Raw genomic sequence first — 113579 nt, forward strand, 5'->3', positions numbered from 1 at the left:
TAGCGGACGCCATCGGCGCGAAGCTCTGTCTCGTTTTCCTGATAATAGGCTTCGTCACGCACCGAATACCAGCCGGCGTAGGAATCCTTGTAGATATCCCCGGCATCGGCCATCAGGTTCCAGATATTCTGCGAGGTCTTGTGGTGGCGCGGCTGTGTCGTGCGGATGAAGTCATCATTGGATGCATTCAGCAGCTTGCCCATCGCCTGGAATTCATCGGAATTGCGATCGGCGAGCTGCTGTGGCGTCAGGCCCTCGGCGCGCGCCGTCTGCTGCATCTTCTGGCCGTGTTCGTCGGTGCCGGTCAGGAAAAAGACGTCGCGCCCGTCCAGCCGCTGGAAACGCGCCATCGCGTCGGTGGCAATCAGCTCATAGGCATGGCCGATATGCGGCTTGCCATTGGGGTAAGCGATCGCGGTGGTGATGTAGAACGGGGTCTTGTCGGTCATATCAGGCAATGGTCCGGTTTACGGTTTCGTCATTGTTATTCTTGCACTCGCTCGCTTTAGCGCATGTTTGCCAGGAGCGAAACATCAAGTTTCGCGCACGCAGCATTCCTTGCTTTGTGGGCGTCCCTCGCTTGACTCGATCTCACCTCGGCTTTACCCCTTCAGAAAACCAAAGAGCAGGACAGGGACCGCCGTGAAATCCATTTCCATTTTTAGCAGCCCGTCCAACGGCTTGAAAGGGCCGTGGCTTTGAGTTTTCTCGCTTCATTCCAACCGCTCTACTCCTTTTCCGGTTTCTTCGTCGGCATGCTGGTGGGCATCACTGGCGTTGGCGGCGGGTCGTTGATGACGCCGTTGCTGGTCCTGTTGTTCGGCGTGCATCCGGCCACCGCCGTCGGCACCGATCTTCTCTATGCAGCGATCACCAAGACCGCCGGCACTGCGGTTCATGGCATCCACGGACGGGTGAACTGGAAAGTGGTGGGCTTGCTCGCCTCCGGAAGCGTGCCCGCCTCGCTCGCGATGCTGTGGATCATGGCCGGCGTCAATCGCGAGAGCCCGGCGGTTGCCCATACGATCACTTTGTCCCTGGGCTGCCTGCTGTTTCTGACGTCATTGATGCTGATCTTCCGCGGCCAGGTACTGAGCGTAATCCGTAAATGGCGCGGCGAGCGCGGGACATTGACGCCGCGCACCGTTGCGCTGCTGACGTTCGTCCTTGGCCTTATGCTCGGCACGCTCGTCACCATGACGTCCGTCGGCGCGGGCGCGCTTGGCGTCACCGTGCTTTTGGTGCTCTATCCGCATCTCGATGTGCGTGAGATCGTCGGCACGGACATCGTACATGCCGTGCCGCTGACTTTGATCGGCGGCATGGGTTATTGGTTCATCGGCGAGATCAACTGGGCAATGCTGATTGCATTGCTGCTTGGCTCGATTCCGGGCATCGTCGCAGGCAGCCTGCTGGCGCCGCGCTTGCATGAACGGCTGATCCGGTTATTCCTGGCCGTCACTTTGATGATCGTCGCCTGGAAATTACTCTTTCCTTAAACGGAAAGCTGCTGCTTGAGATCGCCGAGAATCGTGATGATCGTCTGCTTGCGATCGAGATTATAGGCCTTCGATACGCTAAGCCGCTCGGTAACGTCGGAATAGAGGCGGGCAAGTCTTTCCGCCACGGTGAGGCGTCCATCCAGCGCAGCCATCCTCGCCCGCGCCATGATGTCTTCACCGATATGGGACACGAAGAAGCCGAAGATCGTGTCGCTTTCTTTGGCCGATAAGGCATCGGCGAGGCGATGCATTGCCCGGCGCGCTGCAGGCCCATCCGTTGAGATGACCTGCTCGTAGGCCGCAACGATCTCGCCGCCGCCATAGTTCAGCAGTTTCAGGGCCTCGCTGACGCTCCCCTTGGCCGCTGCAAGCAAATCCGCGCCCTGCCCTGGCGGCAGACTTATACCGAGATGCCCGAGCGCCTTCCCCAAAGCATCGTCGCTGAGCGGCGCCAGCTTCAGCGGCAGGCAGCGAGAGCGGATGGTCGGCAGCAGCTTGCCCGGCGCATGCGACAGCACCAGGAACAGCGCCCGCTTCGGCGGTTCCTCGAGGATCTTCAGTATGGCATTGGCGGCGCTTCGGTTGAGATCGTCGGCCGGATCGATGATGACGATGCGCCAATTGCCGGTGCCGGAGGTCTGCGAAAAGAACTTGCCGGCGCGACGAACCTCATCGACGGTGATCGCGGACTTTACCTTGCCGGTCTTGTCGTCGACCGGACGGGTTAAATGCAGCAGATTGTGCGAGGCACCGCCGGAAATCTGCCGGCTGATGGCGGAAGCCGGATCGGGGTCGCCGATCATTTTGGGCGCTGTGGCGGGGTCGGGATGAGACAGGACATGATTGGCAAAGCGGAAGGCGAGCGTCGCCTTGCCGATGCCTTCCGGTCCCTCGATCAGAACGGCATGGTGCCCCTTGCCCGAGCAATAGGATTGCGCCAGGAAGGCTTCTGCATCCTCATGACCAAAGAGACTAATATTATCCTGAGGCGCAATCGCACCGTCGAGAACCCCTGGCCGCTCTTCGCTCATTGCGCCACTTCCGGTCTGACGGTTGGCATACCGTCTGCTGATGTCAGGCGCTCTTCGACGATGCTGGCGATTTCATCAGCAATGTCATTTTCGGAGCGCTGCGCATCGATGACGTGACAGCGGCCGGGATCGCGCGCCGCAATATCGAGAAAGGCCTCCCGACGCTTCTCATGCGTCTCCATTTCCTCCTTTTCGAAGCGATCCGGTGCGGCAGCAGCGCGCTTGCGGGCACGCTCCAGGCCGATCTTGGCGGGAATATCAAGGATCAGCGTGCAGTCCGGCACCACGCCGTTGACCGCGACGCGTTGCAAAGCCTCGATGAAATCAGGTTCGAGATTGCCGGTTATGCCCTGATAAACACGCGAGGAATCCATGAATCGGTCGCAAAGCACGATAGTTCCGCGCGCAAGCGCCGGGCGGATGACCTCTTCGACGTGATCGTTGCGCGCAGCGGCAAACAGGATTGCTTCCATGCGCGTGCCGAACATTTCGGCTGCACCCGAAAGCAGCACGTGCCGAACCGCCTCTGCCCCCGGCGAGCCGCCCGGTTCTCGCGTCACCAAGACGTCATGACCAAGCCCGCGCAACCGCTCCGCCAGACGGCGAATCTGGGTCGATTTGCCGGCCCCTTCCCCGCCTTCAAAGCTCACGAACAATCCGGTTGCATCAGCCAATGATCATGTCCTGCACTTGTTTTTCGCTTTTTTGCCGTAGCGTCACCTATGCCCTGTTTAACCCAAGATGCATGCCCGCGAAACCACGCAAACTGTTTGAGCCTGATATTCTATATAGGCTGTAAACAGTGGATTTCATGAGGCGGGAAACAATCAGGTCGGCGTCGGCGTGTCCCAAAGCCAGGAAAACAGCAGCGATTCCGTCAACTCCATGAAGGCATCGAAGGCGCGGCGGCTGAGCGTTCCCTGCGCGACTGCATTCTTTGTATAAAGCGGCAATTCGCGCAGCAGCCGCGCGCCGGAAAAGACGCGAAGCGTTCCTGCTTCGTAGCCGGCAGCGACGGGCGCCGTCAGCGGCCAGCGATAGATGATGCGGGCCGACAGGCGATCGGGATTGTTGAGCGGCACATAGACATCGACCGGCATCTTGGCGAGCAGGCCGACCGTCGACTGCGCGCCGCCATAGACGCTGGCATCGCCGATCACCTCGCCATCGGCAAAGACGCGCTGGCTCTTGAAGTTGCTGAGGCCCCATTCCAGCACGCGGCGGGTTTCCTCTGTACGTTCCTTGTCCGATTTCAAGCCGCCGAGCGCCACGAACAGCCGCCGGCCGTCACGCTGGATGGAGGCGACGATCGAATAGCCCTCGCCTTCCGCAAAGCCGGTACCGAGGCCGTCGACGCCAATGTTCAGCAGGAGCAACGGATTGCGGTTGCGCTGGTAGATCTTGTTCCAGGTAAAATCCGCCTGGCCGAAATATTTGTAGAGATCGGAATGCTTCGCCTGCAGGTCCTGCGCCAGCGTCACCAGCTCGCGCACAGAGACCTTGCTGCCGCCATTCTGATCGTCGGGATCCGGAAGGCCGGTGGAATTGGTGAAGACCGCCTTCGGCATGCCGATTTCACGCGCATGTGCCGTCATGCGCCGGGCGAATTCCATTTCACTGACTGAAATGCCCTCGGCGAGGATCATGCAGCCGTCATTGGCCTGCTGCACGGCGACGCCCTGGATCAGGTCGCCGACGCGCACGTGCGATTTCAGCGCGGCAAACATGGTCGATGTGCGAGACGGTGCACCGCCCTTGCGCCAGGCATTTTCGGAAACGGGATACTCCGTATCGAGCGAAATCTCCCCTCGCCCGACCGCATCGAAGACGACATCCAGGGTCATCAGCTTGGCAAGCGACGCCGGTGAAATCGGCTGGTTCTCATCCTTGGCAAGCAGGATCGTGCCGGTGGAGGCTTCGATCATGAAGGCCTGTGCGGCCTTGGTCTCGAAAGCAGGCGATCCCGCCTGTTGCGCGACGGCCGGCAGGCACTCGATCCCGATAAGGAAGAAGGAAAACGCGAAAAAGAGGCGTCTCAACATGCCGGCTCCCCAATCCGATCGACCCCGAAATCATATTAGCCAGGGGTGAAGATTCAGGCAATGACGCCGATCAATCGACCTGCGTTTGAGCTTGATGCTGACGGTGATAGGCCGAGAGGATCGACTCCTGCGTCAGCCCGTCATTGCGCACCATGACAGCATCGAAAGCGAGATCGACATAAACAGTCTTGACCGGCGCTTCCTGATAGGCAGCAACCGCGGAGGTCAGCGACGGCGCATTGAGGCTTGCCATGCCAGGTGCGAAATCGGGACGCTCGTAGGGAATGGGGCCGATTTGCGGCAGCACGACCATCGTCGGCTCGACAGGATCGACCGACGGCATGGCGCCGCCGTTCCAAGTCATCGGCGGCGGATTGTTGCGCTTGTTGCTGTTGTAGGATGTTGGCGTCGAGCCGGCGAAGGCGGTGACCGAATAAGGCGACTGCCGCGGAACCGGCGCGAGTGCCGGCGTCACGTTGAAACTGCGCTGCTGGCGGCTCGGCCGGACACTATCCGAATCCGGCAATTGATCGGCAGTTATGCCGCCGTTCGAAGCGACCATCACGCCGGTTGCGATCTGGCCGCCAGGGTTGATGCTCGGCAGGCGCGAGCCCTTCGGAATGTAGGAAGCCATCAGATAGGGCTCGTCATGGCCGTCCATACGGGCGCGGCCGACATATTGCACGCGCACGTCGCCGGTGCCGCTGTTTTGAAGGTCGAGCATCTGCGCCGTCTTGTTGGAAAGATCGATGATGCGGCCAGGATGATAGGGCCCGCGATCATTGACGCGCACGATGATGGAGGAGCCGTTTTCGACATTGGTGACGCGCGCGTAGCTCGGCAGCGGAAAGGTCGGATGCGCGGCGGTGAGCGCCTGCTGGTCATAGACCTCGCCGTTTGCGGTCAGGCGTCCGTGAAAGGCCGAGCCGTACCAGGAAGCGATGCCGACCTTGTTATAGGTATAGTCTTCCTTGGGATAATACCACTTGCCCTTGACCTGGTAGGGATTGCCAACCATGAACCGCCCGCCACCCTTCGGGATCGGTCCGTTGAAGGCCACCCGCGGGCTCGCCTTAACGCCGTATTCTTTTTCGGAGAAATATTCCTTGCCGTGCTGACGCTTCGTCGCAACCTGCTGCGAGGTTCCGCAGGCGGTAACAGTGGCGCACATCAGAGAGAGAGCAAACCAACGCATACCCGTTGCGTATGTCACCGCACGATTATCGAATTTCATCTGTCCCACGCCGTTAATCAAATTACTATGGCAAGGCATGCACCGGCATATCCCTCAACCGGTACCCTGCTACGCCTCAATCACCTAACGGTACTTTAATCATGATTGCATGTTGTCGAATTTGCGATCGGATTTGAGCGGAAACGGATATTTCTGAAGATTATGGTTAATGAGTGACTAAAATTGACTCACTGATGGAGGCCCTTGAACGTCGTCGTGCGGCTCTATCCTGCGGAAATGGCGAGCAGAACAGCCATGTTAGTGATTTTTAATTTTATGGATTTCAAAGATACGTCGATATGTTTAGGGTCGCCGTCCGATCGGAGGAGTTAATGATGCGGCGCTATAATCTGCGGCATGATGTCGGAGGCACTTGGCTGGTGGTGGATGGAGTGACGACGGAGCCCGCAAATCTAGACGATGTCGCATTAAGTGGCATGGGCTGGCCGGAAGCTTGCGATATGGTCGCCCTCTTGAATTGTCTCGATGCAATCGAAAATGCGTCGCGAGATTATGAAGCTTTGGCAGCCGCAGAATAATTGTGGTCCGTTCCCCGGTGAAACTGCATCAATCACCGTAGGCGGCATGTATGCGGTATCATATGTAAGAATCTGATTTCATTGATTTTTTGGCGGAAGAGGTGGGATTCGAACCCACGGTACGGTTTCCCGCACGCCGGTTTTCAAGACCGGTTCCTTAAACCACTCGGACACTCTTCCTGTCGCTGAAGCGTAGCGCTTCAGTATATGTGGTCGGCTGGCTTTACAGCTATTCGGGCCGGAGCGTCAACCGGCCTGATCGAACTCTGCGTCCAACGAATTCGCTCACGTAGATGATGCCACTATCTCCTCGGCTCGCCGCCAGGCGCATAGTGAGACTTTTGCTTGAACGGGAACACGCTGCCGCAGCGGCAGCGGATCATGTATTTCGCCGGGTCGTTCGATTTGCGTTCGTCGGAAAAGCCCGCCGGCATTTCGTCTACGAGAAAACCAGGGGTCTCCCGTCGAGGATTGTCGTCCTCCGAGACCTCGGCAAAACCGCTATTGCCACAACGAGAGCATTCGAGCTTTCTTGAATATCGATCCCGCGCAGCCATTTTCTTCCAGTCCGAGTCTCACATGTCCCTTCCCTATCAGAGAACATTTCGTTTCTGAACCCGCATAAAGAAATGATACAGATCGATGCGGTGAAACCCAATCGGCTATGATCTCAGCGACAAAGATTCTCGAGATATGAGAGCCTTGCGCATCGAATAATCAAAAGGACACCACCCTCGCCTATGACGCTCAACGACCAGCCCCTATCGATCGGCCCCGAGCCTTTGACTGGCCCCGCCCTCACGGCCTTCTTTTCCCGCGATGCGGTTACCGTTGCCTCCGCGCTGATCGGCGCTCGCCTCACGGTCGCCGGTGCCGGCGGTCGCATCGTCGAGACGGAGGCCTATCGGCCCGATGACGAGGCGTCCCATAGCTTTCGCGGACCGACGGCGCGCAATGCGGCGATGTTCGGTCCGGCGGGGCGTGTCTATATCTACCGGTCCTATGGCATTCACTGGTGCCTGAATTTCGTCTGCGAAGCTGCCAGCGCCGTGCTCATCCGGGCGTTGGAGCCGGAGAGTGGCATCGCGGACATGGTCGGTCGGCGCGGTGTTGCGGACTTCGTCAATCTCTGCAACGGCCCGGGAAAGCTCGCGCAGGCCTTGGGCGTGGATATCGGCATGAACGGGCTGGCGCTGGACGCGGCACCCTTCGAGATTACCCTGGCTGAGCCGATACCGCTGGTCGCCGGCAAGCGGATCGGGATTACGAAGAACGTCGAGCCGCTATGGCGCTTCGGCGCCGCCGGCTCGTGCTTCGTCAGCCGCCGCTTTCCTTAGAGCGTTACGCAATTTCGAACGGAATCGTTGCGCATCTTTCCTGACATTGCTCACGAAAAGACCGCCGGGGTGGTGCCCGGCGGTCATGCTGCCGCGCAGTGAAACTGGAAAGACTGCGCGGCTATTCCATTGCGATGCTGTGATCGACGGCTGGCGCCGCCTTGGGCTTGCGCAGCAGCACGAGCAGCGGCATGGCTAAGATCGACATCAGCATCAGCAGTTTGAAATCGTCCATATAGGCGATGATCGTTGCCTGCGTGGTGATCAGGCCGTCGAGCGCGGCGCGACCTGCCATCGTGACCGGGCTGAGGGCTTGAGCCGCCGTCGCATCGAAAGCATGGTTGAACGGCGTCACATAGGCGGCGATCGTAGAGTGATTGACCTGAGTGTTTTCGGTGATCAGCGCCGAGACGACGGAGATGCCGACGCTCGAGCCGATGTTACGCGAAAGGTTGTAGAGGCCAGTTCCCTCGCCGCGCATGTGAGCCGGCAGCGTGGCAAAGGCGATCGTCGTCAGCGGCACGAAGAGGAAGCCGAGCCCAGCGCCTTGGACGAAGCCGACCGAAATCAGCGTCCACTGCGAGACATCAGGCGTCCAGCCGGTCATGTCGTACATCGCCCAGGCGGTCAAGGCGAGGCCGAAAAACAGCAGCCAGCGCGTATCCACCTTGCCGATCAGTCGCCCGACCACGAACATGCATACCATTGTGCCGAGGCCGCGCGGACCCATGACGATGCCGGCGGTGACGACCGGGTAGCCCATCAATGTCTGCAGGTAGGGCGTCATCAGCGCCAGCGAGGCGAGATAGGTAACGCCGACAATGAAGATGAACAGCATGCTGACGGCGAAATTCTGGTCCAGAAACAGTCGCGGATTCACGAAGGACCGTTCCGCGGTGAACGTATGCACCAGGAAGAGATAGAAGGCTGCGGCGCAAACCAGGGCCTCGATAATGATTTCGCCTGAATAGAACCAGTCGAGCTGCTCGCCGCGGTCCAGGAAAAGCTGCAGCGCGCCGATGGCGATCGACAGCATGCTGAAGCCGAACAGATCGAGTTTGGCGAGTGCGTCGAACTTCGTTTCCGTCACATAGACGACGATGCCGGCAAAGGCGAGCGCGCCGATCGGCACGTTGATGTAGAACACCCATCGCCAGCTCATATTGTCCGTCAGCCAGCCGCCGATGACCGGCCCGAGCACCGGGCCGACCATGACCGACACGCCGAACAATGCCATGGCTTTGCCGCGCTCCTCGACATTGTAGATGTCGAGAAGAATACCCTGTGACAGCGGCACGAGCGACGCGCCGAAAAGGCCCTGCAGCAGGCGGAAGCCGACGATCTGATTCAGCGACTGCGCCAGGCCGCAGAGAACGGAAGCGACGACGAAGCCTGCGATCGCCACCAGCAGCACACGCTTGCGGCCGAACTTCGCCGACAGGAAGCCGGATGGCGGCGTCATGATGGCCGCGGCAACGATATAAGAGGTCAGAACCCAGTTGATCTGATCGGCGCTCGCCGAAACGTCGCCCTGGATATGAGGCAGAGCGACGTTAGCGATGGTGGTGTCCAGCGCCTGCATGATGACTGCCAGGATGACGCAGGCGGTGATGGCGCCGCGATTGGCGATCGGGCCGGAAGGTGAAGCAGCGGCGTTACTCATGGTCCTGACCGTGGGATTGACCCAGCAGGTTTGCAATGAAGTCCGGCAGGCCGCGGGCGTGACCTGTGTCCACATCGGCGACGACGCTCATGCCGACGCGCAGCGGCGGCTTGCCCTGCATGTCGTCGATGCTGATGATCATCGGAATGCGCTGCACAACCTTAACCCAGTTGCCGGTGGTGTTCTGCGCCGGCAGCAGCGAGAAGCTCGAGCCCGAGGCCGGCGAAATGCTGGCAACAGTGCCCTTCCAGGTCACACCGGGATAGGCATCGACCGAGATGGAGACCTTCTGGCCGGGCCGGACATGCGTGAGCTCGGTTTCTTTCGGGCTGGCGTTGATCCACATATGGGTGGTGGAGACCAGCGAGAAGCCTTGCTGCGCAGCCGTCAGATAAGCGCCAACCTGGAGCGACGGAACGTTGGCGGTGATGCCGTCGAAGGGCGCGCGCACGACGGTGTCGTCGAGCTCGCGCTGTGCATTGTCGACGGCGGCCTTGGCCTGCAGATAGACCGGATTCTGCTCGACCGGCTGGTCGGCATTGCCGCCGAGCTGTGCGAGCGTGGTTGCCGCCTGCGCCTGGGCGACCGAGACCTTCTGCTGTGCCGCTTCGAGATTGTGCTTGGCCTGGTCATAGGCCGCCTTCGAGGCGACCGAGCTGTTGATCAGGTTCTGCTGGCGCTCAAATTCGGTTTGGTAATAAGGAATGTCAGCCTGCGCCTGGGCGATTTCCGCCAGCGACTGCTTGTAGCTCGCCTGCAGGTTCAGGATCTGGTTGCGGGCAGCGCCGAGCTGCGCCTCAGCGCCCTCCAGCGCGATACGGAAGGAATCGGGCTTCAGGCGGAAGAGTACCTGCCCCTTCTTCACCATCTCGTTTTCATGCACATCGACCGAGATCACCGTGCCGGAAACATCGGTGGAAACCCCGACCATATCGGCCTGAACATACGCATTGTCGGTGGACATGATCTGCCCGCCGGTAACGTAGTAATAGCCGCCGACGACAAGGGCGACCGGCAGCAGCGCGAAAAGGATCGGCCGTGTCGGGCTGCGGCGCTTGCGCGGCTTCTCGGGAAGAGCAACCGGAGCAGCGGCGCCGGTTCCGGCGGGCGCCGGAGCTGGATTGGAAGACGGCGCCTCGGCGACTACGGCCTGCTTCTGCCCGATTGCGGTCTGTTCGTCAGCGGAATTTGCGTTCGCGTGTATGCGACGCGAAGAGGATGCATCAGCCATGATTTATCTCTTTGTGGGCTACCGTCGTGCGGCAGGCCTGGACTAGGTTCGATTTCATTAGGGTGAGCAACTGGTAAAGGCGCTCATGATCTTCTGTAGAGACCCCATCCAGGGCCTCCTTGCGGGTTTGGTCGCCTATGCTGCGCATGGTGTCGAGCAACGGCCGCGCTTCCTCGCGCATGTAAAGCAGCCAGCTTCGGCGATCGTTCGGGTGCTGACGGCGCTCGACCAGGCCACGTTCGGCCAGCTTGTCGAGGATCCGCACCAGCGTGATCGGCTCGATCTCCAGCATTTCGGCAAGACCGGCCTGATGAATCCCTTCATTGTTCGAGAGATAGGCGAGCGTTTGCCACTGCGAACGCGTCAGTCCCATATCTTTCGCGCGCTGCTCAAACCGCTTCCGAAGAAGCCGGGCAACGTCATGCAGGAGAAAGCCGAGAGTGGGTGTCGCGTTCATGATATGAGAAGCCTGCTATTCATAAGCAACCTTATAATGCTGATACGTATAGTAAGCGACCATGCGATACAAGGGGCCAAGGCCCGATGTTTCGCAGATCGTCAAAAATGTCGCAGGAGGTGTCGCAAAGATGTCGCAGTGGCGAGGGCGTTAGGAGCGCCTAACGGGAAAGCATGTTTTCCGTTGCATGTCGGGCGATGATCAGACCGATCAGCGCCGCATAGATCGATGCGTTGATTGCGGCAAAGGCAAAGAGGCCTTGGGAAGCTTGCCGGTCCGGGGCAAAGGCCACCGCAAGCACGGAAGCAAGGCAGAGAACGATATGGGGTGCCAATACCCGAAGCGGCATCGCATACAAGGCCGGCATCCTCTCGCGGGCGGCGTGGGAACCGCTTTGAGAATGTATCAGATGGTCGCGAATTGCGGCTGCGTAGCCGATGAGCGACCAAGGCCAGCCCAGGAGCAGAAATGCTACGCTCTCCCAGCTTAAAATCCTGGCATTGGCGGGCCGGAACGTACCGGTGGCGCGCCAGATGAAAACGAGTGCTATCAACGCGGCGACGATCGGCAGGAAATGAAGCAGGAAAGCGGAACAGGTGACGTCGGCAAAGCTGTGGCCCGTCAGCAGCGCCACGATCGGCAGCATGAAGACGGTAGCCAAGCCCAAAGAAAATAGCGGGAAGCACAGCTCGGAGAATAGGAACTGGAATTTCAACCATCCGGGCAGTTTCGGCATATAGTCCGGCAAATATTGCAGCAGGATTGTCATCCGGCTGCGCGACCGGTCAAATTCCTGCATCATCAGATCGGTGAAGGTCGCCGGACCATTGCCATGGGCGATCGCGTCCAGCGCATGAACGCCGCGCCAACCGCCGGCGTTCATCGCGAGCGTCGTCGAAAGACCTTCCGCCGGTTCCGGTCTAGGCCCACCGATTTCTTTCAGGGCCGCCGTGCGTACAGCATAGTGGGTGCCGACGCAGAGCGGCGCCCAGCCGTTATAGCCGGACTGCAACACCCCTTGAATGCCGGCTTCGGCAAAGAGCCTGCCCCTCGCTGCCCAGCTCGATGCAGCGTTGGCGTCACAGATGCTCGGCGCCGATACGTAACCAATGCCGGGATCGCGGAACGGCCGGATCATTTCGCGGAGATAGGTCTTGTCGGGCACATGGCCGGCGTCGAATTGCACGACGAAATCATATCTTTCATAACCGAAGTGATCGTAGAAAGACGTGAGATTGCCTTGCTTGCAGCACGGAGAAGGGTCGCGAGCGTCAGCTCCGGTGCTCTCGCGCGTCGTCGAGGTGAAGACGCCGTGTTCCATGCACCATTTCATCATGTCCAGGCTGGGTTTTTCCTCCGCCAACCAGACATCGAAATCGCAACCCGTCTGATCGAGCATTGCCCGCAATGTCGTCTGCACATCCGAGAGAGGCTCGGACGAGGCTCTTGTAACGACCATGGCGATGCGCCCTGCAGGCAAGGGCCCGCCGGCTTGCGGCATCCGCCGCGCATCATGGACGATGATGATGAAATAGGCCGGCAGGCCGGTGATCAAGGCAAGAACCAGCGTCACCAACAGGTAGGACGGCCAGCCGATGACGTGATCGCCGCGCAGCCACCACAGCCAGAAGAAGGTCATGGTTGCAGTCCAGACGGTAATGCCGATCAGGTTGGCAAAACGCATCCTGCCTTCGAATACTTGCTCCGTCGCCGGACCGATATCGGCTGGATTGACGGACGGCCGACGCATCGCGTGGACACCGATTGCCGCGGGGATCTTGCCCATGACATCACCTTCAGAGTGAAAGAGAGGGTGGCGGTGTTCCGCCTGCAGACAAGAGCCGTTTCAGCTTGATGTAGAGGGGTGGATGGCGACCCTTTTGAGGAGAAAAGATCGCCATCCGTGGGAATAAATCTACGCACTACACCTCCCTGCCCTTGTCAACTAACGGCTCCTATACGCCGCATGCTGTACTTAAAAGACTTTGATTGAGAAGAGTAACGTAAATTTATTTACAGTAATAATTCGTGTGAATCTTGAATTTTTATCAGTATCGAATCAGATGTAAGCTTGGTGAATAAGCAGATGATAAAACTACTTTACGCTACGTCAACGGAAATCTGGGTAAGGATTAGGCAAACTATACTAAATAGCTATTTCCCAGGCGAGATATTGGCCGTGTCGCGCATGGAGCATAGTCCACTTTCAGGGGCGGACTATGCTGTGGATTAACGCAACGGCAGGAAGATGGATTGACAGTTGGCTCGCTTCGTAGAGGCCTTCGTTCGGTGTGATAGAATATCCCGCCAGAAACGGGAAAAAAGAAAACGACCGCCCACGATGTCGCGAACGGTCGTCCCCTCTCAATTCCTATCTGTGGATCAGTTTCGCCACCGACGCGACGGATCCCGATCCAGCCCGTTGTCCGAATTGAAGAAGCGTGAGGCCGCTTCCGTTCGATTGCGGACATTCATTTTCTTGTAGATGTTACGGACGTGAACTTTGACCGTATTTTCGGACAGGCTGAGCTGGTCCGCTATGATCTTGTTCTGTGTCCCCTTGCAAATGAGATCCAATATTTGGACCTCGCGCGTGGTCAGCGCCTGCAGACTGCCGTTGCGCATGGCGATAGTAGTATCCTCGTAAGGTCTATGGCCGTTGGCAAAACGCGTCTGTGCCTGATAGAGCGGCTGACTGAGATGCGGCCCGTCCCCCGAGAGCCGACGCAGAAGCGCCGACGGGAAGTGTTCGCCACCCTTCATCAACAGGTCGATCGCTGCCATGAACACGTCGAGGCGCAGATTGAGCGGTAGTACGCCGTGTATATTCCGTCCTTCGACAAGTCTGGCCACGTATGGATCGTGCAGATCGATCGTTTCGACGACCAGCCCGATCGATATTCCAGGCGAATTGGCCCTTATCGCATGTAAAGTTTCCTGCATTTCCTCGGATTGAAGATGGTACAGCAGGATCAGTTTAACGCCCTCCAGAACTTTGCCCTGAAGTGCCTTCGGATCTGTAATGCTAATGATGTCGTATGCTGCAAATCTGGTGCCTAGAGTCTGCACCAGGCATTCAGAAAAGAGATCGGCATCCGCCAGTACGACGATAGTCTCTTTTAAGTTTATGATATTGTGATTGTCCTCAGCATCCCCTGTTCTTACGCTTGCGATGTACATTTGTGCATCCCCCAAAGCTCGCAGTCATGTCTAGTTAACCCGCTTTTTGCCGGAATGTTTTTTATGAGCACGTTGCTCTGATAGGACTGTTTTATGCAGTCTTCTTAAATTAATATAAAACTATATTAATCCATGCGACGGTAATTGGAAATTGCCCAAAGGGGTTAGTTTTGCCGCGAAAGCTTTAAAAAATATCACAAATGTGGGAATTTGGCCAAATTGGGTGCCGTACTTGTGCTCAGTTCTGCACATTTTCGGACATTTTTGTTTAATCAGCTAATCTAAAGGTAGAGGTTATCTGCCGACCGACAATAACCTCAATCGACCGAAATCGGTAAAACGAATCGATGAGCCGAAGGTTGGCGCAAAGCATAGTAAGCGTCGATATACTTTTTATTACAATTTGAAATTTCATAGGTATGAGCCGATTTTGCAACGGCTGCGAACTTAGTTAGATTTTTGAAATATATTACTTGAATGCGTCGCGGCAACTTGTGATCGCTTAAGTCGGACGGATTAAGACTGTACCGGCGGGCGATAATGTTCGGTGATGCCGACGAGGCGGTCAATAGCTCGCGAAAACTTGAAAAATTGAGTGACAACAGCGCTTTAAATCCTGTGCGCTCATCGGGTGAAATCCGATTTATGAAGCCGAAACAGGGCGGTAGCCCGAATTGGTATCTATGAGCTTGCGTTGTTTTCGGTCAAAGTCCCACCGTTCCGCACCAACCGCGGAACTTGGGGGAAAATGGCATTCCGGTCCTTTGTCTCGCGTCCCGGACAACCTCCTCCTCCCCTACTTCTTAGAGACAACAGAAAAGCAGCAAGGCGTTGACGCTTTAACCGAGCGCCGGGGTGGATTTGCGCATTTTGTTTTGGGTAGCCGCAAGTCCCAATAGGCCAGGTCTGAACCAACAGGCCGGTTTTGACGGTAGACATGTAGTGCGTACACCTGCCGCAACGTTAACAGTTGGGGCCGCCGCGAGAAAATCCCGTTTAGATGAGAGGGATTTCCCGAGACGGCCTCCTCATTTGGAGGAAATGTAGGATGTCTTCTGATTTTGATATCGCCAACATCAGCGCCGATGACGACCTGAAGGTCGGCGCGCTGGCGGATGGTCTTGCGACCAGTGCCGTCAATTCGACGGAAGTGGATGACGGTTCGACTGGCCTTGTCGGCGTCGCCAACACCAATAACAGCAACAATACCAACACTACCGATACGGATCTCGACGTCAAAAACAACGGCGACAATCGCGATAACAGCTATGATGAGAACCACGACAACCAGGTAATCACCAATACTGACACCGACGTCCACACCGAGGCCAACAATAACGGTGATAATCGCGACAACAGCTACGATTATGACTACAAGGCCATCACCAAGACCGACACCGACGTTCACACCGAAGCCAACAATAACGGTGACAACCGCGACAATTATTCCTATAGCGACTCCAGCACTCATTCCAATTCCGACTACGACTTTGGAACGATCAAGGATGTCCATGATGTGGGCAATTTGGGCGTTGCCGGCGGTGATCTGACCTTCAATCTCGGAGATGATTATTCCTTCAACCTCAATGTCGATGGCGTACTCAACAATGCGCTGGGCGGGGGAGCCAATGATACCGGCTTCAGCCTGGTTCAGGCCAACAATCTCGCCGATCAGGATCAGGCCTATGATGTGCGCATGCAAAACCAAGGTGCCAGCATCGACCTGACCGCCGAAGGTGGCCATTCCCATGCCGACGGCCTCGATCTCGATCCGACCTTCAATTGGAGTGGGGTGCCGAGTGTGGGCCACGACATGGTGGGCACGGCAACAGCGGATTCCACCGCCATCATCTCCAATTCCGGTTTCCATCAGGAAGTGGTCCAGGGCGCCAATCTGCTCACCAACACTGCCGATATCAATGTTGGCGGCGATCATCACGTGACCTCCGGCGACTCCTGATTTCGAAGCGAGAGCCACGCCTCTATGCACCGGCGGGAGACCGGCCGGTGCATATCTCGTGGCTTGAACCTGGATTTTCCTGAAATGATAGCCTGCGGCCACGGCATCGGTTCAGACAGACCAGGCGTTTCCGAAAATTGGGGGGCTTGTCATGCACGCAGAAAAAATCTCGGAGATCATCGCCCACTTTATCGGGCTCTTCGACACGCAGATTCAGGATCTGCGTCTGCGGCTGAATTATACGGATGGGGCGTTCCCGGAGGACAAACCGGTGGAGCAGACGGACCCGCCCCTAGCAAAGGACGACTTTGCTTCCGGGCTGACGATGGTCGACTACGCGCCCAACGTGAAATACATCGACTCGCCCTATTACTTCCGCGCTGGCTACGCCCACCTGCATGACGATCCCTATCACCTGCGCTTAAAGGGTTCTGAAGGCCTTGCCATGGGGGAGATCTCCGTCGTCCACCGCCCCTTCGACATCGAATTCCAGCCTGTGACTCTGCCTGGCAAACTTGAAGTCTACATGGGTCCAGGTTCGGAGACCGCCCATCTGGTGCAGGCCAATGTCTTGCGCGACGACGACGTGCTCGACATGACGAATTCTTCCCATCATATCATTCGCGATGTCTCCGACGTCTACGACTGGCTGGGCCAGGCGAGTGTGAAAGCCGAGGAACTCTCGCCCTTTGCCTCCCTCCAGCGGACGGAGAGCACCGAGGGCATGATAAAGCTCAACGACGATCTGCACGCATTTGCCAAAACCATAGAAGCAAACGGCGGCACCGACATTCAGGGCCCCGACGGCAGCCACTATCTGGCGATCGCCGGCAACGAGCTTGACGGCATCTTTGTCAACGGCGTTCAGGTCACCAGCGTCCCGGATCTGGAAAGCTCCATGCCGGATCGCGGCCTTGCTTCGCAAAAAACCGAAGCCACAGACGGGGCGGTTCATCAGACTGGACTGGGGCCGAATTCCCTCAACATAGAGGCCGGCGGCAATATCGTCGCAAACCTCGTCAGCATCGTCGACACGAATGTCATTTCGCATGTCATGGCCGTGATGGGTGATTATCATTCCATCGACGCGATCTCGCAGAGCTATATCTACAGCGACAACGATAAAGTCGATTATATCTCAGGCAATGACGACCAGTCTTCACCTAACGCGTTGACGATCGGAAGGAACATCGCCGTTTTCCAGCACAGCGAGTTTCAGGCGACTTCGACACACGAACACACCGACAACGACAATCCGGCCTTCCCTAGCTTCTGGCGCGTCAGCGTCATCGAAGGCGATGTCTCGTTCCTGCATTGGACGGAACAATATAATTTCCTCTCGGACAACGACACCATGCGGGTGACGACCACCGGTGCCGAGACGACGTTGCTGACCGGCGGCAATACGCTGGTCGACCTGGCCTCCTATTTTGGTCTCGGCATGCAATACGATCTCATGATCGTCGGCGGACACGCTTTCGACATCAACTCGATCAGCCAGATATCGGTGCTCTATGACAACGACGTGGTCTCGACCACGCAAAGCGGCGAGCATGTTCAGACCGGCGGCAACCTGCTCTGGAACCTCGCCTCGATCAGTAACATCGGCCTGTCGGATCGTTTCACTGCGATGCCCGATTTCGTCAACGACACGGTCAAGAACATCCAGGATCACACCAACGAGATACCGGACGGGCTTGCTCACGATGCGAATTTCGCCGGTCAGGAAGCGTTGAACGTTCTTTACATCACCGGCAACTTCTTCGACGTCAACGTCATCAAGCAGATCAACGTCGTCGGCGATTCCGACATCGTGCATCAAGTGGCAAGTGATGTGGTGGCAAACAACCAGAACGCCACGGTATCGATCGACACCGGCAGCAATACCCTGGTCAATATCGCCAGTATTGCCGATTACGACAGCGTCGGTCATACGACCTATCTCGCCGGCAACCTTTATTCCGATACCGTCCTCATCCAAGGCGGGCTGGTCGATCATGATCAAACCAATCAGACCAATACGAACCAGCAGCAGAACCAACCGTTGGCCAATGAAGCGATCGCTTTCCTTGGCGATCACGATTCACAGCCCGCGCAGAACGAAACCATCGATCTCGGCCACGACATGTCCTGGCACAACGGCACTGTCGGCGACGTCATGCAGACCGTCACGTAGCCGGAGACAGTAGGGGGCGCCTCTGATGAACCAGATTTCAAAGCTCAGCACGACGGAAAGCCGAACATTGCACCTGACGTCGCTGCCATCCAATGAGGATGAGCGCGCTGCCGAGCGGAACACCGCCTCCTATATGGCGGCCATAGAGGATGCCGTGGATAGCCTGAAACGGTTGCGGCGCGAGCCCAGGGCCGCTGTCTTTGCATCCCCCCGGCCTGCCCAGCCGCTGATGGCGGACACGACGAGCGCGGCCGCCATGGAGACCGAGGCCGTCCTTGCCCCTGTAGAGTTTTCTGTTGATGCGAAAGTTGATGACGGGTCCGCCACGTCGACGACCGAGCTCGAAATGCGGCCGGTATCACCCGCTCCAGGCGTCGATCCAGTGCCCGTGATCGAACCGGCGCCCCGGGCGCCGGAAGCGGAAATGCCAAAGACCGATATGAAAGTGAGCCACATTCAGCCGTTGGCGCGGACGATTGACAGCGATACCGGCCCGGTACGTGAGAACGAGCGCCGGTCGATTGCCGGTGGCGGCGGTCACGGCGGCAATGGTGAAAGCGGCAAGGGCAGTGGCGGGGGAGGCAATGACGGCAGCATCTTCCACAAACGCAGCGCCCAGCCGATCAATTTTGCTGCCAGCCTGCGCCAAGGCATTTCCGTGGTCCAGCGCAACATGCTGATTGTCATGATCTTTACCTTGGCCATCAACATTCTGGTGCTGGCAATCCCGATCTATCTGTTCCAGATTTCCGACCGCGTTCTGACCAGCCGCTCGATCGACACCCTTGTCATGCTGACCATCGCCGTCGTCGGCGCCATCCTCCTGCAGGTCATCATGGATTCGGTGCGCCGCTTCATCCTGATGCGCACGGCCGTCGAACTTGAAGTGCAGCTCGGCGCGCCGATCTTGAGCGCGGCCGCCCGCGCATCCTTGAACGGCAACGGCCGCGACTATCAGACGCTTGCCGATCTGCAGTTGCTCCGGTCCTTTTTGACATCGGGCACGCTGCTTGCCTTCCTCGACGCGCCATTGATGCCGCTCTTCGTCGTCGTCGTCTATCTCGTGCATCCACATCTCGGCGTGATCGTCATGACGTGCTGCGCCGTGCTGTTCATCATCGCCTATCTAAATCAAAAGATGACGGCGAAGCAGTTTGCCGAAGCCAATGCCTTCGTCAGCCGCGCCAATTTCCATCTCGACTCCATGGCGCGCAATTCGCAGATCATCAATGCGCTGGCGATGATCCCCGAAGCCGTGAAGATGTGGGGCCGTGAGACTGCGGGATCGCTGAAATCCCAGGTGGCCGCCCAGGACCGCAATATCGTCTTTTCCGGTCTCACCAAGGCTTGCCGCCTGATCACCCAGGTAACCCTGCTCGGCTGGGGCGCGCATCTCTCGCTCTCCGGTCAGTTGACGGGCGGCATGGTGATTGCAGCCTCGATCATCTCCGGCCGCGCCCTGGCGCCGGTCGAAGGCGCGATCGAGGGTTGGAACCAGTTCAATCATTCCCGCGCCGCCTATGGCCGCATCAAGCAGCTATTGTTGAATTCGCCGCTGAATTTCCCGCGGCTGCGCCTGCCCAATCCGGAAGGACGGCTGGACGTGGAGCGCATTCTTTTCGTCCCGCCGCCACAGAAGCGGGTCGTTTTGAACGGCATCTCCTTTTCGTTAAAAAAGGGAGAATCGCTTGCCGTCATCGGCAATTCCGGTTCCGGCAAGACGACGCTCGGCAAGATGCTGGTGGGTTCGATCCTGCCGACTTCGGGCAATGTTCGGCTCGATCTCATGGATCTTCGCAACTGGGATCAGCGTCAGTTCGGCGAGAGCATCGGCTACCTACCGCAGGACGTGCAGCTCTTTCCGGGCACGATCAAGGCCAATATCTGCCGCATGCGTGACGACGTCGAAGACCGGCTGATCTACGAAGCGGCCGTTCTTGCCGATGTGCACGAACTGATCGCCACTTTCCCACAGGGCTATGAGACCGTGGTCGCCGCTGATGGCGCGCCGCTTTCCGGCGGTCAGAAGCAGCGCATCGCGCTTGCCCGCGCCTTCTTCGGCAATCCGAAATTCGTTGTTCTCGACGAGCCGAATTCCAATCTCGATACCGCCGGCGAGGCGGCCCTCGCCCGCGCGCTTATTCACGCCAAGAAGCAGGGCATCACCACGGTAACGATCACCCAGCGCCCTGCCCTGCTTCAATGCGTCGACAAAATCCTGGTTCTGAAGGACGGGTCGGTTGCGCTGTTCGGCGAGCGCACCGATGTGCTGAGAATGCTGAGCAACAAGCCCAACAACGAGATCGGCAATCGGCCGGCGGCGAAGATCGAAGGGTGAGCGCCATGTTCGGGAGAAGCAAAGGCAAAAAGAAAGAGGAGAACGAAACCGGCCAAATCGAATGGTACAGCGAAGTGCCGCGATCCATCAGGCTCTATAGCGTCTCGGGTCTGGCGATCCTGTTCGCTTCTTTCGGCGGTTTTGGCTATTGGGCCGCGACCGCGCCGATCGCCTCGGCCGTCATCGCTCAAGGCAGCTTCGTCGCCACCGGCAATAACAAGATCATTCAGCATCTCGAGGGCGGCATCATCAAAGAGCTGATGGTGAGCGAAGGACAGGTCGTGCAGGAGGGCGATATCCTGCTAACCCTTGATCCGACGGCGGCTCTTGCCAATGATCGGGCGCTGAAGCTGAGACGGCTGCGGCTGGAAACGGTGGTTGCCCGCTTGCGGGCCGAGGCCCAGGGCAACGAAGAATTCAAGGTGCCGGATATCGTCACGGCGGAGGCCGACGATCCCGATGTGACCGCGCTCATCCAGAGCCAGGTTGTCGTCTTCCACAGCAAACAATCCAAACTGCAGGAGCAGCTCAACCTTATCGAAAAGAACATCCGCTCGCTCGAATATCGCACCCAGGGATATCAGGGCCAACGAGAGGCGTTCGTAACGCAGCTCAAACTTTTGACCGATGAACAGGAGTCGAAAGAAAAGCTTGCGAATGCCGGCGTCGTCAGGCGTTCCGACCTTCTGGCCGTGCAGCGCGCGGTCGCCGAGGCCATGGGCGATCTTGCGCGCATCGATTCAGAGTTGAACGAAAACGAAGCCCAAGTCGCCAAATATCGCCAGGAGGCAATCATTGCCATCAACGCCAACAAGCAGGCGGCGCTCGACTCATTGGAAACTGCCGAATCCGATCTCGACAGCGTGCGCGAGCAGGTGCGCGAGGCCGCTGGCGTGCTCGATCGCACCGTCATTCGTTCACCGGTCAGCGGCACGGTCATCCGCTCCTACTATCATACGGCTGGTGGTGTCATCACGACGGGCAAGCCGATCATGGAGATATTGCCGAACAACGTGCCGTTGATCATCGAGGCACAGGTGCTGCGCACCTCGATCGATCAGTTGCGTGAAGGCGAATCCGCCTCTATCCGCCTGTCGTCGCTCAACCGGCGTACGACGCCGGTTCTGAACGGTAAGGTATTCTACGTCTCGGCCGACTCGATCGAGGATAATTCCGGTTCGACGCAGCGCGATGTCTATGTTGTCCGCGTCCAGATCCCGAGCGAGGAGATCAAACGCATTCCAGGGTTCAAGCCCGTACCCGGCATGCCCGCGGATGTTTTGATCAAGACGTCCGAACGCACCTTTTTCGAATACCTCTCCAAGCCGGTGGTCGACAGCATGTCGCGCGCCTTCAGGGAGCGATGAAAAAGCTTGAATTTTGGCTGAGCACAGGACCGCGCCATGCCTGCAATGTCCGATATTCTGCTTCGCGTCGGCCGCTTGAACTATGTCTGGACCAATACGGAAAGCCTTCTGATCTACATCATCGCGCATCTGCTGAGGGTGGAGAAGGACGCAGCCATCATCGTCTTCCTGACACTGAACACGACGCGCGCGCGCATCGATTTGGTCGAGCGTCTGGCGAAACTATCCTCGACGCCTGCGGAGGATAGCCGCGCGGTCCTGGAGTTGATGGGCCGCCTGAAACGGGAATCGAAGATGCGCAACAAATACAATCACTGCATCTATTCCTTCGACGAAAACGGCGACATCTCCAGCACGCAACTCATGCGTCTGGTGGAAGACGACCGGCACGTCAAATACGGCAAAGTCGAGCAACTGGATCTACGCGAAATCGAAAGGCTGGAGAGTTCGATCAAGGAGATCGTGGAGATCAGCAAGGCGCTTTGGGCCTTCATCCGCGCCAGCCCAAGTTTTCACGACGAGCTTTAGATCAGGCTTTAATCTAGCGACGGCTGAGAAGCCCGATCAGATAACCGATGCCGGCGGCCGCCGCGACCATGAAGATCGGCTCCTGGCGAACTCTTTCGCGCAGTTGATCGGTTAATTCCTGAGCCTCCTCGGTAACGACTGACTTTGCGCCCTGCCCGACTGCGGCCATGCTGCGCGAGAGTTTCGTCAGATCCTCCCGAAGTGCAGCGATCTGCAAATTAAGGTCTTCGACGGCGGTGTCAGCCTGTGCCTGTGCTGCGGCAGATTGGGCGGAAGCGGTTTTCGTTTCGGCCATCGTCGGCTCCTCTGTTTCCCTCAGCCTTCAACGTCGATCCCTGGCAAAGGTTCCGGGTCAGCAGCATCAAGCCCGGTGATTTCCGTAGTGGCTCTTCAATTCCGGTTCGGATTGTTCTAAGGAACTCCGATTGCTTCGCCCGCGGGCGAAGATGCTATTCATGACGAGGTTTGCCTTCCGATGTTCGATGTGTTGAGAAAAATCGCCCAGACCTGGGTTGCCAAGGGCTTGATGCTTATTCTGGCGGCGGCCTTCGGCATATGGGGGGTCGAGCGTTCGCTCATCAGCGGCAGCGGCAGCAATACCGTTGTCACGGTCGGCGATCAGCAGATCGGCACCAATGAATTCCGCCTCGCCTATCGTCGCCAGATCCAGGCGATCAGCCAGCAACTGCGCATGCAGATCACGCCAGAGCAGGCGCGCGCCTTTGGCATCGGACAGCAGACTGTCGCGCAACTTGTTGCCGGCGCTTCGCTCGACCAGCTTGCCAGCGATATGAATCTCGGCCTCTCGCAGGATCGTCTCGCCCAGCTTATCGGCGACGATCCGGCGTTCAAGGCACCGAACGGCGGCTTCGACCGACAGAAATTCGAGAACTTGCTGCGCAACAGCAGCATCAATCCCGACGATTATATCAAGGAGCGCAGCAAGGTTGCGATCCGCAGTCAGATCGTCGAAGCGGTCTCCAACGGTTTCACCGCGCCGAAGGTTCTGGTGGATGCCGTCAAGCAATATCATGATGAAAACCGCAGTATCGATTATCTGCTGTTGACCAATGCCAATATCGACCCCATCAAGGCTCCGGCGGAGGACGTGCTGTCGAAATGGTTCAATGGTGTCAAGTCGAAGTATCGCGCGCCCGAATACCGCAAGTTCGCCTATGTGACGCTGCAGGCCGAGGATGTCGCCAATCCCGCAAGCGTGACCGATGATGCGGTTCGCGCCGAATTCGAGAAGCGCAAGGACAGCTTCACGACGCCGGCAACGCGCACGATCGAGCAGCTTACTTTCGCCAACAAGGACCTAGCCAACGCTGCGGCCGAAGCGCTGAAGACGGGCTCGACCTTTGATCAGTTGGTCGCCGATCAGGGCAAGAAACCCTCCGACGTGCTGCTCGGCACCTTCACCAAGGATCAGGTTCCGGATCAGACGATCGCGCAGGCTGCTTTTGCCGTAACGAAGGAAGGCGGCACAACGCCCGTCGTCGACGGTTCATTCGGTCCGGTGATCTTGCGTGTGACCAATGTCAAGGCGGAGACGGCGAAGAGCTTCGACGAAGTCAAGGAAGACATTCGCAAGCAGCTTGCGCTCAACAATGCCACCGATGAAATCACCAGTGCTCACGACAAGTTCGAAGATTTGCGCGGCTCCGGCGCGTCGCTGCAGGAGGCCGCACAGCAACTGAAACTCAAGATGGTGACCGTCGATTCGGTCGACGCTACCGGCCTCGACAAAGCCGGCAACGAAGTCAAAGACTTGCCGGCCAAGCAGCAATTGTTGGCCGAAGTCTTCAAGGCGGATCAGGGCAGCAATACCGCGCCAGTGACCATCGGCAACGATGGCTACGTTTGGTACGATGTGCTGAATATCACGCCTGAGCGCGATCGCTCCCTTTCGGAGGTGCACGACAAGGCCGTTGCCGACTGGACTGCCGAACAGCAAAAGGTCGCGCTCGCCGCTAAGGCAGTCGAGCTGAAGCAGGAAGCGCAGAAGGGCAAGTCGCTTGCAGACCTCGCCGCGCCGCTCGGCATTGCGGTCGAAAACAAGTCGAATATGACGCGCACGACGGACGATCCCGTTCTCGGTCGTGGCGGCGTCGCTGCCGCCTTCTCCGGCCCGGTCGACACGGTTGCCAATGCGGTCGGCGCCGACGACACCACGCAGATCCTCTTGAAGGTGACCGAGGTCAACGACAATCCGACGACGGACGCGCTGAACAATGCCGATCAGCAGGCGGCTCAGATCGCCAACGCTGCCGGCGACGACATTCTCGACCAGATGGTCAGCGACCTGCAATCCAAATACAGCGTCACGGTCAACCAGAGCCTCGCCGAACAGGCGACGTCTCGCTAGGCCCGGTCGGGAGGATCGATAGCCGATGGCTGAATTGAAACCTTTCCTCGCCAAGGTTGCCAATCGCGAGGCGCTGACACGGGATGAAGCCCGCCAGGCATTCGAGATCCTGATGTCGGGCGAAGCTACTCCTTCGCAGATCGGCGCTTTCCTGATGGCGCTGCGCGTGCGCGGCGAGACGGTCGATGAAATCGTCGGCGCGGTTACGACGATGCGCGCCAAGATGCTGCCGGTGGAAGCACCGGCGAATGCGATCGACATTGTCGGTACCGGCGGTGACGGCGTCGGCACCTACAATATCTCCACGCTCGCCGCCTTCATCGTGGCGGGCGCGGGTGTGCCGGTCGCCAAGCACGGCAATCGCGCCCAAAGTTCCAAGGCCGGCACGGCCGATACGCAATCCGTGCTGGGCATTAAGCTCGATATTGGTCCAGAGGTGATTGCGCGTTGCATTCGCGAAGCCGGCATCGGCTTCATGTTTGCTCAATTGCATCATGCCTCGATGCGCCATGTCGGCCCATCGCGCGTCGAGCTTGGCACGCGCACGATCTTCAACCTGCTGGGGCCGCTATCGAATCCTGCCGGCGCGCGTCGGCAACTGCTCGGCGTCTTCGCGCCGCAATGGGTCGTGCCGCTCGCCGAGGTGCTGAGGGATCTGAATGCCGAAAGCGTCTGGGTCGTGCATGGCAACGGTTTGGACGAAATTACCACGACCGGTACGACCTCGGTGGCAGCACTTGAAAACGGCAAGATCCGTACCTTCGAGCTGACACCTGCCGATTTCGGCCTGCCGCATGCCTCGCTCGAAGATCTCAAGGGTGGCGACGGCACCGTCAATGCGGCAGCGCTGCGTGACGTGCTCAGCGGTGCGAAGAACGCCTATCGCGATATTTCGCTCGCCAATGCCGCGGCATCCCTGGTGATTGCGGGCAAGGCGGAAACGCTTCATGATGGCATGAAGCTTGCAGCTCAGTCGCTCGATAGTGGCGCGACCGCCGCTGCGTTGGAAAAGCTGATCGCCGTCTCCAACGTCGAAGAATAGGATTAGGACATCATGACCGATATCCTCCAGAAGATCGAAGCATATAAGCGCGAAGAGATCGCCGCCGCCAAGGCCAAGGTCTCGCTTGCCGATCTCAAGGCGATGCAAGCCGGCCAGACCGCGCCACGCGGCTTCCATAAGGCATTGGTCGCCAAGAGGGACGCGGGTGCCTTCGGCCTGATCGCCGAGATCAAGAAGGCGAGCCCGTCCAAAGGGCTCATTCGCCCCGATTTCGATCCGCCTGCTTTGGCCAAGGCGTATGAGACGGGCGGTGCTGCCTGTCTCTCCGTGCTGACGGACAGCCCGAGCTTCCAGGGCGCACCGGAATTCCTGACCGCCGCTCGCGCCGCTTGCTCCCTGCCGGCCTTGCGCAAGGATTTCATGTTCGAAACCTATCAGGTGCACGAGGCTCGTGCCTGGGGTGCAGACTGCATTCTGCTGATTATGGCCTCGCTCTCCGACAGTGACGCCGAGCGCCTCCAGGATGAGGCCTTCGGCCTCGGTATGGATGTGCTGGTCGAAGTGCACAATGCCGCGGAGATGGAGCGGGCATTGAAGCTGTCTTCGCCGCTCGTCGGCATTAATAACCGCAATCTACGCACCTTCGAGGTCAGCCTGGCGGTGAGCGAAACCCTGTCTGCCATGGTTCCCGAAGGTCGGCTGTTGGTCGGCGAAAGCGGTATTTTCACTAATGCCGACTGCAAGCGTCTCGAGACGGTAGGCATCACCACTTTCCTCGTCGGCGAAAGCCTGATGCGCAAGGACGACGTTGCGGCTGCAACACATGCGCTGCTCACGGGTGAAACCGGCGTTCTGGCGGCTGAGTGAAATGAGCGCGGAGAAAGCCGTTCTTACCCATATCGGCGCCTCCGGCGAGGCCCATATGGTCGATGTCGGCGACAAGGCCGAAACGACCCGCATCGCCACCGCCGAAGGCCATGTGAAAATGAAGCCGGAGACGCTGGCGCTGATCCGTGAAGGCAATGCCAAGAAAGGCGACGTCATCGGCACAGCGAGGCTCGCGGGCATCATGGCCGCCAAGCAGACCGCCAATCTCATCCCGCTCTGCCACCCGCTTATGCTGACCAAGGTCACGGTCGATATTGCCGAAGACGCTGCCCTGCCCGGCCTGCGCGTCACTGCCACGGCAAAGCTCACCGGCCGCACAGGCGTTGAGATGGAGGCGCTGACGGCAGTGTCCGTTGCCTGCCTGACGATCTACGACATGGCCAAAGCCGCTGATCGGACGATGGAAATTAGCGGTGTCAGGCTATTGCAGAAGTCCGGTGGAAAATCCGGCGATTTCCGTCACCCCGAGGCCTGACGCATGAGCCTTTTACCCGTTGCCGACGCTCAAGAACGCCTGCTGAATAGGGCAACGCCGCTCCATCGCGTGGAAAGCGTGTCGCTCGACATGGCTGAAGGCCGGGTTCTGTCCAAAGACCTCAAAGCTCGCCTCACGCAGCCTCCCTTTGACGCCTCTGCGATGGACGGCTACGCCCTCCGTTTCGAGGATGCCTCCGAACCGGGAGCGGAATTGACCGTGATTGGTACTTCCCCCGCAGGTCACGCCTTCGAGGGTACGGTCGGCAAGGGCGAGGCAGTGCGCATCTTCACCGGTGCGCCGGTTCCGGCCGGAGCTGATACGGTGTTGCTGCAGGAAGACGCGGAACGGCTCGAGGACGGCCGCATCCGCACGACCTATCCTTTGCGCAAGGGGCAGCATATCCGCCCGCGGGGCCAGGATTTTGTCGAAGGCGAAACGGTGCTTCCGGCGGGTACGGTGATGGATTTCTCACGGCTGACGGTTGCCGCCGCCATGAATCACCCCGCACTCGATGTCTACCGCCGCCCATTGGTCGCGATCCTCGCGACAGGCGACGAGCTGGTGACGCCCGGCAGCGAGCCCGGCCCCTCGCAGATTATCGCATCCAACACATTCGGCATTGCCGCTCTTGCCCGCAGCGCCGGCGCTCATGTGCTCGATCTCGGCATCGTCCCCGATGACAAGGCTGAAATCACCGCCGCGATCGGCCGCGCGCAGGTGGCGAAGGCCGATGTTATCGTCACGCTCGGGGGCGCCTCGGTCGGCGATCACGACCTGGTGCAGGCAACGATGCTCGCAGCCGGCATGCAGCTCGATTTCTGGCGCATCGCCATGCGGCCCGGCAAGCCGCTGATGGTTGGCAGTCTCGGCGAAACCCATGTTCTCGGATTACCCGGCAATCCGGTTTCCAGTCTCGTCTGCGGCCTGTTGTTCCTGGAACCGCTGATCCGCAAGCTCGCCTCGTTGCCGCCGGTGAAGCGTGAAGCCGTGGCTCGGACTGCCGTAACGCTCGCCGCTAACGATCAGCGCCAGGACTACATCCGGGCAACGCTGACCAGATCAGCGGATGGCGGCTGGCTTGCCGAGCCTTTTTCCAAGCAGGATTCTTCGATGATGAAGGTCTTTGCCCGCTCTGACTGCCTCATCATCCGCCCAGCGCGCGCGCCCGAGCTTGCTCCCGGCTTGCCTTGCCCTGTTCTGATGCTGCGCCCGGAGCTGCTGAGCTAACCGGATACGAAAATGCCGGGCGTTTTGACCCGTCCGGCATGAAATTCGTCAATCGAACGAGCGAATTACTTCGCCGGCTTCTCGTGGTGGCCGCCGAAACCTGCGCGCATGGCTGACAGCACCTTGTTGGCATAGTCGTCATTGCCGCGCGAGGCGAAACGGCCGTAGAGCGCGGCGCTGAGCACCGGCGTCGGCACGCCTTCATCGATCGCAGCCGAAATCGTCCAGCGGCCTTCGCCCGAATCCGAAACGCGGCCGGCATATTGCGAAAGGGCAGCGTCGCCATGCAGTGCATCGGCCGTGAGGTCGAGCAGCCAGGAGGTGATGACGCTGCCGCGGCGCCAGACTTCGCTGATCTCGGCGATATCGAGGTTGTACTGATAATATTGCGGATGCGACAGCGGCGCGGTTTCGGCGTCGGCTTCGGTGGTCTGCAGGCCGACATTGGCGTGACGCAGCACGTTGAAGCCTTCGGCATAAGCAGCCATCAGGCCGTATTCGATACCGTTATGAACCATCTTGACGAAGTGCCCGGCGCCGGACGGGCCGCAATGCAGGTAGCCCTGCTCGGCGGTGCTGACGCTTGCAGCCGCTTCGGAGCGCATCTTCGACGGAGCGACATCGCCAACGCCCGGAGCGAGCGTCGCGAAGATCGGCGAGAGGTGCTGAACCGTCGCCTTTTCGCCGCCGATCATCAGGCAATAGCCGCGCTGCAGGCCGAAAACGCCGCCGCTTGTGCCGACGTCGACATAGTGGATGCCTTTCGGCTTCAGCTCTTCGGAGCGGCGGATGTCGTCATGATAATAGGAATTGCCGCCGTCGATGACGATATCACCGTCTTCGAGCAGCGGGGCGATCTTGGCCAGCTCCTTGTCGACGATCGCAGCCGGCAGCATCAGCCAGACGGCGCGGGGACGGGAGAGCTTCGATACGAAATCTTCGAGCGACGTGCTACCGGTGGCGCCGAGCTGTTCAAGCGCCGAGATGCTTTCCGGACGCGCGTCGAAAACAACGGCGTTGTGGCCGCCATTCATCAGGCGCTGCACCATGTTGCTGCCCATACGGCCGAGGCCAATCATTCCGATTTGCATGTGTCAGTCTCCTGGGAGGGGTTTAATCGGTTTGAAAACTCCATAAAGACATTTCGCAAGCTTTGCCAATGAACAAATGACAGTCAAGTTATGCAGCCGCGCCAGACCAGGCAGAAAATGCCGCGCTCACGCATCTGTGAGATTATCGTCGCTGCCCTCGCCTTCGTGTTAGCGCGATCATGCCTGACTGGCTTGAACAGAAACAGTTATTTCGACGAAATTGTCAAAATTCGGCAACCCATTTTCGTAAGACGCATGGAGAGTTTAGGAGGATGCTTTTGTCCTTGATCCCGACGGACATAATATCGAGGCCGTTTGTCGCCTATCGGTGACTTAAGTCTAGCCGTGGAGTACTTGCCCGGATTGACTTTCGTGGCGCAGCTACTCGCCGGTCACTCCACCGGCGGACCGACGTAGCGTGCGCGTGGCCGGATGAGATGACCGCTCACGGATTGCTCCATGGCGTGCGCCAACCACCCGACGGTGCGGGCGAGCGCGAAGATGATCAGCGGCGCGTCCTGCGGCAGATGGTAGGTCGATGTCATCGCTGTCAGGGCGAAATCAACATTGACGCGTTCTCCAACCAGCTCTTCGGCCATCTTGCGAACGTCTGCGAACAAAGGCGGCAGCGTAAAGCAGGCAAGCAGAGCCTCGGCGCGCGCATCGCCGTCGGCGTACAGCGGGTGACCGACCGCCGATAGCGGCCGCCCTTCTGCGAGATAACTTCGGACCGCCTCCTCAGCGCCGATAGCCGCCGCCCGGTCCATTAGCGATCGCACGCCTTGCCATGCGCTGCCATGTAGCGGCCCGGTCAGTGTCGACAGGCCGGAAAGTGCGGCCGCCGATAGTGTCGCACCAGCAGACGCGGTAATCCGTGCCGTGAAGGTCGAGGCGTTGAGTTCATGGTCGGCTAAGAGCACGAGAGAGCGGCGAATAAGTTCGCCGGCATCCGGCCGGTTCCACGCTTCGGCCAGGCGCTGGTGCAGCGGCAGATGGGACAATCCGGGCGCCAGGGCATCGGCGACCGTGCCGAATACGCTTTCCGCGTCGCCTTGCAGCGCCGGCAGCGATCGCCCGAGCGATGGCAGGTCGGTTGTGGCGCGCTCGGCCAAAGCGGAAAAGGCGGCCATCAGCGTGGGTAGCCTGTTTTGGACGCCCTGCCCTTCCAGCCGCAAAGGCCGCTTCATCTCCCATAGAAGCAGCGCGATCTCCTCCAACGTCGCATGTTCAGCAAGATCAGCCGCATCCTGCCCGCGATAGAACAGCCGCCCATGCGAAATTGTCGACAACGCCGAAGGCAGCACTGGATCGCCCCACTGAATGGCATCGGCGGCCACGACTTCGGCTTTTCGGCGTCCCGCGTGTCGCGCGGCCAGCCGCTTGACGTCGTCGGTGAAATAAAGGCTTCGCCGCGTATCGCTCGGATCGGGCTTCGCACGGACGCGGCCACGGCTGACATTGGCATAAAGTGTCTGTGATTTGGTGCCCAGAAGGTTCAGTGCCTCCTCTGCCGTCAGCCAGCTCATGATTCCTCATATTGATCAATTGCATCAAGATTGACGTCAATAAAAATAGGACTGATCTAAGCGGATAGTCAAAGGAGAATAGTGATGAAAAGTGGTCTCGAAGATATCATTGCTGCCGAAACCAAGCTTTCCGATGTGGATGGCGCCGCCGGCCGGCTGATCATCCGCGGCGTATCGCTGGACGATCTTGTCGCGAGCAGCCGTTTTGAGGATGTCGCTGCGCTATTGCTGGACGGCTTGTTCGAGCAACATGCCGACGCCGCAAGCATCCGGACGCAATTGGGTATCGCGCGCGCAGAACTGTTCGCACATGTCAAAGCGGCAGACGCAGTATTGCTGGCCCTGCCGCCGGTGGAAGCCATGCGGGCGCTGCTCGCCCGTGTCGAAGACGGCGATGATTTTGCCACCGCCATCCGCCTGATGGCGGCGCCGGCAGTCTTCCTGCCTGCTGTGCTGCGTCTTCAGAATGGTGAAAAGCCGATCAAGCCGGACGCCTCTCTATCTCAATCCGCCGACATCCTGCGCATGCTGACGGGCAAGAGCCCCACGCCACAGCAGACGGCGGGCCTCGACGCCTATCTGGTGACGATCTCAGATCATGGATTGAATGCTTCCACCTTCGCCTCTCGCGTCATCGCCTCGACCCATGCCGGCCTGACGTCATCGGTGTTGGCTGCGATCAGCGCTCTTAAGGGACCGTTGCACGGCGGTGCACCCGGTCCGGTACTCGATATGTTGGATGCTGTCGGCGAGCCGGAGAATGCCCGCGCATGGCTGTCGCAGGCGCTTGATCACGGCGAGCGGCTGATGGGCTTCGGCCATCGCATTTACCGCGTTCGCGATCCCCGTGCCGATGCTCTGAAGACGGCGCTGCGGCCGATCTATGCGAGCGGTCAGGCCGATGCCGGCCGAATTGCGCTTGCCGAGGCAATCGAAGCCGCGGCTCTGGCGCTGTTGAAGGAGCGCAAGCCCGACCGCCCGTTGGAAACCAATGTCGAATATTATACCGCGCTGCTGCTCGATGCCCTCGGCTTTCCGCGCAACGCCTTCACCGGCGTCTTTGCGATCGGCCGCACGGTGGGCTGGATTGCCCATGCGCGTGAACAGATGCTCGATGGCCGCCTGATCCGCCCGCAGTCACGTTACGTCGGGCCTTTACCGAAGGCTGCCTAGCAGAAGCGGTTATCGGGCGGGATTGATCCTCAAGCGGCTGCGACCTGTCGTGGCCGCATCAGTCCCTCGCGGATATGGCGAGCGAGTTCCGTTGCCGGCGGCGTCGCTTCGCTTTTGGACAAATAGAGGCTGACGGAAAAGATCGGCAGATCCGGCAGACCATCGCCCGCGCCGAGAATATCGAGATCGGCTGGGACAGTGGAGGCAAGCCAAGCGGTGATCGCAAGGTCGGTGCGCACCGTTGCCGTCGTCGCCTCGATATTGCCGTTCTCGAAGACTGTGCGCCAGCGGCGCCCTTCGTCCCGCAGTGCTGCGAAGACCGATGGCCGGAACGCGCAGGTATCGGCCACCATCGAAATCGGCAGCGGGTTCTTTCGGTAAGCGCTGCCCGCTTTTGCACCGACCCAAACCAGCCGGTCGATGGTCAGGCATTCGCCCTTGGAGGTGCCGAGGGGCTCCTCGATGACGCCGAGATCGATCGCACCATTGTCGAGCGCCTGCATCAACTCGGGCGATGAGCCGCAGACCAGCGAAATCTCTACTTGCGGATGACGTTCCGCATAAGATCTGAGCACCGGCGCCAGAACGGTCCCGACGAGATCATGGGGCACGCCGAGCCGCACGCTTCCTTCGACAGTGGTTTCCGTCATGTCGGCCCAGATGTCGTCGTTGAGGATCAACAGCCGCCGGGCATTGCCGAGCAGTCGTTCGCCCGCATCCGTCAGCCGCAATCCGCGCTTTTCCCGTTCGAACAAGGCACAGCCGAACATGTCTTCCAGTCGCTTGATCTGCTGGCTCACGGCGCTCTGCGTCATGTGCAGCATATTGGCCGCAACCGTCATGCTGCCATGATCGGCAACGGCGGTAAAAGTTCTGATGAGGGCGATATCGAAGTTTCGAGCCATGTGAACATTATAAACGCTAATGCATTGATCCTTCAATATTCGTTTTTCTGATGGCAGCCATTCGCCTATGTCTTCACTGAAAAATGAAGATCGGCGCCCGCATGACTATCGAAGCCTTTTTACCCCTGATTCTTTTTGCGTTCGTCTCGACCATCACGCCGGGCGCCGCCACGACGCTTGCCACGGCCTCCGGCGCGCATTTCGGCTTTCGCCGGTCGATACCTGTCATGGCCGGTTGCGCCGTCGGTCTTGGCTCCATCGCTTGCGCCGCGGCGGCTGGACTGGGCGGCTTGCTCACGGCTCTGCCTGCACTGCAGATCACAATGAAGACGCTTGGCTCGCTCTACCTGATCTGGCTCGCCGTACGCATAGGCCGAAGCGGGCCGCCGCGTCTCGACGAGGACATGGCGAAGCCGACAAGCTTTGTCGCCGGTATCTGGATGCTCTGGTACAATCCGAAGGGCTGGGCGATGACGATCGGCGCAGCCGCTTCTTTTGCAGCGCTGGCTAGCAACCCCGCGACTCTCTCCATTTTGCTTGGTTCGACATTTTGCCTTGTCGCCGCATTTTCGCTGTCTATTTGGTGCGCCCTTGGGCAATTGCTCGGGCGTCTGTTGAAGACACCGTGGCAGTGGCGTGCGCTCAATTTTTTCCTCGCCTGCCTGCTTGTGATTTCCATCGTTCCCATGTGGCGCGGATAAAACTGAAAATGGCGCATATGCCGCGAATATGTGGGATTTTGCGTCGTTTGAGTTAGCGAAAATGGTGGAATTATAGCCCTTACCCCAAACGGACTAACCACAAAGACCGCTCGCTTCTTGGCCTGAATCGGTGCTATCTGCGCGCCCTAAATGTTTTCCAACTGCCACGGTGCAATATGGAACGCTACGCACGACATTGCGACAATATCGGCGTAAACTGCAGCCTTAGACCACAGGATGAATTCGGGGGGCACTTGGAGCGCCGACTGACTGCCATTCTTGCCGTCGACATCGTGGGCTACAGCCGCTTGATGGGAATGGACGAGGCCGGCACGCTGGCAGCGGTCAGGCAGCATCGCGCCGAAGTTTTGGACCCAAGGATCACCGAGCATAAGGGGCGGATCGTCAAGCACACCGGCGACGGCATGCTGGTCGAATTTTCCAGCGTCGTGAATGCGGTTGCCTGCGCTGCCGAAATCCAGCGGGATATGTTGACGCGGAACGAAAACGCACAGCAGGACCGCCGAATCGAACTGCGTATCGGCATCAATCTCGGCGACATCATTGTCGAAGACGGCGATATCTTTGGTGAGGGCGTCAATCTGGCGGCCCGCCTCGAAGCCATTGCCGAGCCGGGCGGCATCGCCGTCTCTGCCTCGGTGCGCGATCATGTCGGTTCGCGTCTCGGCGTTTCCTTCGAGGATCGTGGCGAGCATTCTCTGAAGAACATCGCCCACAGCGTCCGCGTTTATACCGTTTCTCTCAGTGCGCCGACGACCTCGACCGTCGTCGCGCTGCCGGCGCGGGATGGCCGTAAGCGGCTGCTCGCTATCCTGCCTTTCGTCAATATGAGTGACGATCAGGAGCAGGAATATTTCTCCGACGGGATTACCGAGGATCTGATTACCGATCTCTCGCAGATCTCGGGCCTCAACGTCGTCGCCCGCAACACGGTTTTCACCTACAAGGGCAAGTCGGTGAAGGTGAAGCAGATCGCGCAGGAGCTCGGCGCGGACTTCGTTCTGCAGGGCAGCGTCCGCAAGGCCGCCCAGCGCGTGCGCATCACCGGTCAGCTTATCGACGCCCGCAACGGCGCGCATCTTTGGGCCGGCCGTTTCGATCGCGACCTGACCGATATTTTCACCATCCAGGATGAGATCACCCACGCGATCGTCGACCAACTGAAGATCAAGCTACAACCGGAGGAGAAAAAGGCGATCGAGAGCGAGCCGACCGCCAACATCGAAGCCTATACCTACTATCTTCGGGGCCGGCAGTTTTCGCATGCCTGGACGCGGTCTTACCTGCTGCTGGCGCGGCGAATGTTCCTGAAGGCTGTCGAGCTGGATCCGGATTACGCCCGCGCCTATGCAGGCATAGCCGATTGCGACTCGGCGTTGAGGGATTGGAGCCCGCGCGAGTTCCCCCTGGAAAACATCATGGCGATGAGCGCCAAGGCGCTGAAACTCGATCCGGATTTGGCCGAAGCCTACGCTTCGCATGGCTTGGCCTTGCATCAGAGTGGTTTGAACGAGGAAGCAACGGCCGCCTTCGCCCGGGCCTTAGCGCTGCAGCCGAACCTTTATGAAGCGAATTTCCACTACGGCCGCTTCCTGTTCATGCATGGCCGGTTCGAGGAGGCCGTGCACTATTTCAAACGCGCAGCGACCATCCGCACCGACGACTATCTGTCCCCCGTGCATCTCATCAGCGCCTTCCGCTCGCTCGGAAAGACGAAGGAGCTGGAGTATTGGGCAAGGATCGGCATCGAGCGTGCGGAACGAGCGATTGATCTCAACCCGGAAAATTCAGGCCCTGCCCATCGCGGCGCCATCGCCCTCGCCCACCTCGGCGAGGCTGGGCGAGCCAGGGAGTGGGCGACGCGCGCCCTCACGATCGATCCGGACGACATCTGCGCTCAATATAATGTTGCCTGCGCCTATGCCGTGCTCGGCGATCGTGATGCGGCGCTGGACCTGCTGGAGAGATTGCTGCCGCTGAGCTCTGCCTATCAGGTGCTCTGGTTCAGCAATGATTCCGATCTGGATTCGCTGCGTGACTCGCCGCGTTTCCAGAAAATGTTCGAGAGGTTCAACGTTGGGCATGCCCCGGCAGAGGAAAAGGTATCCAGCGAAGACGAAGCTCTGTGTTAGAGCGCCGCACTTTTCGGGATCATGCTCGGCTGCGCCATAGCCAGACAGCCAGAGAGCCGGTGCGGCCACGCAGACTTGCTTCGATCGGGCCATCGAGCTTGCCTTCCGTATACGGTTCGCTATCGCGACCGGCCGACTGCAGCAGGTCGTTGCTGAACGCGATCTCGGCATGGTTGCGGGCGGCTACCTCCATAAGGCGGCTGGCGACATTGACGGTGTCGCCGGTGGCCGTGATCTGTTGGCGGCCGTGAACGCCGAGCCTGGAGGCGACAACGGTGCCGAAATGCGCGCCGAGCTTGAAGCCGATGCGAGAGGCGATGGCCTCCGGCAGCGTTCCAAACCAGCCTCTCATTCGATCGGCCAGACGAATGCAGCAGCATGCCGCATTGGCGGGATCGTCTCCCTTCGGCTGCGGCAGGCCGAACAGGATCATGGCGCCATCGCCCATGAAGCTGGTGATGGCACCGCCGCAGGCCGTCACTTCCTCGTCGACGAGATCGTAGAAACCGTTCAGCAGTTCGCGCACCGCCGTTGGGCCGATCGCTTCGCTGAGACCCGTGAAGCCATTGAGATCGATGAAAACCACGGCCGCTTCCTGGCGCACCGGTTCCGCCAGGAAGCCGGGATCGCGGGCAAGATGTTCGGCAAGGCCCGGCGCTTGAATGCGCTGCAGGAGTTCGCTTTGCTGCGCGAAATGCCTGGCCTGTTTACGACCGAGCCAGAGCTGCGCGGCCCCGAACAGCAGGGCCGGCGGCATTGCGGCTGCGATAGGCACGGCGGCACTCAGCCAGATGCCGTACTTGAAGGCGCTGATGTTGATGGACAGCCAGGCAAGGATGACGCAGAGCGCCATGACGAGGCCTATGGTGTTGCGCCGCCAGGCGAGCAGCCCGACGAGGACGACCGGCAGGCCTATGGCGAAGCCGAGATCAATGAGGCGCGCGCTGCGGTCGCGGACCAACCCGTCCCCGGCCATCAGATGCGTGATCGATGTCGAAATGACCTCGACGCCCGGTAGAACCGGATCGAATGGCGTCGGAAAAACATCGCCGCCCCCGGTCACGGTCGTGCCGATGACGACGATGTGGTTCCTGATCGCATCTTCCGGCAATTGCCCCGTCAGGGCCGCGCTGGCGCCGATGGTGCGGATGGTGCCGCGCGGACCATAGAAAGAGAGCGGCATGAGATAGCCGGTATCGGTATGCACCACCCGATCGCCGAGCTTGATGTGGTCGGAAATGACGGTCGCAGGCTCGCCGGTCGCTGCGGAAACGACCCGTAGCGAGAAGGACGGTTCGATCCGCTCGCCGCTGCGAAACAGCATGGGCACGAAACGCGGCGTCCCGGTCTTGTCGGTCTGGACATTGACGACGCCATAGCTCGCCGCCTGCGCAAATCGCTGCTGCGGCTCCAGGAATTGCAGGGCGCTCGGAACACGCGCAAGCGGCTCCTTGCTGTCGTCGGCGACACGCTGGCGACTTTCGGGAAAGATACCAGCGACGGCCAGCACCGCATTGGTTTGTCTCAGCGATTGAGCCAGCGCTGCATCATCGGCCTCCGCGCCGGGATCGACCAAAAGCATGTCGAGCCCGATCGCCTTCGGCTTCAAGGCGGCGATAGCATCGATGACTTTGGCAAGGGTGGCGCGAGGCAGCGGGTAGTGGCCGGCTTGACGCGACGCCTCATCATCGATGGCAATGATCGTAACGATGTCAGGCGGTTGCCGGCTGCCGCCGATCACATTCCTGAGATTGGTCAGCGTCGCCTCGGCACCGTCGACAAAAGGAATGTCACCCCGCAGATGGGCGATGCCGAGGCCAGCGCCCCAGACGGCAGTCAAGACGAGCGCTATCAGCGTCTGCAGCGGTGGTCTGCGCATGGAATCAGGATCTCACTGGCCGAGGCGGCCCATCAGCCCGTTAATGCGTGGTTGTCCCCAGTTGGTAACACGCAAGGGACCGCGGCTACGGTCGACGTCGACCCCCTGCCCGCGTCCAAGCGTGACGCCTTGTCCGGTCGAAACCTTGTTGACGGCGACGCGGCCGCGCAGCACCAGCACGGATGTCTTGCCGCGCGCCGCGTCGACCGCCCATCGTGTGCCGCGGACGGCAGCGATAGCCTGAGGCGTAACCACTTCGAACCCGCCTTTGATACGGTTGTTGTCGACATCGACCAGCGCCGCCTTGCTATTGAGCACGATACCATCCACATGGCCGTCGCGATTGCGATCGGCAAGCCGATAGCTCGCCCCGCGCTCGATGGTGATGCTGAGGCCCGGCTCGCAATTCAGCGTCTGGCGCTCAGCACTGACCGCCGACCGCAGTGAACAGCCGGCGGTTTGTGCAGAGGCCGAACCGGTCCCGACCATGCACAGTACTGCTACTCCCGCAGCGCCGAGAAAACGATTTGCCTGGGTCATGATTGTGCCCCCCGAAATATACTTGCGGCGGCGGGACGCTAAATTCCAGCCGCGGCAATATAAATCCGCGAGAAACGATGATGCGTCAGGAGCGGTTAATCTGCAAGTTGTCGTAGCCCTTGGCCTTATAGAGGATGGTCGAAACCATCCAGCTCAGCAGGAAGATGCCGACGACCGCAAAGCCGAAATTGGCGAGATTGTCATTGAGATCGCCGATAAAGCTCCACACGCCGCCTTCGAGGCCGAGCTTATCAGAGATCAACCCGAGCGCCTCTATGCCGCCGATGAAGATGGCAACCACAACCGAAGCCGCGGTGATCGTCAGATTGTACCAGAGCTTGCGCACCGGCTTGACGAAAGCCCATCCATAGGCGCCGGTCATCAATATGCTGTCGCTGGTGTCCATCAGCGACATGCCGGCGGTGAAGAGTGCCGGGAAGACGAGAATTGTCCAGAAAGACATGCCCTGCGCCGCCTGCGCCGCAGAAATGCCGAGCAGGCCGATTTCGGTCGCCGTATCGAAACCGAGACCGAAGAGAAAGCCGATAGGATACATGTGCCAGGACCGCCTCACCACCTTGAACATCGGCCGGAACACGCGCGCCAGGAAGCCACCACCCGCCAGCAAGGCATCGAGATCCTCCTCAACAATCCTCTCCCCCCTTCGCGCGCGATCAAAGGCCGACCATACGCCCTTGAGCACGAACAGGTTGGCGATGCCGATGAGAATCAGGAACGCGGCCGAGACCGCCGTGCCGATGACGCTGCCGATATCGTGGAAGGAATCGAGCTTGCTCTGCATCGCAGCAGCCGTCGCGGCAATGACAACGGACGCAAGCACCACGATTGTCGAATGCCCTAAAGAGAAGAAGAAGCCGACAGCATAGGGTTGCTTTCCTCCCTGCATCAGCTTGCGAACCACATTATCGATCGCCGCAATGTGGTCTGCGTCAAAGGCGTGTCTCAAGCCGAACATATAGGCGAGAAATGCAGTGCCCAGCAGCGACGGCCTATCGGCAAAAGCGGTCCATGCCCAAGCCCAGGTACCAACATTAAACGCAATCAGAACAATATAGGTGACGGCAATCTTGGTTTTCGACCGTTCCATCCGGTCGTCAAATGGATTGAGCATACTTTCGTTCCCATTATGCTGACCTGCAAAGTGCCACGGAAATGGGGGCCACGCGACAGTCAAATGACGTAGGGGGAGCTTTTTCGGTGTGGAAAACAAGCGGCTAGCGCCCGTCGATAATACTCGTCAGATCTTCCCTCAGCCTGACCGGCAAATCCATTCTTTCGTGCAGGATGCTCATCACGCCGATCTTGCCGCTCGGCAGCTCTCGAAAAAATATGTAATGCCGCTCGTACCGGCTCAAAAATATCGATGCCTCGGTATCGGCAGGCGCAACCAAATTTTTTGGTAGCCTGCGCCAAAGAGCTTTGGCTTTGGAAAGCTGCTCCAAGTGGGCATGGAGCCCTATGATATATTTATTTGCTTGGGGCTCGCCCCATCGCTCAGCGGTATCGATCCAGATGCGGTTTTGAGCTGCATCCGCACGAGAATAGAACAAATATCCGTGCATGCTAGCGCGATTGGTTGCGGCGGATTACATCTTCGGCGGAGACAGCGACAAATTCACTTTCGTCGGCCCGCAGCGCGGGCTCCAGCTCTTCCCGCAGCCATTCCCAGGCTTCGGCGCGTGATTCCAGATCGCGGCGAATAAGTGCCCGAATATATTCGCTGGCGTTTTCATAGAGACCGTTCTCGCCGATTTGCCGTTGAATGTGAGCCTGCAACTGGCCGCTCACCCGCACATGGATGCTGTTTTCCGATGCCATATCGCACTCCCGCCGTTTCTAACCGAAGGAAGCGTAGCACATAATGCCAATAATTGACACAGAATTTGGGAAAAGGCCGTTCCGCAAGGATGATACGGATCGGCCTTCAGTCAATTGTCAAACCAGCCGGCTTTGCTCCGTGGCCGCTTCGATGAAGCTCGAAAACAGCGGATGCGGCTCGAGCGGGCGGGACTTCAGTTCCGGGTGATACTGAACGCCGATGAACCAGGGGTGATCGGGGTATTCGATCGTTTCCGGCAGCACGCCGTCCGGTGACATGCCGGAGAAGACGAGACCGCAATCTTCCAGCCGATCCTTGTAGTCGATGTTGACTTCATAGCGGTGGCGGTGGCGCTCGGAAATGTCGGACGAGCCGTAGATTTCGGAAATTTTCGTGCCCTTCTTCAGGGCTGCCTTATAGGCGCCGAGGCGCATCGTACCGCCGAGATCGCCGGATGCCGTGCGCTTCTGCAGTTCGTTGCCCTTCAGCCACTCCGTCATCAGGCCGACGACCGGTTCGGTGGTGGGGCCGAATTCGGTGGATGACGCATGATCGACGCCGGCGAGATTGCGGGCCGCTTCGATGACGGCCATCTGCATGCCGAAGCAAATGCCGAAATACGGCACCTTGCGCTCGCGGGCAAAGCGGGCCGCATGGATCTTGCCCTCGGAGCCCCGTTCGCCAAAGCCGCCGGGCACGAGAATACCGTGGACCTTTTCGAGATACGGCGCCGGATCTTCCTTTTCGAAGACTTCCGACTCGATCCATTCAAGTTTGACCTTGACGCGATTGGCGATGCCGCCGTGATGCAGCGCTTCGATCAGCGATTTATAGGCATCCTTGAGGCCGGTATATTTGCCGACGATAGCAATCGTTACCTCGCCTTCCGGTGTGCGGATGCGGTTGCAAACCTCTTCCCACTGTTCAAGCCGCGGCTTCGGCGCCGGCTCGATGCCGAAAGCGGCGAGCACTTCGTTGTCGAGGCCTTCCTTGTGATAGGCCATCGGCACGTCGTAGATGTTGGCGACGTCGAGCGCCTGGATGACGGCCGAAGGACGGACATTGCAGAACAGCGAAAGCTTGCGGCGTTCGGCCTCGGGAATTTCCCGATCGGCGCGCACCAACAGGATGTCGGGATGAATGCCGAGTGCCTGCAGTTCCTTCACGGAATGCTGCGTCGGCTTGGTCTTCAGCTCGCCGGCAGCCGGAATGTAAGGCATGAGCGTCAGGTGGACATAGATCGCCGTGCCGCGCGGCAGGTCGTTGCCGAGCTGGCGGATCGCCTCCATGAAGGGCATGGCTTCGATGTCGCCGACCGTGCCGCCGATCTCGCAGATGACGAAATCATAGTCGTCATTGCCTTCGGTCACGAAATCCTTGATCTCGTTAGTGACGTGCGGAATGACCTGGACGGTGGCGCCGAGATAGTCGCCGCGGCGCTCTTTGTCGATGATGTTCTTATAGATGCGACCGGTCGTGATGTTGTCGGTCTTGGTGGCCGAACGACCGGTAAAGCGTTCGTAATGGCCGAGATCGAGGTCGGTCTCCGCACCGTCGTCGGTCACGAAGACTTCGCCGTGCTGGGTCGGGCTCATCGTGCCCGGGTCCACGTTCAGATAGGGGTCGAGTTTGCGCAGGCGGACCCGATAGCCACGGGCCTGCAACAACGCTCCGAGAGCCGCGGCCGCAATTCCTTTTCCGAGGGAAGAAACCACGCCGCCAGTGATGAATACATATCGCGCCATGGGAGTCACCGGATACCTTTTAACAAATGATTCCGCCAGCCCTAAAATTCGTTTCCGGAATTTTGGACACAGAACGCGGAATGTTGACAAAACAAAACCGGCAGATCCGAAGACCTGCCGGAGGATGATAGTCGATGACCGGGCTTACTGGCCGGTCGGAACGCCGTTGCCACTCTGGGCTGGCGTCGTGGTCGTGGCGGGCGCCGTCTGCTGACCGGTGGCCGGAGCAGGCTGCGTCGTCGTAGCGGGCTGGTTCGCCGTAGTGGCCGGCGCCTGCTGAGTTGTCGTCGGAGCGGGCTGAGCGGTGGTCTGAGACTGCGGAGCAACCGCGCCGCTGTTCGGAATGCCGTTATTGTTTGCGGGTTGCGACTCGCCACCTGCCGGTGCTGCGCCCTTCTGACCGCCGAGCGAATCGAGAATGCCGTTGCCCTGACCAGCAGTGCTCGGAATACGGTTGAGAATGTCGGTCGGACGGCCTTCAAAGCGCGAGTAAACATTCATACCCAGCGCCAGTACAAAGAACAGCGCCGCGAGGATCGCCGTGGTGCGGGTCAGCGCATTGGCCGTGCCGCGCGCCGACATGAAGCCCGATCCGCCGCCAATGCCCAGGCCGCCGCCCTCCGAGCGCTGAATCAGCACCACGCCGATAAGGGCGATGACAACCATGAGATAGATGACAAGCAGTACGGTTTGCATAGGTCCAGTCCTGCCCGCGGGCGCGGGCATCAAAAAGAAAAGCTTGCGGCTCTTTACATGAGGCTTTCGCCTATTCCAAGTCCTTTTAAGACTGGAATACGGGCAAGTGAAACCTTCAGGCGAACTGCCGTTCGAATGCGCCATAGATGGCGAGGAAGTCGACCGCTTTCAAGCTTTGGCCGCCGACGAGGAGACCATTGACATTGGCAACCGCGAGCAGATCCGCCGCGTTCGCACCGCTGACCGAGCCGCCGTAGAGAAGACGGAATTTCTCGCCGTCGCCGCCGAAGCGGGCTACCAGCTCCTTGCGGATGAAAGCGTGCGCTTCCTCGACATCCACGGAAGTGGGAACCTTGCCCGTGCCGATCGCCCAGACAGGCTCATAGGCGATGACGGTCGTTTCGGAGACGGCGCCGTCGGGTGTCGAAGCGGCAAGCTGGCGCTTGAGCACATCCAGCGTCTGGCCTTGCTCGCGCTCGTCGGCCGTCTCGCCGATGCAGATGATGGTGGTAAGTTCAGCCGCAAGTGCCGCTTCCGCCTTGGCGCGCACCAACGCGTCGCCTTCCGCGTGATTCCTGCGACGCTCGGAATGGCCGACGATCGCATGGGTGCCGAAGCAATCGGCGATCATCGCGGCGGAAATATCCCCGGTATGCGCGCCGCTGACCAGCGGATGGCAGTCCTGCGCACCGATCGCCAGCGGACTATCGTCGCAAAGGGCTGTTGCGACGTAGAGCAAGGTTGCCGGCGGGCAGATCAGCGTATCGATCTTCTCCGATAACGGCGCCTTCACGCCCTCGGCAATTGCCTTGATCTGGTCGAGACTGGCCCGCGTGCCGTTCATCTTCCAGTTTCCCGCCAGAAGCGGTCGTATTTTATCTGTCATTCCGCGTTTCCTCTCACCTCTCTGTCGCACTAACAAAACTGGGACTGAAAGAAAAGTTGAAAGCAATCGGAACGAATTCAAACCGTTTAAAAAATCGCTCTCCCGAAAATAAGCCGAAATTTTTTCGAAATGAATTATGACGGCTGTGGATCAATGATCCAGTTCAGCACTTTCCGCCAGTCGGTCATCCGCACGGGCGTGCCATGGTTGCCAGTGGCAAACAGCGTGAATCGCGACGGATAATGTGCCTTGTAGAGTTTTTCGAACAAAGCTTCCTGATCGGCAGCAGCATAGACCGGGTCCTTGCTGCCATGGGTGAACCAGATCGGCAATTTCGCCTTGTAGAAAGCGCTCTTGACGAAATCCGCGTCGGTGACCCCGCTTAAAATCGCCATCCCCTTCAGGCGCTGGACGCTCTCGGCGTCGCGCGTGATACCCCAGCAGATGAAGCTGCCCATCGAAGCGCAGGTGAGGATCACGGGCCTGCCGCCGGATTGCTCGTAGGAATAGCGGATCAGGGCCGCGATGTCGGCGACGCCGTCGCTATCGAAGCTCTTCACGCTCGGCGCGTAGTAAGTACCGCCGTTGTTGTAGGCGAGGTTCTTCAGCCGGTTGAAATTGCCGCCGAACGTATAGTCGTTCGACCCCAGCCGGCGGTCGCCGCCGCGGCCATGGATGAAGATCACGGTGAAGGCCTGCCTAGATGCCGGGCCGATGCGCGTGACGTCGAGCTTGCGGTCACCGAGCGGCAAGGTCTCATCCTCTTGTGCTTTCCAGCGCACGCCGGTTGCGACATAGGCCGGCTTGACGCGCCGTTCCGGCACCTGATCGCGACCGTTGATATCCCGCATTTCCTGATAGTCGATCGTCTGGAAAGCACCGTTATCATGGCTTTCGAGGACCGTCTGATTGGAAAACAGATCATCCTTGAAAGGTTTCAGCGCCTCTGCGGCGGCACCGGACACGGCTGCTAACGGCAAAAACGCCGCAATTGCGGCTAAAATCGACAAATGAGCTGTGGACATTCGCATGCGGACACTTCCCTCGATAGGCCCACGGGCTTGCCATTCGCCGCCCGGCAACGCAAATCTTTTTTCCGAATTTGCCCCGTTAGTGGGGTGCCATCGCGCTCGCGCGTCGTTTCTGGCAGAATCACGGTGATTCGCGAAACTGACGGTAAATGCGGTGATTTTGGGGTATGCCCCCTTCAAGGACAAATCTGAACAGTTCCATGGATAACAGCAACGATCTCTTCTCCGCACTGCCCCTTTCGCCGAAGCCGGAAGCGGGGGACAAGCCGGTCGTCAAGGCTGAAAAGCCTGTGGCCGCCCCTGCCCCACGCGCAGCACCGACAACCTCGAATGCTGATGAATATGGGGCGAATTCGATCCGCGTTCTCGAAGGGCTGGAGCCGGTGCGCATGCGCCCCGGCATGTACATCGGCGGCACGGATGAGAAGGCGTTGCATCATCTCTTCGCCGAAGTCATCGACAACTCCATGGACGAGGCCGTCGCCGGCCATGCCGATTTCATCGAAGTGCATCTCGACCAGCGCGGCTATCTGACCGTCACGGACAATGGCCGCGGTATTCCGGTCGAAAACCATCCGCAGGTGCCGGGCAAGTCGACGCTCGAGGTCATCATGACCAAGCTGCATGCCGGCGGCAAATTCGACGGCAAGGCCTATGAGACCTCTGGCGGTCTGCACGGCGTCGGTGTCTCCGTCGTCAATGCACTGTCCGATGATCTCGAAGTCGAGGTGGCGCGCAATCGCAAGCTCTATCGCCAGCGCTTTTCGCGCGGCCTGCCGCAAGGCGGTCTGGAAGAACTCGGCGATGTCCATAACCGTCGCGGCACCCGGGTTCGTTTCCATCCCGATCCGCAGATCTTCGGCGAGCACGCCAAGTTCGATCCTGCGCGCGTGTTTCGCATGGCGCGCTCCAAGGCCTATCTCTTCGGCGGCGTCGAAATCCGCTGGAGTTGCGATCCGGAATTGGTGCACGGTGCCGCCGATGTTCCGGAAAAGGCGGTCTTCCATTTCCCCGGCGGTCTCAAGGATTATCTCAAGGCGACGATGGGCAACGAATTCACCGTTACCCGCGAGATTTTCGCCGGTAAGTCGGAGAAGGCAAGCGGCCATGGTTCGCTGGAATGGGCGATCACCTGGTATGGCGGCGACCCGCAGATCCATTCCTATTGCAATACCATCCCCACCCCTGAAGGCGGCACGCACGAGGCGGGCCTGCGCATTGCGCTGACCAAGGGGCTGAAGAACTACGCCGAGATGACGCAGAACAAGCGCGCGGCCGGTATCACCACCGACGACGTGATGATCTCCGGCGTCGGCATGCTTTCCATCTTCATCCGCGAACCGGAATTCGTCGGCCAGACCAAGGACAGGCTCGCGACAGTCGAAGCGCAACGCATCGTCGAAAACGCACTGCGCGATCCCTTCGATCACTATCTCACCGACAATCCGGCCGAGGCCGAGAAGCTGCTCGAATGGGTGATCGAGCGCTCTGAGGAGCGCCTGCGCCGCCGCAAGGAAAAGGAAGTCAACCGCAAGACGGCGGTGCGCAAGCTGCGCCTGCCGGGCAAGCTTGCCGACTGTTCGCAGAACACCTCCGAAGGCGCCGAACTCTTCCTTGTCGAAGGCGATTCGGCCGGTGGCTCCGCCAAGCAGGCACGCAACCGCACCAACCAGGCAATCCTGCCCCTGCGCGGCAAGATCCTCAACGTCGCCAGCGCCGGCCGCGAAAAGCTGTCTGCCAATCAGCAGATCGCCGATCTCATCCAGGCGCTCGGCTGCGGCACGCGTTCGAAATATCGCGAGGAGGATCTGCGCTATCAGCGCATCGTCGTCATGACCGATGCCGACGTCGACGGCGCCCATATCGCTTCGCTGCTGATCACGTTCTTCTACCAGGAAATGCCGGAGCTGATCCGTGGCGGCCACCTTTTCCTGGCCGTGCCGCCGCTCTACAAGATCACGCAGGGGGCGAAATCCATCTACGCCCGCGACGACGCCCATCGGCTGGAACTGATGGAGAGCGAGTTCAAGGGCAAAGGCAAGATCGAGATCAGCCGCTTCAAAGGTCTCGGCGAAATGCTTCCCGCCCAGCTCAAGGAAACGACGATGGACCCGGCGAAGCGCACACTGCTGCGCGTCGAGATCGATGAGGTGGATTTCGAGGGGACGCGCGAAGCCGTCGACAATCTCATGGGCACCAAGGCAGACGCCCGTTTCCGCTTTATCCAGGAGCGCGCAGCGTTTGCGGAGAATCTAGATATTTAGCGGCCACGGCAAACCTCACATCGCGATATTGTTATCGAACTGACCGATATCCGTAACGAAAGCGTCACGGGCGGATGCATAGATGCAGCATCTCTGCGAACCCGCCAACTCGTAAACCGGATGTGACGATATCGCCATGTTGAAGCCCTTTTTGACGACTGCCGCTGCCCTTCTTCTCGGTTCCGTTGCCGCCCGCGCCGCCGATATCGGCATGGCGATCGACGTTCCCTGCCCCTTTGGCGACTGCAAGGCGGATATAAGCCTCTCCTATCTCGGCGAATACGACATTCCGACCGGGTTCATGGAAAACGGCGTCGAAGTCGGTGGGCTCTCCGGCATCGATTTCGATCCTTCGACCGGCCATTATGTCTCCATCAGTGATGACCGTTCCGAAAAGGCGCCGGCGCGCTTCTACGATCTCGACATCGATGTCAGCGCCGCTGGTCTGAAGGGCGTGACGGTTCTGGATCATGTGACGCTGAAGGATAAGAACGGCCAGCCTTTCGTTTTTCGCACGGTGGATTCGGAGTCGATCCGCGTCGGCAAGGACGGCATCTACTGGAGCAGTGAAGGCGATGGCAAGGCGCTGCTGCCGCCTTTCGTGCGGGTTGCCAATCGCGACGGCAGCTTCGTACGCGAACTGCCGCTGCCGCCAGGCTTTGCACCGACCGCCGACAAGAGCTCCGGCATCCGCGACAACCTCGCTTTCGAGGGGCTGACCTTTCTCGCCGGTGGTGATCTTCTTGTCGGCATGGAATCCGCGCTCTATCAGGACGGACCGATGACGACGCTGACCAACGGCGCGCTTGCCCGTTTGATCCGCTACGATGCTGCTACGGGTGAGCAAAAGGCACAGTACGCCTATCCGGTCTCGCCGATCCCGCAGGCGGCCGCCAAACCCGGCGGCTGGAATGATTTCGGCATGTCGGAAATTCTGGCATTGGATGATCGGCACGCGCTGTCGATCGAGCGCGGCTATGCGCAGGATGTCGGCAATTCGGTCGTCATCAATATGTTCGATCTCGATGGCGCGACCGATGTCTCGAACATTCCATCCCTGATCAAGACCGATCAGCGCATCGTGCCGGTTCGCAAGACTGAGGTCATGGATTTGCGCGCGCTCGGCCTTGCCCCTGACAACATCGAAGGCGTCACCTTCGGCAAGGCGAAAGACGGTACGGATGTGCTGGTCTTCGTTGCCGACAACAACTTCAATCCGACGCAGAAAACGCAGTTTTTTGCCTTCAAGGTCATCCACCGGCCGCGATAATCGGGGCGTCTATTCTCGCACCGGTAGTCGTCCGGTTGTCATGGCGACGGATTATATGGGCTTTCAGGTGATGGCCCTTGAAACAGCCTAGATCATACCCCATAACCGGTTGATCTAATAAAAAGAGTGAAGCAAGTCCGGTGGGTGTATTCGAACGTCATAAGCCAAGGGAGCCGCGCTGGCTCGGCCCAAGCGCGCCCGCGCGCATGGCCCTTATTCCGTCGATTTCGGCGGCGCGTTGGCTGCTGATCCTGATTGCCGCCGCCGGTATCTATTTCTTCTACGGTTTTCTCGTTCCGGTGCTGGCCGCGGCCGTGATCGGTTTCGCCACCTGGCCGCTTTATAGCGACCTCGTGCGCCGCACCAACGGCAATACGACGCTTGCGGCAACCATTGCCATCGCCTTTATCGTCACCTTCCTGGTGTTGCCGATTGTGCTCTCGGCTATCTATATGGTCGGTGAAGTCCGCGAATGGTTTGCCTGGGCCGTCCATGTCAACCGCGACGGCGCCCCGCCGCCACAGTGGATACTGGCGCTGCCGATCGTCGGTTCCTGGCTTGGCGATCAATGGACGCAATATGTCGGCAGCCCCGGTTCCATTGGCGAGTTGGCACAGCTCGTCAGCGGCGCCCACATCGGCAATATCTACCGGGCGGTGCTTGCCGCCGGCGGCGGCGCCTTCCATGTCGTGCTGACGTTGCTGTTCATGCTGATCGCCCTGTTCTTCATCTATCGAGATGGAGCCAGCTTCGTGCGTCAGGTCGATCTTCTGGGCGAACGTATCCTGCCGAATCGCTGGGAGCGCATTTCTCGCGTGGTACCGGCGACCATCAGCTCCACGGTCATGGGCATGACACTGATCGCCATCGGTGAAGGCGTGGTGCTGGGCGTCGCATATTGGATCGCAGGCGCGCCATCGGCAGTCACCCTCGGCGTTCTGACCGGGGTCATGGCGCTCGTGCCCGGCGGCGCGCCGCTCTCCATGTCGCTGGTTTCCATCTATCTGCTTGCGAGCGGCTCCCCTTGGGCCGGCGCCGGGCTGTTCATCTGGGGGACGGTCGAACTCTTCATCGTCGACAAGACGCTGCGGCCGAAGCTCGTCGGCGGCCCGATCAAGCTGCCTTTCCTGCCGACCTTTTTCGGACTTGTCGGCGGCGTCAAGACCATGGGGTTCCTCGGCCTGTTCATCGGTCCAGTCCTCATGGCCATTATCGTCGCCATCTGGCGGGAGTGGATTCGCGAGGCGGAACTGAGCGAGGAACACCACGCTCAGGAGCCGGAGCTGCAGTTGCGTATCCGGGACGGTTCGGACGGCTGATGAGACGCCGTGCGGTCATTAGAACGCACAAAGGGCGCTCTAATCTTTTGAATCCAGAGCTTCTCACCCTTACGGAAGCATCTTCTCCATGAACAGGCTGAGCGGATCGGGCTCGTAGCTGCCGAATGGTCCGATCTCGATGTAACCGAACTTGCGGTAGAGGCCGATTGCCTCCGGCTGATATATGCCGGTTTCGAGCCGTAGCGCCGTCAGCTTTCTTTCCGTCGCTTTCTCTTCCAGTGCGTTCATCAGCATCTGTGCAACCCTGCGTCCCCTGGCAAGCGGATCGACAAACATGCGCTTGATCTCCGCAGTACCATCCCCTTCCTCGACCAGCGCGCAACAGCCGACCGCATCGCCATCGAGCCGCGCGACCCAGAAGGTCACTTCGGGCCTCTCGAGCGCGTCCAGATCGAGCATGTGGTTGCTCTCCGGCGGATAAAGCGATTGCACATAGGCATTGGACATATCGAGGAGGCGGACAACGCCATCCTGACGTGGTGATTCAACAGTTATGGTCGGTGACAAGGTAGATTCCCAAAGCTTCAAAAGCCGATGCGTATCACGCCGCGGCAAGAGCCGCCAGCGCCGCGAATGTCCGCGCCGTCTGCCGGCGTTCGGCGTTGGCGAGCTTCTCGACCATATCGAGCAATTGCATCGCCGCGACAGGTTGCTCTTCTGTAAGTCTGAATTTACGCATCAGCCGCTCAGAAACATTTTCCAGCATAGTGCCACCGTTTGCGCACGATGCCTCACGCCAGATCAATGTCGCCTCGACAAAAACAATGCTGATATCGCGCGCCAAGCCGGCGGATTCATAAAGCGCACGAACGGCATAGATGCGGCCGGTGGAAAGGATGGAGCGCACGCGCCGCTCGTCGCAGCCCGAAAGGTTGGTGATCGCGCCGGCGAAGAAGTCCACCTTGCCGGAGCAAAGCGCATGCATCAGGAACGCCGGTGTCAACCAGCCGGACTGTCGCAGATGCTCGACCAGATCGGGAATGTCCTCATGCTGAACCGTGCCGGCGATGGAAACCGTAGCTGCCTCGCTGGCCTCACGGGTAATATGCTGAAGCCTGCCCGCGCCGATCGTAGCTTGAATAAGGCTTGAGCCAGTAAGTGCCTCGCTCACATGTCGCATCAGCAGGTGACGCACATCGGACGGCAGCGCGTCTCGATCAAGAAGCAGCCCACGTATGTCGGCCTGATCGCCAAGGCGCTCGGCGATCCGCTTCAGCGAGACGCGCGACAGCGAAGCGCCCTCGTTTTCCAACAGGCAAAGGATTTCCGTCTCACCGCCCATTTCGGCGAGTGCTGCCGAAACTGACCGTGATACTCGTCCGCGCGATGCTATCAAGACGCGTGTCACATTGCTGCCGCGTAGCGCAAGGTCGACGAGATCGGCATCGGTAAACACCGGTGAAAAAAGAACGACCTGCCCTGCGATCTCCGGCTGATCCTCAGCCAGCGACAGGATGATATTGCGCGGCGCATCCGGCGAACGCGCGACTGCTTCGGCCAGCGACAGGCGCACGCGCGGCGACGGATCATCGAGCAGATAGATCATCGCCATCTCGGCCGCGGCACGCTCTTCCCGCGGCATCTCCGACTGCAGATAGGCGCGCCCGAGCGCATTGGCTGCCCTCGCCCTACCCTCTGCCTTGGCGGTCTCTGCCCAGCGAAGAAATGCTTCTATGATCACCTAACGCCCCGATACCGGCGGGACGATTCCCGACCCGCGAACTCATATCGAACACGTTAGCGACGAAAGGTTTACGGGCCGTTTACCTTATTTATTAACCACTAATGCGAGGCAAAAGGCGTCGATGTCACGGCGCTTTTGGCCGCAGCAGTTCGAAGACATCGCTGCCTTCGCTATAATCCATGTAGCCCATGCGCGCGACGGGCCGCGCGAGAGCCATGTCGAGCCGACCGTCGCGAATGATCGCCTCGTCGATATGGATGCCGATGACCTGGCCGAAGACCATGACATTTTCCGATGGCTCGCCATCGAGGCCCTTAGGCTGCATGATCTCGGTCACCCGGCATTCGAGGACCGCAAAAGCCTCGCCGACATAAGGCGCATCGACCAACTTGCCGGGCTTTGCCGTCAGTCCGGCCAGTTCGAACTCGTTGACGCCGTAGGCGACGGCGATCGAGGAATGATTCATCTTCTCCACGATATGGCGGCTGACGAGGTTGGCGGTGAAAACGCCTGTTTCCTCGACATTGCGCACGCTGTCCTTTCGGCCGGCAGAAGAGAACATCACCAGCTTCGGCCGGTCGCTGACCGCATTGAAAAAGGAATAAGGGGACAGATTCAGCGAGCCGTCTCTGCCCTTGCTGCCGATCCAGCCGATCGGCCGTGGCGCGACGATAGCCTTGAATGGGTCATGCGCCAGGCCATGCCGGTTGGTGTCCGTCGTGTAGAACATCATGCTTCCTCGCCGCCGACCCAGGTCACGGTCTCCGTCAGTTCCGGGCGTGGGCGTTCGGTGGATGGGAAGTTGGAGGAACCGATATGGATGAAGCCGGCTACCTTTTCGCCCGGCTGGACGCCGAGCAGCGGATAGGCACGCTCGTCATAGGCGAACCACTCAGTCAGCCAGTTCGAAACCCAGCCATGCGCATTGGCCGCGATCAACAGGTTGAGGCAAAGAGCGCCCACCGACATCAACTGTTCCCATTCCGGGATTTTGAAATGCGGTCCCGCCTTGCTCACGACGGCAATGACAACAGGCGCGCGGGTGAAACGCGTGCGCTCGACCTGGATCATCTCTTCGGACAGGTTCGGCTTGACTTCCAGTGCTAGCTTCAACAGCTCCTCGCCGATTCGCGCGCGCTCCTCACCGCGATAGACTATGAAGCGCCAAGGTGCGAGCTTGCCGTGATCCGGCACGCGCGAAGCGAGCCGCAGAATATTTTCGATTTCGGCTTTGTCCGGGCCGGGTTCCATCATTTGAAATGCGGGAATGGATCGGCGCACCGCCAGATAATCGACCAGCTTGATATCGGTTTTCATCGATTGATTGCTTTCATTTTCATGCGCGAGAGGAAGTGGGTCTTGAATTTGCCACTCCGTTGGTCTTGAAGTGGCCTGTGTTTTACCGGAAGTCAACGGTTGGGAATTCATGTCAGGCATTTCATCCGCTCGCCGATTGGGCACGGCGTTCGCAATGCTCGCGAGCCTGAGTACCGTTGCTTCGGCGCAAAATGCCTTCCAGGAATTCAAGCAGCTCGACGGCAGCGTGAAGATGCCGAAGCTCAACGCCTTTGTAGCGCCGGGCGGCGAAAATTCGTCCAGTCAATCGCTGCGCGATGTCTCGCTCGAGGCTAAGCTGGCCTCAGACGGTGGCCCGCAATTGCAGGGTCTTTCCTGGTATGTCTTCAGCCCCTTTGCCGGCGCCGACGGCAAGCTGCCGCTGGTTGCAAGCTCGAAAGGCGGCTCCGCCTCTTTCCATCTCCTTCCCGGCGACTATTTCGTCAACGTCTCCTTCGGCCGTGCCGGCGTCACCAAGAAATTGACCGTGCCGGAAAGCGGCGTGCTGCAAAAGCAGATCATGGTGCTTGACGCCGGTGGCATGGTGCTGAATGCCGTCTCCGGCTCCGACGTGCGCATTCCCCCGGATGAGCTGAGTTTTTCGATCTATTCCAACGATGCGAAGGAAGACGGCGAGCGCGGTCTTGTCATGTCCGATGTCAAGCCGAACACGCTGGTCGGCCTCAGCGCCGGCACCTATCACGTCGTCTCCGAATACGGTGCCGTCAACGCCGTCATCCGGGCCGACATCCAGGTGGAAGCCGGCAAGGTGACCGAAGCGACGATTCAGCACAAGGCAGCGAAGATTACTTTCAAGCTGGTATCGGACAAAGGCGGCGAGGCGATCGCCGATACGGCCTGGTCGATCCTGACCTCTGCCGGCGATATCGTCGGCGAAAGCCTCAGCGCTTTCCCCGCCATGGTGCTCGCGGAAGGCCAATATACGGCCATTGCCCGCAACAAGGACAAGATCTATCAGCGCGACTTCACCGTCGCAGCCGGCAAGAACACCGATGTCGAAGTGCTGATGAAGGAACAGCAACCGCAAGACGCCAATGATCAGCAACAGCCCGCGCAACAGATTCCGGTTCCGTCACCACAGGTACAGCAAAACCAAACCCCGCAGACGCAACCGGCCGCCTCGGGCCAGCAGCGCCCCTTGCCAACCTATGAGCAATTGGCCCCGTCATCTGGCGGCGACGAAGGCGAGAGCATGGACTGAGGGCGAGATAGGCTCCGAATTTATGTCGGCGGCCTTCGCTATACGGCCCTCTTTCGCACCGCCCGCCTCGGAGGCGCCATGGAAAATACCGCGCTGTAGAGCTTTAACAACAGATCCTTGCGGTCGTTGCCTTCGCTGAGTGCCTCCCAGGTCATCAGCCTGCCGACATGGGCTGTGATGGTGCTGCCGGAAAGACGGCGGAATTCGCGGATCAGCAGGGAAAGACGCAGCGTCAGCGAAACACGGCTGGCGAGATGAAACAACCGGCCGTTTTGCCCTTCGAAATAGATGGGAATGACGCTGGCGCGCGCCGATTGAATGAGTTTTGCCGGAAAAATTTTCCACGGCAGGTCCTCGGCGCGGCCGAAGCCCTTCTTGGCCGTCGCGACACCGCCGGCCGGAAAAACGATGATCGTCGTGCCTTCCTTGAGCAGGCGAACGGCCTCGTGGCGCGTCTTCATGTTGATCGCCATTGCCTCCTTGGTTTCCTCGAAGGAAACCGGCAGCGAATAATCGGCCATCTCAGGCACTTTCAGCAATTCGTTGTGTATCAGCACCTTGAAGGGTCTGCCGAGCTGCTCGGCCAGCGCCAGGATTGCGATGCCGTCGCCGATGCCGAACGGATGATTGGCGACGATGACGATCGGCGCATCCGGAATCTCCGGCAGCGGCCACTCGCCCTTGGCAACCAGGCTCACATCGATGAGATCGAGCATCTTGCCGAAGACACGTTCGCTCTTGCCGACAATATCGCTGCGCCAGATGTCATAAAGCCGGGCATAACGATCACGTCCCGACAGGCCTTCGATGGAGCGGATGAACCAGCGCTTGATGCGCGTATCCCGTTCATTGGCGTAGGATAATTCTTTGAAATCCAAATCCGCGACGGGCTGCCCCGCTCCTCAAACCAATTGCGCCAATGTTGGGCAGCAACCGGCGCAACGCTCTGATTCAAATATATATTAAAGTTTCATGTCAGTTGTCTGACGGCTCTTTGAGAGGGCCGTCAGACAACATCTGATATCAAGCGGCTTTGGAACGCTTGGCTTCACGCTTGCGCAGGATATCCGGCGGCGTGGCTTCGAGTGCAAGCGAGGCGATGGCCTCATCGAGCGACATCGCCGTCTGCGCCTGGCTGCCGAGGCGGCGGATGTTGACCGAACGCTCTTCGGCTTCCTTCTTGCCGCAGACGATGATGACCGGAACCTTCGTCACCGAATGCTCGCGGATCTTGTAGTTGATCTTTTCGTTGCGGAAATCGGTCTCGACATCGAGCCCGGCTTCGCGCAGCGCTTCAGCAACCTCGTTGCCATATTCGTCGGCTTCCGAGGTGATGGTTGCCACCACCACCTGCAGCGGCGACACCCAGAGGGGCATATGGCCGGCGAAATTCTCGATCAGGATACCGAGGAAGCGTTCCATCGAACCGCAGATGGCGCGATGGATCATCACCGGCTGCGTCTTTTCGGAATGCTGGTCGATATAGAAGGCGCCGAAGCGTTCCGGCAGGTTGAAGTCGACCTGCGTCGTGCCGCATTGCCATTCACGGCCGATGGCGTCCTTCAGCGTGTATTCGAACTTCGGGCCATAGAACGCGCCCTCGCCCGGCAGAATGCCGGTCTTGATGCGTCCTTCGGACTGTGCCTCGATGGTCTTCAGCACGTCCATCATCACGCTTTCGGCCCGGTCCCAGAGATCGTCAGAGCCGACGCGCTTATCCGGGCGGGTCGAGAGCTTGACGACAATCTCCTTGAAGCCGAAATCCTCGTAGACCGACAGGATGAGATCGTTGATCTTCAGGCATTCAGCCGCCATCTGCTCGTCCGTGCAGAAGATGTGCGCGTCGTCCTGCGTAAAGCCGCGCACGCGCATCAGCCCGTGCAAAGCGCCCGAAGGCTCGTAGCGATGCACTGCACCGAATTCCGCAAGCCGGATCGGTAGTTCGCGGTAAGACTTCAGGCCATGCTTGAAGATCTGGATATGGCCGGGGCAGTTCATCGGCTTCAGCGCGAAGACGCGATCGTCATCGGTCTCGTCGCCAGCGACGGTGACCTTGAACATGTTATCGCGATACCAGCCCCAGTGACCGGAAGTCTCCCAAAGCGACTTGTCGAGCACTTGCGGCGCGTTGACTTCCTGATAGTCGCCCTGCAGCCGCCGACGCATATAGGACACCAGCGTCTGGAACATGCGCCAGCCCTTGCCGTGCCAAAAGACGACGCCGGGGCCTTCTTCCTGGAAGTGGAACAAGTCCATTTCGCGACCGAGACGGCGGTGATCGCGCTTCTCCGCTTCGGCGAGGATGTGCAGGTAGTTATCGAGATCGGCTTGTTCGGCGAAGGCCGTGCCATAGATGCGGGTCAGCATCGGATTGTTGCTGTCGCCGCGCCAATAGGCGCCAGCCACCTTCATCAGCTTGAAGGCCGAGCCGATCTGGCCGGTGGAGGCCATGTGCGGTCCACGGCAAAGATCGAACCAATCACCTTGGTAATAGATCTTGAGGTCCTGCCCTTCCGGAATGGCATCGACAAGTTCGACCTTGTAGCGTTCGCCCTTTGCAGCGAAGACTTCCTTTGCCTTCTCGCGCGACCAGATCTGCTTGGTGAACGACGCATTGCGCTGGATGATCTCGCGCATCTTCTTCTCGATGACCGGCAGGTCGTCGGGCGTGAAGGGTTCGTTCTTGGCAAAGTCGTAGTAGAAGCCGTTTTCGATGACCGGGCCGATGGTTACCTGCGTGCCGGGCCACAGTTCCTGCACCGCCTCCGCCATGACGTGCGCCGCATCGTGCCGGATCAGTTCCAGCGCGCGGTCGTCATTGCGAGTGATGATCTCGATCTTGCCTTCGGCCACAGGATCGGAAAGGTCGCGCACGGTACCGTCGATTGCAATGGCGACGGCCTTTTTGGCAAGCGACTTGGAAATGGATTCGGCGACATCCCGGCCGGTTGCGCCAGCATCGTAGCTGCGTACGGAGCCATCGGGAAATGTCAGGGAAACGGATTGGGACATCGAAAATTCTCCTTGTCCAGTCCCGCCAACGAATGCGGGTGGTTTTGAAAGATGCGAACTAAGTGAATGCTGACTTATGTTCGCGCGCCTGATAGCCGTATTTCGCCCTCCAGTAAAGGAAAAGCAGCTCTACTCGCCGATCATCTCGGCCAATCCGCGCACCGTGTTCCAGTTGCGCAACGTGCCTGCGCCGAGGCGCCTGGTGGTGAGCGCCGAGAGCAGACGGCTTTCGCTCGCCTTGCCGCCAAAATCGATCCACAGGTCGCCGTCGACCACCGCCAGGCGTTCAGGGTCGTGTCTGTATCTGTCGAGGGTTGCTATCACCGATGGTTCCAACGTTTTTCGCATGACGCGGACGACCACCTCACTGCCCCTGCCATCGCTGAACGGATTGCCGGCGGCGAGCCTGTGCCATGTCTCCGCATCGCGGACAATGATATCGACATGCTTGCCAAAAGTCTTCACGAAGCCTGCTTCGAGCTTCGCCTCGATCTCTGCAATTGGTTGCTCGTCAGCCTCGAAAACGAGATTGCCGGTTGCAACCAGCGTTTTGACGTTGAAAAATCCAATGTCTTCCGCCATTGCCCGCAAATCGCTCATAACGACACGCCGACCGCCGCCGAGGACGATACTGTGCAGAAGCGCGATGTAGACCGCCATGCCGTCAGGCGACCTTTTGTCCCAGGCGGAAATAACGCCAGGGCGTCCACCAATGATAGCGGTTCTCCAGCGTTTCCGGCACGGGATCAAGCCCGCTCGTGCCTCCGGGACCGCAGCGCGCGACGCGGAACAACGTCATCCAGCCGCCGGCCCACAGGCCATGCCGGGCAATCGATTCATAGCCGTATTCCGAGCAGGTCGGGATATGGCGGCAGGAATTGCCGATGAAACCGGAAAGCGTCAGTTGATAGAAGCGGATGAGAGCCATGCCCAGAAGCCGGTCGGGCGTTTTGCGGAAAGGGCCGGAATAATTGCGGGAATGGCGTGGCTTGCTGTTGCCGTGGGGCGATATTTCGTCACGCCTTATCCTTTTGGAGCCTGCAGCCGCTCCTCCCTCAACTTCGTCATCTTGCATGGAGCAGAGGTGGCACATCGCCTGCAGCCTTGATCAAACGGTCGCCACGGCCCGATGAGGTTCGCGTGCCGCCTCGATCTGACCGACCGCATCCACCACGGCATCGAAGGTCAGCATCGTCGAAGCATGCCGGGCCTTGTAATCCCTGACCGGTCGCAAATAGCGCATGTCTTCGAAACGCCCCGTAGGCCCCTCGCCATCCGCCTTCAGCATCGCGAGCATATCTTCGCGTGCCTGCCGTAATTCGCTGGCGGTAGCACCGACGACATGGCGGGCCATGATGGAGGAAGAGGCCTGTCCGAGCGCGCAGGCCTTGACGTCGTGGGCAAAATCCGTCACGACCTCGCCGTCCATTTTCAACCAGATCTTGACGCGGGAGCCGCAAAGCCTGGAATGGGCCTGAGCGCTTGCATCGGCGTCGGAAAGGCTGCCGATGCGTTCGATATTGCCGGCAAATTCCAAAATCTTGCTGTTGTAGATGTCGTCCATCATCGCTTTGCTCCGACGCGCCCGGTCTTTGTTTCATAACAAAAAACGCAGCGTGTCTCATTAGGACACTTTCACAGGGACAATGTCATACTATATGTATGTCGTTCGAAGACCATCAAATTGCAATGGTCTTCTGTAAGTTTGATGGGAAACCGTGCAGGACGGCAGGCTTGTCCGCCAGCCAGAACGCCCCGGAGCCCGCCAAAGGTGCATAGTTCTCCACGTTCCGGAGGATACCAGTGGCGAGTCCGACAAAATGAGATCCGCGATGCGGATCAGGAGACCACAGGTAATGGACGCCATTGTAAAGAACTTTCCGCAAGCAGTTGAATCCAATCCGGTATCGGACCGTCCATCTCAAAAGGAAGCCGAGGACGCAGTCCGCGTTCTGCTTCGCTGGGCAGGTGACGATCCGCAGCGCGAAGGGCTGCTCGATACGCCGACCCGTGTCGCCAAGGCGTACCGCGAACTCTTCTCTGGCTACGATTTGAACCCCGAGGACGTGCTCGGCCGCACCTTCGAGGAGGTTTCCGGCTATGATGACATGGTCCTCGTGCGCGACATTCCGTTTTTCTCGCATTGCGAACATCACGTGGTACCGATCATCGGCAAGGCGCATGTCGCCTATCTGCCGAACGGCCGCGTCCTTGGCCTTTCCAAGATCGCCCGTGTCGTCGAAATCTTCGGCCGCCGCCTGCAGACGCAGGAGGCCATGACCGCTCAGATTGCCAACGCCATCGACGACTCGCTGCGCCCGCGCGGCGTGGCCGTCATGCTCGATGCGGAGCATATGTGCATGGCGATGCGCGGCGTGCAGAAGCAGGGCTCGACGACGTTGACGACGACGTTTACCGGCGCCTTCAAGGCCGATCCGGCCGAGCAGGTCCGCTTCATGACGATGGTCCGGAGCCGCTGATTGGGCTTCAACGAAAGAGCCGAGATGAACCTGGTATTCAATGAACCTTCCGCAGATAAGTCCGAGCTTGAGGATGCGGGCGATTTCACGCCGCGTTTCGACGATCGCGGCCTGATCACCGCGATCGTTACCGACGCCCATGACGGTGAACTGCTGATGGTCGCGCATATGAATGCCGAAGCCCTGGCGCTGACCATAAAGACAAAAACGGCGCACTACTTCAGCCGTTCGCGCGGAAAAATCTGGAAAAAGGGTGAAACCTCCGGAAATCTGCAGACGGTGAAGGAGATGCGTACCGATTGTGATCAGGATGCTATCTGGCTGAAAGTTGAGGTCGCCGGTCACGACGCGACGTGCCATACTGGACGGCGTTCTTGCTTCTATCGCACTGTCGAGCTGGAGGATGGAAAGCCGGTGCTGAACGTCGTCGACGATCACCTGCATTTCGATCCCGGCGAGGTCTATGGGCAGTAAGCACCGCTCGCCGGCTTAATAAGCAACAGCCGAATATACGATTTGGAAACAAAAAAGGGACAATATTTTAGCAAGAGGCAGTTATACGCCTCGGAGGATGGCATGCCATGTTGAATTGGGGGTTGATTCGTCAGAGCGGTGGGCAGGCTCCTGTCGGTTCAGGTCCGACCACCTCACAGAACATACCTGCCCTGCCCGCTGACACCACTCCCCCAAAGAAAGTAAAGATTGCGCTGGCACTTGGCGGTGGCGCCGCTCGCGGTTGGGCGCATATCGGCGTGCTGCGCGCCTTGAGCGAGGCCGGCATCGAGGTCGGCATGATCGCCGGTACCTCCATCGGAGCCCTGGTCGGCGGCTGTTATCTTGCCGGCAAACTTGATGAACTGGAGGGCTTTGCCCGCTCGCTGACCATGCGCCGCATCGCCAGCCTTCTCGATCTTACCATCGGCGGCAGTGGTCTTTTCGGCGGCATGCGGCTTACCAAGCGCATGCAGGAACACCTTGAAGGCTTTACGATCGAGGACCTGGACCACCCGTTCGTCGCCGTCGCGTCGGAACTGAATACCGGCCACGAAGTCTGGATCACGAACGGTTCGCTGATCACAGCGCTGCGGGCATCCTATGCCCTGCCCGGCATTTTTGAGCCGGTGCGCACCAACAGCCGTACGCTGGTCGATGGCGCACTGGTCAACCCTGTGCCCGTTTCTGTCTGCCGCGCCTATGAACAGCCGCTCGTGGTGGCCGTCAACCTGCATTACGATCTCTATGGCCGTTCAGCCGTCGTCAAACACAATACCGGTCCATTGAATGGCGAGCCGCAACGTGAAGCGCCCTATACCAAGCTCGGGATGACCGGTGTCATGGTGCAGGCTTTCAACATCATACAGGATCGAATTTCCCGTGCACGCCTCGCCGGCGATCCGCCGGATCTCGCGCTGCACCCGCGCCTAAGCGACATCGGTCTCTCTGAGTTTCATCGTGCTGGCGAAGCGATCGAGCGCGGCTATGAAGAGACTTCGGTCCGGCTCGCCGAAATCAGGCGCATGCAGGAAGCCTTTGCCCGATAGGGCGTCAATCATTCGGTTACGGAAGGGCGCAGCGAAAGTAGAGCCGTTTCGGCTCCGCCGAGCAGTTAATGCATGTCGCGCAAAAGTGTGCGGCGGTTTTGCGAGAACGACATGCAAAAGCAAAGAGCTAAAGCGTCAGAGCGAATCTGAAAGATCGCGACGAGCTTTAGATCCGACAATGCCGCGAAATCCGGCCCCTCGCTTTAGGCTCAGGGCATTGATCGCTGCAATCGACCCACCGGGTCGATTGCTTCGGCTTTGCCGAACCGCTCCTCACCCCGCGATATAAGCCTTGATCTGCTCGGTTTCGAGTTCGATTTCGCGGATGCGCCATTTGACGACGTCGCCGATCGAGATGATGCCCGTCAGTTTGCCTTTTTCTTCGACCGGAACATGGCGGAAGCGGCGGTGTGTCATCAGTTCCATCAGCTCATCGGTGGTGGTGTCTTCCTTGCAGCGGTGCACCTTCGCCGTCATCAGCGAAGCGATCGGCTGGTTGAGGCTATCCGGGCCGTGCTTGGCGACTGCGTTGACGACATCGCGCTCGGTGAAAATGCCGGAAATCTTGCCCGCCATTCCGACGACGACAATGGCGCCGATGCGGTTCTCACTCAGAATTTTAGCGGCTTCCGCAAGGGTCGTATTTCCCCCGGTCGTGGTAACGTTGCGACCTTTGGCATCAAGTATGGCTTTGACGGAGACTGGCATTCGATCCTCCCATCTCGAAAGCAAAGTGAACAATTGAGCCTCGGTTTTGTTCCGAATCGCCTCCGGATTCGGACCGATGCTGCCTTCATCGACTGACGCTGGTCTCCTCCCTTCGCCGCCGATGATTGTGAATGGTGCGCTAGTGAGGGTCAGAAAGCAACAGCTTCATTTTACCTATGCAGCCGAGTCTTCGAGCTCGATGCGAGGTTGCCGGTCGAACAGGGCAAACAGCAGGAAGCCGAAAAAGAAGCCGCCGATATGTGCATCCCAGGCGACCGGCTGCGCGCTGTCACCGACGATGGTTATACCGAAGGCGACGAGCGCATTGCCGGCAATCCACATCACGATATAGGCGACGACCGTGCGGCTGCGCAGCGAGGCCGCGATCGACAGCCGCGGATTAAGATGCGCCTGCCGAATGCCGACACGGGGGCCGTCCATGGCGGGAAAGGCAAAACGGCAGGCCGCTCCCATGAGCCCCGAAACGACGCCCGACGCGCCGATCAGCAAGCTTTGGTCTCCCCAATAGATGGCGGCATGCAGGAATGCCGATGCAGCCGCAGAAAGAATCCAGAAGATCACGTAACGCGCAACGCCGATCCGGCGCGCGACGGGCGCAGCAAAGACCATCAGCCACAGCCCGTTGAAGACGATATGTTCGATGCTGCCATGCAGGAGCGAATAGGTAACCGGTGTCCACAGCCATTCCAGCCCCTGTTGCGACAGCGGAACGGCGTAACGTGCGGGAATGAAGCAGAAGGTGAAATAGAGCCAATTCAGCGCATCGTCCGACCACCAAGGCAGGTTTTGAATAGCGAAGACGACGATGAGTAGGCCGAGGCTTGCGACGATGACGGGCGGAAGGTTGAAAGCAGGAACTCGCTTCGGCGGCCGATTTTCCTCGGGCTCGTGGCGCGGTGGCTCGGCATCATCCATGATTTGCTCTGACATCTTGAGAAGGGACTCGAGACATACAGCAGCAAATATCAAAAAAAAAGCCGCCTAACCCCGTTAGACGGCTTGTTCGGGCGCCCCTCGCTGGGACATGCCGCAATGGTATGTCCCACGCCCGAGATAGTCTGTGCGTCACCCTCGTGAAGTGATGGTCTATTTCTCCCACGCATGGCCGCTCAAAGCAAATGAAACCCTCTTTTAACCTTAACGGCCCGGCCGTGGCACGAAATAAGCATGGCATGATGCAAGGGCAATGAATGCCCGGGCACCTGAACTGAAATGGGACATGGGGCGCATCATGCGGCAGAAAACCAGCACTGAGATATTTACCTACTGGGAGCAGCTTCGCGGCAATGCCGATGCGCCCTTGCGCAATTTGATACAGCCTTCGGCAGTCCGCCATATTCTGCCTCAGCTCTTCATTCTGGAGTCAGTGCCGAACGAGGCGCCACGCTTTCGGCTGGCCGGAACGGCGATCTGCAGCTTCATGGGGCGCGAGCTTCGCGGCGAGAGTTTTGCTGCATTGTGGGCCGGCAGCCAGCCTGACGATCCCGTACGCATCGCTGCCGGCGTGATGTCGCATGTGGTTCCTGCCTTGATCAATGCGACCGGTTACAGCATCAGCGGTCGCAATATAGCCTTTGAAATGGTGCTGATGCCGGTACGTTCGGCCGGCGATGTCTGTGACCGGCTGCTCGGCTGCCTAACGCCAGTTGCACACTTGTCTTGGCTCGGTAGCGAGCGTCTGGAGTTCCTTGCGCTCGATCGCAGCAGCCTGTTGTCCGAGCGCCCTGCCCGGCGCGTCGAAGTGCCATTATATCCGGAGCCTGCCGATTTGATCTCCCGTCATGATGGTGCAGGGCTCGGTGAATTGATGCGGCGCAAACTGAATCCAAAAGCGGATGGACGCGATCACGAAAAGGTTGACTCATCGCGATACAGATTTAACCGTCTTCTCTGAGCTATCTCTCAGAGAAGACAATATTACCTTAAGAAGTTTCGGCTAGTGATTGCAGGAAACATAATTGGTTGAAGAAGCCCTTTCATGCAATCATTCCAGCCAGCTCAGACGACGCGGCCAAACCAATTGGCAGGAAATTCGTCTCGCATGGATCAGCGGACCTTTCAGCGGGTTCCGATCAACATGCAGGGCCGCTTGATGCTGGCCAATTATGAGGAATTCGAATGCCTGGTCACGGATATGTCGCCCGGCGACATGTACGTCACCTGCCCCGGCCGTCCACGCGCCAATGAGCGCGTCGTGGCCTATATCGATCATCTCGGCCGGGTCGAAGGCCATGTTCTCGCCGTTGACGCCCGCGGCTTCAGCATGTCGATCAATGCCACCGATCGCAAGCGAGAGAAGCTCGCGGCTCAGCTCACGTGGCTGGCCAACAAACATGAGCTCGGTCTGCCGGAAGATCGCCGCCACGACCGCCTTACACCGCGCAATACCCTCAGCGAATTGACGCTGGAGGACGACACGCGCTACGTCTGCCGCATCATGGACCTGTCGCTCTCCGGCGCTGCCGTCGATGTCGAGGCACGCCCACCGATCGGAACGCCGGTACGCCTCGGCAACATGCGCGGCCGCATCGTGCGCCATTTCATGGAAGGCGTCGCGATCGAATTTCTCTCGCTGCAATCTCGCGAGACCTTGCGCGAATTTCTCTAAATCTGTCATCGTGCTGTCACGTCGGCTTGTGAAATAGCCGTGTTTCGCCCCTCTGTCCGTGTGACGGCCGATGAAGACGCTTTATGCTCAAATCGAGCCCTATGATCAGGGCATGCTTGACATCGGCGATGGCCACAGCATTTGTTGGACGCAATCGGGCAATCCGAAGGGTGTTCCCGTCGTCGTCCTGCATGGCGGTCCGGGCTCCTGCAGTTCCGCGAGTACTCGCCGCTTTTTCGATCTGGAACACTATCGCATCATTCAATTCGACCAGCGCGGCTGCGGCGGTAGCCGACCGCATGCATCCGAGCCGAAGGCCAATCTTTCCGCCAACACCACATGGCACCTGGTTGAGGACATCGAGAAGCTTCGGCGCTTCTTTGGTATCGAGCGCTGGTTAGTCTATGGCAATTCCTGGGGCTGTACGCTGGCACTGGTCTATGCCGAGACGCATCCGCAATTCGTTGCAGCCCTCATTGTCGTTGGCGTCACCATGACCCGGCAGTCCGAGATCGATTGGCTTTATAATGGGCTTGCCCGTTTCTTTCCTGAGGAATGGGTACGCTTCCGTGCTGGCGTGCCAGAGAGCGAGCGCGACGGCGACTTGGTTGCCGCGTACCATCGCTTGCTCCGTAATCCGGATCCGGCCGTCCATGTCAAGGCTGCTAAGGACTGGCACGATTGGGAATCGGCTTCGATCCTCGTCGATATCAGCGCGACCTTGCCCAGCCGCTGGTCCGATCCCCGATACCTCACCGCAAGAGCGCGCATCATCACACATTACTTCCATCATCGCGGCTGGTTGGAAGACGGGCAGATACTGAGAGACATTCACCGGCTTAGCGATATTCCCTGCGTGATGATCCAGGGCCGGCTCGATCTCGAGGCGCCCGTCGTTACAGCATGGGAACTGTCGCGGGCATGGCCCGCAGCAAGATTGGTCGTGGTTCCTAATTCCGCTCATTCGCCGGCGACGTTTGAGATGGCAGCAGCCATCGTCGACGCAACCGATGAATTTCGCGTCATTGGCTGACGCCAAAAAAATTCAAATTTTTTTGGCAGACCTTTTCCCAAAATGGCACAGGTTGAGGGAAATTCCGGCACTGACGACGCTCTGGCGATGTGCTGAGATGAAGCGGCTGTCCCATTTTCACGCCGCTGTCGGCAAATAGTGTGCCTCGCCGATTTCTATCGCAGAGAACAAAATCATTTGAAAACAAATGGGTATGGGGAATCCCAACGCGGCAGCCCTCGGGGAGAAACACTCCAATTTTAATCGAATTCTCCGAAAGTTCGATTCAAGTTTTGCTCTCATTTTATGACAATTCGATCCGCATTTGAATCAACTAAGCCATTAATTTGACTACGTAATTTTGCGTCGGATAAAAGCCTGCATGTCATTCTGTTCCCAATAAAACAGGGACACGGACATGAGCTTTCAATTCCTTCTTCGCGGCTATGCCGCAATGGCTCTTTTCACCTTCGGCTGTCTCGGCTTCGCCCATGCGACGCCGGCCAACATGACGATCACCGGTGATGCTGCCCCCCCGATCGGTCATTATGAGTTCTGCAAGGAAAATCCGAAGGAATGCGCTTATGCCGGCGGCGATTCTGGTCCCGCTCTTCTGACTGAGGATCGCTGGAAGACCATCCTGAAGATCAACTACACGGTCAACACGACGATCAAGCCGATGACCGATATGGATCTCTATGGCGTCGAGGAAAAATGGGCGATCCCGACCACCGCCGGCGACTGCGAGGATTTCGCTCTGCTGAAGCGGAAGGAACTGATCGATGCCGGCTTTTCTGCCTCTGATCTGCTGATGACGGTCGTGCTGCAGCCGAACGGCGAAGGCCATGCCGTGTTGACGGTGCGCACCGATCGCGGCGACTTCGTTCTCGACAACATGCGCAACAAGGTGAAGCTTTGGTCGGACACCGAATATACGTTCCTGAAGCGTCAGTCCGCCGACGATCCGGCCCGCTGGGTCAAGATTCAGGATGGCCGCGCCGTCGCGGTCGGCAGCTTGAAGTAAGTCCGCCATGCGATCGCCGGTGAGATAGCACCGGCGGTCTCGGTCAAAGGCCCCGGTCTGTCCCCGCATTTCTGTCCCGACCGGCGCCTCGGAGCCGTTCCCGCTGTCCCGGGAACGGCTCTTTTTCATTTCAGGACTACCCCCAAGGCAATTGCAGGGGAAAACGTGCACGCTGCCCCCTTCGGCCCGAAATCCGCCCCGATTTGCGGAAAGGTGTTCGTGCCGATAAATATGTGAGCCGACGCATTTTTAATCGGTCATTAACCATCAAGGCGGCAATCATTCCACAACGAGACTCATCAGGGGTCTTGAGCCGCGGCGGACGCGTCATTGACGATCGTTTCCAAGGCGGATGGAACCGAAGGCAAGAGCATGACCCCTCCTCTGTCGTCCGCCTCCACGATCGACGAACAGCCGCTGATATCAAGCGGCCTTGTTTACCGTCTGACCGCGGGCGTTGCCGTACTCGCCGCCCTTACCGTCGCCATCACCGTCGGCGGCCGCTGGCTCGGCGAGAAGATATCGCTGGCCGGCCACACTGCCGATATCAAGCCGATCACAGTAACGATCGGCGAGGATACGCTGCGTCTTGGCGCCAATACCATTCGTTTCCCGAGCGAACGGGTAAGCGGTGTCGCGGAACGCGTCGATCTCTATCTCACCTGGCCGCAGATGCAGGGCTATAGCGATGCCGACCGCCTGCGCTTTGACGATATTTCCCAGGCTTCGTCGCTGATTTTCCTGCAGCTCAGCCAGAGTACGATGTCGCGCGACATGTCCGGCCGGCTGGAGCCGATCTATTCGCATCTGATGGAAGGCGACGCGTTCGCCGGTCCGCATGGGTTGACGGCGCATCGCCTGCGCGCCGACGCCGGCTACAATGGCGAAGTGCTTCTGACTGCGCCGCGCGCCGGCGAGCCGGATTATGTCGTGCGCTGTATCTTGCCCACTTCGGCCGATCAGGCGACCAGCGGCGATTGTCAAAGGGATATCAAGGTGGGCAAGGATCTCAGCGTGCTTTATCGTTTTTCCAGTCATCAGCTTGGTGACTGGCAGACGATGGATGCCGCTGTCCGGAATTTCGTCAAGACCCGCCTTGTCGATACAACCAGCGCAACCGAATCTCCGTAAGTGATGACTAAAATTATGCGGAAACTTGAAACCAACTGTTCATCATAAACCGATTGGTAACGCTAAGCCCCTACTCTTGGACCTCAACGGGCGTTCATGGAGGCGGCGGCCGGATAATCGAGAACGTAAATGCAAGCAGAGAGTGAAGTAGTGTCCAGATCAATTTTTTCCGCATCCTCATCAAACTCCGGCAAGTTTTTGGCGAGGGCGCTGTTCGGTTTGGCAATCACGACTGCGACGGTAACGGTTACCGTCGATGTGTCTGATGCGGCCGGAGGCCCGAAATACGCGGGCATAGTCATTGATGCGAACACGGGTAATGTTCTCTACAGCGAAAATGCGGATACGCTTCACTACCCCGCCTCGCTGACCAAGATGATGACTGTCTATCTGACCTTCGAGGCGCTTGAAGCCGGTCGGATCACACTCGATACTCCCGTCGTCTTCTCGAAAAACGCTGCCTCGCAGGCCCCGACCAAGCTTGGCATCGGTACCGGCCGGTCTGTTACCGTTCGGGAGGCGATCCTCGGCATCGTCACCAAGTCGGCCAATGATGCGGCGATGGCGCTCGGCGAAATGCTGGGCGGCTCGGAAGATAACTTTGCCCGCATGATGAACGACAAGGCCCGCGCGCTTGGAATGACGCGCACGACTTATCGCAATCCGAACGGCCTGCCGAATACCGCGCAGATGACGACGGCGCGCGATCAGGCCCGTTTGGGTATCGCGCTGCGTGAGCACTTCCCGCAATATTACGGCTTCTTCTCTGAGACGAGCTTTCGTCTCGGCAACAGAGTAATCCCGGGCCATAACCATCTGCTCGGCTCGGTTCGTGGTGTCGACGGCATCAAGACGGGTTACACCCGTGCTGCCGGATACAATCTCGCCACTTCGGTAAAGATCGACGGCCGGTCGATCGTCGGCGTCGTGCTCGGCGGCGCCTCGACGCCCGCACGCGACAACCAGATGCGCAAGCTGATCGCCACCTATCTGCCACAAGCGTCCGCGAAGCATATCGCCTCTAACGTGGTCGCTCAGACGACCGCGGAAGCGCCGGACGTTCAGGCTGCAAGCGCCCGCATGGCGGCTGCCGGCAACGTGAAGATGAGCAAAGACGAGACCGCCGAGGCTGACGACGATCAGCAGCCGTCCAGCGCTGCGGCTTTTGCGGCGATAACGCCAAAGTCGAGCAATCCGCTGCTTGCGACTAGGCAGAAGCAACGCGCTGCAGCCGATGAAGTCGCTTCAATCGAGCCGGCATCGACACTTGCGGATGAAAACGACACGGATGAAGTCGATTCCGTCACGACGGCGTCTACGTCCAAATCCGATACCAAGATCATCAAGACCCAAAAGGCTGAAAAGACGGAAAAGGCTGAAAAGCCCGAGAAGGCTGCCAAGGCGAGCAAGGCTGAGACCGGCCCGACCGGCTGGGTCGTTCAGATCGGCATTTCCTCCAGCAAGGACGGCGCCAACGATCTGCTCGATACCGCCAAGAGCAAGGGCGGCAAGGCTTTGCGCTTGGCCAAACCCTATGCGCTTGCCTTTGATGGCGGCTATCGCGCTCGTTTCGGCGGTTTCGAGGACCAGAATGCGGCTGTCAACGCCTGCAAAGCTCTCAAGAAAGCCGGCATGAAGTGCTGGGCGAGCTTGGAATAAGGACGTGACACGGTTTTTCGTGCCGCATCGTTCGAAGATCTACCGGATTCCGGGTCGCGGAATCCGGTTCTTCCGGCCACGTATAACTAGGGGCCGGCCCTGAGTTTGTAATGTGTTACGGGGTGTGAAAATGGCGATGAACGAGAACTTTCCGGGTTTCTCGCTCGATGGCGGGGGAAAGACGAAATCGAAGAGCTTTGCTCTTCATCCGCTGCATGAGGCAGCCATGCGGTTAGCCGATCTTGGCCTCAACAGGTCGCGCTCGCGCAACAAAACGAAAGACCTGATCGGCATCCTGCTCTGCCACGGAGCCCGCGCCTGGCGCTATTCTCAACCGGAAGCCCACATCCACCTGCACATCACAGCGCCGAACGGCCAAGCTCCGGTGTTGATGCGATTGCGCTAAAGCAATCCCAATTCCGAAAGTTCCCGCCTCAAGTCTGCGGGAAGTTCAGCGACACCACCAAGGCTGTCGAGGTCACGCGGCACATCCTCTTGCGGCAGATATCGCCAGCCCTGGAAGGCGCGGCGCGGCTGGCCAGCGGTCTCGACGACGCTTGGATCGAGGATGAGTCGGCAACGTTGGATGCCGTCAACGTCTGTGAAGGTTTCGATGCCGAGCAGTTTCTGTCGCGCCTGCACCTGCCCCTTGATCACCCAATAAAGCGACCCGCCGTCCAGTAGCTCTTCCATACGCTTCGGCACCATCCGGGTCGTATGGGTGGTGTGCGGCTCCAATCCGGCGGCGATGGCGCTCATCGCCCGTTCGGAAACCCATTCGCGCAGATCATCGAGAGAGTCGGCGCCAACGCATAATTTGATGAGATGCAAAGCCATGCCGCCCGTTGAAATCCTTTTGGCGGGCAGCGTCAAGCTTTTAGAGTGAGGCTTCCACACTCAACACTCGACGACATTCACCGCGAGCCCGCCCGTAGACGTTTCCTTGTATTTCTCGCTCATGTCGTAGCCGGTCTGCCGCATGGTTTCGATGCAGGCATCGAGCGGCACGAAATGCTGACCGTCGCCTTTGATGGCGAGCGATGCAGCCGTCACTGCCTTGACTGCGCCGAGCGCATTGCGCTCGATGCAGGGTACTTGCACGAGGCCGGCGATAGGGTCACAGGTCATGCCGAGATGGTGTTCCAGCGCAATCTCGGCGGCGTTTTCTATCTGTGCGGGCGTCGCGCCCATCACGGCGGCAAGCCCCGCAGCCGCCATCGCGGCCGCCGAGCCCACCTCGCCCTGACAGCCCACTTCGGCGCCGGAGATCGAGGCATTATGCTTGATGATGCCGCCGACGGCAGCCGCGGTCAGCAGGTAGTTGCGGATGCCGTCCTGATCCCAATCCTCATGGAAATGTTGGTAGTAGCGGATCGTGGCCGGAATGACACCGGCTGCGCCATTGGTCGGCGCTGTGACCACTCGCCCGCCCGCGGCATTCTCCTCATTGACTGCCATGGCATAGACGCTCAGCCAATCATTGGCGAGCAGCGGATTGATGCGGTTGCTGCGCCATTCTTCCTGCAGCTTGTCGTGGATTGCTCGCGCCCGGCGGCGCACCTTCAGGCCGCCCGGCATGATGCCTTCGACCTTCAAGCCGCGATCGATGCAGCTATTCATCGCCGCCCAGATGCGGTCGAGCCCGGCGTCGAGCTCCTCGCTGCTCATGCGCGTCTCTTCATTGGCGCGCTTCATCTGCGCGATCGAAAGGCCTGAGCGCTCGGCCATTTCGAGCATCTGCTTGGCGGTGGCGAAGGGGAACGGAATTCGCTCACCGGAGGAGGCCTTCTTCTTATCGGCGCGCATCTGTTCGAGCTCGGTGTCGGTGACGACGAAGCCGCCGCCGACGGAATAATAGATGCGCTTGACGAGCAGGCGTTCGTCCTTGTCGAAGGCGGAAAAGCTCATGCCGTTGGCATGGCCCGGCAGCGGTACCTTCTTGTCGAAGATCAGATCGGTTTTCGGCTGGAATTGATAGGTCGGATGGCCCGGCGGCATGATGCGCCCAGTACGCTCCACCTCTTCGATGATGGCATCCATTCGATCGGGGTCCACCGAATCTGGCCGCTCGCCCATCAAACCAAGGATCACCGCCCTGCCCGTACCGTGCCCGATGCCGGTATGTGCGAGCGAGCCGTGCAGGCTGACTTTGATCGAATCCACATGCACATTCGAGGACGGCCGCGGCCATTCGCTTGACAGCACGAGATCGAGGAAGCGATTGGCGGCCGACATCGGACCCATCGTGTGCGAACTGGAAGGCCCCACGCCGATCTTGAAAACATCGAAAACTGAAAGAAACATGGACCTTTGGTGCCTCCTCGGCAAATCATGCGAACGGCGAAGCTACGCCATCGGAGCAACCCCGCATAGCGATCCACCGACATCGGATTTCATGCTTGCGACATTACATATAGGCACGATGCTGCGCAAACATAAGGCCATTGCGCCCCAATGGACGTACGCTACAGTCGCCGGCAAATAGACTTGGAGAATCTGCTTTCATGACGACCGCCGACTATGTCGCCCTCGCCCTCTTCATTCTCCTCTGGGCCGCGCACAACTGGATCGTCAGTAGCGCCCGCTTCTTCAACCGCACCAGCCTGACGCTGGCCATGAACGAGCGCCGGCGTGAATGGATCTACAATTCGCTTCGCCGCGACTTGAAGATGATCGACACGCAGATTCTGTCCGGTCTGCAGAACGGCACCGGTTTCTTCGCCTCTACGTCGATCTTCGCCATTGGTAGCTGCTTCGCCTTGCTCGGTGCTACCGACAAGGTCAACGCCTTCTTTTCCGACCTGCCCTTCGTCTTCAACGGTGGCCGCACCGCCTTCGAAATCAAGGTGGCGGGACTTGCCTGCCTGTTCGGCTATGCCTTCTTCAAATTCGGCTGGGCCTATCGTCTGTTCAACTATTGCACCATCCTCTTCGGCTCCTTGCCGATGCTGGCGGAAGCCGAGCTCGATCCGGTGCGGGCGGAACGCGCCGCCGAACGGGTGATCCGCATGAATGTCATTGCCGCGCGCAACTTCAACGCTGGCCTGAGAGCGATCTTCCTATCGATCGGCTATCTCGGCTGGTTCCTCAGTCCCTACGTCTTCATCGTCACGACGGTCTTCATCATCATCGTCCTGATCCGCCGGCAGTTTTTTTCCGATGCGCGTCTGGCCATCATGGATATCGATGTGCCATGACATCGCCACGTTGGCGGTAATCAAGTCGGCGCCGACGATTTGAATTCATGCCTGGAAGGACCTGCCAATGGCCGTTATCGCCGAGAGCATCGATGCACCGCAGAAGATGCCCCGCATCGGCATTCTGGACACGGCCCGCGGCATCGCCCTTCTGGCGATGGCGAGCTATCACTGCACCTGGGATTTCGAGTTTTTCGGCTATCTCGAAGCGGGCACGGCGGAGACCGGCTGGCTGAAAATTTACGCCCGCGCCATCGCGAGCACCTTCCTGTTTCTCGCCGGCTTCAGCCTGGTGCTTGCCAACACGCCCGAAATCCGCTGGCGGCCCTATTTCAAGCGCCTCGGCGTGATCGTGGCCGCCGCGGTTGCGATCTCCATCGTCACCTTCATCGGCATGCGCGACGAATGGATATTCTTCGGCATTCTTCACAGCATCGCCGCCGCCAGCATCATCGGCCTGCTCTTCCTGCGCCTGCCGGCTTTCGCGACGCTGCTGATAGCCGTGCTGCTTGGCGCCGGCATTGTCGTTGATAATGTCATCGCGCCGTTTTCGCTACATTCCGCTGTCTTCGATGTGCCCTGGCTCTATTGGCTCGGCTTGTCGGAAAACCTGCCGCGATCGAATGACTACGTACCGGTTTTCCCCTGGCTGACGCCGTTCCTTTTCGGGCTCGGCATCGCACAACTGGCCATGTCCTTTGGGTGGCTTCGGTCACTGGCAAAGCTTGGTCCCGGCCGCAACCTGATCGCCCGCGTCGGCCGCCACAGCCTGATCTTCTACCTCGTTCACCAGCCGGTGCTCTTCGGTCTCGTCTACCTTCTTTCGCTGGTCGCGCCCGCACCGACTCCCGACCCTACGCTCGGCTATCTCAAGCAATGCCAGGCCTCTTGCGTACGGTCCGGCAGCGAAACCATGTGCCGCAGCTTTTGCCAGTGCACGCTTGACAAACTGCAGGCGCAAAACCTCTTTTTACCCCTGGAATCCGGGGCGATCAAAGCAGATGGCGATGAACGAATAAACCGAATCGCATTACAGTGCTCGGAGCAAGCGCAATGACAGGGTTATTCTATGAATGCCTATCGTTCCAAGTCGCTGAGTTTTCCGTGGCCGCCTTTAATTTATAGTCTTGCAGTTATAGCAGCGCTTTACTTGAATAAGGACTATCCCGTGCGGCTCCCCTATCCAGGGGCCGTTATCGCTTGGGGTATTGGCGCTCTTTTGACGATTGCCGCGGTGACGCTGAATGTCTGGGCAGTGAAGACGCTGTTCGAAAGTCGTACGACCGTGTTGACGCAGCGCTGCACGGCGCATCTGGTGACCAAGGGACCATTCCGCTTCACCCGCAACCCCACCTATCTCGGCTACACCCTGCTGACGGCAGGCCTCGGCCTGATGATCGGCAATCTCTGGTTCGTCGCCATGGCCGCCGTAGCGGCGGCGCTGACCACACCGCTGGTCATCCGCTGCGAGGAGATGCACCTGCTCTCCCGCTTCGGCTGCGAATTCGAGTTCTATTGCAAGCGTACGCGGCGCTGGATTTAAGCCTCAGTGCCACGGCATGAAGCCTTGGTTGTATCAGAAGCTAATGAGCACTCATCGTTCGACAGGCTTTGAAGAGGGAAATACCTTGCCGGAGAATGACTATGATGCGTTCGCGGCGGCTTACGATGCCGACAATGAGGTTAACGCTTGGAATGCATATTACGAACGGCCAGCTATTCTTTCGCTGGTTGGTGACGTCGCTGGTCTTCGCGTTCTCGACGCGGGATGCGGCGGCGGGGCTCATGCCGCAGCATTGCTTGACCGAGGAGCGATACTGACTGGTATCGACTTAAGTGCCGGCTTGCTGCAAATCGCCCGACGTCGACTTGAGGGACGCGCGCGACTGCTGCTGGCTGATCTGAACGAGCCACTGCCCTTCGAGGATGGCGCTTTCGATTTGATCACCGCTTCACTTGTGATGCATTATCTACCCGACTGGTCGATCCCTCTGCTGGAGTTTAGCCGTCTGCTACCTCAAGGCGGTCGACTGATTTTCTCCACCCACCATCCCTTCATGGATCACCATTTGACTGGCAAAGACAATTATTTCGAGACTTATAGCTTTGATGAGACTTGGCAGCGTGGCGGAAAAGATATCGCGATGCGCTTCTGGCATCGGCCGCTGCACACTATGTTCGACGAGATTAAATCGGCTGGATTTCAGATCGATACTCTAAGCGAGCCGCAGCCCGACCACCGAGCCAGAACTCTTTTTCCGGAGGCATATCAGAGCCTGACGACAAAGCCGCGATTCCTCTTCTTCTCGACGGTGAAAGCATAAGGGATAAGGGTCATCTGATGTTTGTTCAGATGAAACAAACTCCCCAACACAGTCTTCTTCAACGAAGATCGTAAAATACATATCAAAACAGAATGAATCGACCTTGAGCGTAAGTCTTCACGTCCCCACGCCAATATCAGCCAGGCGGCCGAGGCAGGCCTCTTCGACATTGTCGAGTTCGGTCAGCGTGTCTTCGATATCCTTGCGTTTCTGGCGCAGCTCCTCGCGTTTCTCGTCGACGCGCTTCATCAGGAGCTTTAGCTGGCCGATCTCGCCCGGCGGCTCCTTGTAGACCTGAATGATCTCGCGGATTTCGGCAATGGTGAAGCCGATGCGGCGGCCACGCAGAATTTCCTGGATCAGGCGGCGGTCGGCTGGCCGGAAAAGGCGCGTGCGGCCCCTGCGCTCGGGATGGATAAGACCTTCATCCTCGTAGAAACGCAAAGTGCGGGTGGAAACGCCGAATTCCCGCGTCAGCTCCGTTATGCTATAAAACCTGTCCAACAATAGTCCGCCTCTCTGGTCCAGAGCCTATAATATTGACTTTTACGTAATAGTCAATTTCAGCAGGCCGGCGATAGACTTCCGACCTTCAGAAGATGTGCTGAATTCAAAGGACTAGCGGCCTTAATGAATGGAAAACCACCAGGTTGCCAGACCGAGGAACGAAAAATATCCCGTACAATCCGTGACCGTGGTGACGAACGCCGACGAGGCAATGGCCGGGTCGGCTCCGAATCGGTGCAGCACCAAAGGCAGCAGGATACCGCCAAGGGCGGCCGCGACGAGATTGATGATCATCGCCGCGGCGATGACGATGCCGAGCTGGAAATCATGGAACCAAAAGGTGGCGATCGCGCCCATGATGATCGCAAAGAGGATGCCGTTGAGAAAGCCGACGCCCGCCTCTCTGCGGATGACACGGAAGGCATTGTAGATGTCGAGGTCGCCGGTTGCGAGGGCGCGGACGGTGACCGTCATTGTTTGTGTGCCGGCATTGCCGCCCATCGAGGCGACGATCGGCATCAGCACGGCAAGCGCAACCATTTTCTCGATTGCGCCGTCGAAGACATTGATAATGCTGGATGCCAGGATCGCCGTGATCAGGTTGACCGCCAGCCAGACAAAGCGTGAGCGCACCGTCGAGGTGATGTTGTCGGACAGTTCTTCGTCGCCGACGCCGCCCAGTCGCTTGATGTCTTCATCGGCCTCTTCATGGATGACGTCGACCACGTCGTCGATGGTCAGCACGCCGACGAGGCGGTCGTTTTCGTCGACCACGGCGGCAGACAGAAGGTCATATTGTTCGAAGACCTGTGCGGCCTCTTCCTGGTCCATTACGGCCGGAATCGGATGCGAGGTCTCGCGCACGATGCTCTCGACCTTCGTCTGTCGCTTGGTCCGCAAAATGCGGTCGAGGTCGACGCTGCCGAGCAGCTTGAAAGTCGGGTCGATGACGAAGATCTGAGTGAAGGCTTCCGGCAGTTCCTCCTCTTCGCGCATATAGTCGATCGTCTGGCCGACCGTCCAGAACGGCGGCACGGCGACGAATTCCGTCTGCATGCGCCGGCCGGCAGAGCTTTCTGGATAATCGAGGGCGCGCCGCAGCCGCACGCGCTCGGTGAACGGCAGTTGCGACAGGATCTCGTCGCGATCTTCCTGGTCCAGGTCTTCGAGAATGTAGACGGCATCGTCCGAATCGAGCTCGCCGATGCCGGCGGCGATCTGGTCGTTCGGCAACTGGTCGACGATCTCCATACGGATCGCGTCGTCCACCTGCGTCAGCGCCGTCATGTCGAAGTCGTCGCCGAGCAATTGTACCAGCGCCAGTCGCTGGTCCGGATGCAGCGATTCCAAGAGGTCGCCGAGCTCGGATTCGTGCAGCCGGACGACATTCTGTTGCAGGAACGGAATATCGCTTCGCGCGATTGCGTCGTTGACGTCGGTCAGGAAATCGGAGCGGACGACGCCGTCCTCGTCGTAGATGTCGGGATTGGTTTTCGCGGAAGCGCTGCCAACGCGTTCGTCTTCGTCGGTCGTCGTCATTTGCCGCCTCCCATCCTGCTTCTGTTCATGGAGAATGACGGCAAAAAGCTGATTGTCAACAATTGGATAGGAGGGAAAGCTAACAATTTGTATCGTGTCTGTAAGACGGTAGCGCCAGCGGCATCTTGCCCCTATCCTTAGGCTGCGTACATGTCGTCCCATTAACAGAGAGAGCCGTGTCAGTCCGTCCCATCATCCGCTTCCCCGACCCATTGTTGAAAACGCCCTGCGCTCCGGTTTCCGTTTTCGACGAAGGCTTGCGCAAGCTTGCCACCGATCTTCTGGACACCATGCGCGCCGCTCCCGGCGTCGGAATCACCGCCGCCCATATCGGCGTGCTCCAGCGCATCACCGTGCTCGAACTCAGCCGGGAGGATGGCGTGCGCACCTATGTCAATCCGGAGATCATCTGGTTTTCCGAGGAGACGATGCGGCATATGGAGGGCAGTGTCTCCACGCCCGGCTTTACGGACGAGATCGTCAGGCCGAAAGCGATCCGCTTTCGTTATCAGGATATCGACGGTCAGGCGCACGAGGCCGAAGCCGAAGGCTTTCTTGCTATCTGCATCCAGCATGAGGTCGACCAGCTCGACGGTCTGTTCTGGCTGCAGCGACTTTCGAAATTGAAGCGCGACCGGCTGGTGAAGAGATGGGAGAAGGCGAAGGCCTGACCCGTCTTGCGTGGATGTCCGAACATAAAAATGCGGGCGCCTTTGGGGCACCCGCCGTATTGTATGCATGAAGCGGCAGATCAGCCCTTCAGCTTGGTGTTGCAGAGGCTGTAATAGCCGCCGCCCTTCTGGATCCACTTCAGGCCGTTGAGCGTGTTCTTGGTCTTGTTGTCGTTATAGGCATCGACGCAGGTATGGAAGCGGCCCTTGCCGGGCGTTTCGCTCGAATATTTCGGATCGACGGCCTTCGGGAAGGTCACGCCGGCCGGCGCTACGGTGGTAGCCTTCGGCGGCTCCTTGGCCGGCGGCTTGGTGGCATCAGGCTCATCGGCAGCCGCCGTCGTCTTGGCAGTGGCAGTGGTCTTTGCCGGCGCAGTGGTCGTCGGTGCCGTGGTAGCAGCGCTTGCATCGGCAGCGCACTGCGAGGCGCGGAAATCATTCCATGTCTGGCCGTTCAGGGTACCGGCTTGCTTGGCGGCCTGATACTTGGTGCTGCACTCTTTCATGGTTAGCGCAGAAGCCGGTGATGAGAGGGCCATCGAGCCCACAACTGCAAGAGACGCAAAAGACATCAACAGGATGGCACGACTGGTCATTGGCAAATCCTCCGCTCTATGACGAATGTCGAATATTAATCACCCCGCCCTTTCGATTGTCAATTGACGCACGAGTCGCGGGCGAGCAACGACACCATATGGGGAGGAACATGAACGGCAACTGTACGGAAATAGCTATCAGAGAGAGAATTTACCTCTGAGATGCAACTGTCAAAGGATGTGGCGGTGCCGATCGCCAGGAGGAGGTGCCGAAACAATCGACGAGACGAAACACCATCTGCTGCGCTGCCGTTAACCTCGTCCATCAACCAATTTCGGAGGTTCCGATTGCAGGTGCATTAACCGAATAGTAACCATCTCTTTGATTGCAAGCTTAGAGATGAAATGCGAATGTCACCTATTGAAATTCCTTTTGAATACAAAATCGAAACAAAAGAAGTGCGATTCGGTCGATGGATCTACGTCATTCATTTGAATGAGGATAGAAGCCGGCCCAGCAGAAAATTTCGAACGCAGGAAGCTGCTCTCGACGACGCTTACGAGATGCTTTCCTATATGCTCTGATCCATTATCACTTCCGTACTCTGTGAGGATCCGAGAGAATGCTTTTGTCAAACGTCTTCAATTGGTCTGGGCAATAATATCGGTGCGAAAAACTCCGTCTCTTTTGTTTTTTATGGGGCTCTTGGCGTTCAGCGCAACGTCCCAGGCCGCCACCGGAGATGATGCGTCCTATAGACAAGATTCATCTGCCCGGGCGAGTGCTGCGCATCGCTTCCGGGCTACCCTACCGACAAAAGAGGGGCAAGTTTTTACAGTCGATTCCGGCAAAGTCTGGTGCACAGGGAAATCTTCCGCGTTTCGGCACGACCAAGCGGTCTTCCCCGTCTTCTGTTCAGGCAGTGAAATCGGCTCGGCAAAAGCGACTGTTAAGTGGGTACGCACTGGCAAACATCCCGAAGCCGAAATGAAGGTTGATTTTGCCGACGGCAAATCGCTTGGCTACAGTATTGGACGCGCAGGCCCCAGGACCGCTTCGCAAGGCGTGCGCTGCGCCGCGTGCTATAAGTGGCACAGGGGTTGCCTCGGCACTTTTGTGACCCGTCCACGTTTGTTGTGCGGATAGGATTGGACTCACCGGTGGAGTCAAACGTGCTCCACGGGGACGCGGGACACTGAAGCTACGGCTGAAGACCAATCCGGCACGTCGAATCAAATCCGTCTACACCAAAGAAACGAGAGCGATTCTGTCGAAGGCCACAGACCCGGGGCATTTCTGGCAAAGCTTAGGCCGAATCAAAAACGAGCGAGGTTTACACCCGTCGAGTAGTACGCTGGAAACTTGCCTTTGGAGCGATGGGAAGGGTCAATGTGTCTCAAGCATTGTTCTAACGCGGGACACCGAACGCCAGAAAGCAAAAAACCCGCCGAAGCGGGTTTTGTTGGTGCGGTCGAGAAGACTCGAACTTCCACGGGTTGCCCCACAGCGACCTCAACGCTGCGCGTCTACCAATTCCGCCACGACCGCATCGTGGTAGGGCCGGATTGCTCCGGCGCGGCTGCATGTAGCAAAAGCATTCGGGGGGCACAAGAGCGATGTGTCAGTTTTTTTAACATTCCCACACAGCCCCCTTAAACGCTCCTTCGGATTCACGGCATCGGTCTCGTAGATGTTTGAATTCCTGTCCAAATAGCTCCATATGTTGATAACCTATCGGCGCGCCAAATTTTGAAGAGAGCTGTCTGCCGAACAGGCGCAAAGGACTGGCTGATGCTACGCACCGATCTCCAACATCAAATGTTTCCGTTTGCCGGCTCGCCGCCGGTGCGCTGGCGTATCGCCGATGGTCTCGTGCCCTATGACGAAGCGGTGGCGACCATGGAGAAGGAGGTGGCAGCGATCGGCGAAGGTCTCGCGCCGGAGCTCGTCTGGCTGGTCGAGCATCCGCCTTTATATACCGCAGGCACCAGCGCCAATGCGGCCGACCTCATCGAACCAGATCGTTTTCCGGTCTTCGCCACCGGGCGCGGCGGCGAATACACGTATCACGGCCCCGGTCAGCGCGTCGCCTATGTCATGCTGGATCTGAAGCGCCGGCGCCAGGATATCCGCGCCTTCGTCGCTGCGTTGGAAGAGGTCATCATCCGAACCCTTGATTCGATGAATGTCCGCGGCGAGCGGCGCGAGGATCGCGTCGGCGTCTGGGTGCGCCGTCCCGAGAAACCGCTGCTGCCGGACGGAACTACGGCTGAAGACAAGATCGCAGCCCTTGGCATCCGGGTGCGCAAATGGGTGACATTTCACGGGCTGTCCCTGAATGTCGATCCCGATCTCGGCCATTTCTCGGGCATCGTGCCCTGCGGAATTTCCGCCTATGGAGTGACCAGCCTCGTCGACCTCGGCCTGCCGGTGATGATGGCGGATGTGGATATCCGCCTGCGCGAAGCTTTCGAGCAGATATTCGGCGAAACCGCCAACGAGCCTTAGTGCGCGACATCCTTGCTGACATTGCGCAGCCGGATCTGATGATCGAGCCTTTCGATCTGGCGGGTCGTCGTCTCGATGAGCTGGCCGATTTCCTGATGTGCGGAGCGCAGGCGAGAAAGTTCGATCTTAACGGCTTCCAGGGCGCGTTGGTCGCTGTCCTCTCCCGGTCCATCGCCGGTGCCGGTCATCAGCCAGCTCGGTGAAACGCCGAACATGGCAGCCATTTTGACCAGAACGGATGGTTGCGGTTCCGAACGGTCCGATTCCCAGGCGATCATCGTCTCTCGCCGGACGCCCAATTGGCTTGCCAGCGATTCGAGGCTGATGCCGGCGGCGTCGCGGGCCATGGAAAGGCGCCCGCCCAGAGTATCGTCGCCTTCATCCGAAAAAACGGTCGTCTCTTGTTCCGTCTTCAACATCGGTGCGATCCTTGTTTTGGTCACGCCGGCGAATTTCTGACGGCGCGCCCATTTTTTCTAGCGGATTTGCCACGCAGACATAGGTCTAGGGGCGTCATGCCGCCACCGTGATATGGCCGAATTGGGAAAGTCCGGCGTTTTGTACGCAATGGTGTGATGAATTGGCAACGGACGTTGATGCCGCATCTTGATTGGATGAGGCTCCTGTGTTTGATGGCCCGTCATGTCCCAAATATCAGTCGCCTCTGCCCGTCAAAATCCGCTACAAGGCATGGCCATCATGGCCAGCGCCATGATCGTGTTGCCGGTGATGGACGCGATCGCCAAATACATGGCGACCTTCGAGGCGATGTCGCCGGGACAGATCACTTTCTACCGCTTCTTCTTCCAGCTCGTCTGCACCCTGCCGCCGCTCTTCGCTGTCTTCGGATGGGCAGCACTTTCGGCCAAGCGGCCGTGGATGAACCTCTTGCGCGGCGCGCTGCACGGCGCGGCAAGCCTGCTGTTTTTCGTTGCGGTGAAATACATGCCGCTTGCCGATGTCTTCGCGATCTATTTCGTCGAACCCTTCATGCTGGCCGCCCTTTCGGCGTTGTTTCTTGGCGACAAGGTCGGCTGGCGGCGCTGGTTGGCAATCGTCGTCGGCTTCGGCGGCGCGATGATCGTCATTCAGCCGAGTTTCGAGATTTTCGGCTGGAAAGCCTTGCTGCCGGTCGCCTGCGCCTTTCTCTACGCGCTTTATCTTTTCATGAACCGCGCTGTCGGCGAAGCCGATTCGCCGTTGACCATGCAGACGATGGCCGGCATTGGCGGCACTATCTTCATGGCGGGTGCGCTCTGGGTAGGGGCATCGGCCGGCGTTGCTGATTTTGCACCGTCCCTGCCCGCTTCCTGGCTCGGTCTCGCATTGCTGCTGATTCTCGGCACGATCTCCGGCTATGCGCATATGCTGATTGTCCGTGCCTTCCGGCTGGCGCCGCTGTCGCTGCTGGCGCCCTTTCAATATTTCGAGATCATCTCGGCAACCATTCTAGGCTATGCGCTGTTCGGGGACTTTCCGAATGTTTCCAAATGGATCGGCATCTTCATTATCGTCGGATCTGGCCTCTTCATCATCTGGCGCGAGCGTGTTCAGTCGCGAGCGATGAAATCGGCCTGAATACGCCCATCTTCCGCATGGACCGCCGGCGCGATTTGTGGCTAAAACGCTGACAGGGCTATGCATTGGGCGGAGTTTCCATGTTCAAGAAAATCCTGATCGCCAACCGGGGCGAGATCGCCTGCCGCGTGATCAAGACGGCGCGCCGGATGGGGATCCTGACGGTGGCGGTCTATTCCGACGCCGATCGTGACGCTCTGCATGTCGAAATGGCTGACGAAGCCGTGCATATCGGTGCCGCCCCCGCGGCCGAAAGCTACCTCGTTGCCGAAAAGATCATCGCGGCCTGCAAGGAGACCGGCGCGGAAGCGGTGCACCCGGGCTACGGGTTTCTCTCCGAGCGTGCCTCCTTTTGCGAGGCGCTGGAGAAGGAAGGCATCATCTTCATCGGTCCGAAGCCGAAGGCGATCAGGGCGATGGGCGACAAGATCGAATCGAAGAAATTCGCCAATGCCGCCAAGGTTTCCACAGTGCCCGGCTATCTCGGTGTCATCGACGATGCCGACCACGCTGAAAAGATCGCAGCCGAGATCGGCTATCCCGTGATGATCAAGGCCTCCGCCGGCGGCGGAGGCAAAGGCATGCGCATCGCCTGGAATGCCGAAGAAGTGCGCGATGGTTTCGAGCGTGCGCGCTCCGAGGCGAAAAGCTCCTTCGGCGACGACCGCGTCTTTATCGAGAAATTCGTAGTCGATCCCAGGCATATCGAAATCCAGGTGCTGGCGGATGCCCACGGCAATGTCGTCTATCTAGGCGAGCGTGAATGCTCGATCCAGCGCCGGAATCAGAAGGTTGCAGAAGAGGCGCCCTCGCCTTTCCTCGACGAGGCCACGCGCAGAGCCATGGGCGAACAGTCCGTCGCGCTCTCCAGGGCGGTCGATTATCAGAGCGCCGGAACGGTCGAGTTCATCGTCGATCGCGACCGCAATTTCTATTTCCTCGAAATGAACACCCGCCTGCAGGTCGAGCATCCGGTTACGGAGCTTGTGACCGGTATCGATCTTGTCGAACAGATGATCCGGGTCGCCGCCGGCGAAGAGCTGCCTTTTGCCCAGGATGACATCAAGCTGAACGGCTGGGCGATCGAAAGCCGACTCTATGCCGAAGACCCCTATCGAAACTTCCTGCCTTCGATCGGCCGGTTGACCCGCTATCGTCCGCCCCGCGAGGGCAAGACCGGCCATACCATCATTCGCAACGACACCGGCGTCTTCGAGGGCGCTGAAATCTCCATGTATTATGACCCGATGATCGCCAAGCTCTGCACCTGGGCACCGACGCGGCTCGAAGCTGTCGAGGCCATGGGCGAGGCGCTGGACGGTTTCGTCGTCGACGGCATCGCACACAACATGCCGTTCCTGTCGGCGCTGATGAAGCATCCGCGTTGGCGCGAAGGCCGCCTTTCCACCGGCTTCATCGCCGAGGAATATCCGGGCGGTTTTGCGCCGATGATGCCGGACAAAAGCGAATCGGCGATACTTGCCGCCGTCGCACTCTCTTGTGGCTTTGTCGATGCCAACCGCCGCGAGCGCTATGCCGACAGGCTACGGCCGGCGGCGGGGCCGCTGCGTGAGGAGTGGGTGGTCAAGCTCGGGGCAGACTATGTTCCCGTGACGCTGCAGGACGGGCTCGTGACCATTCCATTCGAGATGGAGATGCAGATCGACGGCGGGACTTTGGCCGTCGCGACCGAGTGGCGCCCGGGCGATGCCGTCTGGGCCGGAACGGTTGGCGGGCGGAAGGTAACGGCTCAAATCCGCCCTTTCCTCAACGGCCTGCGTATCGACTGGCAGGGACTTTCCGCCCAAGCCAAGGTCTTCACGCCGCGCCAGGCGGAACTAGACAAGCTGATGCCCGTCAAACTGCCGCCGGACACGTCGAAGCTCCTGCTCTGCCCAATGCCCGGCCTTGTCGTCGCTATTGCCGTTGCGCAGGGTCAGGAGGTCAAGGCCGGCGAAACGTTGGCGATTGTCGAGGCGATGAAGATGGAGAACGTCCTGCGCGCCGAGCGCGACTTGATCGTCGGGAAGATCAATGCAAAACCGGGCGAGAGTCTTGCGGTCGATGCCGTGATCATGGAATTCGCCTAATTCGTATTCGGTACGAAACGCCCGATTTTTCGCTTGAGCCACCCACAGCGACCATGCCAATGTCGCGCTAACCAAATCATTAATTTAGAGGGAGGAAACAATGGACGTACGCGCCGCCGTAGCCGTTGCCGCCGGTAAACCGTTGGAAATCATGACCGTTCAGCTCGATGGCCCGAGGGCCGGTGAGGTGCTGGTCGAGGTCAAGGCGACCGGCATTTGCCATACCGACGATTTCACGCTGTCGGGCGCCGATCCGGAGGGCCTGTTTCCGGCGATCCTCGGCCATGAAGGCGCCGGCATCGTCGTCGATGTCGGCCCCGGTGTGACCTCCGTCAAGAAGGGCGATCACGTCATTCCGCTTTATACGCCCGAATGCCGCGAATGCCCCTCCTGTCTCAGCCGCAAGACCAATCTCTGCACGGCGATCCGCTCCACCCAAGGCCAAGGCCTGATGCCGGATGGAACGTCGCGCTTCTCGATCGGCAAGGACAAGATCCATCACTATATGGGCTGCTCGACCTTTGCCAATTATACGGTGCTGCCGGAGATTGCCGTTGCCAAGGTCAACCCGGACGCCCCCTTCGACAAGATCTGCTATATCGGCTGCGGCGTCACCACCGGCATCGGCGCCGTCATCAACACCGCCAAGGTGGAGATCGGTTCAACCGCGGTCGTCTTCGGCCTCGGCGGCATCGGTCTCAACGTCATCCAGGGCCTGAAGCTGGCAGGGGCCGACATGATCATCGGTGTCGATCTCAACAATGACAAGAAGGAATGGGGCGAACGCTTCGGCATGACGCATTTCGTCAATCCGAAGGAAATCGGCGACGACATCGTGCCTTACCTCGTCAATATGACGAAGCGCGGTGCCGACCAGATCGGCGGAGCGGATTACACCTTCGACTGCACGGGCAATACCAAGGTGATGCGCCAGGCGCTGGAAGCCTCGCATCGCGGCTGGGGCAAATCGGTGGTCATCGGCGTTGCCGGCGCCGGCCAGGAGATTGCGACGCGGCCGTTCCAGCTCGTCACCGGCCGCACCTGGATGGGCACGGCCTTCGGCGGCGCGCGCGGCCGCACCGATGTCCCGAAGATCGTCGACTGGTACATGGAAGGCAAGATCCAGATCGATCCGATGATCACCCACACCATGCCGCTCGAAGACATCAACAAGGGTTTTGAGCTGATGCATTCGGGCGAGAGCATCCGCAGCGTGGTGCTTTACTAGGCTGTAGTGACGAATTAAGGAATTGGGGTTCCGTTTTGGGAGCAAATCAGATTCAACGCTGACTTTTGGAGGTCGGCGATGGATGGTGAAATTCTTCGAGATGATCAATGGGAGCGTCTGAAGCCGTTCGTTCCCGGCGGGCGCAAAGGTCGACGCGGCCCCCGCAGCGACGGGCGCCGGTTCTTCGATGCGATCTTGTGGCTGGCCCGATCCGGTGCACGTTGGCGTGACTTGCCTGAAGATCGTTTCGGCCCCTATCAGACGGTCAAACGACGTTACTATCGCTGGATCGAACAGGGCGTATTCGACCGGATTTTCGAAGCGGTGACAGCCGCTCCGGACATGGAGTGGCTGTCGATCGATGCCACGGTGATCCGGGCGCAGGCACAAGCGGCTGGCGGGCGCCGTAAAAGGGGGGAACGAAAGCCCAGGCTCTCGGTCGTTCCCGTGGCGGATTTGGTAGCAAAATCCATGCAGTAGTGGATGCACTCGGGCTACCGGTTCGTTTCCACCTTGGCCCAGGCCAGCAGAACGATATGGCGCCGGCCTGTGATCTCGTGCGGGGATTGCCTGCCAACCAGGTGCTCGCTGACCGCGCCTACGATGCCGACAGCCTGCACGACATCATCCTTGACCAAGGCGGCGAGCCGGTCATCCCGCCGCGTCGTCATCGCAAGTATCAGCATGGCTATGATCGCATTGCTTATAAACAGCGATGGGGCATCGAGAGCTTCTTTGCCAAGCTCAAACAGTGGCGTCGCATCGCAACGCGATACGACAAACTCGCCGCCAACTTCCTCGGCTTCATCAAGATCGCAAGCATCATGATCTGGCTTAAATAGTTAAATCGTCACCACAGCCTAATGCATGTCGCGCAAAAGTGTGCGGCGGTTTTGCGAAAACGGCATGCACAAACAACAATCTAAAGCATGGGAGCGAATCTGAAAGATCGCGACGAGCTTTAAGGCGATCGCCAATCCAGATATGCGGGAGAATCTTGCACGACTTTGAATGGCACGCGGCCTTTCCAAATCGATACTGATTTGGGGGCCGTGGGCAACCAAGGAGGAGGAAGCTGAACATGCCAAGTCAAGTATCGATACATCCGGCGCTCGACGGCGGAGTGAAGGCCGGACAGGCGAATTTCAGCGGTGGGACGCTGGTTTGCGCCTGCACCGATCGCCCCGTCAAAGTCGCCATCACCGGTGGGATTGCTCATAACCACGCCTGCGGCTGCACGAAATGCTGGAAGCCGAATGGCGCGGCCTTTTCGATCGTTGCCGTCACGCCGCATGAAAACGTCAAGGTCCTGGAAAACGGCGATAAGCTTGCGGTCGTGGATCCTGACGCCTTGATCCAGCGGCACGCCTGCAAGGAGTGCGGCGTGCACATGTACGGCCCGGTAGAGCGCGATCACGCCTTCAAGGGCCTGGATTTCATTCATCCCGAACGTTTTCAGGAAAGCGGCTGGCCCGAACCCACCTTCGCCGCATTCGTCTCGTCGATCATCGAGTCGGGAACGCCTCCATCTGCCATGGCCTCCGTTCGCAGCCGGCTGAAGGAGCTTCGCCTTGAGCCCTACGACTGCCTGAACCCGACGCTTATGGATGTTCTCGCAACCTGGGCTGCGAAAAAAGCGGGCACATTAAGGGAATAAGTCTGGCCACTGCTGGCGGACTTCGCTAAACCGCGACTGCGCGTTCGGCCGGATGCGCAGCGCTCTCCAATGAAGCAATTTCTGCTCCCATGATCTACGTCGATGCCGATGCCTGTCCGGTGAAGCCGGAAATCTTGAAAGTGGCCGAGCGCCACGGCATCGAGGTGACGCTCGTCGCCAATTCTGGCCTCCGCCCGTCGCGCGATCCGATGGTGAAAAACATCATCGTCTCCAACGCTTTCGACGCCGCCGACAATTGGATCGCCGAACATGCCGGTCCTGGCGATATCGTCGTAACGGCCGATGTGCCGCTGGCCGGCCGTTGCGTCGCCTCCGGCGCGCTGGTGACCGGACCGACTGGCCGTGTTTTCGACAATGCCAATATCGGCATGGTCACCGCGATGCGCGATCTTGGCGCACATCTGCGCGAGACCGGCGAAAGCAAAGGCTACAACGCCGCTTTCTCGCCACGCGACCGCTCCGCTTTTCTCGAAACCTTCGATCGCCTTTGCCGGCGTGCCAAAGCTCATAATTCGCCTGGAGGTCAGTCTTGAACATCATTTCCCAGAACACCGCTTTCGGCGGCATGCAGGGTGTCTTTTCGCATGAATCGGAAGCTTGCCAGTGCGAGATGACCTTCGCGGTTTTCGTGCCGCCGCAGGCGATCAAGGAGCCCTGCCCGGTCGTCTGGTATCTCTCTGGCCTCACCTGCACCCATGCCAATGTGATGGAAAAAGGCGAATATCGCCGCATGGCGGCCGAACTTGGCCTGATCGTTGTCTGCCCGGATACCAGCCCGCGCGGCAATGACGTTCCTGACGAATTGACCAATTGGCAGATGGGCAAAGGCGCCGGCTTCTATCTCGACGCCACCGAAGAGCCTTGGGCCGAGAACTATAAGATGTACACCTACATCACCGCGGAACTGCCAGCCCTCGTCAGCCAGCAATTCCGCATGGACATGAGCCGGCAAGGCATTTTCGGCCATTCCATGGGCGGCCATGGCGCAATGACGATTGCTCTGAAAAATCCGGATCGTTTCAAGAGCTGCTCTGCCTTCGCCCCGATCGTGCAGCCCTCGACCGCCGATTGGTCGGCGCCGGCGCTTGAAAAGTATCTTGGTGCCGACAAGACCGCATGGCGGAAATACGACGCCTGCGCATTGGTCGAGGACGGGGCGCGCTTTCCGGAATTCCTGATCGACCAAGGCAAGGCTGATAGCTTCCTTGAAACAGGTCTGCGTCCATGGTTGTTCGAAGAGGCGATCAAAGACACCGGCATCGGCCTGACACTGCGCATGCACGAGCGCTACGATCACTCCTACTATTTCATCTCCAGCTTCATGGACGATCATCTGAAGTGGCATGCCGAACGGCTGGCATGAAACGGGTGGCATAGCAGCCATGCCGTCCCCAACTTGAAAGAGCGATTCAACTGAGGCATATATTTCCCCGCGCAGACGACTGCGGCGGGCGGCACTTGATTGCCGGCCATAAGACACCGCGGGGACGGCCTTGCTCTTAAACGGGAGCGTAACATGGCTTGGTTCTTGCTTTTCCTCGCAGGTCTGTTTGAAATCGGTTGGGCCGTCGGCCTGAAATATACCGAAGGCTTCACACGACCGATTCCAACGTGTCTCACCATCATTTCTATGGTGGCGAGCGTCGTGCTACTTGGTCTGGCCGTGAAGACCTTGCCGATGGGCACGGCTTACGCCGTCTGGACCGGTATCGGCACGGTCGGCACTGTGCTGCTAGGCATCTGGCTGCTGGGCGATCCCGCGACCCTCGTTCGCCTGTTCTGTATTGGCCTGATCGTCGCAGGCATTGCCGGGCTCAAGCTCGTCGCCTGAGCCTTAAGTAGCATTATGAGCGCTGGCGATTGTCCAGCGCCCAGACGCCTGGTCCCGCAAACGCCAGGAACAGGAAGATGAAGCAGAACAAGATCGGGCCGTCGCCCTCATTGTTGGCTGGGAAGAAGCCCATTGGTGCATGCACCATGAAATAGGCGAAGGCCATTTCACCGCTGAGGATGAAGGCGACGGGCCGGGTGAAGAGCCCAACCAGAATCAGAATGCTGCCGACAAGTTCGATCACACCGGCTACGAAAAACAATGTCGAGATTTCAAAGGGCGCCGGGGGAAAATCGAAGAGCTTTTGCGTTGCGTGCTCGAGGAACAGCAGTGCGGTCACGATTCTGAGGATCGCAAGAGCGGCGGGCTGATATTGCGACAGGCGCTCGAAAGCCGACATGAAAATCTCCGTTTGAACTGAGAAGGCGGCCAGTACCTCTAGGGAATATGGTCGCTTTCCACTGATGTCGGAGTCAACACGCGAACGGCGAAATTATTCGCCGGGCTTGGATATCGATCCGAGCCCGGCGATTGCATTTATTTGCTGCGATTGTCGACGGCCAGAAGGCCCGGGCCTGCGAAGACCAGGAACAGGAAGACGAAGCAGAACAGAATTGCCCCATCGCCGCCATTGTTGACCGGGAAGAAGTCCTTCGGCTGATGCGCCATGAAATAAGCGACCGCCATATTGCCGCTCAGAATGAACGCAACAGGGCGCGTGAAGAAACCGAGGAGAATTGCAAGGCCGCCGAAGGCTTCCAGAATGCCCTGAACCAACATCAGTGTGGGCAGCGGACCATCAGCATGACCACCAGCCGGGAAACCGAAAAGCTTCTGCATCCCGTGTTCCATAAACAGGAGGCCGATTATGACGCGTAGCAAGGTTAAGGCATAGGGCTGATATTGGTTCAAGCGTTCGGAAAGTGTCATCTTTTACTCCAGTTTATCTTCTGGGAGTCACTATTAGTTTGTATGTAGGCGCAGGTGAAGACACGGCTTCTGACAGTCGTTCAATTTTCCGTGTAGAATCCGTGACTTGTTGTCACATATTTAAAGGGGAATATTATCGTGCTTCTTCCAGGGATTGGTCAGATCCTTGTTGCGCAGCATTCTGAGCCCCTGCGCCAGCCGCCGCCGGGTCGAGTGCGGCATGATCACTTCGTCTATATATCCGCGTTCGGCGGCGACGAAGGGTGACAGAAAGCGGTCTTCATACATCTTCGTATGCGCGGCGATCTTGTCGGGATGGGCGATATCCTTGCGGAAGATGATCTCGACAGCGCCCTTGGCACCCATGACGGCGATCTGTGCCGTCGGCCAGGCATAGTTCAGGTCACCGCGAAGATGTTTCGACGCCATGACGTCATAGGCGCCGCCGAAGGCCTTGCGGGTGATGACGGTGAGTTTCGGCACCGTGGCTTCCGCATAGGCGAAGAGCAGCTTGGCACCATGCTTGATCAAGCCGCCATATTCCTGCGCGGTCCCCGGCAGGAAGCCGGGTACGTCGACAAAGGTGACGATCGGGATATTGAAGCAATCGCAGAAGCGCACGAAACGCGCCGCCTTGCGCGAGGCGTCGCTGTCGAGCACGCCCGCCAGCACCATCGGCTGATTGGCGACGAATCCTACCGTCGCACCCTCGATGCGGCCGAAGCCACAGACGATGTTCTTGGCGAAGCTTGCCTGAATCTCGAAAAAATCCCCCTCGTCCGCCACCTTCAGGATCAGCTCCTTGATGTCGTAGGGCTTGTTGGCATTGGCGGGGATCAGCGTGTCGAGCGAGCCGTCGGGATCGGTGACCGATTGATAGCACTCGATTTCCGGGAGGGCCGCGGTATTCGACTGAGGCAGGAAATCGATGAGCCGGCGCACCTGCAGCAGCGTGTCGATGTCGTTGTCGTAGGCAGCGTCGGCAATCGAGGACTTCGTCGTATGCACCGAAGCGCCGCCAAGCTGCTCCGAGGTTACCGTCTCGTTGGTGACGGTCTTCACCACGTCAGGGCCGGTGACAAACATGTAGGAGGTGTCGCGCACCATGAAGATGAAATCGGTCATAGCCGGCGAATAGACGTCCCCACCGGCGCAGGGGCCCATGATGATTGAGATCTGCGGAATGACGCCGGAAGAGAGCACATTGCGCTGGAAAACCTCGGCATAGCCGCCGAGCGCCGCCACACCCTCCTGAATGCGCGCTCCGCCGGCATCATAGATGCCGATGATCGGGGCGCGGTTTTTCAGCGCCATATCCTGGACCTTCATGATCTTCTCGGCATGCGCTTCCGAAAGCGAGCCGCCGAAGACGGTGAAATCCTTGGCAAACAGGAAAACGGTGCGGCCGTTGACCGTACCCCAGCCGGTGACCACGCCGTCGCCGGCGATCTTGGTTTTGTCCATGCCGAAATCGATCGAGCGATGCTCGACGAACATGTCGAACTCCTCGAAGGAGCCTTCATCGAGGAAGATTTCGATGCGCTCGCGCGCCGTCAGCTTGCCGCGCGCATGCTGCGCATCGATACGCGCCTGCCCGCCTCCGCGTCTTGCGATCTCCCGGCGACGTTCCAATTCCTGCAGGATTTCTTTCATGATGGCCCTCTTCTCCGCTTATCCGGCTTAGCATGGCACGGCAGCAGTTTGAAGCCGTCGGCTCAGTTCACCAGCGTCGGCGTTTTCAGGACGAAGATGGAGCGGATGCGGGCGGCGATATCTTCGGCCATGAGATTATCGGCCGCAATCGGGTCCGGAGTGAAATTCGCCGTATCGAAAGAGGCGATGGCAAGCACGGCGCCGGTATCGACGGCAGCAGCATCGATATTGATTTTCGCCGTGTTGCGGTCGTGGTTGAAGCTCCCTGCCTTGCGAACATCCGTCAGGCGGATGGTGAGCGACACCTTCGGCAGGGGTGTATCGCGGGTCGTCACGGCGATGGCCGCATTGACGCGTTCGTTGAGGCTCGAAATCAGCGCAGGAGAAACAGGCGGCACTGCCTGATCGGCAACCACGGTGGCACTGCGCACATCATAGGCCGGGGTGGACGGCTGCGGCGTGAGCGACCAGCTCGAGCATGCCGCCAGCGCCAAACATCCTGCGAGCGCCGATATCGCACCCGACCTCAACGATAACATGATTCGCGTCCCGAAATTCCCAACCCGTGGGATGCAGATTTCGATATAACGGACTGTAAATCAACAATATTCAACTGCGAAGCGCGGAAAAAACATCCGTGGCCGCCTGAAACTCTTCGAAGCGCTGGGCGCGGCGCTGCTCGGCCTCTTCGTCACGGCCCCAATGTTCGATCGTCCAGTCCTCGTCGAGATGAGCGAGCGACCAGACGTCACCGAGCGGCAGCCGGCCTTCGGCGAAAGCGAGTGCCAGGATCGCCGAGCCCGTCAGCGTCGTGATCGTGTGCAGGCTGGCGAGTTCCAGCGGCGTGTCGTATTTGCGCAGCGTCACGGCAAACGCGGCGATTGCCTCGCGCGGCTGCTCCTGGTGCATGACGCCTTCGGCCAGGATGAAGCGGGCGCCGAGTTCGTGCGCGGCCCAGTCGATCAGTGGATTCCACCGGTCCGATTGCCGCTCCACCAAGCGCTCCGGCCCATCTGCGCGATAGCAGAGCAGATCGCTGGAGGAAAAGCGCAGGATATCCTCGAATACCGCCTGGCTGTCGCTTGCGACGCCATCGAGCGCCGTGTTGACCAATCGCGTCACCGGCATGCCGGCAGGATCGATGACATCGACCTGCCGGGTCCACTCGGCCGCAACCAGCTTTGCCAGTGCCTCGGTCGGCACGGCGAGCGATCGGCGTGCGGGCGTCCTTACCACCTTGCCGTCCAGCTCGATCACATGTCCGTCTTCGCTCTCGCGGATGCTCACATCCTTGTAGAAGCGTTTCGGCAGCGGCTTCTTCATCTGAATCTGCGCCCGACGGATGGGATCAGGATGGCTCAGACCTTCGGAAAGGTCATTCAATAGGTCGCGCATGGCGTCACCTCACAGAATATGGCTCAACAGGTCGTTCGGGTGATGGGCGATCCTGTCGGCGCCTGCGGTCAGCAGTTCTTCCACCGACGCATAACCCCAGGCCACACCGATAGCCGTCGCACCCGCCGCTTTTGCCATCTGCATGTCGTAGATCGCATCGCCGATCACGAGCGTATCATGCGGGTCCATGCCCGTTTCGCTGCAGCATTCCATGACCATCGCAGGATGTGGCTTCGAGGGGCAATCATCGGCGGTGCGCGAGACCACGAAATAGGGCGTAAAGCCATTCACTTCAAGGATATGCGTCAGGCCGCGACGCGACTTGCCGGTCACGGCGCCGATCAGCAATTCATCGTGGGCAGCCAGCGTTTCGACCAGCGGTTTGATGCCGTCGAAAAGCGGGGTTTGCATATCTCCCTCGTCGCGCACGCCGGTAAAGATCGACTTGTAATGCGCCGTCATCGCGATCGCCTCGTCATCGACATGCGGCTTGCCCTGCATGCGTGCAATGGCGATATCCAAAGTCAGGCCAATGATCGACTTGGTGGAGGCGACATCGGGACGCTTGTAGCCGAAATCGACAAAAGTGCGCGCCATGACCTCATGGATCAGCCGGGCGCTGTCGACCAGCGTCCCGTCGCAATCGAAAAGCACCAGCCTCATTCGTCGTCCGGCTCCCCCGCCGATGCCTCGTCAAAGCCGAGAAGGTTCCAGGTCTGTACCATATGCGGCGGCAGCGGCGCGGTGACGCGCAGGCGCCCGCCATTCGGATGCGGGATATCGATATGGCGAGCATGCAAATGCAACCGCTTCTGAACGCCGCCGGGAAAATCCCAATTCGGATCGTCCTCGAAATATTTGGGATCGCCGATGATCGGATGGCCGATATGCAGCGCATGGACGCGGAGCTGGTGCGTGCGGCCGGTATAGGGTTCCATTTCAAGCCAAGCGAGGCGCTGCGCGGCGGTTTCGACGACACGGTAATAGGAGACCGCGTGATCGGCACCCTCCTCGCCATGTTTGGCGACGCGCATCCGGTCGCCATCGGCGGTCGCTTCCTTCACCAGCCAAGTAGAGATCTTGTCCTCATGCTTGCGCGGCACGCCCTTCACGAGCGACCAATAGGTTTTCTTGGTGTCGCGCTCGCGAAAGGCGGCCGTCAGCTTCTGTGCGGCACCGCGGGTACGTGCAACGACGAGGACGCCGGAGGTGTCGCGATCGAGGCGATGCACCAGGCGCGGCTTCTCGCCCTTCTGGCTCGTCCAGGCCTCCAGCATCTTGTCGATATGGCGACTGACGCCGGAACCGCCCTGCACGGCAAGCCCGGCCGGCTTGTTCAGCACATAGACCTTGTCGTCCTCGTGCAGAAGCATGCGTGCCAAAAGCTCGGCATCGCCGGAATGCTTAAGCTCCTTGCCGGCGATGGGACCGCTCTTCGACGCCTTGGCATCGACATCCAGCGGCGGCACGCGCACCATCTGTCCCGGCTGCACGCGCGCGTCCGTCTTTACACGGCCGCCGTCGACGCGTACCTGGCCGGACCGCATCAGTTTCTGCAATTGCCCAAAGCCGAGCCCTGGAAAATGTACCTTGAACCAGCGGTCGAGGCGCATGCCGGCCTCGTCGGGCTCGACCTTGATATGCTCAATCCCGGCCATTCTTCTTCTTTCAAGAACCACGGCATGAGTCCAAAGCGCCAAACGGTTTCGGACAAGATCATGCCAAATCAAACGACTGGGGCGGCTTTGCCCCAGCGCCGGGTCATCCCGGCCTTTTGAGGTGGCTTTAGAGCATTTCGACGAAAAGTGGAAACCGGAATTATCTAGGGCTGGAATTTTCTGTCAGCGCCGCATCTTCGCGCTAGGCAAACCTCATTTTGCGTTCGGTGCGACGACAGGCAGGTTGATATCGACCATGCCCGCCCTATCGAACATCAGCATCACCGGCACCGTGCCGCCCTGCTTGAACGGCGTCTTCACCTGCTTGAACATCATGTGCAGGCTGTTCGGCGAAAGCGTCACGGTCGCGCCGGCGGGAATGGCGATGCCCTCTTTGACTTCTCGCATCTTCATCACCTCGCCCTGCATCTTCATCTCGTGCAGCTCCACCTTTCCGGCGGCCTCGGACGTGACGGAGGTCAACCTGTCGTCGCTGCTGCCGCCATTGTGGATGGTAATGTAGCCGCCACCGACGGGCTGGCCTGGCAGCATGGCGCGGACATAACCGCCGCTGATGTCGAGATCGCCGAGCTTGGCGGTCGCCGAATTCGCCGGCGCCTTGTCCGAATCCATATGCATTCCGGGCATTTTGCTCATGTCATTGCTCTGCTGGGCCATGGCGGCCGCAGTGGAGAAGGAAAGTGCGGTCGCCGAAATCAGCAATGCGGCGGCGAGTTTGCGGTTCATCATTGTCTCCTGCCCAGCTCCTCTGTTCACCTCATGGGATAGCCTCCGGAAACGGGATTGCAAAGTCCCCTGCATCGATCGGTCGCGCATATCGGCATTTGCTCAAACAAAAGACACGACAAAAATTTGTTTCAGGGCGACATTTGCCCCTTGCCATCCTTGGTGACTACCAGATAATGGCAGTCAACCTTGTTGGGAGAATCCGGCGCAAGCCGGTGCCGAAGGAGCAACCGCCCCGGAAACTCTCAGGCCAAAGGACCAACAAGGGGCAGACGGAACTCTGGAGAGAAGCGCGCAAGCGCTCGCCGAAGGGATAACAATCTCAGGCAAACCGACAGAGGGGGCTCATCGTAAGGCGCAGCCGCGCCGAAATTTTGAGCTCTGCGCTTTTGCTAAGCGCAAACCCCGGAGGCGTCATTTGGACGAGACCGCTGCCCTCAAGAAAACACCCCTTCATGCCCTGCATCTGTCGCTCGGTGCCCGGATGGTGCCGTTCGCCGGCTATGAGATGCCGGTGCAATATCCCGCAGGTGTGCTCAAGGAGCATCTCTGGACTCGCGCATCGGCCGGCGTCTTCGACGTCTCGCATATGGGGCAAGTCACGATCCGCGCCCGTTCCGGCAAATATGAGGATGCGGCTTTGGCGCTGGAAAGCCTGGTGCCGGTCGATATTCTCGGGCTCGCCGAAGGCCGTCAGCGCTATGGTTTCTTCACCGACGATAAAGGCGGCATTCTCGACGATCTGATGATCACCCATATGGATGATTATCTCTTCGTGGTCGTCAACGCCGCCTGCAAATATGCAGATCTCAAGCATCTTCAAGATCATATCGGCGATAGCTGCGAAGTCACCTTACTTGATCGCGCCCTCATTGCGCTGCAGGGACCGCGTGCCGTTTCGGTTCTCGCCGAACTCTGGGCGGATCTCGCCTATATGAAGTTCATGGATGTCCGCCATTGCCGCCTGCATGACGTTTCCTGTCTTGTCTCCCGTTCTGGCTATAGCGGCGAAGACGGCTTTGAGATTTCCGTGCCGGCCGACAAGGCTGAGGATATTGCCAAGCGGCTGCTCGAGCATCCCGACGTCCAGCCGATCGGCCTCGGCGCTCGCGACTCCCTGCGCCTCGAAGCAGGGCTCTGCCTTTATGGCAACGACATCGACCAGACGACGACGCCGGTGGAAGCCGCCCTCGAATGGGCGATCCAGAAAGCCCGCAAAACAGGCGGTGCTCGCACTGGCGGCTTTCCTGGCGCCAGCCGCATCCTTGCCGAACTAGACAATGGCGCGTCGCGCCGCCGCGTCGGTCTGAAGCCGGAAGGCAAGGCGCCTGTGCGCGGCCACGCCAAGCTTTACGCCGACGCCGAAGGCAAGACCGAGATCGGCGAAGTCACATCTGGCGGCTTCGGTCCGAGCGTCGAAGCGCCCGTTGCCATGGGCTATGTGCCCGTCGGCTTGGCTGCGCCGGGGACGCGGGTATTTGCCGAGGTTCGCGGCAAATACCTGCCGGTCGCCGTCTGCACCCTGCCTTTCGTCACCCCAACCTACAAACGCTGAAAACATCATATTCCAGAGAGGATCCTCCATGCTGAAATTCACCGAAGAACACGAGTGGCTGAACATTGAAGGCGATGTTGCGACCGTCGGGATTACGGCGCATGCCGCCGAACAGCTCGGCGATCTCGTTTTCGTGGAATTGCCCGAGATCGGCGCCAGCTTCTCCAAGGGTGACGATGCCGCGACCGTCGAATCCGTCAAGGCGGCTTCGGAAGTCTATTGTCCGCTGGACGGCGAGATCATCGAGGTCAACGAAGCCATCACCGCCGATCCGGCGCTCGTCAATTCCGACCCGATGGGCGCCGGCTGGTTCTTCAAGCTGAAGCTTAGGAATGTCGCCGATATCGATGGTTTGCTGGATGAATCCGGCTACAAGGAGCTCATCGCGTAATGAATACGCCTACGGAATTCACATTCACGGATTACCAGCCTTACGATTTCGCCAATCGCCGCCACATCGGCCCGTCTCCGTCGGAAATGGCCGATATGCTGAAGGTGATCGGCTATGACAGCCTCGACGGGCTGATCGATGCGACGCTGCCGCCCTCCATCCGCCAGAAGGCGCCGCTCGCCTGGGCTGCGCCGATGACGGAACGCGAGGCGCTCGACAAACTGCGCGAGACCGCCAACAAGAACAAGGTGCTCGTCTCGCTCATCGGCCAGGGCTACTACGGCACGATCACGCCGCCGGTCATCCAGCGCAATATCCTGGAAAACCCGGCCTGGTACACGGCTTATACGCCCTACCAGCCGGAAATCAGCCAGGGCCGCCTCGAGGCGCTGCTGAACTACCAGACGATGATCTGCGATCTGACAGGCCTCGACGTTGCCAACGCCTCGCTGCTCGACGAAGCGACCGCTGCCGCCGAAGGCATGGCGATGGCCGAACGTGTGGCGAAATCCAAAGCCAAGGCCTTCTTCGTCGATGCGGATTGCCATCCGCAGACCATCGCATTGATCAAGACCCGCGCCGAGCCGCTGGGCTGGACCGTCGTCGTCGGCAATCCCTTCACCGATCTCGATCCGGTCGATGTCTTCGGCGCTATTTTTCAGTATCCGGGTACGCATGGTCACATCAATGACTTTACCGGCCTGATCTCAAGGCTTCATCAGACCGGCGCCATCGCCGTCGTCGCCGCCGATCCGCTGGCGCTGACGCTGCTGAAATCGCCGGGCGAAATGGGTGCCGATATCGCCATCGGTTCGTCGCAGCGCTTCGGTGTGCCGGTCGGCTATGGCGGTCCGCATGCCGCTTACATGGCCGTCAAGGATGCCCATAAGCGCTCAATGCCCGGCCGCTTGGTCGGCGTTTCCGTCGATGCCCGCGGCAACCGCGCCTATCGCCTGTCGCTGCAGACGCGTGAGCAGCATATTCGTCGTGAAAAGGCGACGTCGAACATCTGCACCGCGCAGGTGCTGCTCGCTGTCATGGCGTCCATGTATGCCGTGTTCCACGGTCCGCAGGGGATCAAGGCCATTGCCCAACAGGTGCATCAGAAGGCCGTATTGATGGCAAAGGGGCTGGAAAAGCTCGGCTACAAGATCGAACCGGAGACTTTCTTCGACACGATCATCGTCGAGGTCGGTCATATGCAGGGCCTGATCCTGCGCGCGGCTGTCGCCGAAGGCGTCAATCTGCGCAAGGTCGGCGAAACCAAGATCGGCATGAGCCTCGACGAGCGCTCGCGCCCCGCAACGCTGGAAGCCGTCTGGCGCGCCTTCGGCGGTAATTTCCGTCTTGCCGACTTCGAATCCGGCTATCGCCTGCCGAAGAATCTGTTGCGCACAAGCGAATATTTGACGCATCCGATCTTCCACATGAATCGCGCGGAAAGCGAGATGACCCGCTATATCCGCCGGCTCTCCGACCGTGACCTGGCGCTCGACCGCTCCATGATTCCGCTCGGTTCCTGCACGATGAAGCTTAATGCAACGGCTGAGATGCTGCCGATAAGTTGGCCGGAATTCTCGGATATTCATCCTTTCGTGCCAGCCGATCAGGCCCTCGGCTATCGCGAGATGATCGATGATCTGACGGAAAAGCTCTGTGCCGTAACTGGCTATGACGCCTTCTCGATGCAGCCGAATTCCGGCGCGCAGGGCGAATATGCCGGTCTGCTCACCATCCGCAACTACCACATCGCCAATGGTCAGGGGCACCGCGACATCTGCCTGATCCCGACCTCGGCGCACGGCACCAATCCGGCCTCCGCACAGATGGCCGGAATGAAGGTGGTCGTCGTTAAGGTCAGCGATGACGGCGATATCGACATGGGGGATTTCCGCGCCAAGGCGGAGCAATACGCCGCCAATCTCTCTTGCTGCATGATCACCTATCCGTCGACGCACGGCGTTTTCGAAGAGACGGTGAAGGAGATTTGCGATCTCGTGCATATGCACGGCGGTCAGGTCTATCTCGATGGCGCCAATATGAACGCCATGGTCGGCCTCTCCCGCCCCGGCGATATCGGCTCCGATGTCAGTCACCTGAACCTACACAAGACCTTCTGTATCCCGCATGGCGGCGGCGGTCCCGGCATGGGTCCCATCGGCGTCAAGGCGCATCTGGCGCCACACCTGCCCGGCCATCCGGAGACGGACGGCCGCAGCGGCGCGGTGTCTGCGGCGGCCTTCGGGTCGGCTTCGATCCTGCCGATCTCCTGGAGCTACTGCCTGATGATGGGCGGCGAAGGGCTGACGCAGGCGACGAAGGTTGCGATCCTCAACGCCAACTACATCGCGGCACGGCTGAGCGGTGCTTACGACGTGCTCTATAAGTCGAAGACCGGCCGTGTGGCGCACGAATGCATCATCGACACGCGTCCGCTGGTCGATAGCGCCGGCGTCACCGTCGATGACGTCGCCAAACGCCTGATCGATTGCGGCTTCCACGCACCGACCATGAGCTGGCCGGTTGCCGGCACGCTGATGATCGAGCCGACCGAATCAGAAACCAAGGCTGAATTAGACCGCTTCTGTGAGGCTATGCTGGCGATCCGCGAGGAAGTCCGCGCCATCGAAGAAGGCCGGATGGACAAGATCGACAACCCGCTGAAAAACGCGCCGCACACGGTCGAAGATCTTGTCGGTGAGTGGAACCGGCCCTATTCCCGCGAACAGGCCTGCTTCCCGCCAGGCGCCTTCAGGGTCGACAAATACTGGTCGCCCGTCAACCGCGTCGATAACGTCTACGGCGATCGGAACCTCATCTGCACCTGCCCGCCGGTGGAGGCATACGCCGAAGCCGCGGAGTGAATGCTTTCCAAAAAAGCGAAGCGGCTCAGCCGCTTCGCTCATAGCCGACATAAATCTATTGCGAAAAATCACTATGACAGCGCCGCATGTCCGATCGGACGCGCGGCGTTTTTGATAGCGCGACGAAAGACGGCGCTGGAAGTCGAATAGAAAAAATCAATTTGAGAACTGCCACGCAGATGTCAGCGCCTACCTGCTGCCGACGGGACATGGCTTGCATGAAAGCGAGCCCGCTCTCATCCGCGACTGGCTTATATGGAAAGGCATATAGGATGGATGAGGAAAGACCCATCAGCATGGACGCCATGGACGGCTATATTGCAGCCGCCTTCGAAACCGACGATCCCTCTTCCATCGCCAAAGCACTTGGCGCCGTGGCGCGAACGCGCAACATGAGCAAGCTTGCCAAGGATGTCGGTATGAACCGCTCGGCTCTCTATCGGGCGCTCAGTGGGGACGGAAATCCGGAATTTGCGACGATTCTGAAGGTCGTGAAGGCGCTTGGCCTGAAACTGACGCCGGTGCCGGTGGTCGAACGGAAATCGGACGCCGCCTGATAAAGGCGGCGTAAGGATTGTTCAGACAGGCGGAGCCGCCTGACGCTGTGCTGCCAAAGCGGCGAGATCGGCGGGCTTCAACTCGACGGATTCGCCGCAGCCGCAGGCCGATGTCTGGTTTGGATTGGTGAAGGTGAAGCCGGAGCGCAGCGTCGTGGTTTCAAAGCCCATTTCGGTGCCAAGCAAATAAAGCACGGCAGACGGCTCGACCCAGACCTTGGCGCCGTCGCGCTCGATCAGGTCGTCCTTCGCATTCGGTTCGGTCACGAGGTCGATGGTATATTCCATCCCGGCGCAGCCGCCCTTCTTGATGCCGACGCGAACGCCCTTGGCATCGGGACCGGAATTCTCGACGATTGACTTGACGCGCGCTGCCGCGTCATCCGTCATGCTCATTACTGCAAAGCCCATGGGCTTATTCTCCTCTGGCATCGGCCCGAAAAGTGGATCCGGTTTTCGGACCAGCCGATGCCCACTTAAATGCAACCGGGGTCAAGATCCGGTGCTTCGAGTCTTAATGTAAAGCGAGCGGCTAAAAGCTTCAATACCAGCCGACGGCCACCTGCGCCTCTTCCGACATGCGATCCGGCGTCCACGGCGGGTCGAAGGTCATGATGACTTCGACGCCGGAAACTCCTTCCACGGCACCGACCGCATTTTCGACCCAGCCCGGCATTTCGCCGGCGACGGGACAACCCGGCGCAGTCAGCGTCATGACGATTTTCACCATGCGGTCGTCTTCGATATCGATCTTGTAGACCAGGCCGAGTTCGAAGATATCGGCAGGAATTTCAGGGTCGTAGACCGTCTTCAACGCGCTGATGACATCGTCGCTCAGGCGCGCGAGTTCGTCCTCGGGAATGTTGGAATGCACGATGCCCTCGCGCACGTCAATCTTCTGTTCGCTTTCATCGAGTGACATCGCTTGCCTCCTTAGGCAAAGAATTTACGCGCATATTCCAGCGCATCGGCCAGGGCATCCACCTCGGCGCGGGTATTGTACATGCCGAACGATGCCCGGCATGTGGAGGTCACGCCGAAGCGTTTCAAGAGCGGCTGGGCACAATGTGTACCTGCGCGGACGCCAACGCCTCGACGGTCGATCACCATCGAGACGTCGTGAGAATGGATACCTGCAAGCTCGAAGGAGAAGATGCCGCCTTTACCGGGCGCGGTGCCGAAAACGCGCAGCGAATTGATCTCCCGCAGCCGTTCCGCCGCGTAAGCCGCAAGATCGGCCTCGTGCCGGGCAATTGCCTCACGGCCGACGCTCTCCATGTAATCGAGCGCGAAGCCGAGCCCGATCGCCTGGACGATGGGCGGCGTGCCTGCTTCGAAACGATGCGGCGGATCATTGTAGGTCACGTTGTCCTCGGTGACATCGAAGATCATCTCGCCGCCGCCCTGGAAGGGGCGCATCTCGCGCAATCTGTCCTTCTTGCCGTAAAGCACGCCGATTCCCGAAGGGCCGTAGAGCTTGTGACCGGTCATGACGTACCAGTCGCAATCGATATCCTGCACATCGACCGGCAGGTGCACGGCGCCTTGTGATCCGTCGATCAGCACCGGAATGCCGCGCTCATGGGCGATGCGGCAGACTTCCTTGACCGGAACGATCGTGCCGAGCGCATTCGACATATGGGTGATCGCGACGAGCTTGGTGCGTTCCGTCAGGCTCTTTTCGAAATCCTCGATATGAAAGCCGCCGTCGTCGTCTATCGGCACCCAGACCAGCTTGGCGCCCTGCCGCTCGCGGATGAAATGCCAGGGCACGATATTTGAGTGATGCTCCATGATGGAGACGACGATCTCGTCGCCTTCGCCGAGTTTGGGCATGCCCCAGCCATAAGCGACAGTATTGATCGCCTCGGTCGAGTTCTTGGTGAAGACGATATCGTCCACCGAGGGCGCATTCAGGAAGCGGCGCACTTTTTCGCGCGCAGCCTCATAGGCTTCCGTGGCCGCATTCGAGAGGAAGTGCAGGCCGCGATGCACGTTGGCATATTCGCGAGAATAGGCGTGCGATATCGCGTCGATCACACTTTGCGGCTTCTGTGCTGATGCACCGTTGTCGAGATAGACCAGCGGTTTGCCATGGACGGTGGTCGACAGGATCGGAAAATCCCGGCGGATCGCTTCGACATCATAGGCGGTGGCTGGTACGATCTTGTCCACGAGCATTGCTCCAATCAGGCGTGATTTTCCAGCCAGGCCGAGATAACGCCTTCCAGCGCCTCGACCAGGCCTTCGTCTTCCAGCTCTTCGATAATTTCGGCCACGAAGGCATTGACCAGCATGGCGCGAGCCTTGTTCCGTGGAATGCCGCGCGCCATCATGTAATAGAGATGGTTCTCGTCAATATCGGCAACCGTGGCGCCATGGCCGCACTGCACGTCGTCGGCGAAGATTTCCAGCTCCGGCTTGACGGAGAATTCGGCATCGTCGGACATCAAGAGCGTGTTGCAGGCCATGCGGGCGTCGGTCTTCTGTGCATCCGGAGCGACACGGATCATGCCCTGGAAGACGCCGCGAGCCCGGTCGAACACCACGTTGCGGACGATCTCCGTCGAGCCCGTGTGTGGCACGTCATGACCGAGCACCAGCGTCACATCGGTATGCGTATCGCCACCGAGCAAGTTGACGCCGCGTAGCACGAGGTCGGAGCCCTCGCCCGTGACCTTCACATGCAGTTCCTGTCGCACCAGCTTGCCGCCGGCATTGATGACGAACAGCTTCAGCTTCGCATCCGCACCCAGGTCGACGCGGATCTGGCCGAGATGCGTATCCTCGGTTCCCTGCTCCTGCAGGATGATCCAGGTCACTTCGGCACCTTTGCCGATCTTGACGTCGCTGACCGAGGAGACCAGCGCCGCAGCACCGGGCACGGCCTGGTGGCGCTCGATCACGGTTGCCTTGACATCGGCGCCGAAGGAGACAGGCAGCCGGCTGTGAATCTGGCCGCCGGCATGCACGAACTGGATCTCCAGCGGCGCGTCGAGCTCAGTCCCATCCGGAAATTCGATGACATAGCCATCGCGCACGAAGCTGCCGTTGATGCGGCCGACAGCGTCGTCCCTGCCGAGCGCCGTCAATCCGGCGGCGGCAGTACCGTCAGCCAGACTGTCAGCGTAGCGGCTGACGACCAGGCCATCGACCGAGGTCTTGCCATCGGCGCTGCCCTGCAGGACGGAAAGCACGGCCGAACCGGGAACGGTCGGCGACAGGGGCTCGACGATACCGGCGCCGAGATCAGTGGGAACAGAACGCAGCAGGTTTTTGAGATCGGTATAATGCCAGGCTTCGAAGCGGCGCGTCGGCAGGCCGGCGGTCTTGAGATCATCCAGCAGGCGATCGCGGACGGCGAGCACGTCGCCATCGCCCGGCAAATCGCCCAACTGATTGTTGTAAGCCTCGATCAGCGCCGTCTCTGCGGCGGTCAGACGGCTCGTCGTCTGAATGTTCATCGACTTATCCTTTCCGCTCCGATCAGGCCGCAGCCCCAATGATATCGGCGTAGCCGTTGGCTTCGAGTTCGTGTGCCAGCGTCTTGTCGCCGGACTTGATCACCTGGCCCTTGTAGAGCACGTGCACGGTGTCCGGAACGATATAGTCGAGCAGACGCTGATAGTGGGTGATGACTATCACGGCACGGTCTGGCGAGCGCAGCGCGTTGACGCCGTCGGCGACGATCTTCAGCGCATCGATATCGAGACCGGAGTCAGTCTCGTCCAGTACGCAAAGCTGCGGCTCCAGGAGTGCCATCTGCAGGATTTCGGCGCGCTTCTTCTCGCCGCCGGAGAAGCCGACGTTCAGCGGGCGTTTCAGCATCTCGGTGTTGATCTGCAGCTTGCCGGCAGCGTCCTTGACGCGACGCATGAAGTCAGGCGTCGTCAGTTCGGCTTCACCGCGCGCCTTGCGCTGCTCGTTCATCGCTACCTTCAGGAACTGCATGGTGGCAACGCCGGGGATTTCGACCGGATATTGGAAAGCGAGGAAGATGCCCTTTGCGGCACGTTCGGCGGCGTCGAGCTCCAGAATGCTCTCGCCGTTGTAGAGGATATCGCCTTCCGTCACCTCGTAATCGTCGCGGCCGGAAAGAATATAGGAGAGCGTCGACTTGCCGGAGCCGTTCGGACCCATGATGGCAGCCACTTCGCCCGCCTTCACCGTCAGGTCCAGGCCGCGGATGATTTCCGTGCCGTCTTCGGCGATACGGGCATGCAGGTTCTTGATTTCAAGCATTTCCAGTTCCTTCAACCAGCCAGTGGCGATTAAACATCAAACCAGCGGCGCTTCATTCTTTGTAAAAATTTTGCGTCAGTCACGGGGTAGCCGGACGCATCACCAATTACCGCGTCGATTCCGCATTTCGGACATGTCGCGGTGAGATGTTCCTCGTCTTCCTTTGTCTCGCGTATCCATTCCCAAATCTCGGCGATCGGATAGATTTCAAGACAATGGAAGCAGCCAGAAGTTTCGCTCCCCTCGAGTTCGGTCCGATTGCGAATGCAATGGCGATGGGCAGCGACAACGCCTTGCTGTTCCTTGATCACCCTACCGAGCCTTCCAGCGAGATGCCGATCAGCTTCTGTGCCTCGACGGCGAATTCCATCGGCAGCTCCTGCAGCACTTCCTTGACGAAGCCGTTGACGATCAACGCGATCGCCGCTTCCTCGGGAATGCCGCGCTGCAGGCAGTAGAACAACTGATCCTCGGAGATTTTCGACGTCGTGGCCTCATGCTCGAAATGCGCAGACGAGTTCTTCGCCTCGATATAGGGCACCGTATGCGCACCACACTTGTCGCCGATCAGCAACGAGTCGCATTGCGTGAAGTTACGGGCATTCGTCGCGCGGCGATGCGCCGAGACCTGGCCGCGATAAGTGTTCTGCGACACGCCGGCGGCGATACCCTTCGAGATGATGCGGCTCGACGTATTCTTGCCGAGATGGATCATCTTGGTGCCGCTGTCGACCTGCTGATGGCCGTTGGAAACGGCGATCGAGTAGAACTCGCCGCGGCTGTCGTCGCCGCGCAGGATGCAGGACGGATATTTCCAGGTGATCGCCGAACCGGTTTCGACCTGCGTCCAGGAGATCTTCGAGCGGGCGCCGCGGCAATCGCCGCGCTTGGTGACGAAGTTATAGATGCCGCCCTTGCCGTGCTTATCGCCTGGGTACCAGTTCTGGACGGTCGAATACTTGATTTCGGCGTCGTCCAGCGCGATCAGCTCGACCACGGCCGCATGCAATTGGTTTTCGTCGCGCTGCGGCGCTGTGCAGCCTTCGAGATAGGAGACATAAGCTCCCTCTTCGGCGATGATCAGTGTGCGCTCGAACTGGCCAGTGTTCTTCTCGTTGATGCGGAAATAGGTGGACAGTTCCATCGGGCACCGCACGCCCTTTGGCACGAAGACGAAGGAGCCATCGGTGAACACAGCCGAATTCAGCGTCGCATAGAAATTATCGGTCGTCGGAACGACGGAGCCGAGATATTTGCGCACGAGGTCGGGATGCTCGCGGATCGCCTCCGAGATCGACATGAAGATCACGCCGGCCTTTTTCAGCTCTTCCTTGAAGGTCGTAACGACAGAAACGGAGTCGAACACCGCGTCGACAGCGATCTTCGACTTCTCGACGCCGGCAAGAATTTCCTGCTCACGCAGCGGAATGCCGAGCTTTTCGTAGGTCTTCAGAAGCTCCGGGTCCACTTCGTCAAGCGACTTCGGACCGGCGAACTTCTTCGGCGCAGCGTAATAGTGAATGTCGTTGAAGTCGATCTTCGGATAGTCGACGCGCGCCCATGTGGGCTCTTCAAGCGTCAACCAGCGACGGTAAGCCTCGAGCCGCCATTCGAGCATCCACTCCGGCTCCTGCTTCTTGGCGGAGATGAAACGGATAATGTCTTCGGAAAGACCCTTGGGAGCCTTTTCCACCTCGATGGTAGTCTCGAAACCATATTTATACTGGTCCACGTCGATCAGGCGAACCTGATCAACCGTTTCCTGGACTGCAGGCATGTCGTTCTCCAATCTCGCCGGATCCAAGGTCCGGCAGCTTGTCAACGTTGCGGCAGACTGAAATGTCTGCCCTCTATGTAGTCGGCCAAAAGGGACTTTTCAGCCCACTTGGCAAGCGGAAATTTCTGTTTCCGCAAAATTGTGGCCGTTAGGCCGCAGCTCCGGCAGGTTTGCGCCGGCCGGCAATTCTGGCGAACGCAGCAATCGCACGCTCGACATCCTCTTCGTTCGTCGCAAATCCAAGCGAAATGCGCAGCGCCCCAAGCTTGGGGTCGCAGCCCATTGCCATCAGCACATGGCTTTCACCTACCTTGCCGGAGGAGCAGGCGGAGCCTGCAGAAATCGCCACTCCTTCAAGATCGAAGGCGATCTGTCCGGTCTCGGATTTCAGCCCCGGCAAAGTGAAGAAACTGGTATTCGGCACGCGTGGACCGCCTTCGCCATGTATGATGACATCGGGCGCGGCAAGCCGCATGCCCTCCTCCAGCCGATCACGAAGTTTCGCAACAGCCGCATTGCGGCTATCGAACTCGGCAATCGCGGCGGCAGCAGCCGCACCGAAACCGATGATGGCCAACGCGTTCTCGGTGCCGGAGCGATGTCCTTTTTCCTGACCGCCGCCATGAATCAGCGGCTTCGGCATCAGCACTTCGCCGCGCGAGATGAGCGCGCCGCCCCCTTTCGGTCCGCCGATCTTATGCGACGAGACGATCAGGAAATCAGCGCCGATCTCGTTGATATCGATCGGAACCCGACCTGCCGCCTGCACGGCGTCGACGATGAAGACGCCGCCGAATGCCTGCACGATCTTAGCCGCTTCATATACGGGCTGGAGAATGCCGGTTTCGTTGTTGGCGAGCATGATCGCCACCATCGGCAGGCCGTTTGCCTTGTCATGTGCCGAAAGCATCGCGTCCAGCGCGGTCAGATCGACAACACCGTCCGATGTCACCGGTATTTCGCTGATCTTTTCTTTCGGGAAACGGCCGCCTTCGCGCAGCGCAGGATGCTCGATTGCCGATATATAGAGATGGCTGATCGCAAGCGGCGTGCGGCCCATGCGGAATTCCGGTGTCAGCACCATGTTGGCGGCCTCAGTCGCGCCGCTGGTAAAGACCACATGAGCCGGTTCGGCGCCCGTCAGACTTGCGACCTGCCGGCGTGCGGCTTCGATCGCCGCTCGGGTCGCACGACCTTCGCCATGAACGGAATTGGGGTTTCCATAGAGGTCCAAGGCGCGCAACATAGCGTCGCGCGCCGCCGGATGAAGCGGAGCGGTGGCATTCCAGTCGAGATAAAGGCGCGTTGCCGCCATAATCTTCTTCCTGCCTGACGAAGCCTTGTTGTGCCCGGCTCATTTTCCTTGAAATTTCAGCCGGGCATGCCTTATGACACGTTCCACAAACCGTTGCGCAAACAACGCGTGGAAGTTCGCGCCAAGTTTCGAATTGTTCTAAACTGCGTTCTAGAAAAGATGAGCGCAATAGTCAAGTCAACTTACTGCTTCCCACATGGTTTGAACGCAGAAAAAGAAGAGCCGGAGTATCGATGCCCGAAGTTATTTTCAACGGCCCCGCAGGCCGCCTTGAAGGCCGCTATCAGCCCTCCAAGGAAAAGAGCGCCCCGATCGCGATTATCCTGCACCCGCATCCGCAATTCGGCGGCACGATGAACAATCAGGTCGTCTACCAGCTCTTCTATATGTTCCAGAAGCGCGGTTTCACGACGCTTCGCTTCAATTTCCGCGGCATCGGCCGCAGCCAGGGTGAGTTCGACCATGGTGCCGGCGAGTTGTCCGATGCCGCCTCGGCGCTCGACTGGGTGCAGAGCCTGCATCCGGATTCCAAGAGCTGCTGGGTCGCCGGCTATTCCTTCGGCGCCTGGATCGGCATGCAGCTTCTGATGCGCCGCCCGGAAATCGAAGGCTTCATGTCGATTGCGCCGCAGCCGAACATCTACGATTTCTCATTCCTGGCACCCTGCCCGTCCTCCGGCCTGATCATCAACGGTGATTCCGACAAGGTTGCCCCGGAAAAGGACGTCAACGGCCTCGTCGAAAAGCTGAAGACGCAAAAAGGTATTCTGATCACGCATAAGGTTGTGCCTGGCGCCAACCACTTTTTCAACGGCCAGGTCGATACGCTGCTCGGCGAATGCGAAGACTACCTCGACCGTCGTTTGAACGGCGAACTGGTGCCGGAACCGGCGGCCAAGAGGATCAGGTAAATCGAAAAAACTACATTGCTGATTGACGATGCTCCATTCAATGACAGGCTCTCGAAATGAGAGCCATCATTGATACCAATGTTTTTGTCAGTGCGTGCATCGGTGCAGGTCCCGCCTCATCGGTGGTTGAGGCATGTATTGAAGGTCGTGTTCAACCCGTCATGGGCGCCAAGCTATTCCTTGAGTATGAGGATGTGCTGGCAAGAGGAGCGCTATTTGCAAATGCGCGTCTCAGCGAACCCGAAAGACAGTTGCTCTTCAATGTATTCGTTAGCAAATGTGAGTGGTGTCCTATATATTTTCTCTGGCGACCCAATTTGCGGGACGAGGGAGACAATCACATTGTCGAACTGGCGATCGCGGGGAACGCAGACTATGTCGTGACTAGCAATGTAAGGGACTTTCGAAACCCGAACTTGCGTTTCGACAATGTCGTTGTTGTAACGCCCGAACGCTTTGAGCAGGAGTTGGGCAAATGAATGCCGTAACAATCCAGATCCCTGACGATATGCATGAAAGCGTCAAGGCGATTGCAGCTGAAAAGGGTGTCGATGTCGCAACACTACTGATCGATGTGACAGAATCAATCATTCGCGAACACGACGCAGAGATGCGCTTCCGTAAAAGGGCCGAGCGCGGTGCAGGTCACGACAGCGAGGCTCTGGCCTTGCTGCGCCGGAAGTAACAACCCTCACCGCGACATCTTAAAACAGAGACCTGAAACACCATCGATGATGATCGGCGAGCGGTATTCCATGCCGATCTTGCGGAGAACCCGTTGCGATGCAATGTTTTCCGGATGCGTGAAGGCTATGAACCGATCAGTAAAGCCGCGTTGGAAGAACCAATCCGCCAACGCCCCAGCAATCTCGGTCGCATAGCCGTTTCCCCAGGCGTCCTGGCAGATGGAATAACCGAGCTCGAATTCGCCGCGATCATGCTCCCCCTGAAACCGTGAAAATCCGGCGCGGCCGATGAAACGGCCGTCGTCCCGTCTCAGCATCTTGTATTTGGTCACGCCATCCCGCGCATGTTCACCGAACCAAGTCTTCAAGCGGTCCTCGGCCTTCTCCAGGGTCCACGGGGCAGCGCCTGAAAGATAGCGTGTCGTTTCGATCGTGGAATGCAGTTGCCGAATCATTTCGGCATCGCTCTGGTCCCACATAGTCAGAACGAGGCGTGAAGTTTCGAGTATGATGGCGTCACTCATTTACCTGCCTGCTGCCCTGATAGAACTGAAGCCCGCGGTACGCATACGACCGTATCGATATGAACCGCTGCGTAAGTGCTAAACGCACGGCAGGATTTCAACAAGCGCGACCACATAACAATCCTGATAGTGAAGGCCCGCCTAAGCGGACCTTCAGGTTATCGCGAGATATCATCGGTCATTGGCATGCAGGCAGGCCCGGAGCACCGCACTTCTTCTTCTCCGGAGGTTTTTGCGGCGCGGGTGGAGGTCTTTTCGCCTGCTGTTGCATGACCTTTGGCTGAGGTTGAGGTTGCGGCCTGGGTTGAGCCTGCGGCTTCGGAGCCGGTGGAGGTCTCTGCTGCATGACCCTTGGCTGGGGTTGGGGTTGTGGCCGGGGTTGAGCCTGCACCTTCGGAGCGGGCGCCCTCGGCTGCGCGGCTACGTGAGGCACCGGCTTTGGTTGAGCAACTGGCGGCTTTGGTTGAGCAACTGACGGATTGACATGTCGTTGCGGTGTGGCCGCGATATGAGGCTGATTGCTAACCTGCGGGACCGCCTTGGGCTTCACCGGCTGGCCAGGCGCATTGGGTTTCGGCGCTGCGACAGCAGAGTTTGGTTTAACGCTTGGAGCTGCGTTTGGTTTAACGATTGGAGCCGCCTGAGGTGCTGGGGTCCTTGCAATCGGATTTTGACCTTTCACGGCAGGCGCGTTGCCGGCAGGCGGCAGCGGCTGACCTTTCGAACCAGGAAGCGCATGTGCCGTGGCACCTCGCCGAGCGGCTGCAGTAGGATTTTGCACGGCATTTGGTGCAACCTGAGGCTGTTGCGCCTGCTTTGTCTGAGGCGCTGCCTGATTGTTCGGCAACTTGCCGGCAGGCGGCAAGGGCTTGCCGCTGGCACCGGGAAGCGCGTGAGCCGCGTTTCCGCCCTGTGGCTGAACAGAAGGTGCTGCGGCCGGACCGGTTGCGGGCGCTGTTTTAGCCGCGGGGGCCGGATTCTGCTTCTGCAGAACCGCGGCCTTCTTCTGCACCGACGGCGGCAAGGCGGCGTGCAACGCCGCTGCGCCCGCGCCGGCAATGACGGCCGCGCCGCCGAGCTTCTGTCCGGTCGTCAGCCCGGGCGCAGCAGGCGCGGTCCCGTTCTCGTTGACCGTCGTATTGTTTACGGTCGTGTTGTGAATGTTGTTGAAGATGACGTTGTTTTGGGGCGGCGCCACATCGCGCGGCGGCTCGACCCAATTCGGGACCGGAACGAAGACTGGCGCTGGCAAGACATAGAGATCGTCCGAGACCTTCGGCGGTGCAAGGTCGACGAAATCCCGCGGCGGCGGTGCCAGGAAAACCTCGGGAGGCGGCGGAGCGAAACCGAAGTCGGCATCATCGAAATAAAGGACGCGCCGGTCGACATAGACGATTTCCGGCGGTGGCGGCGGCGGCACGTCATATTCGATCACGGTAAACGACGGCGGCGGCTCAAGCGCTGCATCGAAATGCTCCAGACGGCGGCGGGCATCCCAGACGTGGGGGCCACGCGGATAGCGTCTGAGATAGGACCAATAGGCCTCCGGCGTGTCCACGGTCCAGGTTTCGCGCCAGGTAATCGCTTCACGACGAGCAGCTATGATGGCGCGCACCCTTTTCGCCATGGGGTCGTGCGGATAGGCGGCCAGGAAATCCTCATAGCCCTGCATCGTGTCGCGATCGAGCGCGGCAAAATAGGCATCCCGCTCGTCGAAATCGCGGATCGCCTTCGTGCGGATTGCAGCACTATCGTAACTGGACACCTGGGCGGCCGGCGCATTGGGGCCGCGATCGAAGAAGGTGAAGGCGTTGTTGAATTTGGAAGCATCCCAGGAGATCTGCGCGCCCTTGGTCAAATCGCTGACCCGCAGGCGTGTCCGATCGAACACATCGCCGAGCGACAGGCCGCCGACCCGGATCATCTCCGCCAGCGCATGCGCATAGGAACCATAGGGGCCTGCCTCCTGCGGCGCGACAGTACCGGGTGCCGCGTTGAAGGCGATCAATTGGTTGGCGTCCGGCTCGACCAGCGCCAGGCCGCCAGCCAGCGGTTGATCGGATTGCACGAACGGATTGGCTCTTGCAGCATCGAGCACCACGATGCTGCCGCGATTGTTGATGGCGGCCAGCGACTTGGTGAAATCGCTAATCCGTAGGGCCTGGACCGGAACATCCGTAGCCTTGGCGATCTGCGCATCCACAGGCACGAAATAATTATCGCCCTGATATTGCACCCCGTAGCCCGCCAAATAGACGAAAACGACAGTATTGGGACCCGATGCGTTCGCTTTCGTCAGAAAATCCCTCATCGCATCCCGCAACCCGTTCTGGTCGAGGTCGCGTGCGCCGATCACGTCGAAGCCGGCTGCCTGCAGCGTTTGCGCAATCAGGCCGGCATCATTGGCCGGTGTCGGCAAGGCGCCTGCCTGATAGGCAGCATTGCCCACCACAAGCGCTATTCTCTTTTCGGGGGAATCTTGGGCTATGGCTGCGCTTGCGACAGCGATACCAGCCAGAACCAACATCATGGCAATGAATGCCCGGATCGTCTTTCTGAATGACGATCCCATCATCGAACGCATTGGTGACATACCAGTTTCTTTCACGAAACATCGCACACACCCCATCAGCATAGAATATTAGGATTGGATTTGGGCGAATGCGCGGCATGTCCCAGGCGGCTTCGGGGCGATGTTGCGGTCTATTCACGCCCGGACATGCCTGTTTATAGACCCCACTCCGCCGAAACTTTCTGTCCGTGCCACCAAAATGATGACGCGTCGGTAAATCGATGCTAAACGCGCCCGGCGACATTCAACAACAGTGACTTCGCCGCATGCTACACCTGCGGCGCCCCGAGAGACCAAGATCATGGCTGAGTTCAAATCCGATTTCCTGCGCACCCTGCAAGAGCGCGGCTTCATCCACCAGATTTCCGATGAAGCCGGCCTCGACTCTTTGTTCGCCAAGGAAACCGTGACGGCCTATATCGGCTTCGACCCGACGGCGCCGAGCCTGCATGCTGGCTCGCTGATCCAGATCATGATGCTGCATTGGTTGCAGGCGACCGGCCACCGCGCTGTCTCGCTGATGGGCGGCGGCACCGGCATGGTGGGCGATCCCTCTTTCAAGGAAGAATCGCGTCAGTTAATGACGATCGATACGATCGAAAACAACATCGCCTCGCTCAAGCGCGTCTTCTCCAACTACCTGACATATGGCGAAGGCCCCAAAGACGCATTGATGATCAACAACGCGGAGTGGCTGCGCTCGCTCAACTATCTCGAATTCCTGCGTGACGTTGGCCGGCACTTCTCCGTCAACCGCATGCTGTCCTTCGAGAGCGTCAAGATGCGCCTGGATCGCGAGCAGTCGCTGTCCTTCCTCGAATTCAACTACATGATCCTGCAGGCCTACGATTTCGTGGAACTCGCCAAGCGCTACGATTGCCGCTTGCAGATGGGTGGTTCGGATCAGTGGGGCAATATCGTCAACGGCATCGATCTCGGCCACCGCATGGGTACGCCGCAGCTCTATGCACTGACTTCACCGCTGCTGACCACCTCTTCCGGCGCCAAGATGGGCAAATCGGCCTCCGGCGCGGTCTGGCTGAATGCCGACCTGCTCTCGGCCTATGATTTCTGGCAGTACTGGCGCA

111 protein-coding genes, 2 tRNA genes and 1 riboswitch (2 of these 114 cut by a window edge) are annotated in these 113579 nt (G+C 59.2%); of the genes, 52 read left to right on the forward strand and 61 right to left on the reverse strand.

Features of this window, described 5'->3' with window-relative positions; all coding sequences use genetic code 11:
* Window positions 1-449 carry the start of a methionine--tRNA ligase gene (gene metG / locus QA646_RS06895; RefSeq protein WP_283058293.1) on the reverse strand. Its footprint begins 1105 nt before the window's first position, so the window shows 449 of its 1554 coding nt (coding positions 1-449); it begins with the start codon at window positions 447-449; its stop codon lies off the left edge, out of view.
* A gap of 249 nt (window positions 450-698) precedes the next feature.
* Between metG and QA646_RS06900 the strand changes: the two genes are divergently transcribed.
* Window positions 699-1499 (forward strand): sulfite exporter TauE/SafE family protein, encoded by an 801-nt coding sequence (locus tag QA646_RS06900; protein WP_283058991.1) that lies wholly within the window; start codon window positions 699-701, stop codon window positions 1497-1499.
* Here QA646_RS06900 and QA646_RS06905 read toward each other — a convergent pair.
* The 4 genes from QA646_RS06905 to QA646_RS06920 all read right to left on the reverse strand — a co-directional run bounded on the left by QA646_RS06905 (window position 1496) and on the right by QA646_RS06920 (window position 5809).
* On the reverse strand, window positions 1496-2533 hold the full coding sequence (locus QA646_RS06905; RefSeq protein ID WP_283058294.1) for a DNA polymerase III subunit delta': 1038 nt from the start codon (window positions 2531-2533) through the stop codon (window positions 1496-1498). The two genes, QA646_RS06900 and QA646_RS06905, sit on opposite strands and share 4 nt — an antisense overlap.
* A complete protein-coding gene (gene tmk, locus QA646_RS06910; protein WP_283058295.1) occupies window positions 2530-3207 on the reverse strand; it encodes a dTMP kinase in 678 nt (225 codons plus the stop codon). The genes QA646_RS06905 and tmk overlap by 4 nt, the downstream gene beginning before the upstream one ends.
* A gap of 153 nt (window positions 3208-3360) precedes the next feature.
* On the reverse strand, window positions 3361-4575 hold the full coding sequence (locus QA646_RS06915) for a D-alanyl-D-alanine carboxypeptidase family protein (protein WP_283058296.1): 1215 nt from the start codon (window positions 4573-4575) through the stop codon (window positions 3361-3363).
* 70 nt (window positions 4576-4645) lie between these two features.
* Window positions 4646-5809: a septal ring lytic transglycosylase RlpA family protein gene (locus QA646_RS06920; RefSeq protein ID WP_283058297.1), complete on the reverse strand. Its 1164-nt coding sequence runs from the start codon at window positions 5807-5809 to the stop codon at window positions 4646-4648.
* Window positions 5810-6144: 335 nt separating this feature from the next.
* Between QA646_RS06920 and QA646_RS06925 the strand changes: the two genes are divergently transcribed.
* On the forward strand, window positions 6145-6348 hold the full coding sequence (locus tag QA646_RS06925; protein WP_283058298.1) for a hypothetical protein: 204 nt from the start codon (window positions 6145-6147) through the stop codon (window positions 6346-6348).
* Window positions 6349-6438: 90 nt separating this feature from the next.
* On the opposite strand, the gene QA646_RS06930 is transcribed toward QA646_RS06925, so the two are convergent.
* Together QA646_RS06930 and QA646_RS06935 are read right to left on the reverse strand one after the other, a co-directional pair.
* A tRNA-Ser gene (locus QA646_RS06930) sits at window positions 6439-6528 on the reverse strand.
* Between the two features lie 122 nt (window positions 6529-6650).
* Window positions 6651-6905 (reverse strand): hypothetical protein, encoded by a 255-nt coding sequence (locus QA646_RS06935; protein WP_283058299.1) that lies wholly within the window; start codon window positions 6903-6905, stop codon window positions 6651-6653.
* 183 nt (window positions 6906-7088) lie between these two features.
* Between QA646_RS06935 and QA646_RS06940 the strand changes: the two genes are divergently transcribed.
* Window positions 7089-7685, forward strand: coding sequence for a DNA-3-methyladenine glycosylase (locus QA646_RS06940; protein ID WP_283058300.1), 597 nt, complete (start codon window positions 7089-7091; stop codon window positions 7683-7685).
* Between the two features lie 121 nt (window positions 7686-7806).
* Here the strand turns inward: QA646_RS06940 and QA646_RS06945 are convergent, their stop codons facing one another.
* From QA646_RS06945 to QA646_RS06965, 5 genes are all read right to left on the reverse strand, one after another.
* On the reverse strand, window positions 7807-9348 hold the full coding sequence (locus QA646_RS06945; RefSeq protein ID WP_283058301.1) for a DHA2 family efflux MFS transporter permease subunit: 1542 nt from the start codon (window positions 9346-9348) through the stop codon (window positions 7807-7809).
* Window positions 9341-10579: an HlyD family secretion protein gene (locus QA646_RS06950; RefSeq protein WP_283058302.1), complete on the reverse strand. Its 1239-nt coding sequence runs from the start codon at window positions 10577-10579 to the stop codon at window positions 9341-9343. Before QA646_RS06950 ends, QA646_RS06945 begins: the two co-directional genes overlap by 8 nt.
* On the reverse strand, window positions 10572-11036 hold the full coding sequence (locus QA646_RS06955) for a MarR family transcriptional regulator (protein WP_283058303.1): 465 nt from the start codon (window positions 11034-11036) through the stop codon (window positions 10572-10574). The genes QA646_RS06950 and QA646_RS06955 overlap by 8 nt, the downstream gene beginning before the upstream one ends.
* 160 nt (window positions 11037-11196) lie before the next feature.
* Window positions 11197-12822 carry a glycosyltransferase gene (locus QA646_RS06960; protein ID WP_283058306.1) on the reverse strand — a complete coding sequence of 542 codons (1626 nt, stop codon included), beginning with the start codon at window positions 12820-12822 and terminating at the stop codon, window positions 11197-11199.
* 596 nt (window positions 12823-13418) lie between these two features.
* A complete protein-coding gene (locus QA646_RS06965; RefSeq protein WP_283058308.1) occupies window positions 13419-14216 on the reverse strand; it encodes a response regulator transcription factor in 798 nt (265 codons plus the stop codon).
* A 1048-nt stretch (window positions 14217-15264) separates the two neighbouring features.
* On the opposite strand from QA646_RS06965, the gene QA646_RS06970 reads away from it, so the two are divergent.
* From QA646_RS06970 to QA646_RS06990, 5 genes are all read left to right on the forward strand, one after another.
* Complete coding sequence (locus QA646_RS06970) at window positions 15265-16176, forward strand: fibrinogen-binding protein (protein ID WP_283058309.1); 912 nt, start codon at window positions 15265-15267, stop codon at window positions 16174-16176.
* 151 nt (window positions 16177-16327) lie between these two features.
* Entirely contained in the window at window positions 16328-18352 is a 2025-nt protein-coding gene (locus tag QA646_RS06975; protein WP_283058310.1) for a hypothetical protein, read from the forward strand.
* 133 nt (window positions 18353-18485) lie between these two features.
* The gene (locus QA646_RS06980) at window positions 18486-20690 is read left to right on the forward strand and encodes a type I secretion system permease/ATPase (RefSeq protein WP_283058993.1); all 2205 of its coding nucleotides are present in this window, start codon (window positions 18486-18488) and stop codon (window positions 20688-20690) included.
* Window positions 20691-20695: 5 nt separating this feature from the next.
* Entirely contained in the window at window positions 20696-22057 is a 1362-nt protein-coding gene (locus QA646_RS06985; RefSeq protein WP_283058311.1) for an HlyD family type I secretion periplasmic adaptor subunit, read from the forward strand.
* Between the two features lie 36 nt (window positions 22058-22093).
* Entirely contained in the window at window positions 22094-22585 is a 492-nt protein-coding gene (locus tag QA646_RS06990; RefSeq protein ID WP_283058312.1) for a hypothetical protein, read from the forward strand.
* A 13-nt stretch (window positions 22586-22598) separates the two neighbouring features.
* Here the strand turns inward: QA646_RS06990 and QA646_RS06995 are convergent, their stop codons facing one another.
* Window positions 22599-22880, reverse strand: coding sequence for a hypothetical protein (locus tag QA646_RS06995; RefSeq protein ID WP_283058313.1), 282 nt, complete (start codon window positions 22878-22880; stop codon window positions 22599-22601).
* Between the two features lie 180 nt (window positions 22881-23060).
* Here QA646_RS06995 and QA646_RS07000 point away from each other — a divergent pair, with 180 nt between their 5' ends.
* Genes QA646_RS07000 through glp form a run of 5 tightly spaced genes read left to right on the forward strand, consistent with a single transcriptional unit; the run spans window position 23061 to window position 28549 of the window.
* Window positions 23061-24953, forward strand: coding sequence for a peptidylprolyl isomerase (locus tag QA646_RS07000; protein ID WP_283058314.1), 1893 nt, complete (start codon window positions 23061-23063; stop codon window positions 24951-24953).
* Window positions 24954-24978: 25 nt separating this feature from the next.
* Window positions 24979-25995: an anthranilate phosphoribosyltransferase gene (trpD, locus tag QA646_RS07005; RefSeq protein ID WP_283058315.1), complete on the forward strand. Its 1017-nt coding sequence runs from the start codon at window positions 24979-24981 to the stop codon at window positions 25993-25995.
* Between the two features lie 12 nt (window positions 25996-26007).
* Window positions 26008-26823, forward strand: a complete 816-nt coding sequence (gene trpC / locus QA646_RS07010; RefSeq protein ID WP_283058317.1) for an indole-3-glycerol phosphate synthase TrpC — start codon at window positions 26008-26010, stop codon at window positions 26821-26823.
* A gap of 1 nt (window position 26824) precedes the next feature.
* Window positions 26825-27319: a cyclic pyranopterin monophosphate synthase MoaC gene (moaC, locus tag QA646_RS07015; RefSeq protein WP_283058318.1), complete on the forward strand. Its 495-nt coding sequence runs from the start codon at window positions 26825-26827 to the stop codon at window positions 27317-27319.
* A gap of 3 nt (window positions 27320-27322) precedes the next feature.
* Window positions 27323-28549, forward strand: coding sequence for a gephyrin-like molybdotransferase Glp (gene glp, locus QA646_RS07020; protein WP_283058319.1), 1227 nt, complete (start codon window positions 27323-27325; stop codon window positions 28547-28549).
* 65 nt (window positions 28550-28614) lie between these two features.
* On the opposite strand, the gene gnd is transcribed toward glp, so the two are convergent.
* Both gnd and QA646_RS07030 read right to left on the reverse strand, forming a co-directional pair.
* Window positions 28615-29640: a phosphogluconate dehydrogenase (NAD(+)-dependent, decarboxylating) gene (gene gnd, locus QA646_RS07025; protein WP_283058320.1), complete on the reverse strand. Its 1026-nt coding sequence runs from the start codon at window positions 29638-29640 to the stop codon at window positions 28615-28617.
* A gap of 392 nt (window positions 29641-30032) precedes the next feature.
* Complete coding sequence (locus QA646_RS07030) at window positions 30033-31166, reverse strand: citrate synthase (protein WP_283058322.1); 1134 nt, start codon at window positions 31164-31166, stop codon at window positions 30033-30035.
* Window positions 31167-31250: 84 nt separating this feature from the next.
* Here QA646_RS07030 and QA646_RS07035 point away from each other — a divergent pair, with 84 nt between their 5' ends.
* Window positions 31251-32339 carry a citrate synthase/methylcitrate synthase gene (locus QA646_RS07035; protein WP_283058323.1) on the forward strand — a complete coding sequence of 363 codons (1089 nt, stop codon included), beginning with the start codon at window positions 31251-31253 and terminating at the stop codon, window positions 32337-32339.
* Window positions 32340-32368: 29 nt separating this feature from the next.
* On the opposite strand, the gene QA646_RS07040 is transcribed toward QA646_RS07035, so the two are convergent.
* Window positions 32369-33244, reverse strand: coding sequence for a LysR family transcriptional regulator (locus QA646_RS07040; RefSeq protein ID WP_283058324.1), 876 nt, complete (start codon window positions 33242-33244; stop codon window positions 32369-32371).
* A 101-nt stretch (window positions 33245-33345) separates the two neighbouring features.
* Here QA646_RS07040 and QA646_RS07045 point away from each other — a divergent pair, with 101 nt between their 5' ends.
* Together QA646_RS07045 and QA646_RS07050 are read left to right on the forward strand one after the other, a co-directional pair.
* A complete protein-coding gene (locus QA646_RS07045) occupies window positions 33346-33945 on the forward strand; it encodes a LysE family translocator (RefSeq protein WP_283058325.1) in 600 nt (199 codons plus the stop codon).
* A gap of 254 nt (window positions 33946-34199) precedes the next feature.
* Window positions 34200-36098, forward strand: a complete 1899-nt coding sequence (locus QA646_RS07050; protein ID WP_283058326.1) for an adenylate/guanylate cyclase domain-containing protein — start codon at window positions 34200-34202, stop codon at window positions 36096-36098.
* Window positions 36099-36117: 19 nt separating this feature from the next.
* Here QA646_RS07050 and QA646_RS07055 read toward each other — a convergent pair whose 3' ends face one another.
* The 9 genes from QA646_RS07055 to QA646_RS07095 all read right to left on the reverse strand — a co-directional run bounded on the left by QA646_RS07055 (window position 36118) and on the right by QA646_RS07095 (window position 44715).
* Window positions 36118-37977 (reverse strand): adenylate/guanylate cyclase domain-containing protein, encoded by a 1860-nt coding sequence (locus tag QA646_RS07055; protein WP_283058327.1) that lies wholly within the window; start codon window positions 37975-37977, stop codon window positions 36118-36120.
* Window positions 37978-37989: 12 nt separating this feature from the next.
* Window positions 37990-38517, reverse strand: a complete 528-nt coding sequence (locus QA646_RS07060) for a FecR domain-containing protein (protein ID WP_283058328.1) — start codon at window positions 38515-38517, stop codon at window positions 37990-37992.
* Between the two features lie 85 nt (window positions 38518-38602).
* Window positions 38603-39649 carry a HoxN/HupN/NixA family nickel/cobalt transporter gene (locus tag QA646_RS07065; protein WP_283058329.1) on the reverse strand — a complete coding sequence of 349 codons (1047 nt, stop codon included), beginning with the start codon at window positions 39647-39649 and terminating at the stop codon, window positions 38603-38605.
* Between the two features lie 103 nt (window positions 39650-39752).
* Window positions 39753-40088 (reverse strand): type II toxin-antitoxin system RelE/ParE family toxin, encoded by a 336-nt coding sequence (locus QA646_RS07070; protein WP_349254260.1) that lies wholly within the window; start codon window positions 40086-40088, stop codon window positions 39753-39755.
* 13 nt (window positions 40089-40101) lie between these two features.
* A complete protein-coding gene (locus QA646_RS07075; RefSeq protein ID WP_283058331.1) occupies window positions 40102-40356 on the reverse strand; it encodes a transcriptional regulator in 255 nt (84 codons plus the stop codon).
* Between the two features lie 117 nt (window positions 40357-40473).
* Window positions 40474-42102, reverse strand: a complete 1629-nt coding sequence (locus QA646_RS07080) for a CTP synthase (RefSeq protein WP_283058332.1) — start codon at window positions 42100-42102, stop codon at window positions 40474-40476.
* A gap of 144 nt (window positions 42103-42246) precedes the next feature.
* Window positions 42247-42798, reverse strand: a complete 552-nt coding sequence (gene secG / locus QA646_RS07085) for a preprotein translocase subunit SecG (protein WP_283058333.1) — start codon at window positions 42796-42798, stop codon at window positions 42247-42249.
* A gap of 115 nt (window positions 42799-42913) precedes the next feature.
* Entirely contained in the window at window positions 42914-43684 is a 771-nt protein-coding gene (gene tpiA / locus QA646_RS07090) for a triose-phosphate isomerase (protein ID WP_283058335.1), read from the reverse strand.
* A gap of 134 nt (window positions 43685-43818) precedes the next feature.
* On the reverse strand, window positions 43819-44715 hold the full coding sequence (locus QA646_RS07095; RefSeq protein WP_283058337.1) for an alpha/beta hydrolase: 897 nt from the start codon (window positions 44713-44715) through the stop codon (window positions 43819-43821).
* Between the two features lie 200 nt (window positions 44716-44915).
* Here QA646_RS07095 and parE point away from each other — a divergent pair, with 200 nt between their 5' ends.
* From parE to QA646_RS07110, 3 genes are all read left to right on the forward strand, one after another.
* Window positions 44916-46979: a DNA topoisomerase IV subunit B gene (gene parE, locus QA646_RS07100; protein WP_283058338.1), complete on the forward strand. Its 2064-nt coding sequence runs from the start codon at window positions 44916-44918 to the stop codon at window positions 46977-46979.
* 136 nt (window positions 46980-47115) lie between these two features.
* Complete coding sequence (locus tag QA646_RS07105; RefSeq protein ID WP_283058339.1) at window positions 47116-48249, forward strand: esterase-like activity of phytase family protein; 1134 nt, start codon at window positions 47116-47118, stop codon at window positions 48247-48249.
* 140 nt (window positions 48250-48389) lie between these two features.
* On the forward strand, window positions 48390-49568 hold the full coding sequence (locus QA646_RS07110) for an AI-2E family transporter (protein ID WP_283058340.1): 1179 nt from the start codon (window positions 48390-48392) through the stop codon (window positions 49566-49568).
* 69 nt (window positions 49569-49637) lie between these two features.
* Here QA646_RS07110 and QA646_RS07115 read toward each other — a convergent pair whose 3' ends face one another.
* The 4 genes from QA646_RS07115 to QA646_RS07130 all read right to left on the reverse strand — a co-directional run bounded on the left by QA646_RS07115 (window position 49638) and on the right by QA646_RS07130 (window position 52590).
* Window positions 49638-50096: a GNAT family N-acetyltransferase gene (locus QA646_RS07115; RefSeq protein ID WP_283058341.1), complete on the reverse strand. Its 459-nt coding sequence runs from the start codon at window positions 50094-50096 to the stop codon at window positions 49638-49640.
* A 34-nt stretch (window positions 50097-50130) separates the two neighbouring features.
* Window positions 50131-51270 (reverse strand): DUF2336 domain-containing protein, encoded by a 1140-nt coding sequence (locus QA646_RS07120; RefSeq protein ID WP_283058342.1) that lies wholly within the window; start codon window positions 51268-51270, stop codon window positions 50131-50133.
* 127 nt (window positions 51271-51397) lie between these two features.
* Window positions 51398-52003 carry a flavin reductase family protein gene (locus QA646_RS07125; protein WP_283058343.1) on the reverse strand — a complete coding sequence of 202 codons (606 nt, stop codon included), beginning with the start codon at window positions 52001-52003 and terminating at the stop codon, window positions 51398-51400.
* Entirely contained in the window at window positions 52003-52590 is a 588-nt protein-coding gene (locus QA646_RS07130) for a nitroreductase (protein ID WP_283058344.1), read from the reverse strand. The genes QA646_RS07125 and QA646_RS07130 overlap by 1 nt, the downstream gene beginning before the upstream one ends.
* Before the next feature lie 109 nt (window positions 52591-52699).
* On the opposite strand from QA646_RS07130, the gene QA646_RS07135 reads away from it, so the two are divergent.
* A complete protein-coding gene (locus QA646_RS07135) occupies window positions 52700-53830 on the forward strand; it encodes a hypothetical protein (protein ID WP_283058346.1) in 1131 nt (376 codons plus the stop codon).
* A gap of 38 nt (window positions 53831-53868) precedes the next feature.
* On the opposite strand, the gene QA646_RS07140 is transcribed toward QA646_RS07135, so the two are convergent.
* The 5 genes from QA646_RS07140 to QA646_RS07160 all read right to left on the reverse strand — a co-directional run bounded on the left by QA646_RS07140 (window position 53869) and on the right by QA646_RS07160 (window position 58406).
* Window positions 53869-54708 carry a lysophospholipid acyltransferase family protein gene (locus tag QA646_RS07140; protein WP_283058347.1) on the reverse strand — a complete coding sequence of 280 codons (840 nt, stop codon included), beginning with the start codon at window positions 54706-54708 and terminating at the stop codon, window positions 53869-53871.
* A 145-nt stretch (window positions 54709-54853) separates the two neighbouring features.
* Window positions 54854-56842, reverse strand: a complete 1989-nt coding sequence (gene thrS / locus QA646_RS07145) for a threonine--tRNA ligase (RefSeq protein WP_283058349.1) — start codon at window positions 56840-56842, stop codon at window positions 54854-54856.
* A 129-nt stretch (window positions 56843-56971) separates the two neighbouring features.
* The gene (locus tag QA646_RS07150; protein ID WP_283058351.1) at window positions 56972-57502 is read right to left on the reverse strand and encodes a DUF1697 domain-containing protein; all 531 of its coding nucleotides are present in this window, start codon (window positions 57500-57502) and stop codon (window positions 56972-56974) included.
* Window positions 57503-57506: 4 nt separating this feature from the next.
* Window positions 57507-57935: a membrane protein insertion efficiency factor YidD gene (gene yidD / locus QA646_RS07155; RefSeq protein ID WP_283058352.1), complete on the reverse strand. Its 429-nt coding sequence runs from the start codon at window positions 57933-57935 to the stop codon at window positions 57507-57509.
* Window positions 57936-57950: 15 nt separating this feature from the next.
* Window positions 57951-58406 (reverse strand): iron-sulfur cluster assembly scaffold protein, encoded by a 456-nt coding sequence (locus QA646_RS07160; protein WP_283058994.1) that lies wholly within the window; start codon window positions 58404-58406, stop codon window positions 57951-57953.
* 292 nt (window positions 58407-58698) lie between these two features.
* Here QA646_RS07160 and folE point away from each other — a divergent pair, with 292 nt between their 5' ends.
* From folE to QA646_RS07175, 3 genes are all read left to right on the forward strand, one after another.
* Complete coding sequence (gene folE, locus QA646_RS07165; protein WP_283058353.1) at window positions 58699-59322, forward strand: GTP cyclohydrolase I FolE; 624 nt, start codon at window positions 58699-58701, stop codon at window positions 59320-59322.
* Window positions 59323-59346: 24 nt separating this feature from the next.
* Entirely contained in the window at window positions 59347-59796 is a 450-nt protein-coding gene (hisI, locus tag QA646_RS07170; RefSeq protein WP_107108076.1) for a phosphoribosyl-AMP cyclohydrolase, read from the forward strand.
* Between the two features lie 107 nt (window positions 59797-59903).
* Window positions 59904-60863, forward strand: coding sequence for a patatin-like phospholipase family protein (locus tag QA646_RS07175; RefSeq protein WP_283058354.1), 960 nt, complete (start codon window positions 59904-59906; stop codon window positions 60861-60863).
* A 273-nt stretch (window positions 60864-61136) separates the two neighbouring features.
* Here QA646_RS07175 and QA646_RS07180 read toward each other — a convergent pair whose 3' ends face one another.
* Both QA646_RS07180 and QA646_RS07185 read right to left on the reverse strand, forming a co-directional pair.
* Window positions 61137-61571 carry a CBS domain-containing protein gene (locus tag QA646_RS07180; protein ID WP_283058355.1) on the reverse strand — a complete coding sequence of 145 codons (435 nt, stop codon included), beginning with the start codon at window positions 61569-61571 and terminating at the stop codon, window positions 61137-61139.
* 174 nt (window positions 61572-61745) lie between these two features.
* The gene (locus QA646_RS07185) at window positions 61746-62522 is read right to left on the reverse strand and encodes a rhomboid family intramembrane serine protease (RefSeq protein ID WP_283058356.1); all 777 of its coding nucleotides are present in this window, start codon (window positions 62520-62522) and stop codon (window positions 61746-61748) included.
* Between the two features lie 301 nt (window positions 62523-62823).
* Between QA646_RS07185 and QA646_RS07190 the strand changes: the two genes are divergently transcribed.
* The 7 genes from QA646_RS07190 (at window position 62824) to QA646_RS07220 (ending at window position 69432) form a co-directional block, all read left to right on the forward strand.
* Complete coding sequence (locus tag QA646_RS07190; protein WP_283058357.1) at window positions 62824-63486, forward strand: PAS domain-containing protein; 663 nt, start codon at window positions 62824-62826, stop codon at window positions 63484-63486.
* A gap of 84 nt (window positions 63487-63570) precedes the next feature.
* A complete protein-coding gene (locus QA646_RS07195) occupies window positions 63571-64200 on the forward strand; it encodes a PilZ domain-containing protein (protein ID WP_283058358.1) in 630 nt (209 codons plus the stop codon).
* Window positions 64201-64270: 70 nt separating this feature from the next.
* A complete protein-coding gene (gene pip, locus QA646_RS07200) occupies window positions 64271-65233 on the forward strand; it encodes a prolyl aminopeptidase (protein WP_283058359.1) in 963 nt (320 codons plus the stop codon).
* A gap of 433 nt (window positions 65234-65666) precedes the next feature.
* Complete coding sequence (locus tag QA646_RS07205) at window positions 65667-66236, forward strand: transglutaminase-like cysteine peptidase (RefSeq protein ID WP_283058995.1); 570 nt, start codon at window positions 65667-65669, stop codon at window positions 66234-66236.
* Window positions 66237-66608: 372 nt separating this feature from the next.
* A complete protein-coding gene (locus QA646_RS07210) occupies window positions 66609-67367 on the forward strand; it encodes a hypothetical protein (protein ID WP_283058996.1) in 759 nt (252 codons plus the stop codon).
* Window positions 67368-67496: 129 nt separating this feature from the next.
* Window positions 67497-69026, forward strand: a complete 1530-nt coding sequence (locus tag QA646_RS07215; RefSeq protein WP_283058360.1) for a serine hydrolase — start codon at window positions 67497-67499, stop codon at window positions 69024-69026.
* 130 nt (window positions 69027-69156) lie between these two features.
* Window positions 69157-69432 carry a hypothetical protein gene (locus tag QA646_RS07220; RefSeq protein ID WP_283058361.1) on the forward strand — a complete coding sequence of 92 codons (276 nt, stop codon included), beginning with the start codon at window positions 69157-69159 and terminating at the stop codon, window positions 69430-69432.
* On the opposite strand, the gene QA646_RS07225 is transcribed toward QA646_RS07220, so the two are convergent.
* Complete coding sequence (locus QA646_RS07225; protein ID WP_283058362.1) at window positions 69429-69863, reverse strand: DUF1489 family protein; 435 nt, start codon at window positions 69861-69863, stop codon at window positions 69429-69431. The two genes, QA646_RS07220 and QA646_RS07225, sit on opposite strands and share 4 nt — an antisense overlap.
* 60 nt (window positions 69864-69923) lie before the next feature.
* On the reverse strand, window positions 69924-71330 hold the full coding sequence (locus QA646_RS07230) for an L-serine ammonia-lyase (RefSeq protein WP_283058363.1): 1407 nt from the start codon (window positions 71328-71330) through the stop codon (window positions 69924-69926).
* 200 nt (window positions 71331-71530) lie between these two features.
* On the opposite strand from QA646_RS07230, the gene QA646_RS07235 reads away from it, so the two are divergent.
* From QA646_RS07235 to QA646_RS07250, 4 genes are all read left to right on the forward strand, one after another.
* Entirely contained in the window at window positions 71531-72223 is a 693-nt protein-coding gene (locus QA646_RS07235) for a DUF599 family protein (protein WP_283058364.1), read from the forward strand.
* A gap of 67 nt (window positions 72224-72290) precedes the next feature.
* Window positions 72291-73280 carry a DUF1624 domain-containing protein gene (locus QA646_RS07240; RefSeq protein WP_283058365.1) on the forward strand — a complete coding sequence of 330 codons (990 nt, stop codon included), beginning with the start codon at window positions 72291-72293 and terminating at the stop codon, window positions 73278-73280.
* Between the two features lie 12 nt (window positions 73281-73292).
* Entirely contained in the window at window positions 73293-73766 is a 474-nt protein-coding gene (locus QA646_RS07245; RefSeq protein WP_283058366.1) for an isoprenylcysteine carboxylmethyltransferase family protein, read from the forward strand.
* An 85-nt stretch (window positions 73767-73851) separates the two neighbouring features.
* Window positions 73852-74547, forward strand: a complete 696-nt coding sequence (locus QA646_RS07250; protein WP_283058997.1) for a class I SAM-dependent methyltransferase — start codon at window positions 73852-73854, stop codon at window positions 74545-74547.
* Between the two features lie 117 nt (window positions 74548-74664).
* Here the strand turns inward: QA646_RS07250 and QA646_RS07255 are convergent, their stop codons facing one another.
* Together QA646_RS07255 and mgtE are read right to left on the reverse strand one after the other, a co-directional pair.
* Window positions 74665-75051 carry a MerR family DNA-binding transcriptional regulator gene (locus QA646_RS07255; protein ID WP_283058368.1) on the reverse strand — a complete coding sequence of 129 codons (387 nt, stop codon included), beginning with the start codon at window positions 75049-75051 and terminating at the stop codon, window positions 74665-74667.
* 123 nt (window positions 75052-75174) lie between these two features.
* Window positions 75175-76593: a magnesium transporter gene (gene mgtE / locus QA646_RS07260; RefSeq protein ID WP_283058369.1), complete on the reverse strand. Its 1419-nt coding sequence runs from the start codon at window positions 76591-76593 to the stop codon at window positions 75175-75177.
* A gap of 176 nt (window positions 76594-76769) precedes the next feature.
* Between mgtE and QA646_RS07265 the strand changes: the two genes are divergently transcribed.
* On the forward strand, window positions 76770-77264 hold the full coding sequence (locus tag QA646_RS07265) for a peptide deformylase (RefSeq protein ID WP_283058370.1): 495 nt from the start codon (window positions 76770-76772) through the stop codon (window positions 77262-77264).
* Window positions 77265-77344: 80 nt separating this feature from the next.
* Here the strand turns inward: QA646_RS07265 and QA646_RS07270 are convergent, their stop codons facing one another.
* On the reverse strand, window positions 77345-77860 hold the full coding sequence (locus QA646_RS07270) for a hypothetical protein (RefSeq protein WP_283058371.1): 516 nt from the start codon (window positions 77858-77860) through the stop codon (window positions 77345-77347).
* Window positions 77861-79264: 1404 nt separating this feature from the next.
* A tRNA-Leu gene (locus tag QA646_RS07275) sits at window positions 79265-79349 on the reverse strand.
* Window positions 79350-79592: 243 nt separating this feature from the next.
* On the opposite strand from QA646_RS07275, the gene lipB reads away from it, so the two are divergent.
* Window positions 79593-80309: a lipoyl(octanoyl) transferase LipB gene (lipB, locus tag QA646_RS07280; protein WP_283058372.1), complete on the forward strand. Its 717-nt coding sequence runs from the start codon at window positions 79593-79595 to the stop codon at window positions 80307-80309.
* Here lipB and QA646_RS07285 read toward each other — a convergent pair.
* A complete protein-coding gene (locus QA646_RS07285) occupies window positions 80306-80728 on the reverse strand; it encodes a helix-turn-helix transcriptional regulator (protein ID WP_028753292.1) in 423 nt (140 codons plus the stop codon). The two genes, lipB and QA646_RS07285, sit on opposite strands and share 4 nt — an antisense overlap.
* Window positions 80729-80951: 223 nt before the next feature.
* On the opposite strand from QA646_RS07285, the gene QA646_RS07290 reads away from it, so the two are divergent.
* From QA646_RS07290 to sugE, 8 genes are all read left to right on the forward strand, one after another.
* On the forward strand, window positions 80952-81887 hold the full coding sequence (locus QA646_RS07290) for a DMT family transporter (RefSeq protein WP_283058374.1): 936 nt from the start codon (window positions 80952-80954) through the stop codon (window positions 81885-81887).
* 80 nt (window positions 81888-81967) lie between these two features.
* Window positions 81968-83977, forward strand: a complete 2010-nt coding sequence (locus QA646_RS07295; protein ID WP_283058375.1) for an acetyl/propionyl/methylcrotonyl-CoA carboxylase subunit alpha — start codon at window positions 81968-81970, stop codon at window positions 83975-83977.
* A 100-nt stretch (window positions 83978-84077) separates the two neighbouring features.
* Entirely contained in the window at window positions 84078-85205 is a 1128-nt protein-coding gene (locus tag QA646_RS07300; protein ID WP_283058377.1) for an S-(hydroxymethyl)glutathione dehydrogenase/class III alcohol dehydrogenase, read from the forward strand.
* A 78-nt stretch (window positions 85206-85283) separates the two neighbouring features.
* Window positions 85284-86047 (forward strand): IS5 family transposase gene (locus tag QA646_RS07305; RefSeq protein ID WP_283055990.1). Its coding sequence is split into 2 segments (ribosomal slippage): window positions 85284-85614 and window positions 85614-86047, totalling 765 coding nucleotides; the frame shifts between segments, so codons are not numbered across the junction.
* A 239-nt stretch (window positions 86048-86286) separates the two neighbouring features.
* Entirely contained in the window at window positions 86287-86862 is a 576-nt protein-coding gene (gene gfa, locus QA646_RS07310) for an S-(hydroxymethyl)glutathione synthase (RefSeq protein ID WP_283058378.1), read from the forward strand.
* An 89-nt stretch (window positions 86863-86951) separates the two neighbouring features.
* The gene (locus tag QA646_RS07315; RefSeq protein WP_283058379.1) at window positions 86952-87416 is read left to right on the forward strand and encodes a YaiI/YqxD family protein; all 465 of its coding nucleotides are present in this window, start codon (window positions 86952-86954) and stop codon (window positions 87414-87416) included.
* Window positions 87413-88246 (forward strand): S-formylglutathione hydrolase, encoded by an 834-nt coding sequence (gene fghA, locus QA646_RS07320; RefSeq protein ID WP_283058380.1) that lies wholly within the window; start codon window positions 87413-87415, stop codon window positions 88244-88246. The genes QA646_RS07315 and fghA overlap by 4 nt, the downstream gene beginning before the upstream one ends.
* Window positions 88247-88399: 153 nt before the next feature.
* Window positions 88400-88714 carry a quaternary ammonium compound efflux SMR transporter SugE gene (sugE, locus tag QA646_RS07325; RefSeq protein ID WP_283058382.1) on the forward strand — a complete coding sequence of 105 codons (315 nt, stop codon included), beginning with the start codon at window positions 88400-88402 and terminating at the stop codon, window positions 88712-88714.
* 13 nt (window positions 88715-88727) lie between these two features.
* Here sugE and QA646_RS07330 read toward each other — a convergent pair whose 3' ends face one another.
* The 8 genes from QA646_RS07330 to QA646_RS07365 all read right to left on the reverse strand — a co-directional run bounded on the left by QA646_RS07330 (window position 88728) and on the right by QA646_RS07365 (window position 95097).
* The gene (locus QA646_RS07330) at window positions 88728-89114 is read right to left on the reverse strand and encodes a DoxX family protein (protein ID WP_283058383.1); all 387 of its coding nucleotides are present in this window, start codon (window positions 89112-89114) and stop codon (window positions 88728-88730) included.
* Window positions 89115-89251: 137 nt separating this feature from the next.
* A complete protein-coding gene (locus QA646_RS07335) occupies window positions 89252-89644 on the reverse strand; it encodes a DoxX family protein (RefSeq protein ID WP_283058384.1) in 393 nt (130 codons plus the stop codon).
* Between the two features lie 120 nt (window positions 89645-89764).
* Window positions 89765-91297, reverse strand: a complete 1533-nt coding sequence (locus QA646_RS07340; protein WP_283058385.1) for an acyl-CoA carboxylase subunit beta — start codon at window positions 91295-91297, stop codon at window positions 89765-89767.
* A gap of 62 nt (window positions 91298-91359) precedes the next feature.
* A complete protein-coding gene (locus tag QA646_RS07345) occupies window positions 91360-91836 on the reverse strand; it encodes a hypothetical protein (RefSeq protein ID WP_283058386.1) in 477 nt (158 codons plus the stop codon).
* Between the two features lie 70 nt (window positions 91837-91906).
* On the reverse strand, window positions 91907-92692 hold the full coding sequence (locus QA646_RS07350; RefSeq protein WP_283058387.1) for an ATP12 family chaperone protein: 786 nt from the start codon (window positions 92690-92692) through the stop codon (window positions 91907-91909).
* Window positions 92693-92701: 9 nt separating this feature from the next.
* The gene (locus QA646_RS07355) at window positions 92702-93355 is read right to left on the reverse strand and encodes an HAD-IA family hydrolase (protein WP_283058388.1); all 654 of its coding nucleotides are present in this window, start codon (window positions 93353-93355) and stop codon (window positions 92702-92704) included.
* The gene (locus QA646_RS07360; protein WP_283058389.1) at window positions 93352-94350 is read right to left on the reverse strand and encodes an RluA family pseudouridine synthase; all 999 of its coding nucleotides are present in this window, start codon (window positions 94348-94350) and stop codon (window positions 93352-93354) included. The genes QA646_RS07355 and QA646_RS07360 overlap by 4 nt, the downstream gene beginning before the upstream one ends.
* A gap of 213 nt (window positions 94351-94563) precedes the next feature.
* Window positions 94564-95097, reverse strand: coding sequence for a copper chaperone PCu(A)C (locus QA646_RS07365; protein ID WP_283058390.1), 534 nt, complete (start codon window positions 95095-95097; stop codon window positions 94564-94566).
* A 183-nt stretch (window positions 95098-95280) separates the two neighbouring features.
* Window positions 95281-95368, forward strand: a riboswitch (glycine riboswitch).
* 147 nt (window positions 95369-95515) lie between these two features.
* On the opposite strand from QA646_RS07365, the gene gcvT reads away from it, so the two are divergent.
* The 4 genes from gcvT (at window position 95516) to QA646_RS07385 (ending at window position 100464) form a co-directional block, all read left to right on the forward strand.
* A complete protein-coding gene (gene gcvT / locus QA646_RS07370; protein ID WP_283058391.1) occupies window positions 95516-96652 on the forward strand; it encodes a glycine cleavage system aminomethyltransferase GcvT in 1137 nt (378 codons plus the stop codon).
* Window positions 96653-96680: 28 nt separating this feature from the next.
* A complete protein-coding gene (gene gcvH, locus QA646_RS07375; protein ID WP_283058392.1) occupies window positions 96681-97043 on the forward strand; it encodes a glycine cleavage system protein GcvH in 363 nt (120 codons plus the stop codon).
* Window positions 97043-99907 (forward strand): aminomethyl-transferring glycine dehydrogenase, encoded by a 2865-nt coding sequence (gene gcvP / locus QA646_RS07380; RefSeq protein ID WP_283058393.1) that lies wholly within the window; start codon window positions 97043-97045, stop codon window positions 99905-99907. Before gcvH ends, gcvP begins: the two co-directional genes overlap by 1 nt.
* A 272-nt stretch (window positions 99908-100179) precedes the next feature.
* Window positions 100180-100464 (forward strand): addiction module antidote protein, encoded by a 285-nt coding sequence (locus tag QA646_RS07385; protein ID WP_283058394.1) that lies wholly within the window; start codon window positions 100180-100182, stop codon window positions 100462-100464.
* A 21-nt stretch (window positions 100465-100485) separates the two neighbouring features.
* Here the strand turns inward: QA646_RS07385 and sufA are convergent, their stop codons facing one another.
* From sufA to QA646_RS07425, 8 genes are all read right to left on the reverse strand, one after another.
* Complete coding sequence (gene sufA, locus QA646_RS07390) at window positions 100486-100875, reverse strand: Fe-S cluster assembly scaffold SufA (protein ID WP_283058395.1); 390 nt, start codon at window positions 100873-100875, stop codon at window positions 100486-100488.
* 130 nt (window positions 100876-101005) lie between these two features.
* The gene (locus QA646_RS07395; protein WP_283058397.1) at window positions 101006-101386 is read right to left on the reverse strand and encodes an SUF system Fe-S cluster assembly protein; all 381 of its coding nucleotides are present in this window, start codon (window positions 101384-101386) and stop codon (window positions 101006-101008) included.
* Window positions 101387-101397: 11 nt separating this feature from the next.
* The gene (locus tag QA646_RS07400; RefSeq protein ID WP_283058398.1) at window positions 101398-102639 is read right to left on the reverse strand and encodes a cysteine desulfurase; all 1242 of its coding nucleotides are present in this window, start codon (window positions 102637-102639) and stop codon (window positions 101398-101400) included.
* Between the two features lie 14 nt (window positions 102640-102653).
* Complete coding sequence (sufD, locus tag QA646_RS07405) at window positions 102654-103928, reverse strand: Fe-S cluster assembly protein SufD (protein ID WP_283058399.1); 1275 nt, start codon at window positions 103926-103928, stop codon at window positions 102654-102656.
* A 22-nt stretch (window positions 103929-103950) separates the two neighbouring features.
* Window positions 103951-104706 (reverse strand): Fe-S cluster assembly ATPase SufC, encoded by a 756-nt coding sequence (sufC, locus tag QA646_RS07410; RefSeq protein WP_028753102.1) that lies wholly within the window; start codon window positions 104704-104706, stop codon window positions 103951-103953.
* A gap of 29 nt (window positions 104707-104735) precedes the next feature.
* Window positions 104736-105017, reverse strand: a complete 282-nt coding sequence (locus QA646_RS07415; protein WP_283058401.1) for a cytoplasmic protein — start codon at window positions 105015-105017, stop codon at window positions 104736-104738.
* Window positions 105014-106483: a Fe-S cluster assembly protein SufB gene (sufB, locus tag QA646_RS07420; protein ID WP_283058402.1), complete on the reverse strand. Its 1470-nt coding sequence runs from the start codon at window positions 106481-106483 to the stop codon at window positions 105014-105016. The genes QA646_RS07415 and sufB overlap by 4 nt, the downstream gene beginning before the upstream one ends.
* 148 nt (window positions 106484-106631) lie before the next feature.
* Complete coding sequence (locus QA646_RS07425; protein WP_283058403.1) at window positions 106632-107798, reverse strand: cysteine desulfurase family protein; 1167 nt, start codon at window positions 107796-107798, stop codon at window positions 106632-106634.
* Window positions 107799-108031: 233 nt separating this feature from the next.
* Here QA646_RS07425 and QA646_RS07430 point away from each other — a divergent pair, with 233 nt between their 5' ends.
* From QA646_RS07430 to QA646_RS07440, 3 genes are read left to right on the forward strand one after another with little or no spacing between them, the layout of a single operon-like run.
* Window positions 108032-108709, forward strand: a complete 678-nt coding sequence (locus QA646_RS07430; RefSeq protein WP_107108170.1) for an alpha/beta hydrolase — start codon at window positions 108032-108034, stop codon at window positions 108707-108709.
* Window positions 108710-108765: 56 nt separating this feature from the next.
* On the forward strand, window positions 108766-109188 hold the full coding sequence (locus QA646_RS07435; RefSeq protein ID WP_283058405.1) for a putative toxin-antitoxin system toxin component, PIN family: 423 nt from the start codon (window positions 108766-108768) through the stop codon (window positions 109186-109188).
* Entirely contained in the window at window positions 109185-109394 is a 210-nt protein-coding gene (locus QA646_RS07440; RefSeq protein WP_283058406.1) for a toxin-antitoxin system HicB family antitoxin, read from the forward strand. The genes QA646_RS07435 and QA646_RS07440 overlap by 4 nt, the downstream gene beginning before the upstream one ends.
* Before the next feature lie 6 nt (window positions 109395-109400).
* On the opposite strand, the gene QA646_RS07445 is transcribed toward QA646_RS07440, so the two are convergent.
* Window positions 109401-109919: a GNAT family N-acetyltransferase gene (locus QA646_RS07445; protein WP_283058407.1), complete on the reverse strand. Its 519-nt coding sequence runs from the start codon at window positions 109917-109919 to the stop codon at window positions 109401-109403.
* A 178-nt stretch (window positions 109920-110097) separates the two neighbouring features.
* Entirely contained in the window at window positions 110098-112512 is a 2415-nt protein-coding gene (locus tag QA646_RS07450) for a caspase family protein (protein WP_283058408.1), read from the reverse strand.
* A gap of 280 nt (window positions 112513-112792) precedes the next feature.
* Between QA646_RS07450 and tyrS the strand changes: the two genes are divergently transcribed.
* A protein-coding gene (tyrS, locus tag QA646_RS07455; protein WP_283058409.1) for a tyrosine--tRNA ligase crosses the window boundary here: on the forward strand, window positions 112793-113579 show its 5' portion. It continues 470 nt past the right edge of the window; only the first 787 of its 1257 coding nucleotides appear in the window; its start codon is at window positions 112793-112795; its stop codon lies off the right edge, out of view.

The organism is Rhizobium sp. CB3090, from assembly GCF_029714285.1.
Classification (GTDB): Bacteria; Pseudomonadota; Alphaproteobacteria; order Rhizobiales; family Rhizobiaceae; genus Rhizobium.

What these genes read in the sequence shown, in the direction of transcription:
- QA646_RS06960 (WP_283058306.1), bottom strand. Translation starts at nt 12,822, where the DNA reads ATGGGCAAGATCCCCGCGGCAATCGGTGTCCACGCGATGCGTCGGCCG.
- pip (WP_283058359.1), top strand. Translation starts at nt 64,271, where the DNA reads ATGAAGACGCTTTATGCTCAAATCGAGCCCTATGATCAGGGCATGCTT.
- QA646_RS07270 (WP_283058371.1), bottom strand. Translation starts at nt 77,860, where the DNA reads ATGACCAGTCGTGCCATCCTGTTGATGTCTTTTGCGTCTCTTGCAGTT.
- QA646_RS07245 (WP_283058366.1), top strand. Translation starts at nt 73,293, where the DNA reads ATGAATGCCTATCGTTCCAAGTCGCTGAGTTTTCCGTGGCCGCCTTTA.
- QA646_RS06905 (WP_283058294.1), bottom strand. Translation starts at nt 2,533, where the DNA reads ATGAGCGAAGAGCGGCCAGGGGTTCTCGACGGTGCGATTGCGCCTCAG.
- QA646_RS07035 (WP_283058323.1), top strand. Translation starts at nt 31,251, where the DNA reads ATGAAAAGTGGTCTCGAAGATATCATTGCTGCCGAAACCAAGCTTTCC.
- QA646_RS07065 (WP_283058329.1), bottom strand. Translation starts at nt 39,649, where the DNA reads ATGCTCAATCCATTTGACGACCGGATGGAACGGTCGAAAACCAAGATT.
- moaC (WP_283058318.1), top strand. Translation starts at nt 26,825, where the DNA reads ATGAGCGCGGAGAAAGCCGTTCTTACCCATATCGGCGCCTCCGGCGAG.
- gcvH (WP_283058392.1), top strand. Translation starts at nt 96,681, where the DNA reads ATGCTGAAATTCACCGAAGAACACGAGTGGCTGAACATTGAAGGCGAT.
- QA646_RS07150 (WP_283058351.1), bottom strand. Translation starts at nt 57,502, where the DNA reads ATGGCGGTCTACATCGCGCTTCTGCACAGTATCGTCCTCGGCGGCGGT.
- gfa (WP_283058378.1), top strand. Translation starts at nt 86,287, where the DNA reads ATGCCAAGTCAAGTATCGATACATCCGGCGCTCGACGGCGGAGTGAAG.
- QA646_RS07445 (WP_283058407.1), bottom strand. Translation starts at nt 109,919, where the DNA reads ATGAGTGACGCCATCATACTCGAAACTTCACGCCTCGTTCTGACTATG.
- QA646_RS07080 (WP_283058332.1), bottom strand. Translation starts at nt 42,102, where the DNA reads ATGGCGCGATATGTATTCATCACTGGCGGCGTGGTTTCTTCCCTCGGA.
- QA646_RS07435 (WP_283058405.1), top strand. Translation starts at nt 108,766, where the DNA reads ATGAGAGCCATCATTGATACCAATGTTTTTGTCAGTGCGTGCATCGGT.
- folE (WP_283058353.1), top strand. Translation starts at nt 58,699, where the DNA reads ATGGACGCCATTGTAAAGAACTTTCCGCAAGCAGTTGAATCCAATCCG.
- mgtE (WP_283058369.1), bottom strand. Translation starts at nt 76,593, where the DNA reads ATGACGACGACCGACGAAGACGAACGCGTTGGCAGCGCTTCCGCGAAA.
- QA646_RS07360 (WP_283058389.1), bottom strand. Translation starts at nt 94,350, where the DNA reads ATGGCCGGGATTGAGCATATCAAGGTCGAGCCCGACGAGGCCGGCATG.
- thrS (WP_283058349.1), bottom strand. Translation starts at nt 56,842, where the DNA reads ATGTCCCAATCCGTTTCCCTGACATTTCCCGATGGCTCCGTACGCAGC.
- QA646_RS07335 (WP_283058384.1), bottom strand. Translation starts at nt 89,644, where the DNA reads ATGACACTTTCCGAACGCTTGAACCAATATCAGCCCTATGCCTTAACC.
- QA646_RS07185 (WP_283058356.1), bottom strand. Translation starts at nt 62,522, where the DNA reads ATGTCAGAGCAAATCATGGATGATGCCGAGCCACCGCGCCACGAGCCC.
- QA646_RS07130 (WP_283058344.1), bottom strand. Translation starts at nt 52,590, where the DNA reads ATGAAAACCGATATCAAGCTGGTCGATTATCTGGCGGTGCGCCGATCC.
- QA646_RS06965 (WP_283058308.1), bottom strand. Translation starts at nt 14,216, where the DNA reads ATGTACATCGCAAGCGTAAGAACAGGGGATGCTGAGGACAATCACAAT.
- QA646_RS06985 (WP_283058311.1), top strand. Translation starts at nt 20,696, where the DNA reads ATGTTCGGGAGAAGCAAAGGCAAAAAGAAAGAGGAGAACGAAACCGGC.
- QA646_RS07225 (WP_283058362.1), bottom strand. Translation starts at nt 69,863, where the DNA reads ATGGCTTTGCATCTCATCAAATTATGCGTTGGCGCCGACTCTCTCGAT.
- QA646_RS07315 (WP_283058379.1), top strand. Translation starts at nt 86,952, where the DNA reads ATGATCTACGTCGATGCCGATGCCTGTCCGGTGAAGCCGGAAATCTTG.
- QA646_RS07000 (WP_283058314.1), top strand. Translation starts at nt 23,061, where the DNA reads ATGTTCGATGTGTTGAGAAAAATCGCCCAGACCTGGGTTGCCAAGGGC.
- QA646_RS07395 (WP_283058397.1), bottom strand. Translation starts at nt 101,386, where the DNA reads ATGTCACTCGATGAAAGCGAACAGAAGATTGACGTGCGCGAGGGCATC.
- QA646_RS07300 (WP_283058377.1), top strand. Translation starts at nt 84,078, where the DNA reads ATGGACGTACGCGCCGCCGTAGCCGTTGCCGCCGGTAAACCGTTGGAA.
- glp (WP_283058319.1), top strand. Translation starts at nt 27,323, where the DNA reads ATGAGCCTTTTACCCGTTGCCGACGCTCAAGAACGCCTGCTGAATAGG.
- QA646_RS06955 (WP_283058303.1), bottom strand. Translation starts at nt 11,036, where the DNA reads ATGAACGCGACACCCACTCTCGGCTTTCTCCTGCATGACGTTGCCCGG.
- secG (WP_283058333.1), bottom strand. Translation starts at nt 42,798, where the DNA reads ATGCAAACCGTACTGCTTGTCATCTATCTCATGGTTGTCATCGCCCTT.
- QA646_RS06990 (WP_283058312.1), top strand. Translation starts at nt 22,094, where the DNA reads ATGCCTGCAATGTCCGATATTCTGCTTCGCGTCGGCCGCTTGAACTAT.
- gcvP (WP_283058393.1), top strand. Translation starts at nt 97,043, where the DNA reads ATGAATACGCCTACGGAATTCACATTCACGGATTACCAGCCTTACGAT.
- QA646_RS07425 (WP_283058403.1), bottom strand. Translation starts at nt 107,798, where the DNA reads ATGGCGGCAACGCGCCTTTATCTCGACTGGAATGCCACCGCTCCGCTT.
- tpiA (WP_283058335.1), bottom strand. Translation starts at nt 43,684, where the DNA reads ATGACAGATAAAATACGACCGCTTCTGGCGGGAAACTGGAAGATGAAC.
- lipB (WP_283058372.1), top strand. Translation starts at nt 79,593, where the DNA reads ATGCTACGCACCGATCTCCAACATCAAATGTTTCCGTTTGCCGGCTCG.
- QA646_RS07160 (WP_283058994.1), bottom strand. Translation starts at nt 58,406, where the DNA reads ATGGACGACATCTACAACAGCAAGATTTTGGAATTTGCCGGCAATATC.
- QA646_RS07030 (WP_283058322.1), bottom strand. Translation starts at nt 31,166, where the DNA reads ATGAGCTGGCTGACGGCAGAGGAGGCACTGAACCTTCTGGGCACCAAA.
- QA646_RS07215 (WP_283058360.1), top strand. Translation starts at nt 67,497, where the DNA reads ATGCAAGCAGAGAGTGAAGTAGTGTCCAGATCAATTTTTTCCGCATCC.
- yidD (WP_283058352.1), bottom strand. Translation starts at nt 57,935, where the DNA reads ATGTGCCACCTCTGCTCCATGCAAGATGACGAAGTTGAGGGAGGAGCG.
- QA646_RS07135 (WP_283058346.1), top strand. Translation starts at nt 52,700, where the DNA reads ATGTCAGGCATTTCATCCGCTCGCCGATTGGGCACGGCGTTCGCAATG.
- QA646_RS06950 (WP_283058302.1), bottom strand. Translation starts at nt 10,579, where the DNA reads ATGGCTGATGCATCCTCTTCGCGTCGCATACACGCGAACGCAAATTCC.
- QA646_RS07230 (WP_283058363.1), bottom strand. Translation starts at nt 71,330, where the DNA reads ATGTTTCTTTCAGTTTTCGATGTTTTCAAGATCGGCGTGGGGCCTTCC.
- QA646_RS07105 (WP_283058339.1), top strand. Translation starts at nt 47,116, where the DNA reads ATGTTGAAGCCCTTTTTGACGACTGCCGCTGCCCTTCTTCTCGGTTCC.
- QA646_RS07180 (WP_283058355.1), bottom strand. Translation starts at nt 61,571, where the DNA reads ATGCCAGTCTCCGTCAAAGCCATACTTGATGCCAAAGGTCGCAACGTT.
- QA646_RS07345 (WP_283058386.1), bottom strand. Translation starts at nt 91,836, where the DNA reads ATGTTATCGTTGAGGTCGGGTGCGATATCGGCGCTCGCAGGATGTTTG.
- sufB (WP_283058402.1), bottom strand. Translation starts at nt 106,483, where the DNA reads ATGCCTGCAGTCCAGGAAACGGTTGATCAGGTTCGCCTGATCGACGTG.
- QA646_RS07060 (WP_283058328.1), bottom strand. Translation starts at nt 38,517, where the DNA reads ATGACCCAGGCAAATCGTTTTCTCGGCGCTGCGGGAGTAGCAGTACTG.
- QA646_RS06915 (WP_283058296.1), bottom strand. Translation starts at nt 4,575, where the DNA reads ATGTTGAGACGCCTCTTTTTCGCGTTTTCCTTCTTCCTTATCGGGATC.
- QA646_RS06995 (WP_283058313.1), bottom strand. Translation starts at nt 22,880, where the DNA reads ATGGCCGAAACGAAAACCGCTTCCGCCCAATCTGCCGCAGCACAGGCA.
- QA646_RS07045 (WP_283058325.1), top strand. Translation starts at nt 33,346, where the DNA reads ATGACTATCGAAGCCTTTTTACCCCTGATTCTTTTTGCGTTCGTCTCG.
- QA646_RS07235 (WP_283058364.1), top strand. Translation starts at nt 71,531, where the DNA reads ATGACGACCGCCGACTATGTCGCCCTCGCCCTCTTCATTCTCCTCTGG.
- gnd (WP_283058320.1), bottom strand. Translation starts at nt 29,640, where the DNA reads ATGCAAATCGGAATGATTGGCCTCGGCCGTATGGGCAGCAACATGGTG.
- QA646_RS07175 (WP_283058354.1), top strand. Translation starts at nt 59,904, where the DNA reads ATGTTGAATTGGGGGTTGATTCGTCAGAGCGGTGGGCAGGCTCCTGTC.
- QA646_RS06980 (WP_283058993.1), top strand. Translation starts at nt 18,486, where the DNA reads ATGGCGGCCATAGAGGATGCCGTGGATAGCCTGAAACGGTTGCGGCGC.
- QA646_RS06935 (WP_283058299.1), bottom strand. Translation starts at nt 6,905, where the DNA reads ATGGCTGCGCGGGATCGATATTCAAGAAAGCTCGAATGCTCTCGTTGT.
- sufC (WP_028753102.1), bottom strand. Translation starts at nt 104,706, where the DNA reads ATGCTTGAAATCAAGAACCTGCATGCCCGTATCGCCGAAGACGGCACG.
- hisI (WP_107108076.1), top strand. Translation starts at nt 59,347, where the DNA reads ATGAACCTGGTATTCAATGAACCTTCCGCAGATAAGTCCGAGCTTGAG.
- QA646_RS06940 (WP_283058300.1), top strand. Translation starts at nt 7,089, where the DNA reads ATGACGCTCAACGACCAGCCCCTATCGATCGGCCCCGAGCCTTTGACT.
- QA646_RS07205 (WP_283058995.1), top strand. Translation starts at nt 65,667, where the DNA reads ATGGCTCTTTTCACCTTCGGCTGTCTCGGCTTCGCCCATGCGACGCCG.
- QA646_RS07190 (WP_283058357.1), top strand. Translation starts at nt 62,824, where the DNA reads ATGCGGCAGAAAACCAGCACTGAGATATTTACCTACTGGGAGCAGCTT.
- QA646_RS07330 (WP_283058383.1), bottom strand. Translation starts at nt 89,114, where the DNA reads ATGTCGGCTTTCGAGCGCCTGTCGCAATATCAGCCCGCCGCTCTTGCG.
- QA646_RS07195 (WP_283058358.1), top strand. Translation starts at nt 63,571, where the DNA reads ATGCAATCATTCCAGCCAGCTCAGACGACGCGGCCAAACCAATTGGCA.
- QA646_RS07290 (WP_283058374.1), top strand. Translation starts at nt 80,952, where the DNA reads ATGTCCCAAATATCAGTCGCCTCTGCCCGTCAAAATCCGCTACAAGGC.
- QA646_RS07055 (WP_283058327.1), bottom strand. Translation starts at nt 37,977, where the DNA reads ATGCGCAGACCACCGCTGCAGACGCTGATAGCGCTCGTCTTGACTGCC.
- QA646_RS07385 (WP_283058394.1), top strand. Translation starts at nt 100,180, where the DNA reads ATGGATGAGGAAAGACCCATCAGCATGGACGCCATGGACGGCTATATT.
- QA646_RS07040 (WP_283058324.1), bottom strand. Translation starts at nt 33,244, where the DNA reads ATGGCTCGAAACTTCGATATCGCCCTCATCAGAACTTTTACCGCCGTT.
- QA646_RS07285 (WP_028753292.1), bottom strand. Translation starts at nt 80,728, where the DNA reads ATGTTGAAGACGGAACAAGAGACGACCGTTTTTTCGGATGAAGGCGAC.
- QA646_RS07350 (WP_283058387.1), bottom strand. Translation starts at nt 92,692, where the DNA reads ATGCGCGACCTATTGAATGACCTTTCCGAAGGTCTGAGCCATCCTGAT.
- QA646_RS07095 (WP_283058337.1), bottom strand. Translation starts at nt 44,715, where the DNA reads ATGCGAATGTCCACAGCTCATTTGTCGATTTTAGCCGCAATTGCGGCG.
- QA646_RS07355 (WP_283058388.1), bottom strand. Translation starts at nt 93,355, where the DNA reads ATGAGGCTGGTGCTTTTCGATTGCGACGGGACGCTGGTCGACAGCGCC.
- QA646_RS07075 (WP_283058331.1), bottom strand. Translation starts at nt 40,356, where the DNA reads ATGGCATCGGAAAACAGCATCCATGTGCGGGTGAGCGGCCAGTTGCAG.
- trpD (WP_283058315.1), top strand. Translation starts at nt 24,979, where the DNA reads ATGGCTGAATTGAAACCTTTCCTCGCCAAGGTTGCCAATCGCGAGGCG.
- QA646_RS07220 (WP_283058361.1), top strand. Translation starts at nt 69,157, where the DNA reads ATGGCGATGAACGAGAACTTTCCGGGTTTCTCGCTCGATGGCGGGGGA.
- QA646_RS07440 (WP_283058406.1), top strand. Translation starts at nt 109,185, where the DNA reads ATGAATGCCGTAACAATCCAGATCCCTGACGATATGCATGAAAGCGTC.
- trpC (WP_283058317.1), top strand. Translation starts at nt 26,008, where the DNA reads ATGACCGATATCCTCCAGAAGATCGAAGCATATAAGCGCGAAGAGATC.
- QA646_RS07295 (WP_283058375.1), top strand. Translation starts at nt 81,968, where the DNA reads ATGTTCAAGAAAATCCTGATCGCCAACCGGGGCGAGATCGCCTGCCGC.
- QA646_RS07210 (WP_283058996.1), top strand. Translation starts at nt 66,609, where the DNA reads ATGACCCCTCCTCTGTCGTCCGCCTCCACGATCGACGAACAGCCGCTG.
- QA646_RS07340 (WP_283058385.1), bottom strand. Translation starts at nt 91,297, where the DNA reads ATGAAAGAAATCCTGCAGGAATTGGAACGTCGCCGGGAGATCGCAAGA.
- QA646_RS06970 (WP_283058309.1), top strand. Translation starts at nt 15,265, where the DNA reads ATGTCTTCTGATTTTGATATCGCCAACATCAGCGCCGATGACGACCTG.
- QA646_RS07365 (WP_283058390.1), bottom strand. Translation starts at nt 95,097, where the DNA reads ATGAACCGCAAACTCGCCGCCGCATTGCTGATTTCGGCGACCGCACTT.
- parE (WP_283058338.1), top strand. Translation starts at nt 44,916, where the DNA reads ATGGATAACAGCAACGATCTCTTCTCCGCACTGCCCCTTTCGCCGAAG.
- QA646_RS07450 (WP_283058408.1), bottom strand. Translation starts at nt 112,512, where the DNA reads ATGTCACCAATGCGTTCGATGATGGGATCGTCATTCAGAAAGACGATC.
- QA646_RS06975 (WP_283058310.1), top strand. Translation starts at nt 16,328, where the DNA reads ATGCACGCAGAAAAAATCTCGGAGATCATCGCCCACTTTATCGGGCTC.
- QA646_RS07430 (WP_107108170.1), top strand. Translation starts at nt 108,032, where the DNA reads ATGCCCGAAGTTATTTTCAACGGCCCCGCAGGCCGCCTTGAAGGCCGC.
- QA646_RS06945 (WP_283058301.1), bottom strand. Translation starts at nt 9,348, where the DNA reads ATGAGTAACGCCGCTGCTTCACCTTCCGGCCCGATCGCCAATCGCGGC.
- QA646_RS07125 (WP_283058343.1), bottom strand. Translation starts at nt 52,003, where the DNA reads ATGTTCTACACGACGGACACCAACCGGCATGGCCTGGCGCATGACCCA.
- sugE (WP_283058382.1), top strand. Translation starts at nt 88,400, where the DNA reads ATGGCTTGGTTCTTGCTTTTCCTCGCAGGTCTGTTTGAAATCGGTTGG.
- QA646_RS06925 (WP_283058298.1), top strand. Translation starts at nt 6,145, where the DNA reads ATGCGGCGCTATAATCTGCGGCATGATGTCGGAGGCACTTGGCTGGTG.
- sufA (WP_283058395.1), bottom strand. Translation starts at nt 100,875, where the DNA reads ATGGGCTTTGCAGTAATGAGCATGACGGATGACGCGGCAGCGCGCGTC.
- QA646_RS06920 (WP_283058297.1), bottom strand. Translation starts at nt 5,809, where the DNA reads ATGAAATTCGATAATCGTGCGGTGACATACGCAACGGGTATGCGTTGG.
- sufD (WP_283058399.1), bottom strand. Translation starts at nt 103,928, where the DNA reads ATGAACATTCAGACGACGAGCCGTCTGACCGCCGCAGAGACGGCGCTG.
- QA646_RS07240 (WP_283058365.1), top strand. Translation starts at nt 72,291, where the DNA reads ATGGCCGTTATCGCCGAGAGCATCGATGCACCGCAGAAGATGCCCCGC.